The sequence below is a fragment of the Bacillus sp. PAMC28571 genome (assembly GCF_014250435.1).
GTDB classification, from domain to species: domain Bacteria; phylum Bacillota; class Bacilli; order Bacillales; family Bacillaceae; genus Bacillus; species Bacillus safensis.
Genome location: NZ_CP060191.1, coordinates 1,897,688 through 2,010,579 on the forward strand (window position 1 = coordinate 1,897,688; position 112,892 = coordinate 2,010,579).

Genomic DNA, 112,892 nt, shown 5'->3' on the forward strand with positions numbered 1-112,892 from the left:
AATTCAAAGATACCGATACCGATGCCGATGAATCCGTGCACATCTGCCTGATGCATGGCCCCATGAAGCAAGCTATGACCAAAGCTGACAATTGGTACGGTTGCGCCCGCCCCTGCAAATTCAATAAATTTATCATAAATACCGAATCCGTCTAAAATGGTACCTGCCACAACAAAAGTAGTCATGACATGTGCAGGCGTGAGTTTGAGTACATCTAGCAAAAGCTGGCCAATGACGCAAATAAGTCCGCCTGCCACAAAAGCGATAAGATAATCCATTAGCTCTCTCCTCCTGCACGCTCAAATACGACGCCGTGCGCAATGGTTGGAATGGTCTCTTTTTGCTGAACCATCATTGGGCTGAGTAACGCCCCGGTTGCCACAACGAGTACTCTTTGCATATTCCCTGCTTTCATTTCTTGAAAAATATGACTAAATGTCACAACCGCTGAACAAGCACAGCCGCTGCCTCCAGCGAATACGTTTTGGTCGGGTGTATAGATGATTAAACCGCAATCATCGTGCTTTCGCCCAAGCTGAATGCCTTCTTCTTTCAAGAGATCCTTTAAGATCGGTGAACCAATGCCTGATAAATCTCCAGTTAAAATCAAATCGTAATCATCTACTGTTCTGCCTAAGTCTTCTAAATGCTGCTTGATGGTGTCTGCCGCTGCTGGTGCCATGGCCGATCCCATATCAAATGGATCTGTAATGCCAAGATCCATGACCCTGCCTACCGTTGCGCTCGTAATTTGAATTTGAGAGGGCTCTTGGCTGATAATAACGGCTCCGCCACCAGTTACTGTACTTGTTGCTGTATCTGGCTTTTGTCCCCCGTATTCTGTCGGATTACGAAATTGGCGTTCTGCCGTCGCATTGTGACTGCTTGTTGCTGCGATGGCTCTATTTGCAAAGCCGCCATCAATGAGTGCTGACGCAATGGCGACCGATTCCATTGAAGTCGAGCATGCCCCAAACAAGCAGAGAAACGGGATCTTCAGCTCTCTTGCCACATAGTTTGCTGTGACGTTCTGGTTGAGTAAATCTCCAGCCAGCAAAAGATCAATATCGCTTTTTTGCAAATTTGCTTTTGATAAAGCGGTTGATATCGCATCATCCATGAGCTTCCTTTCAGCCATTTCCCAGTTCTTTTGATCACAGTGCATTTCATCGTACGTTTTATCAATTAAATGACCAATCGGGCCTTCTTTTTCTTTTGGTCCTGCAGCAGTTCCTTCTGCATTGACATAAAGCTTGTGTTCAAATACCCAAGATTGTTTACCTGTTAGTTTCACCTTTCATTCCTCCTACGAAAACATCTTTTCCAAGACGTATCGAATGATCCCTACGACATATGCCGAAACGACACCAAATACAATAACGTTCCCAGCGAGTTTAAACATATTTGTGGCAACACCTAAAACAAGCCCTTCACTTTTATGCTCAAGGGCAGCACTTGTCATACTGTTAGCAAAGCCTGTCACCGGGACAGCTGATCCGGCTCCAGCAAACTGGCCGATTCTATCGTAAATACCGATACCCGTTAATAGAGAAGAAATTAAAATGAGGGTCGCCACTGTCGGGTTCCCTGCTGTCTTTTCGTTAAAATCAAAAAAATGGATATAGAAATGTTGCAGCCCCTCACCTATCAGACAGATTAAACCGCCAACTAAAAACGCCTTAATGCAGTTGAGGACATAAGGAGGTTTGGGCTGATATGTTTTCACCTTAGATGGATAGTTCTCTTTTAAACTCGACACGTGTTGTTCCCTCCAATTGATTAAATATAAATAAGCCAATGAAATAGTGATCCAAATACCTTTCCTAAGACGATGGCCATGAGCAGCAAAACAATTTTCCCGTCCATTCCAATTCTTTTCGTTAATATAGGAAGTACATTTAATACTTCAGTGAGTGCAGCTGCAAGCATGCCGACGAAGATGCCTGATAAAAGACCGACCGGCATCGCCAGCCATTTGGTTAAATGAAGATGTATTTGACTTAAGGTGGCCCAGCCGCCAACTACCGCCCCGCTAATAACAGCCGCCTCGTATCCTTGTATGAAGCGCTGCGTTTTGGTTAATTGCATTAAGCGGGGAATGATGCCAAGCACTGTAAGAAAAGCCACAAATCCTGCTCCGACCGTTAAACCGCCGCCAAGTCCAACGAGTACGACAAAAAGCCACTTACCGATCATGGATATCCTTCAATGTTTCTTTATTTTCATTGAGTGCGACATAATGATCGAGATCGAGCTGATATTTAAACATTTCCACTTCGAGCGGACTTGGTTCTTCATTTAAACGCTTTTTAAATACATGATTGAAAAACAAAATCATGCCAAAACCGAGTCCAAAGCTATATGGAATTTGTAATAAATACGGATGCTCAACCGTTTTCCCTGTGATCATTTCATATAGGCGGATATGAACGAGCCGCATACTGACATCCTCGTGGAAATTCATAATGGCAAGCGCCGCTCCAACAAATAATAGGAGCCATACAAACACAAATAAAACGGGAGAAAGCTGGCGTTTGCCTGTATCAATTTCAACAATGGCCTCAGAGCCGCCAACGGTTTGAATGTCGATATCTGGCCACGTTTTTTTGATCGTTTTGACGACATGCATGATATCAAGAACGGCGATGTGACGATCCTTTTTGCTGACATGATACACCGGCATTTTACTAAGCTTTTGCACAGCAAACTCATCACCAGTGATTTGGGCGATATCCTCTAAATAAATGAGCTGATCAATACCGGTCTTGATTCGATGGCGCAGCCGAATAAAGATTTGTCCGTCCATCCAAGTCACTTCCTATACGATGGGTTAAAAATAGTATGTGGTGAAAAATGGTTCTCATACTGATAGAACTTGATTTACCGGTAATTACCACACAAAAAAAGCCAGCCTAATTGGCTAGCTGTCTTTTTGATCCATTTGCATTTGGATTTGTTTTAAAATTTTCTTTTCAAGCCGTGAGACTTGTACTTGTGAAATGCCAAGTCTCTCTGCAACCTCAGATTGTGTCTGGTCTTTATAATACCTTAAATACACAATGAGTTTTTCCCGTTCTTCTAATTCCTTGATCGCTTCTTTCAGTGCGATTTTGTCAAACCATCTTTCCTCAGAATGATCGGCAATTTGATCAAGCAATGTAATCGGATCCCCATCATTTTCATACACCGTTTCATGAATGGATGAAGGGGAGCGCACCGCTTCTTGTGCGAGGACGACATCCTCTGGTGTGATATCAAGATATTCGGCAATTTCCTGAACAGTCGGCATTCTTCCATGAGACTTAGACAATTCATCCCTTGCCCGCCGAATTTTATTTCCGAGTTCCTTTAATGACCGGCTGACTTTGACCGTTCCATCATCCCGAATGAATCGCTGAATTTCTCCAATGATCATGGGGACGGCGTACGTTGAAAATTTTACATCATATGACAAATCAAATTTATCAACAGATTTCAGCAGTCCAATACAGCCAATCTGAAATAGATCATCTGGTTCATATCCCCTATTTAAAAAGCGCTGAACAACGGACCAAACAAGACGCATGTTTTTTTCTACGAGGAGGTCTCTTGCTTGCTGATCACCGTCTTGGCTTTTTTTGATGAGCTCTTTGACTTCATCATTTGACAGCTGGGCTTTTTTAGCTTGCTTTTTTACCTCCACATCCATATGAGCAGCTCCTTTAATTACAAAGCGCTTTGCTTTTTGATAGATGCTTTGTTAAACGGATGGTCGTGCCCATTTCTGGAGATGAGTCCACCATGACATCATCCATAAAATTCTCCATGATGGTAAAGCCCATTCCAGAGCGCTCTAAGTCTGGTTTTGTGGTGAAAAGCGGCTGTCTTGCTTCCTCAAGATCTGTAATACCCATCCCTTCGTCACGGATGGTGAGGTAAACGACATGATCATCTAATGTGACATGGATGTGCACCTTGCCATCTGGATTCCCATCATAGCCATGGATGATGGAGTTTGTCACTGCCTCAGATACGACGGTCTTGATTTCTGTTAATTCATCTAAAGTCGGATCAAGCTGAGCGATAAACGCCGCGACTGTCACCCTCGCAAACGATTCATTTTGGCTTAATGCCGAAAAAGTCAGGTTCATTTCATTTCTCATGATGCCACCCCCAATGTTTGCAAAGCCGTTTGCTCAGAAGGCTCCATCCGAATAATTTTAAACAAGCCAGACATATCAAATAACCGGTTCACTGCTGGCGAGATGGCACAGACGACCATTTCCCCGCCAAGCTGCTTAATTTCTTTATATCTTCCTAAAATCACTCCGAGTCCAGAGCTGTCCATAAACGATAAATCAGCCAGATTCAGCACAATGTGGCGAATGTCCTCTGTTTCCAAATAATTCGTCACCTTTTGTCTCAATGTTTCTGCGGAGTGATGATCGAGCTCTCCTGTTAACCGAATGCAAAGTACGCTCTCTTTTACTTGAAAATCAATACCAAGGCTCATTTTTTATTCCTCCTTGCTCTAATTTCGGATAATGAATGTTTCTCTTTTGTATGAAGTAAATCCTTCACCATGACAAAACTAGTGACCATTCGTCACATTTAGATGTTCTTTTCTTTTTCCTCATAGCAAAAAGACTGCCAATTACAGCAGCCTTTCGCCTTTTATTTCCATTTTACAAAATCAGCCATCGCCCGTTTGAAGAAAGTCCAAACGCTTGCCTTTTCCATTCCTTCTTTTGCTTCTACAGGACTTTCATGCAGCACTTTTCCATCTTTTTTCAAGACGATCGTACCAAGTTCCGTTCCTTTTGAAAATGGAGCCTTGACATCATGAGACAATTTGATTTCTTTTTTGATCTGATCCACATTTTCGCCTTTTTTCGTTAAAAGGGAGATCGGTTCAGAAGTAACGAGCTGAATGTTTTTCTTTTTCCCTTTGCTCACTTTGACCTCCGCCACATCTTGCCCTCTTTTGTAAAGCGGATGAGTCGTATATTGACTAAATGCGTAATCTAACATTTTGACTACCTGAGCGTTTCTGTCTTTCGGAGTGCTTGCGCCGAAGACAACCGCAATGACGCGCATGTTGCCTTTTTTAGCAGATGCAGTTAAACAGTATTTCGCTTCACCTGTAAAACCTGTTTTCACCCCATCGACACCTGGATAAAATTTAATCAGACGGTTTGTGTTGACAAGCCAGAATTTTTTATCTGTGTTTTGCCGGAGATAGTCTTCGTAGACACCTGTGAATTTGGTGATTTGTTCGTATTTCAACAGCTCTTTTGCCATTATTGCCATATCGTGAGCTGTGCTGTAATGGTCTTTTTCAGGAAGTCCTGTTGGGTTTTGAAAGACTGTTGAGGTGAGGCCAAGCTCTTTCGCTCTTTTGTTCATCTGCTCTACGAACTGTTCTTCAGATCCTGCAATATGCTCTGCCATGGCAACTGAAGCATCATTTCCTGAAGCAATCGCAATGCCTTTCAGCATTTCTTTCACGGTCATTTCTTCTCCTGGTTCAAGGAAGATTTGTGACCCTCCCATGGACGCTGCATAGTCGCTCGTTCTGACCTTGTCTGTCATTTTCAGTTTACCCTGATCAATGGCTTCCATGATGAGAAGCATCGTCATGATTTTGGTCATACTTGCGGGTGCAAGCTTTTCATCGCTGTTTTTGTTGTAAAGCACCTTTCCCGTGTCACGTTCTATTAAGATCGCTGATTTGGCTTCGTGTGCCAATTCTGATGTTTGTTTTTCTCCTGGTTTTTCAATCTTTTCTTTTGCTGTCGCTGATGGTGAAACCATTGAGATAAGGATCATTAAAATAAACAATGCACATATATGACGTTTCAAGTGGCAGACCTCCATTATCGTAATCCTTTCTATTTTTTCCTCATACAGGCTGTTTTATTCAGAGATCGTATGATTACAAATAAAAAAGCCTTCTGCTTGGGTAGCAGAAGGCTTCTGGACACATGCTATGAAAGTTGTTTGACAATGTCTTTTACTAAATCAAGAAAACTTGCTTTCACTTTTTCTGTTACTTCGATCACTTCATCATGAGACAGCGGCTGATCCAAAATACCAGATGCCGCATTGGAAATGCATGAAATGCCAAGCACTTTCATTCCTGCATGACGCGCAACAATAACTTCTGGAACTGTCGACATGCCAACAGCATCTGCTCCAAGTGTTCTTAAGAAACGAACTTCAGCAGGTGTTTCATATGAAGGGCCTGTCATCCCTGCATAAACCCCTTGCTGTACAGATATGCCTAAACGCTGGGCTGTTTCTTCTGCAAGTGCCAGCAATTCTTTATCGTACGGTGCAGACATATCAGGGAAACGAACGCCTTGACTGTCATTTGGGCCAATTAATGGATTGGTTCCCATCATATTGATATGATCTGTGATCAGCATGAGATCTCCTGGACGGAATGACGTATTCACACCGCCGGCTGCATTTGTGACAATGCATGTGTCAATGCCAATTTCTTTCATCACACGGACAGGAAACGTCACTTGCTTCATATCATATCCTTCATAGAAATGAAAACGTCCTTGCATCGCGCAAACGACAGTGCCTTTCAGCGTTCCGATCACGAGATGCCCTGCATGTCCCTCTACTGTTGAAACAGGGAATCCAGGAATATCTTCATATTTTATTTTGATTGGATTTTCAATCTCATCTGCTAAAATGCCAAGCCCTGATCCTAAAATCAATCCAACTGTTGGTACATATGTCGATGCTTGTTTAATGTATGCCGCCGCTTCTGAAAACTGTGCTCCCACGAGATTTCCCCCTATTTAAGTTTAGATAAAAAGCTTGTTCCATATTTTGGCATCGTTATTTTGAAATTATCTGCAACGGTTGCCCCAAGATCAGCAAACGTTTTTGCTGTTGGCAGTTCATTTGCTTCCTGATGCTTTTTGCTGTAAGCAATGAGCGGAACATATTCTCTTGTATGATCTGTTCCGTGATGAACTGGGTCATTACCATGATCTGCTGTGATCACAAGAAGATCATCCTCTTTTAACAGGTCAAATACTTCAGGAAGACGTGCGTCAAATTCCTCTAATGCTTTTCCATAACCCTCTGGATCTCTTCTATGTCCGTAAAGAGCGTCAAAATCAACAAGGTTTAAAAAGCTGAGTCCTGTAAAGTCTGTTTTAAGTGTATCGATCAGCTTGTCCATTCCATCCATGTTTGATTTTGTTCTAAGAGATGATGTGATCCCCTCGCCGTCATAAATATCAGAGATTTTTCCGATCGCAATGACATCGAGTCCATCATCTTTCAGTTCATTCATGACTGTACGGTCAAATGGTTTTAACGCATAGTCATGACGGTTTGGCGTTCTAACAAATGCGCCAGGCTCTCCGACAAACGGACGAGCGATAATCCGTCCAACCATATATTTTTCATCTAATGTGAGTTCACGGGCAATTTCACAAATACGGTAAAGCTCATCTAATGGCACAACTTCTTCGTGCGCAGCAATTTGCAGCACAGAATCCGCAGATGTATAAACGATTAAATCGCCTGTTTTCATGTGCTCTTCGCCAAGCTCATCTAAAATTTCCGTACCAGACGCTGGTTTATTGCCAATAATACCTCGGCCTGTTTTTTCTTTTAGTTCATTTAATAGTTCATCTGGGAATCCTTCTGGAAAGACTTTGAACGGTGTGTCTATGTAAAGACCCATGATTTCCCAGTGTCCTGTCATTGTGTCTTTACCGTTTGATGCTTCTTGCATTTTTCCATAATACGCAAGCGGTTTTTTATCCGCTGGAATTCCTTTGATTTCTTTAATATGACTCAGCCCAAGCTTCGCCATATTCGGCATATGAAGCCCGTTCATTTTTTCAGCAATATGTCCAAGTGTATCTGCACCTACATCATTAAAATCAGCAGCATCTGGTGCTTCCCCAATTCCTACTGAATCCATGACGACGAGGAAAATACGTTTATACTGATAATCAGGCATTAAAAAGCGCCTCCTTCAATATTCTTGTCTTTTGACCTTACAAACAGTGAGAGGTCAGACATCTCAAGTATAAACCGTTTACAAGCCAGTTGACAACCATAAACGGTGTAAACATGAAAAAGCATGACACCCGTTCACTGTGTCATGCTTTACTTATGCCCTTGGATGGAATTTGTGATACACATCTTTCAGTCTTGTTTTCGTCACATGTGTATAAATTTGTGTTGTCGAGATATCGGCATGTCCGAGCATCTCCTGTACAGCTCTTAAGTCCGCACCGTTTTCAAGCAGGTGTGTAGCAAATGAATGCCTGAGCGTATGAGGCGTTAGTTCCTTTTGAATCCCTGCTTCGATGGCTCGTTTTTTTAAGTTCTTCCAGAAGCCCTGGCGCGACATTTTTTTCCCGTGATGATTGAGAAATAGGGCATCGGACGGCTGTTTTTTTAACAGCTTGCTTCTTCCCTTTTCGAGATATTCTTCAATCGCGCTTGTAGCAGCTTCACCGATTGGCACAATACGCTCTTTTCTTCCTTTTCCAAAACAGCGGACAAAGCCCATTGTGAGGTGTACATCGGCAAGGGTCAGATCCAGCATTTCACTGACGCGAATGCCTGTTGCATATAAGAGCTCAAGCATCGCTTTGTCTCGGTAGTCAAAGGGAGTGTGCTGATTTGGTGTATCAAGCAGCTTTTCGACCTCTCCTAATGATAGAACTTTCGGTAAAGTCCGCTCTGTTTTTTGCGTTTCAATGTTCCATGACGGGTCATCCGTTGTCACTTTTTCCCGAAGCAGAAATTGATGAAAGGAACGAATCGATGATAGATGCCGTACAGACGTTTTACTCGATTTCCCTTCCTCTTTTAGCTGCTTTAAATAATGAATGATATGCAGACGCGTGACATCGCTAATATCCGTCAGCTGTTCATGTGTCATTAAAAAAGACAAGTAGTTTTGTAAATCTCTTTTATAAGAAACAATGGTATTTTCAGAGAGTCCTCTCTCTACGGTCATAAAATGAATAAAGTCGGATAATTGATCGTTCAATGATTTCTACTCCCCGTTTTGATAAAAATAAATCAATCGATCTTGCCAATTGTCTTGATTCGGCTGATCCATTTCCATCACTTTAATTGCTGCACCCTCTGGTTTATCATAACGATGGTAGCTTTCATATTCTGAATTTATCCATATCATAGCATAATAGAACAGGACGGTAAAACCAGTGAACAAGATAAATACTTTGATCACTTCACCTGTTGTTTTGAGCCATTTTCGCATGATCTTCAAGTCCTTTCTCACCTTCTCATTACTTCAGCATATGCCAGGTGGGACAAGGAATATACAGCGAAAATGCAAAAAACCTCTTCATCTTAAATGAAAAGGTTCCAATTCGGATTATTTGCCGGATTCATCATCATGACACCGGTGGCAAATACCATGGAATGTCAATCTATGATCCTTAATTTTAAATTTCCAGTCACGTTCAATAATCTCTTCGACATCTTCTAATAAATCATCTTCTATCTCATCGACTGTTCCGCATTCCATGCAGACAAGATGATGATGGAAGTGAGCGGCTCCTTCTTTGCGAAGATCATATCGCGAAACGCCGTCTCCAAAGTTAATTTTATCAACAACTTTCAGTTCAGTGAGCAATTCTAACGTCCGATAAACAGTAGCAAGACCAATTTCAGGAGACTTCTCTTTTACGAGGAGGTATACATCTTCTGCACTTAAATGGTCTTCTTCATTCTCAAGCAGTACTCTTACTGTGGCTTCACGCTGTGGCGTGAGCTTGTAGCTGGAAGAATGAAGCTGTTTCTTAATTCGATCAATCCTATTTTCCATTGACTTTCCCTCCTACGCCACATTACTTGATCATTATATCAAATGATGTGCTGAGAGCCAACTATAATCATTTTAAATTGATAAATAAATTGATTATTAATTAATAACAATTATAAAAGAACACCTGCCAGCTTTTTCATCAGCATGAATGATATGTACGATTCAAAAAAAGACGAAAGTGCAGCAAGCGCTAAAATCATCAGCAGAACTGATGCATACCGGCCAAACCACTGGACGGGTGCTTGACTGATGGTTTTTTTCATGAAGAGCTGTCCAATGAGACGGATGGAAAACGCAATCGCACAAGTGCCAATTACTAAATAGGCTGGAATGAGCAAAATGTTTTGCGGAAGCACCGATACGAACGAGAGAAAAAATCCACTCAGCCCCATTTGATTCACGAGAAAACCAACAGTAAACCCAACAACAATTCCTTTTAAAAAGATCATAAGAAAGATAAGCGGCAGACCAACGATGGAGATTCCCAGAATCCACATAAGGCCTAAATATTTCATATGATGCAGGAAGCTTTGTAAAAACATTTCTTTTGATTCTGCTGCTTTCTCATTTGTCAGCTGACCAAAAAATTGATTTAAATAATAGAATAAATCCTCTTTCTGGCTGAATGTCATGCTATTGACAATGATGGCCCCGAAGATCACACCCATTAAAAAGAGTACAGAGACAAATAAATAAATCGAGAGATGATCTTTTACGTGCTGAAGAAGATGCTCCTTCCAAGACTTTTTCCGCATGTGTCTTCCTCCCAAATAGTAAGGTTACTAGATTCTATGAGAGAGATTACGAAACATGACAGTTTTATCGAAAGAAAAAAGAGAAAGCAGCCTGCTCACTGCTTTCTCTTTTTCATTTATCGAGCGGCTTTTTGTACATTCACAAGCCCGGCACCATAATAAAAAGGTTCTCCAAGCTTTGTCGCCGTTTTTGACAATCTCTCGCGTACTTCATCGTTTGTCAGATTCGGATGTTTTGATAGAATGACAGCCGCAGCGCCCGCTACATGCGGTGATGCCATTGACGTTCCGCTCATGTAGCCGTATTCGTTATGAGGAATGGTGCTCAGCGTTGAAACGCCTGGTGCTGAGACTTCGATTTCCTCGCCAACAGATGAATCAAAGGCTCTTTGCTTTTTTTGGTCAACAGAGGCAACCGCCATCACTGAGCTGTATTTAGCCGGATAGTCAATCGTATTGAGAGAGCCATAGCTTCCTTCATTCCCTGCAGAAGCCACAATGAGAATCCCTTTATCATACGCTCGATCTACCGCTTCTTTCAGCGCCTCAGATTCACTTGCTCCCCCCATACTAATATTGATGACATCCATGTCATTCTCAATGGCCCATTCAATCCCTTTTATGATCCAGCTATAGTAGCCATCACCATTTTCATCTGCCACCTTGACAGCATAGATAGAAGCTTTTGGCGCAACACCAACGACACCTACCTTATTATCTAATGCGGCAATTGTGCCTGCCACATGCGTTCCATGTTCATGGGGATCAACAAGCGGATCAGACTCTGCCGGTACAAAGCTCACCCCGCCGGTGACATGTAAATCCTCATGTTTACCGTCGATGCCGCTGTCAAGAACGGCTACTTTGACATTCTGTCCAGCGTATCCTTGTTTATGTACCTTTTGTGCTTTGATGCTTTTGATGCCGTATGGAACAGTTTGACCGCTAGTTTTTGCTTTTTGGTCTTCCTCGATGAAGGTCACTTCTTTTGCTTCATTCAGTTTCTTTTTCGAAGTCTCATTCAATGACACTTTCATCATATCTATTTGCTCTATGGATTCTTTCACATGCCCGCCAGCTTCTTCTACAAGCTGTTTTTGTGTTTTATCTTGAACGGAAGAAGAAAAGCCGATCATGTACTCTTTTTTTGCTTGCTCCTTTGCAGAAATATCTGACGTGCCAAACATGACCGATGCCACAAGCACACTTGCCATACAAAGCCCTGCTCCAAATGACTTGACGTTCACGATACTCACTCTCCCTTTCGTTTCTTTTTGTCATTTAACTACATTTTTAGACAAAAAGAAACGACCGTTTGTCCTATTTTTTAAAATTTTCCATTTATTTGATCTAGTTGTCACAAAAAAGCAAAATAAAAATGCTTATGATCCTCTTGATAGTGATCATAAGCATTTCGTCCTTTATGTTTTTTCATCATATGCTGCAAGGCTTCTCGTTTTGTTTTTGTCTTCCTTTCGTGTGTGCTAAAATGCGGCATGTTTCCTCTCGACAGTTCTGGATTTCGGCTGTGCTGCCTTTGGATATGCTCTCGTGTTTTCTTTGCTCTGCTTTTTCCCATTTGGCAAAACCCCTTTCGTTGACGTTATGATACACGATGTTCCATAAAAAAGATAGACGTATACACGTCTATCTTTCTGTTTTCACCATATCAAGATGCGGAATCCCATCTTCATCATAAACATCTGAGACGGCCTTGAAACCAAATGATTCGTAAAATGACTTCAGGTAGGCTTGCGCCTGTATTTTGATACTTGTTTCACCTAATTCACTAAGCTTTTCTAAAGCCTTGATGAGCAGCAGCTTTCCATAGCCTTTTTTCCGGCCGGCCTGCGTCACAAGAACGCGGCCGATGGACGCCTCTTTGTACATGATCCCGTTTTGGAAAATTCGGCAATACGCCACAATGACGCCGTTCTCTTTTGCGATGAGATGAAGCGCTTCTTGGTCCCTGTGATCAATTTCAGGGTAAGGGCATGTTTGTTCAACAACAAACACGTTGACTCTTTCCATGAGAATCAAGTAAAGATCCTCTTTTGACAATTGTTCAAATGTGTGACATGTCCATTTAATGTGACTCATGATTGATATCCACCTTACCGTACACTCCGCCTCCACCAGCGATGAGTCCGACTTCGCCCTTCCTTGCTTTGATGATGTAGCCCGCTGTCTTTTCTGGCAGAACGGCTTTTAGTTCTTGTTCTGTTGCTTGATGTAAAATATTCATCTCTGTGTGAAACACGGCTTTTAGCTTCTCCAGTGTTTTAGGTCCAACTCCCGGAATAAACTGAAGCGGAAGCTGATGAACATAAGGAGGTCTCGTTCTTTTTTCACTTTCTTGGTCAGCAAGCTCTTCTAAACGTTCACTTACTCCTTTTGTCATCCGTGTATGTCCGCATACATGGCACTCTTTTTGATCTGGTGCGTGAGGTCTAACCCCGCATTTCTCGCAGGTCGTATGATAATACTTCCCAAGCCGCGGAGCAAGTCCATAATTTCCTGTAACAGCTCTGCCATCTTTTTCTTCAAGGGCTAGCTTGAATTCGGCAAAAGAGGCATGATCCATTTTGATTTTTGTATATTCCCGCGCGATTTTCCCTAAAGAATGAGCATCTGAATTCGTTAAAAAGGGATACCGGTTCAGCTCACTCAACTGGGACGCCATTGACGTATCACAGCTAAGACCAAGCTCAACAGCATCAATAAGGTCAGGATCAAATACTTCCGTTAAAGAAGTGTTGACCCCTTTGCCGTATAGACTTTTATGCGGCGTGAAAATATGAGCAGGAATAAACAAACCTCCCAGCTCCTTAACCTTGCGCTGAAGTGTTTTCCCATCAACATAGAGGCGCTGTGAACTCAAATGTACATTTTTCATATGAAGCGAAAGCCAGGCGGAAAACTCAGACATTTTGTGTAGTGTGGGCATAAATGCCAGCACATGAATCGGTCCCTTTGAATGGTCATCATTGATTTCTAATTCACTGCCTAAAAGCAGCACTGTCTCTCCAAATGATAGACCGCCGTCATTTAGTTCAGTGTACCTGCCTTCCTCTACACCTTCTATTAATTCTTCTAGGACTTCTGGAGATTGTGCATCAATCACACCAATCATCCCCATCCCTTTACTTTCTGCTGCTTCAATAAGAATTTGATCAATTGTCAGTGACCTTGCACCTGTAATTTTGACAGCTCTGCCTGTTCTTGTTCTGCCAATATGGATATGGATGTCTGCAAAAAATTCCTTCATTTTGTTGACTCAAGTACCTCTTGCAGTTGTAAGTACTGAATGGCATAGGCTGTTTTTGCATCATAAATATGCTGCTGTTCAATGAGGTGCAAGGCTTCTTCTAATGAAACTTCCATTACTTCGACAAATTCATCTTCATCCAGCTCTCTTTTTTCTTCAAGCGGAACTAGCTGATCTGCTAGATAGATGTGAACAATTTCATCTGCAAAACCAGGTGATGTATAAAAGGCCGTCAGCTTTTGAAGCTGCTGAGTTGTATATCCTGTTTCTTCTTCTAATTCTCTTAATGCTGTATGTGCCGGCTCTTCCCCTTTTTCTAGTTTTCCGGCCGGAATTTCAACGATGGCTCTCTCTAGTGCTTTACGGTATTGTTTGACCAAGATGATTTTATTTTCGTCTGTACGTGCAATGACGGCTACTGCACCAGGATGTTTAATGATTTCGCGTTTGCCTTGTTTTCCATTAGGCAATTCTACATCTTCAAGAACCAAATCAATGATTTTTCCGTTGTATAATTCTTTAGACGATAATGTTTTTTCTTCAAAGTCCTTCAATTTTGTCAGCTCCTCGTTCTACTTTCACTTTTTACTTCATTTATTTTAACATAGATGATTTAAGAGAAGCGAAAAGCGAAACGCTTGCTTCAATGCGCCATTTGAAATCACCTAGCTTGAATTCCTGATTTTTTTCACTTAATGTGAAAGGATAGGAGTGTGATGGAATTGAAAAAAAGACGAATTGGCACCTCAGATCTCTTAGTGAGCGAGGCGGCACTAGGATGCATGTCTCTTGGGACGGAAAAAGAAAAAGCGCTCTCTTTATTAGATGAGGCCATTGATCTCGGAATTAACTATTTGGATACAGCCGATTTATATGATTTTGGGACAAATGAGGAAATTGTCGGGGAAGCCATTAAAAACAGACGGCAGGATTTGATTTTGGCGACAAAAGGCGGCAACCGCTTTGAAAAAGGCAAACCAGGCTGGGACTGGGATCCTTCAAAAGCGTACATAAAGGAAGCAGTAAAACAAAGCCTCAAGCGGCTTCAAACAGATTATATTGATTTATATCAATTACACGGAGGCACGATTGATGACCCCATTGATGAAACGATTGAGGCTTTTGAAGAGTTAGTAGAGGAAGGCGTAATTCGCTATTATGGCATTTCATCTATCCGTCCAAATGTCATTAAAGAATATGCCAAAAAGTCCAATATCGTAAGCGTGATGATGCAATATAGTTTACTCGACCGCCGCCCAGAAGAATGGTTCTCTCTACTTGAAGAACAAAGCATTAGTGTCGTCGCAAGAGGTCCTTTAGCGAAAGGATTATTAACTGAGAAGCCACTTTCTCAAGCAAGTGCAGCGATTCAAAAAAACGGCTATCTTCAATATTCATTTGAAGAGCTTCAGCAGATCATTCCTTCTTTAAAGAAAGTCGCTTATGACCTATCACTCACTGAACTGTCCATTCAGTATATACTAAAACATTCTGCGGTCAGTTCCGTTGTATTTGGTGCAAGCTCAGTGGATCAGTTAAAAGAAAATATAGCAGCAGCAAATGCACGTTCATTAAGTGACCAAGAAGTCAAAGCATTAACTTACTATACAAAACCATCTGTGTATGAAACGCACCGGTTCAAATAACAAAAAAGATCATATGATGTGATCTCTCAGATTGTAGAAAAACTCATGTTTTTCTACAATCTTTTTATTTTAGCGTATGTATGATACTAGTGTTTCTCTATTAAAAATGAGGAGGGGCTAAAAGCCCCGTTGTCCTTATCTTGCACTTTCATAATATGCATAATTTCCAGATTTGCCTTTAAGATAAAATGTAGTACCAAAGCGACTGAAACTATTTGCAAAAGAACCATTATCTGAATACATACATAGCCGATTACTTGCGCCTTTAAAAGGGGTTACAGAACAATCTACAATTGAAGTAGCCTTTGTACTCAAATCAGCATTCGTTAAATCATTTGTAGCAAGAGCTTGTCCAGAAACAGGTAAAAGCAATCCTAAAGATAAAGCGACTCCAGCCATTGTTTTTCTCAATTTCATGTGAATCATCTCCATTCCCAAATTTTGTAATACACCTTCATTATAAGGAGAATGATCCTCTATCAAAAGGGTCTTAATAACCGTATTTTCAATAAAAAGGAATTTAAATAATTCAATACTCACCTTTTTACTTCTATCTTAAACATAAGTTATGGGATTTCGTTTCGTTTGACTATAGATATCATACTGTCACAATTCTGAAATGAAGTGATGTGAAGGGGGAAGAAGTGCTTTTCTCTTTAAGCACTTCTATGTTTCTGCTGTGGATCTATCTTAAAATGATGGTATGAAAAAAGAGAGCATCATCGCCCTCTTTTTTAGCTTTTATACTTTCTCCAGTCTAAATGGCTTTCATCTAGCAGCTCTGAAAAGCTTTTGTTTTTTTCTTTTTCTTTCTGCTGCCGAAGGAGGTCTTGTCGTTTTTGTTCTTCTCTTTTTTCTGTTTCGACGGCAAGGTTCTGCTTCATTTGAAGAAGCTGCTGTTTGACATCATCGTTTATGCCGTCCTTTAATTTCACTTGATCTTGTTTGGTCTTTTTCATTGTGCCTCTCTCCTTTTGACTTAGTGTATCATCCGTTTTATTTTCTGAGCAAGAGGCACGCCAATCTCCCAAGATGTGGTATGATCGTCGTAGAAAAAACTCCGGAAAGGAAGAATCGGCTAGATGAAGAAATGGATCGCTATATTTGCCTTCATATTATGTCCACTCGCTGCAATCGGCATTTTTTTCACCAATAAAATGATGTATATTCGAAAATTAACGGATGAAGAGCTCATCAAACGAGAATCAGATGGAGGCCATTATCATCATGAGGAATTTCAACAGCTTAAAAAAGAGAAAGTGTGTATTCCTTCAGCATTTGGTTATGATCTCCATGGCTATTTTGTGCCGTATCCACATACAACACGCACAATCGTCCTTTGCCACGGTGTTACAGTCAGCTTGATTAACTCCGTTAAGTATATGAAATTATTCCAAAAGCTCGGATGGAATGTGATGCTTTATGATCATAGGAGACATGGAATGAGCGGCGGGAAAACCACAAGTTATGGATATTATGAAAAAGAAGATCTAGCAAAGATCGTAAAGTGGCTCAGACAAAAACTCGGAGAAAGTGCCATCATTGGGATACACGGAGAATCAATGGGTGCAGTCACGACCTTGTTATATGCTGCAAAGCCGGAAGCAAACGCCAATTTTTACATAGCAGACTGCCCTTTTGCTTCTTTTGAGGACCAGCTTCTTTATCGATTAAAAACAGATTTTCGCCTTTCAGGAGAGTGGATTCTTCCACTAAGTGATCAAGTGTTAAAATGGCGGGATGGATACCGCATCCGGCAAGTTTCCCCTCTTGATGTGATCGACCAGGTGAAAGAACCTGTACTTTTTATTCATAGCCGCCATGACGACTATATCCCCTGTGAGCAAAGTCAGCAGTTATATGCACGAAAAAAGGGTGACAAACAGTTATTTATTGCGCCACACGGTGCGCATGCAATGTCTTTTAGCGAAAATAAGGAAGCTTATGAGCAAGAAATTCAAGCATTTCTTCAAAAATTTGAATTGAATGAAAATAAAAGAGGAGAATGAACAGCAGTTCGTCCCCTCTTTTTGAGCTAACTTATACGATAGTCACCACTGTTGTATGGTGTCTGCCCGCAAGCTCCATATGGCTCTCTTCCGATTGCTGCTGACTCATGACCGATAATCCTGCAGTTGCTGCCAATAAAAGAACTATCAAACTCGTTTTCATATAAATGACCCCCATTTTGGATTTTTGATATGGCTTGAATTTTCCTTTCGTAAAACCGGGTAGATACTTCAAACAGTCCAAGCTCATTGTAATAATGAGCCGCATCAAGTGCCAATTCCTCAATATCTGGGTATAAGCGCTTGTCCTCGAGCAGGTCTAATGTATCGTCTATGATTGTTATGTCTGCATCAACGTATAATGCTTTTAAGAACTGAAATTTGCAGATGTAAATTTCATCTTCTAATTCACAGGCCTTCATAATACCTTGTTGATAGAGGGTTAACGACTCTTCTATTTGTTTTTGTTTAAACAGGATTTGTGTCAGCATAAATAGTGGGTCTAGAGAGCGATTAAGATGGGTTAAATTCTCCTTTTCAAACACTTCAATAGAGTCTTTCAGATAACGGCTTGCTTCCGCAAGATCGTTCATTTGATAATAACAGTTACCTAAGTTGAAAAGGGCCGAACCTATGACTCGAGGGTTTCCAATTGAGCGTGCTCGCTTTAGAGCATTTTTAAAGTAGGGCAATGCATGTTCATAGCATTTCAAATCATCATAGTTTGCACCAATGACAAATTCACAGTGGATGATTCTCAGCGTGTACGTTCTGTAGGCAGAATACGTATCTAACGCTTGCAAGGCATAGTGCATCGAAAAGTGGGTTTGTTTCATGTGGTAGTAAATTTCTGCTAATTTAAAGTAAAATTCTGCTCTTTCTATATCATCTGATATGAGATTGAGCTTTTTTTCTGCTGAGCGGTAATAAGCAATGGCACTTAAATAGTTTCTCTGTTCAAATTCAAACATTCCTGTGAAAAAATGAACATAGTATTCAAGCATATCCGTTAATTTCGTTTGTGAATGTTCAATCGTTTCTAGCAAATTCTTAATCTCTTCATCATTCGAGGCTTTCTTTGCCGGTTCAAAATATTCAAGCATCACCTTGTGGCGAAAATCCATCAGCTGGTAAAACAATAACAAGTTTTGATCCTGCTCCATCTCCAGGATTTCCTGCTCGATCTCCGCCTTCAGCTTCTCTGCTTTCATCACATGAAATCCGCAAATCTGCCTATACCATTCGTTTATTTTGATTCCAACCTGAGGCGATGACAGCTTGAGCTTCAATTCACTTTAGCACCTCCCTTCCCATATACGATACATGTTGTATTCTATCACATTTCCTCGAATGGAAGAAATATGAAATGTCATTTTTCGCAAAGTTTTCGGTATCCCGCAATTAACGCTACAAATGCCTATTTTTCGGCATTTACAGCCATTATTTTTTTATTTCCAGCTTGCTCATTTTGTCGAATTGTTTGTTGAAAAACGGCTTTTTCCGTTCCCAAAAGATCATTTTCCGGATTAGACAGCCGTGCGGTTTGATGAGATGATGAACGCACGAAAAAAACCCTTCCGAAAAAGGGCTTTTATAATACATCTGTTACTTGGTCCATATTCTCTTTGATCCAATTGACAGCTAATTCGAGCGTTGGAAATTCTTCTGTTTCAAATGTGACTTCATCTTGAAGAAGCCAAACGTCCTTTTTCACCGAATCCATTCCACCTATTGACCAGTGCAAAAGGCTATAGGGATGATTGTTATTTAAAAACGACACCCATGTTTTATTTTGTGCCGTATTTTGTATCACTTTTAGCTTTTGATCCACTACATTTCCACCTTACTTTACAAGTATACCCATTCTCGGGCTGAGTATTTGTTGAGGACTTTTCAACATGAGTGTGTTGGCTTTTTCGTTAAAATCAATCGTCATTTCCTCGTCAAAAAAGACCTTTTGTGCTGTGTGTATGTACAGCTTAAAGAGCTGATTATGCTTGAGTTCTTCCCATTCGCCTGTTCTTTCACCTGTGAGCCAAATCATTGGGACACCGCTTACCGCACAGCCGCACCCATCTGAATCATATCGAAGGAGCAGTTCTTTTGATTCATGCCCTGCTTGTTGTTTTGTAAGGAACACTGCTGCTGGTTCTGTTATATGAATATACATGCCGAACATCCTTTTTTCGTTGATTGTTACATTGTAACATATCAGTCATCAATTAAACATGTTCACGCCCTGTTAGCTCTTATGTCTGATCATTTGTCTTTAACTGGTCTGACCAATTGTACGCTTCTTGTTCAATTTCTTTAATGAGCTCATCTTTTCCTTTGATATAACTTGCCATATCTTCAGGATAGGCTTTTGCCAATTGACGCTTTTTATCTGCATAGGCTTTGGCACGATCAGGTGCAGCTTTTAAATAATCTCGGAATACCAAATGCCTTTTTACATCATCATGGCCGGCTTCATAGGCGTGAACGTGATGTGTTCGGTTCAAGCCGCCTTTTCTAAAAAAACGTCTTCCCTTGAGTCCATTTTCTCCGAGCGGTTCATATCCAAGCTGGCGAAACAGGTGGTTACACTCATCTAAGGTGCTGATATGCTTCACCTCTAGCAAGATATCAATAATTGGCTTAGCCGCCATTCCTATGACTGACGTACTGCCAATATGGTGGCCATATACCCAGTTGTCGCCAACTATCTTTTTCAGCTTGTCATGCTCATCTTGAAATTGTTTTGGCCAGCCCGATTGGTATTCAATCACTTCCACCTTTCGAAGCATCAAACGTTCCATCTTTGTTAACATCAGCTTGTTTTCCACCTGCAAACGGGCTTTCTGTTTAAACCCTAGTTTTTCATAAAGCTTGATTGCTGGTGTATTTGCCTCTGCTGTTGTGAGCTCGACTGTTTTTTGATACTGGATAATGGATTGCAGGAGCGCTGTCCCGATTCCTTGATTGACATGTTGTGGGTGCACAGCTAACCGGCTGAGGATGATCCGATCATCATGCAGTTCATATGAAGCGATTCCTAACAAATGCCCCTCTTTTTCAAAGCCTATGAAAATCTCATCTGTTTCTATTATGTCTTGAACTGTTTCTTTTAAGGGCGGTAAATCTTGATAGCCAATTTGTTCTGCCTCCCGCTGATATGCAGCCAATTGGATATGTAACAGCTCTTTCGCTTGTTCTTCATTTTTTTGATCCAGTCTGATGATCATGCTTTCGCCTCCAGCTTTTTCACAAATAGCACCCGGTCTTCATGAATGCCGTCGTAATCTGAAAAAACTGAAATACCATCCACTGTTTTATCTCCCTTTTCTATCTGAAAACCGAGCTTTGTATGGTAAGCAATCGAGACTTTATTGACAGGAGCTGTAATAGCCTTAATCGTTGTTCTTCCTTCCTTTTCAGCCGCTTCATAAAACGCTTGATAGAGAATTTTGCCAATCTTCAATTTCCGGTGGTCTGGATGTACCCCAACAAAGTGAATATACGCTTCATTTGAATGCGATTGCGATAAAAAACCGACTAGAAAGCCGATCAGTTCACCTTTTTCAACAACGACAAAACTTGTTTGCTGAAAATGTTCGAAAAATAGCTTTGGCAATTTCGCGCGTAAATCTCTGCCTCCCCACCAGCTTTGAATGACGGATGTGACCGCATAAAAATCTGACGGCTTCACTTGACGTATCATGATGGCCTCGCCCCTTTTCATTTTTAGCTGTACCGCTCTTTTTTCACAAAAATCAACTGTTTCAATAGTCTACCTGTCTGATCAATTGTTTGTAAAGGTGATGTATCAGCCTTTTTTCCTTTCAGCTTTGTTGGTTCTTCGTTCTTTTGCTGTCATCTCCTTTTAAATCTTCACACTTATTTCAAAAAGTTCACTTTTTATGCGAAAGATCCATTCTTTTGTTATGTTAAAATTGTTCATATAAGAAATGTAACAAATGTTTATTGGAGATGATGATATTGGTTTGGATTGTTACTTCACTTGTTGTGTTTAGTCTTTTAAAGCTGCTTGTCACTTCGCTGCCTTCGGGTGTTGTTGAACGCCTTTTTAGTCGTTATGCGGTGCATGCAAAAGTAACAAGTGATCAAACAACGATGACGTTTCAAGGACGTCCACTCGATGATCAGCAAACATCCGAAATTATTCAACATTTTAATGATGCGATCTTTATTGAACGCTATTATATTTATCCTGGTGACGAAGAGCGTTTTCTTCATCCGCAGGAAGGGCCGGCGCCGCTTACCATGCAAACAAAGCTTGGCAAGCATGATGTAACCCTTTATCTGTATCATTACGATGACCACGTGGATGTGGTGCGGCAGTTTACCCATAAGCCTAAGAAAAAACTAACGGCCTATCGTTTGCGTTCTGAGCCGCTCCAAACATCAAATAACTTGGCACATGCTTAAAATGACTCATTTTACCCAGATGAGACGAAGTGGAGACACTTCGTCTTTTTTGTATGGATTTACACTCTTCTCTTTGAATGATTTACCAGTATCAATTTCACCTTCTGGCGGTTAAAATGTATACAGAACATACGTTCTAAGAGGTGAAAATCATGAATGAACGAGCCATTCTGCTTGTGGATATGCAGTCGTTTTATGCGTCAGTCGAAAAAGTGGAGGCTCCCCATTTGAAGGATGTGCCGCTCATCGTCTCAGGAGATCCCGAGCGGCGGAGCGGGGTCGTACTTGCGGCCTGCCCGCTTGCTAAAAAACGGGGCGTACAAAATGCATCAAGATTATGGGAAGCAAAGGAGAAATGCCCTGAAGCCGTCGTCGTACGTCCACGTATGCAGCGCTACCTTGATGTCTCTGTCATGATGACAGAACTGCTTGAACAATACACAGATCTTGTCGAACCCTATTCAATTGATGAACAGTTTCTCGATATTACGGGAAGTGTGACACTACTCGGTTCGCCGCGCGAGATCGCTCAAAATATACAAACGACCATTATGAACCAGACAGGCATTTACGCACGTGTTGGGATTGGCCCTAATAAAGTGCTCGCTAAAATGGCCTGTGACCATTTTGCTAAAAAAAACAAATCTGGCATCTATGAACTTCGTGCAGACCGGGTTGCGGCTGATTTATGGCCGCTTCCGATTGGAAAATTATTTGGCGTCGGCAAACGGATGGAGCACCATTTAAAACGAATGGGCATCAGTACCATCGGGACGCTTGCTGCTTATCCGTTAGACCGGCTAAAAAAACGCTGGGGAATCAACGGGGAGCTTCTGCAGCGAACTGCTTTAGGACACGACCCTTCCCCGGTCACTCTTCACACACATGATCAGCAAAAAGCGGTTGGGCATCATATGACCCTTCCCCATGATTATGCGTCCTTTGAGGACATCAAAGTCGCCCTTCTTGAATTGAGTGAAGAAGTGGCAAGACGTGCGCGCTTTAAGCATTATGTTGGGCAAACGGTGTCTGTTGGCGTAAGAGGCGCTGATTTTTCTCATCCGACTGGATTTCATAGACAAATCAAGCTCCATTCACCCACACAATACGGAACAGATATTGCAGAAGCAGCTATTCAGCTATGCCAGCAGCACTGGGACGGCCAGCCCATTCGCAGTGTAGGTATTACTCTCTCGCAGCTGCAGCCTGACAGCCAATATCAGCTGAGTTTATTTGATCACCATTTCAAAAAAGACAGACTCAGCAAAGTATTTGATGCGATCCATATGAAGTATGGACCTGCTGCACTCTTGCACGCTTCGTCACTAACAAGCGCAGGGCAGGCGTATCACCGCGCCGAAAAAATTGGTGGACATTACAAATAACGGAGGCGAACAGCCATGAATCCCAATAAATTAACACCTGGATACAACATCATGTGGGAATCAAGCCGAATGATGCTCCCAGAGCACCGTGAACAGCTGCTTGCTCAAAAACGGAAAAAAAAAGAATACACACCTCCTTCGCTGAGTACTGATCAGCTAGAGGAAATGAATTTTTTGATCACACAGTCGATTACAGAGGACCAAGCGATTTGCGTGACATATGCTGCAGCAGGTATGAAACAGCAGTTTTGGGGCTGGGTGAAAACCATTCATTATGAAACGCAGCGCATAAAAATCGTCAATGATGAAGATGTTCTCCACCTGTCCTTGCAGCAAATTGTCGCGATTGATCTTGATTAAATTGTCTTTAAATGACCATACGAATCAGAAGATCTAAAAGACTAGAAGCATCGGCAGAAAAAAACATGCTCTCCAAATTTGCGAGCTATTCGGGCCTCCTCTGCCATATGACGGATGTCTCCTCCATCAAATTGTGTATTTAATTTGCACAATTTTTCATGTATGATTGGAACATCTTAACACTCAGGGGAGAAACATCATGAAAAATAACTTACGTACTTTACATCCACTTAGTTGGACGATCATCATCGGCACCATATTCGGCCGAATGGCGACGTCCATGAGCATTCCTTTTTTGGCCGTTTATTTGACACAAGTCAAAGGGGCTTCAGCTTCTTCAGCTGGGTTAATCATTGCCGTCAGCTCCCTTATTGGGATCGTGGCGAGTTTTTACGGCGGCTATGTTTCTGACCGAATCGGCAGGAAAAAGGTCATGCTTCTATCCATCTTCGGCTGGACACTTGTCTTTGTTGGCTTTGCGTTTGCAGATGCCATTTGGGTCTTCTTTCTCATGAACGCTTTAAATGGACTGTGCCGGGCACTGTTTGAACCGACGTCTAAGGCACTCTTATCTGATGTCACCCCATCAAGTATTCGGTTGTTTGTTTTTAATTTACGGTATACGGCCATTAATATCGGGGTGATCTTCGGCCCGCTGCTTGGCTTATATCTCGGGTCATCGAAAACAACGTTTCCATTTCTTGTCGCTGCCTTCATTTATTTGTTATATGGATTAACACTGGCCTGGCAATTTCAGAAGCATCCAGTTGCTGCTCCAGAAAGTACGAAACAAATCAGCGTCAAAAAAGCCCTTTCCATTATCCAAAAAGATACGGTCTTTAGCATCATCCTCATCGGCGTTACCTTATGTTCGTTCGGGTATTCGCATTTAAGCTCAACGCTGCCTCAATACTTATCAGCGTCACCTATGATTGAGGATGGTCCTAAACTGTTTGGATATCTTTTATCTTTAAATGCAGTGGTTGTCATTGTCGTACAATATCCGCTCATTATGATTGCGAAGCGCTACTCCACCATTTTGTCGCTGACCACCGGGAATATTCTTCTTGCCGGCAGTTTGTTTGCCATTGCTTTTTCACAAAGTCTCGGCATGCTTGCTTTCATCATTGTCGTGTTTACGATTGGAGAGGTTCTGCTGTTTGCGATGATGGATCTTTTTGTAGACAATATTGCAAAGCCTGAAGTGAAGGGATCGTACTTTGGGGCGATGGGATTTTCTCAGCTCGGCAGTGTCATCGGACCATTTGTCGGCGGACTGTGCATTGACTATTTTGGCGCAGCCCATCCCCTCTCCATTTTTACGGTCTTGTCAATGATCACCATCGCAGGCGTTCCATTCTTACTCATTGGATATTACCGTCTAAAAAAGCGATCGGCAGCAGCCATAGCTGTTAAAGTAAGTGGAGATCATTAAAAAAACCGCTCTCTCGTTTGAGCGGTTTTTTCTTTATACCCGGCGGATGGCGATCTCTTCCACCTTATGCTGATCCCCTTTTTTCAAAATGAGATCAGCCCGATATTTTGTCGGTAAAATATTTTGATATAAATTAGGGCGGTTCACGGTATTCCAAATGGTGCTTGCCATTTGATCTGCCTCTTCATCCGTCAAATCTTTATATTGATGAAAGAAGGATTCAGGGTCTTGGAAGGCTGTTTCCCTTAACAAACGAAATCGTTCTTTATACCATGATTGAATTTGCGTTTCAGCGGCGTCTACATAAATCGAAAAATCAAAGAAATCGGATACAAACACACGCGGTTCATCCTTCAGATCATCCAGCGCTGGTGATTGGAGCACATTGATTCCTTCAATAATGACAATATCCGCATCCTCTACTGTTTCATACACCCCTTCAAGCCGGTCATAGGTCAGATGCGAATATACCGGGGCATGCACAGTTTGTTTACCTGATTTTAATTCATTCAAAAAAGACAGCAGGGCTTTGACATCATAGCTTTCCGGGAAGCCTTTCTTTTCCATCAGCCCTCGATCCTTTAATTCTTTTTGAGGATATAAAAAGCCATCTGTTGTCACAAGACTCACCTTCAGCCCATCTCCAAGCCTAGATAAAAGCGTTTCAATGATACGAGCCGTTGTGCTTTTCCCGACAGCTACACTTCCAGCAATCCCAATTAAAAAGGGAATTTTGGCATGATGCGGGTAGTTTAAAAAGGCATTCACATGCTGGTTTTTTTGTTTTTCTGCAAAGACATGTAATGTCAGAAAACGAATAAGCGGTATGTAAATATCTCGAACTTCTTCAAGCGATAAATAGTCATTTAACCCTTGCAGCGCTCTTGCTTCCTCTTCTGAAACAGATACCGGCATATATTCTCCAAGAGCTGCCCAGGCCTCTCTCGTATGGCGCGTGTATAGCGTATTAAAATCTAGTCGCGTGTCACTCAAAGTCTTTCCCACCAATCTTCACTAAACTCGTAACCCAAAAAGACGATAATCCGATTGTAGCTTAAAATGAAGGCGCTGTCTTTATTTTTCAACGAAAGTTTGCTTGTTTTGCGAAAAAAAAGCATTAAAAAAAGGAATATGAGGGTAAATAAGAGTATTCAGTACGATAGATAGAAGGGAGCACACTAAATGAAATATGTGATGATTGGCGGAGATGCAGCTGGAATGAGCTGCGCTATGCAAATATATAGAGAGGATCCAAATGCATACATTGTCGTTTTTGAAAAAGGAGAGATTTTCTCATATGGCCAGTGCGGACTCCCCTACTTGATCGGCGGTCTCATTGATGATCACAGAAAGCTGATCGCACGCAGTGCTGAAACCTTTCGTGAGAAATATGGAATTGACGCCAGATGCTTACACGAAGTGACCTCCATTGACCCAGAGCAAAAAACAGTGTCGGGTCATCATACGAAAACAAAAGAACCCTTTACAGAAAGCTACGACCGCCTCTTAATTGCGACAGGAGCAAGCCCTGTCACACTGGATTTAGACAGCCAGCCATTAGAAGGCGTACACGTATTAAAAACCATCCCGCATGCGCTGTCCATTTTAGACCATTTAAAAAAGGACATCACACATGTCACGATCATTGGCGGTGGATATATCGGCCTTGAAATGGCTGAAAATTTAAAAGCGCTCGGAAAAAACGTACATATCATTCAGCGGGGAGCAGCACTCGGCCCGGGCTTTGACTCCGATATGGCAAAATACCTTAAAGAAGAGGCTGACGCCAAGGGCATTCACGTATCGCTTGGAGAAACGGTACAGCAATTAGAAGGCAAGTCACATGTCACAGCTGTTATCACAGACAAACAAACCATTCAAACAGATATGGTCATCATGGCCATCGGTGTCACTCCGCAAACCTCCTTTTTACATAATACCGGAATCAAGCGTCTTCAAAATGGCGCTATTGCAGTAAATGAATACATGCAAACCAATATAAAAGACATTTATGCTGCCGGTGATTGCGCTGCAACCTATCACCGCATCAAAAAATCACTGGATTATATTCCGCTCGGCACAACTGCGAATAAACAAGGGAGAATCGCAGGCTTTCATATGACAGGGACAAACCGGGCGTTTCAAGGCGTGACTGGAACAGCCGTCATGAAATTTATGGACGTGACAGCGGGACGAACAGGCTTATCAGAAAAAGAAGCAAAAGAGGCGGATATTCCTTTCTCCGTCATCACCATTGATAGTACAGATCACGCGAAGTATTACCCAGAAGCGCAGAAAATGAAAGTGAAACTGATTTACAGAAGCGATGACCATACCTTGCTTGGTGCCCAAATCATCGGCAGAAACGGTGTAGATAAACGGATCGATATCGTGGCGGCTGCCCTTTACCAAGAGCTGACCATAACAGATCTTGAAGATTTAGATATTAGCTATGCACCGCCGTTTAACAGTGTATGGGACCCGCTTCAGCAAGCGGCAAGACGGATATAGAAAGTGTCACAATGAAGCCATACCTCAAAAAAAGAAACCAGTTCAAAACCGGTTTCTTTTTTGTTATTTTTTCATCATCGCTTTTCGTGCTGCTTTTTCAAATAAAAATGGGAATAACTGATACAATTTGCTGCCAGCATTCATCCAGCCGGGCAGATTAATCTCTCTCTTTTTCGTCATCATGGCAGATACGACCTTCCCTGCCACCTTGTCCGCACTCAGCATCATAAAATCAACGTTCTTCACATATTCACCGCTGCGGTCAGCGATGGTAAAGAAGTCTGTGGCAATTGGTCCTGGGTTGACCGTCGTCACGTGAATGCCTGAGTCTGCCAGCTCCATTCGGAGGCTGTTTGAAAATCCAAGAACGGCATGCTTTGATGCGGAATAAATCGCTGATTTGGGTGTCGCAATCTTTCCTGCCTGGGATGCGATATTGATAATATGTCCCTGCCCTCTTTGTTTCATCTCAGGGATGACCTTTTTCGTGCAGGCGATTAAGCCAAACACATTCACCTCAAACATCGACACCATTTCCTCTATGGAGGCATCTTCGACGAGATCGAATACGCCAAAGCCGGCATTGTTGACCAAAATATCGACCGGCCCCACTTCTTCATACGCGCGATCAATGTCCTCAAGCTGGCTGACATCAAGCTGAGTGATGTGACACACCCCGCCAGCACTCATAATTTTTTCTTTCACACTAGTAAGCTTTTCCACTCGTCTTGCTGAAATAATGACCTCTGCGCCTTCTTCTGCTGCCAAGCACGCCATTTTTTCACCAATGCCCCCAGATGCGCCAGTAATCCAAATCCTTTTTCCTGTCAATCGCCCCATGTGTCTCACTCCTTAGTTTGCTCTGTAATAGACGATTCCGTCTTTTTGCATTTCTTCAATTCGCCCAGCCTCTAAGAGCACATCCAGCTGCCCGACTGTCTCAGACATCGTTAAAAACAAGGCCTCTTCATACATCACAGGAAATAGCTTGCGGCAAAGATGAAAGGCCGTCATTTCTTTTTGTTTAAGCAGCTGATACATCGTATTTGCTCGTTTCTCTTGTTTTTTAAATCTTTCTTCAATCAATTCATGGTGGGACGTGATAAGCTGACCGTGTCCTGGATAAATCGTCTTGATTGGCAGACGCAATAACCGATTGAGTGATGCTTTATATTGAAGCAGTGATTTTTGACGTTCCTCGCCCTCATACGGTGCTTCCATTAACGGATTTGAAGAAATGGTCGTCAAAAGCAGGTCGCCGCCAATAAAATTCCCCGTTCTTTCATCTAAAAAAGAGAGATGAGATTGTGCGTGTCCGGGTGTTTCCATCACAAAGAAGTGTTCATGCCCGCTTAAACGATCACCTTCTTTTATGATCTCATCTACATGTGAAGTACAAGAATATGTATAAGATTGCTTCACCATTTTTTCACACTCATTTTGCCGAAGCGGGACACCTAACTGCTGAAAAAAAGGAATCATAAAGTCCACTTGGCGCTGCTTAAACACTGGATCCTGACTAATATACGGCTCATTTAGCTGGTGTCCGATCACACGGACATGAGGTTTCATCAGATTTAACAGACCAACATGATCTGCATGATGATGGGTCAGCACCACCTGATCAATATCGTCTATCGATAAACGATGTTCTTTTAATTGCGTGACAAAAGCATGCTCTGCCTCTTCTGTCATCGGCCCGCAATCTACTAAGGTTACGGCCTCTCCTTTTAATACATATGCATACACATCCCCAACAGCAAACGGCGTCGGGATGGATAATTGAATGATGTCTTCTTTCACTTTTATACGTCATCTCCTGCTTTTTGACTCATGATGGTGGGTACTTAAGCCTTCTTACTTCATTGTATCTTGCAAAAGGCAGACTGTCATGCGGTTTAGACGGGCAATTTTTTTAACTGCCCCTATTGACATAAACTTGTCCATCGTTGCATAATGAACAACAAATATATGATGCGCGATGACAAGGATTAGTAAGCAAAATAATGATGCAAGAGAGTGAGGTCCGCCGGCTGAAAGACTTCACCATCCTCTTATTTGCTGAACCTGCCCTTTGAGCTGTTAGGCAAACCTAAACGTTTCCCGCGTTAAGGGACTAGAGCTGAGTATGCATGTTTGCATGCTAATTGAGGGTGGTACCGCGAAAAACCTTTCGTCCTTTTCAGGCGAGAGGTTTTTTTATTTTTCTACAAGGAGGAGCAGCTTATGAGTAAAATTGGATTTATCGGTGCAGGCTCAATGGCAGAGTCTATGATCAAAGGTTTATTAAAAAGCGGCATGATGTCGAATGAAGATATCATTGTCACAAACAAAACGAATGAAAAACGATTAGAGGAATTACAGGCGCGTTATGGGGTCAAAACGGATTTCGCTCGATCCTTTATTTATGAAGAAGCGGATATTCTCGTTTTTGCCTTAAAACCGAAGGATGCAGAAAGCGGAATTTCTGAAGTCCGTCCTCATTTACATGGACAGCTGATCATTTCTATTTTAGCGGGTATTTCTATTGAAACGATTCAACACTATGCTGGCGGAAAGAGTGCAGTCGTTCGTGCGATGCCAAATACATCAGCGGCGATTCAGCAGTCAGCAACTGGTATTGCCGTAAGTCATGAAGTGACAGAGGAGCAAAAGAAAAAGGCCGTCGAGCTGTTTGAAACGATCGGGCATGTCACAGTATTAGATGAATCGCAGCTAAATGCTGTGACAGCCATCGCAGGCAGCGGCCCTGCCTTCATTTATCATTTGATTGAAGGAATGGAGCGAGGTGCCTCAGAACTTGGAATGGACCAAGCAACTGCGAAATTACTCATTTGCCAAATGATTGCGGGCGCCGCTAATATGCTTCAAGACAGCGGAAAAGAGCCGGCCGAACTGCGCAAAGAAATCACAAGTGAAGGCGGAACAACAGAAGCCGGCCTGAACACACTGGCTGCCTATCAATTTGAAGAGGCCGTTGTCGATTGTGTCAAAACAGCCACTAAACGCGCAGCAGAATTAAACGAAATGTTTTCAGCAAGTACGTATAAATGAAATTGAAAAGCACCTGTTTTGATGACAGGTGCTTTTCACTGCCTCATTGACATGATGGCTTTGATTTGATCCAGATGATGTTGTTCATGTAAAGCGATGGTTTCAGCTAATACTTGGATGGTCATCACTCCTTCTTCCGGATGCAGACCTGATTGTTCCCATATATCTTTTTCTAATAGCCGAAGCGTGTTGTTTCTTCTCTCTTTCATCCGTTTGATCAATGCTTTGATCTCCTCTGCGTTATACCATTCATACGCTCTTTCTCTCACATATATTTCAGGATCATATGATTGAAAGGGCGTGTGATGATCTGATATCGCCTGCTCTATCCGCTCTGACCAGACTTCTTCTGTGTCATACAAATGCCCGGTGAGCTGCTTAATTGACCATTTCTCCTCCCCTAAAGATTGATCCAACATGTGCTCATCACAAGCCTCCACTAGCTTCTCTAGTTCACTTATACTTTCCTGAAGTGATGTGATGATGTCTGTTTTTGTTAATTTCCCAGTTTCCATTTAATTTTCTTACCCCCCTTCAAATAAATGTAAGTCTTCTTTAATATCATTTTCTATTTATTAAATAGAAGCCCTATCATCAAGATAGAGCTCTTCATTACACCTACTTATTTTTTCTCTAATAAAGCATGAATCGTTGATTCTAGCAATTCTGGCAAAATGCCAAAAGAGAACGGGACGTGCAGCCGCTCTGTCCATTTGTGCGGGTCCTTTCCTAGTGGACCTACGTTGATGACTGGAACGTAAAGGGCTTCCTTTTCTCCTTGTGGTAAAGAATAGCCTTTTTGGTAAAGCGGCATATTGGTTGTATAATAACCTACTTCCTGCTTCTCGAGCTGTAAGTAACTTAAATCAGACAATCCCGGGAAATATTTCACTTCCTCTACTTCAAGTCCATACACCTCTTTTGCCTCTTTTTGAATCTTCTTGAATGTCGTCTGAATATGCGGATCTTCTGTTGAGGACACAGAAGGGTAAAATGGCGGACTATAAAATAGCACAATCAGCGGCCCTTCTTCCTTACAGAGTGTCGTCAGCTCCGAGACAATTTTCGTTGAAAAATCACGATCTCCAAGTTCACCTCGGTTGGCGAATGCATAGTTGACAATGCGCTCAACTTCCTGTTCACCAGAGCGTTCTGCGGCTTTTTGATACAGCTCGTGATACGTAAGAACCGTCACCTGAGTGTCAATTGGAGTAAAGTGTTTAAAGCGTTGAAAGTCCGCTGTTTTCTGCTGAAGATTGGCCTCGATTTGGTCTGCTGCTTGTTTCGCAGTTTCATAGAGAAGGCCGTGCAGTTCTTCACTTGAACGTTTCATCATGAGCACATTAAATAAAGATACGGCTGTGTGAGGTGTTTGAACGGAATAGGCTTCTTTCAAGTCCTTTTGCATTAAGTTCGTTGGAGGCGGTGTTACTTCACCATCTACTTCCTCACAATAATCACTATTGAGCTCTAACAGCCTGTTTAGTTCAGATACCATATAATTCGCATTTAAGCCTGAGAAAGGCTCTCCTACATGTGTTTCAATCCCTTTACAGAAAAATCCGGCTAATACCTTTCCTATACTGCCTGTATAAATATAATGATGTTCATCCCCTGGATACTTTTCAAACATCGGCTCACTGTTTAAACACGCGCTATAGTCAAGATCATGTTTTTCTTTAAGCTCTTTTAATTTCGGCACAGCCTCAAGCATTCCTTGTGAATTCACTTCTTCATCAGGAACTGTGACGAGCAGGACATTTCCATCAAATGTTTCTGTCATCGCTCTTTCCAGTATAGAAAGCTGCACGGTGAGACCTGCTTTCATATCCATGGCCCCTCTTCCAAACAGCCAGTCGCCTGAAGCAAGGTCCTCTCTTGCCCTCTTTGGAAGAAGCTCACTTTTTTGCGAAAAGGAAGCCATTAACTCTTCAGGCTTGCATGCCATGTTTTGAAATTCGCCGTAATCTTCTGTATCGACTACATCAAAGTGACTAAGAAGCAGCACGGTACGCCGCAGCGTACTGCGCTTCACAAGTGCCGTTAAATAATACCGGCCATCTTTCATCGGATGCAAAGCCAAATGATGAGGGTTCTGCTCAAAATAAGGCCGCTCCCTTAGCAAATAATATAAATATTCCGCTAACGCGACTTCTCCTGTTGTACCTGATATGCTTTCATACTGCATAAGAGCTGTCAGGAGCTCCCTTAGTTCACTCTCTGTTTGCCATTTCATCCGTTCTCCCCCTTTGATGTCTCTATCTCTCCATTATACAAAAACGTGTATAAAAGCTATATTCTTTGAGCACCTTTTATGACGAAAGTTTGAATGGCTGTTATAATCGGCTATACAATTCCATGAGGAGGCGAAGGTATTTGGAAACAAAACTCTTTTCACCTTGGACATTAAAAGGTGTTACACTGAAAAACCGCATCGTGATGTCCCCGATGTGTATGTATTCATCCTATGACCGTGATGGGAAATTACAGCCTTTCCACTTCACACATTATATTTCCCGTGCACAAGGTCAGGCTGGTCTCATCATGGTGGAAGCAAGTGCTGTATCTCCTGAGGGAAGAATTAGTGATCAAGACCTCGGTATTTGGAACGATGAGCACATCGAAGGATTCGCTTCATTAAACGAACAAATCAAAGCATACGGAACGAAGACAGCCATCCAGCTAGCCCATGCAGGACGTAAGGCTGAACTTGATGGAGACATTCTTGCGCCATCAAGCATCCCATTTGATGAAACATCTAAAACCCCTGTCGAGATGTCTGTTGATCAAATCAAAGATACCGTTCAGGCGTTTCAGGATGCAGCTGTACGGGCAAAAAAAGCGGGTTTTGACATCATTGAAATTCATGGTGCACATGGCTATTTGATCAATGAATTTCTTTCACCGCTGGCGAACCACCGAACAGACGACTATGGCGGTTCACCAGAGAACCGTTATCGTTTCTTAAGAGAAGTCGTAGACGCAGTCAACGCCGTATGGGACGGACCTTTATTTGTCCGTGTGTCGGCTTCTGATTACACGACAAAAGGACTTGATATTGCAGATTATATTGGGATTGCCACTTGGCTCAAAGAGCAAGGTGTCGACTTAATTGATGTCAGCTCAGGTGCTGTCGTACAGGCGAAAATCAACACATTCCCCGGCTACCAAGTAACATTTGCAGAGAAAATAAAAGAAGGAGCCGGCATTCAAACAGCAGCTGTCGGTCTGATTACATCTGGTGTACAGGCAGAGGAGATTTTACAAAATCAGCGTGCGGATTTGATCTTTATTGGCAGAGAATTTTTACGGGATCCATACTTCCCGAAAACAGCTGCTCAAGAGCTCCGTACATCCATCGAAAGCCCGCGTCAATATGATCGCGCTTGGTAAAAGCTCTTAGGAAAAAAAGTGTCTATTTTTCGAAATAGGCATCTTTTTTGTTTTTAAGAGAAACATATCTGCCTTTTGTGCCGTCTTTTAGCTAAAGAACCACTTAGAGGAGATGGAAGAATGAATTCGGCAATGATTGAAAAAATGTATCATATAGATGGACACCACTTTTATACAAAACATCGTCAAGGCAAAAGGCAAGCCACGATTATCTTTGAAGCAGGCTATGGCATTTCTAGTGATACGTGGTCGAATATGGCACGTGATATTGACCCAGAGCTTGGGGTTTTCTTATACGACCGTTTAGGAAATGGAAAGAGCAGTGAGAGCGGTGAAGGAAGAACCTTGCATGACCTCGCTGATGATTTAGATGCACTGCTGAAAGAAGCCAATATTCAGCCGCCATTTCTTATTGTCGCTCACTCATTTGGCTCTCTTGTCAGCCGGTTATGGGCAAGCCGCAGAGGAGATGATGTCATTGGTATGGTGCTGTTAGACCCGGCAAGTGAGGAGCAAGAGCAGGTGATCCTGCCGCTTTTATCAAAGGAAGAACGCACTTCATATATGGCGCAGTTTACAGCAGAATGTACGCATGAGGACTTTCAGCAAATGCTAAGCACAATCAAAGAGGAGCAAACCCATTATGGAATGATGCCGCTTCTTGTCATTTCATCAGGTAAGAGCCGATTGTTTCACCCAGCTCATGAAGCTTGGCTCAGACTTCATAAACGTATGCTGTCTTTGTCATCCCAAAGCGGATGGATTCAGGCGCAAAACAGTTCGCACTATATTCATCATGATGAACCGCATATTGTACAGCTTGCTATCTATGATGTATGGTGCGCAGCCAAACAACCTGTCTCCTATTATCAAACGGCTAATTAAAATAAAAAACTCCTTGGCCCGTTATGAGTCAAGGAGTTTCTTTTATTTATGCCGTTGGAGCAGATTGACTTTTTTCTGAAAGCAGCTTTTCAATGCTGACAAGCTGAACACATAATGTAAAGATGTCAATCGCTTGCTCTAGTTCTTCAAGAGCCGGGAATGTTGGTGCAATGCGAATGTTACGATCAAGCGGATCTTTTCCATATGGGTATGTTGCACCTGCACCTGTCATTGTGACACCTGCTTCTTTTGCTTTTTGCACAACAGCTTTTGCACAATGATCAAGTGTATTTAAACTAATGAAATATCCGCCATTTGGTTTGTGCCATTCAGCAATGTCTTTCCCGCCAAGTTTTTCGTCAAGAATGGAAAGAACGAGATCAAATTTTGGCTTAATGATCGCTGCATGCTTTTTCATATGTTCCTTCAAACCTTCTGGATTTTGGAAGAAACGAAGATGTCTTAGTTGATTAATTTTGTCTGGTCCGATCGTTTGAATCGATAATTGCTTTTGAGTGAAGCTTACATTGTCAGGGCTAGACGCCATCAGTGCAACACCTGAGCCTGGGAATGTAATTTTAGACGTAGACGCAAACATAAACACACGGTTCGGGTATCCTGCCTCTTCAATTGCTTGAAAAATATCTTTTAACGTATCAGGTGTATCCGTTAGATGGTGGACTGCATATGCATCATCCCAAAAAATGCGGAAGTCGTCTGCTTTTGTTTTCATTGAAGCTAGGCGGTCAACGACTTCATCTGAATACGTAATACCGTCTGGATTGCTATATTTAGGTACACACCAAATGCCTTTAATCGCTTCATCTTCTGCGACCAATTTTTCTACCTGATCCATATCAGGTCCATCAGCCTTCATATCGACCGTGATCATCTCTATGTTAAATAGCTCACAAATGGCAAAATGACGATCATACCCTGGGCTTGGTGCAAGGAATTTTACCTTTGGCAGCTCTCCCCAAGGTGTTTTGCTGTCACATACGCCGTGAGTCATCGCACGTGCAATGGTATCATGCATCATATTCAGGCTTGAATTACCGCCGATGATGATTTGTTCTGGCTTTAAATTGAGTACATCTGCAAAAAATTTCTTCGTTTCAGGAAGGCCTGTCAAGCCGCCATAGTTTCGCACATCTGTGCCATCTTCAGCTGTCATTGCATCCTTTGATGTCACAACATCGAGCATGCCCATAGACAAATCGAGCTGTTTTGGTGAAGGCTTCCCTCTAGACATGTCTAAGTGCAAGTTTTTACTTTTGTAAGTTTCATACTCATTTTGTAGTGCCACATATAGGTCATTCAATTCTGCTTCACTTAATGCTGTAAAACCGCTCATCTTTGATTGTGCCTCCCGTATTCTTCATAGTTTAATTCGTCATTTGTTTTTTCTTCACCATTTTACCACTACCTGAAAAAGAGCGTCATCATAAATATCAAAAAAATCACACAACTTTTTTTGACGATTCATCCAATTTTTACAGGGTGCGTTCAATGGGGAAAGAAGAGAAATCATGTGCAGCTTCTGTCAGCGGGAATATATCGCGGGCTTCTTTCAACAGTTGTTTCAGTGCCTCTTCTCCTTGGTAACGTGCACTTATATGGGTCAAAATGAGCCTTTTTGCGCCTGCTTCCTCTGCTGTTTTCGCTGCTTGTTCTGTTGTACTGTGATAATAATTGTAGGCTAAATCTGCATCTTCTTTACCGAATGTTGCTTCATGGACTAACACATCCGCATTTTTGGCAAGCCTTGTTATATTCTCGCACAAACGGGTATCTCCTGAAAATGCAACGATTCTCCCTTTTTTAGGGGGTTCCAAATAATCGGTTCCATCAATGGTTCTTCCATCTTCGAGTGTCACGGTTTCCCCATTTTTCAACTTCTGATACAAAGGTCCAGGTTTTACACCGATTTCTTTTAGGTCTTCGGCTTTTAATGAACCAGGCATATCTTTTTCCACAACCCGATAGCCGTAAGCTGGAATTCCGTGAGAGACTCTTCTTGCTTCTACTTGAAAGGTATCGTCTTCAAACACGACCCCTTCATCTATTTCTATGATATGCAGCGGATATGTCAAATGCGTTTGAGTAGCTGAAAGTGCTGCGTTCACAAAGGCCTTAATGCCCTTTGGTCCATAGATCGTCAATTCATCCTCCCCGCCTTGAAAGGATCTGCTGCCAAGGAGTCCCGGAAGGCCATATACATGATCACCGTGCATATGTGTGATAAATATTTTCTCGATCTTTCTCGGTTTAATCGTTGTATGTAAGATTTGGTGCTGCGTTGCTTCTCCGCAATCAAAAAGCCACACTGCATTTCTTTCTTCTAAAAGCTTTAGCGCTGTGCAAGTGACGTTTCTTGTTTTTGCAGGAATGCCTGCACCTGTTCCTAAAAAGAGCAGTTCCATTACTTTTCCTCCTAAAGCCGGTATACAATATCTTCATTCATATAGAATACATGAAGACAAGGTAAATGTGAATTCAGCGGAATTTTTGAAAAAAGTGAAACGAGAGCAGAAAAAGTCGAATCAAATGTTTGCTTTACGAACAATGAAGCTTTAAAATAAAGAAAATGTACATACATTCTCGGTTTTTACAACAATGCTACGAATAAAGTGAGGTACTTCTCGTGAATACAGAAACTAACAACCCTAAAGCAGTCATTGTCATTTTTGGCGCAACAGGAGACCTTGCCAAACGCAAGCTCTACCCTTCTATACATAGACTTTATCATAGCGGAAAGCTAGGTGATCAATTCGCTGTTGTCGGAGTTGGACGCCGTCCATGGTCTCATGAGGACCTCAGAGCTGTGGTAAAGGAATCTGTTTCTTCTGATGATGCAGAAGCGAAAACAGAGGAATTCATTTCACATTTCTATTATCACGATTTTGACGTATCAAGCCCTGCTTCCTATCAATCGCTTAACACGCTTCTAACAGGTCTTGAAGATACGTACAGTATTCCAAATAACCGCATGTTCTATTTAGCTATGGCACCGGAATTCTTCGGAACGATTGCGAAGTTCCTAAAGAGTGAGGGCGTATCAGAAACAACCGGCTGGTCACGACTTGTCATTGAAAAGCCATTTGGGCATGATCTGCCAAGTGCCAAAACATTAAATGAAGAAATTCGTGATGCATTCACAGAAGATCAAATTTATCGTATTGACCACTACCTTGGTAAACAAATGGTTCAAAACATTGAGGTCATCCGCTTTGCGAATGCCATCTTTGAACCGCTTTGGACAAACCGCTATATTTCAAACATTCAAATTACATCCAGTGAATCCTTAGGGGTTGAAGACCGGGCTCGTTATTACGAAAATTCTGGTGCACTAAGAGATATGGTCCAAAACCATATGCTTCAAATGGTTGCCCTTTTAGCAATGGAGCCGCCAATTAAACTCAATACAGAGGAAATCCGCAGCGAAAAACGGAAAGTATTGCGCGCTCTTCGTCCTTTTTCTAAAGATGAGGTCGATCAATTCTTTGTCCGCGGACAGTATGATACTGGTACGATTGATGGCAGCGAGGTTCCTTCTTATCTGAAAGAGCAAAATGTTGACCCGAACTCAAACACAGAAACATTTGTAGCAGGGAAACTGCTGATTGATAACTTTAGATGGGCCGGGGTGCCATTTTACATTCGGACAGGAAAACGGTTAGAAAAGAAATCTACTCAAATCGTAGTTCAATTTAAAGACATTCCAATGAACCTATACTATGGAAACGGAAATGCCATGCATCCAAACTTACTCGTCATTCATATTCAGCCAGATGAAGGCATCACCCTTCACCTGAATGCTCGCAAGCTCGATGGTGGCACGTATGCGAAACCGATTAAGCTTGACTACCAAACAAACTATAACGACATCATGAATACACCAGAAGCATATGAAAAGCTGATTCATGACTGCTTGCTAGGCGATGCAACAAACTTTGCTCACTGGGACGAGGTGGCACTTTCTTGGAACTTCGTTGATCCGATTTCTGAGAAATGGGCAGAAAGCAAAACATTAAAACCAAACTATCCTGCTGGTTCTATGGGACCGAAAGAAGCTGATGAGCTTCTAGAAAAAGATGGATACCATTGGTGGAATATATAAAATCATATGAAAAAAGAGCAGTCTCCCTTTGGGGTTCTGCTCTTTTTTTAACGTCCTGTTTTCGTGATTTCAACCGTTGAAAAGTCAAATTTATCATAGCGATGATGGCTAAATGAGTATTCAAACGGCTGCCCTGCGTTTAAATAAGCAACCTGCTCGACTTCAAGCACAGGATCTGTTGGGTCACACCCTAAATACTGCTGATCCAGCTGATCTGATTTAGCCGCCCTAATTTTCTTGTGCGCACCTGCTATTTTTAAATGAAGCTCATTTGAAATGTAGCCATAGATAGAACCCAGTAGAACTTCTTCATCTATGCCCTTAATGAGATTGACAGGCATAAACGTTTTTTCTAATACGTAAGGCTCTTCATCCACAAGACGGAGCCGGATGATATCATAAACAGGTGTGGTTGAGTCAATAGATAGATGGGCTGCCACCTCTTCGCTTGGAAAATGGACATCAAAATGAATGATTTGAGTCGTGACGTTTTTATCCGCCATGACCTTTGTGAACCCTTTATTTTCATGGCCTGATACATTGATTGCTCCTTGATTGAGCGCTGCCTTTACAATAAATGTACCGTGGCCTCTTTTTCTAAAGAGCAGACCTTCTGCAACGAGAAGATCAAGCGCACGTTTCATTGTCATTCTGCTGCATTGAAATTCGGCGGCAAGCGAGTTTTCATCTGGAATGGGTTGATCTTCTGGATAATAGGCTGTTCCTATTCGTTTTCTGATTTCTTCTGAAATGAGTTCGTACTTCTTCATCTCACATCACCAACTGACTTGTTTTTTCATAGCGCTTTATTCTAGAAGGAAATATGGCGTTTTTTAGCCTTCCTCTCATTTTACACTAAGGGATGTGAGCTTAAAAGGTGCCAGCCATTTTTGTTTCATCCACTTACCGTCACATAAGAAAAATACTTGCTCTTTTCAAGGAAAGAGCAAGTATTTTGATTAAAAACCGTTATTCTTTGAAACGGATTGAAACCAGTATCCGCTTTTCTTAATCGTTCGTTTCCCGTCTTTTTGAAGATCAACTGAGACAAATCCATAACGATTTTTATATGCATTCGACCAGGACCAGTTGTCCATAAAGGTCCATAGATGATAGCCTTTCACATTGCTTCCTTCTTGAATGGCTTGATGCACCCATTTGAGATGCTCAGAAATAAAGTCAATGCGGTAATCGTCATGAATCATTCCTTCTTCATCCTTAAACCGCTCTTCTCCTTCGACGCCCATTCCATTTTCAGAAATAAAGCATTCAATATTATCATAGTCTGTTTGGACTTTTTTCAATATGTCGTAAATGCCCTTTTCATAGATTTCCCAGCCTCGATACACATTCATTTTTCTTCCCGGCATCTCAAAAGAATCAAAATAATGGTTCGGCATAAATGGTGCTTGAGGATGCGGCATATGCTCTTTCGCTTTCACTCTTCTTGGCTGATAATAGTTGATGCCAAGAAGATCAATCGTATTCTCTCGAATGAGCTCAAGGTCCCCTTCTTCCATACTTGGCATAAAGCCTTCTTTCTTTAAGACTTCTACTAGCTTTTCCGGGAAATGACCCTTCACCGCAGGATCTAAGAAGGAACGGTTAAAGAAAGCATCGGCCATCTCTGCTGCTTCTACATCGCGCGGATGCTGGCTTCGCGGGTACGAAGGAGTCAGGTTTAGGATGATGCCAATCTTACCGCCTTGCTGCAGCTTTTTATAAGCCGCAATCGCCTTCGCATTTGATAAAAGTTCATGAAAACCGACCTGTACAGCCTTTTGGAAATCGACTTCGTTTGGATAATGAAAGCTATACATATATCCGCCTTCTACAGGAACAATCGGTTCGTTATGGGTAAACCATTTTTTCACCCGGTCGCCAAATAGTTGGAAGCATAATGTTGCATAGCTCACATAGTCTTCAACCACCTGTCTGTTCACCCAGCCGCCTTTCTCCTGCAGCGCCATTGGCATATCGAAATGGTACAGGTTCACAAATGGCTCGATATCATGTGCAATCAGTTCATTGATCACATCATTATAAAAAGACACCGCTTCTTCATTCACAGCACCTGTTCCTTCTGGTAAAAGGCGTGACCATGAAATCGACAGCCGAAATGAATTGTGGCCAATTTCTTTCATGAGACGGATATCCTCTTTATATTTTCGATAAAATTGAGATGTCACGTCCGGCCCTACGCCATCAAAAAAACGAGTCGGCTCTTGTTCAAACCAATGATCCCAAATGTTCGGTCCCTTTCCATCGCCGGGGACGCTCCCTTCTGTTTGCGTCGCAGAAGCAGAAGATCCCCACCAGAAACCTTCTGGAAATGTATATGATTGCTTATTAGTTTCCATCGACATGTATTGAGTCTCCTTCACCTTTGATGTTTGCTGCCTTCGTTTTTTCTGTTGTCGTTATTTTTTCATTTTTCACATTCATACGGTCAATAAATTTCAGGAACGGGAACCAAATGACAAACACAATCATCAGGTTAAACAACTGAAGCAGACCGCCCGCTAGTGAATTTGTTGCCATCATTCCGCTAATAAAGATCGGCACTGTCCATGGGATATTCACGCCTGTCGGCGGCGGTACAATGCCTGATGCCATCGCAAAATAAGTAATACATGTAATGACCATTGGCGCCAAAATCCACGGAATGAGAATAAGCGGATTCATGACAATCGGTAAACCGAAGATAATCGGTTCATTGACGTTAAATAATCCTGGTCCTAAGCCAAGCTTGGCTACTTGTTTTAATTGCTTACTTTTCAGGAAAATTAAAATCGTAAACACAACAGCAAGCGTCATACCGGTTCCACCCATTCCAACCGTATAGATTTCAATAAACTGCTTGCTGATGATATTAGGAACCTCACCTGTTTTTGTGTAGCTCTCTAGGTTTTGAATGGACAATGTATTCCAAATCGGATCCATGACAGAGTTGATAATAATTTGGCCATGAAGCCCAAAGAACCAAAGAATTTGTATAAAGAAAACAGCGATCAACGTCGGAATAATACCGCTTCCAAGACCGACAAGCGGCGCCTGAATGGCATGATAAATCAAATCATGCATATTTGTTTTGAAGCCTTGTGTAATGATGATATTAATGAGCAAAAAGGTTGTAAGTGTCAAAGTAGCCGGGATCAGTGCAGCAAAAGACTTGGAAACAGCTGGCGGAACCCCTTGCGGCATATTGATCACAAATTTCTTTTGGACAAAATAACGATAAATTTCAGCAGACAAAAAGCCTGTGATCATTCCTAGGAACATCCCCTTTGCACCTAAACGATCAACTGGGATAACGCCTGCAATCGTTGCACCGCCTTCTTGTTCTAGTAAAAACGGAGTTAGAAGCAAGAAAGAGGCTAAAGCAATCACGCCGCCAAAGACAGCTTCTACATCATAGCTTTTTGATAAATAGTAGCCAATCCCAAATACAACAAACACACTCATAATGCTGATGGTCGCACTTGGTGCGATATTCAGTGCAGACTGGACGCCTTCCAGTACGTTTTTACTCATGATTTTATCTAAAAATGGCAAATTCATCAGCACAACCATAATGGAACCAAAGATGGTGAGCGGGAACGCAAGCATAAAGGCATCACGTAATACGCCTAAATAGCGGTTGTTGTTCAATCTCCCAGCAATCGGAACCAAAATGGCACTTATTTTATCAAACATTGGTTTCCCCCCTTGTTTACACCCTTTATTGTTTAAGCGATTGGAATATCGGCAGAAGCTCTCCCACAAGCTCCTTGATGGTAATGGTCGACATTAAATGATCTTCAGCGTGCATGAGCAATAAGGAAAAGGATGTTGTTTCTCCTCCTGCCTCTTTCTGCACGAGTTGAAAATGGATGTCATGTGCAAGCCGTAAATCTTCTTCCGCTTCTTTCATATGACTAAAAGCTTCTTCTTCTAGACCTTCTCGATATTGTTTCAGAGCCTGAAGCAATTTGCTGCGTGCATTCCCGCTGTGTAAGATCAATTGAAAGCTCACTTGTTCCTCCGTGAGCCCTTCGAGTGTTTTCTTTTCCATCCTTTAAGATTCCCCCATCAATGTAAGTGCCTGTTCATATGCTTTTTGTCCATCGGCAAGCCCGTATGCCTGCATATCAATGACCTCTACCTCAATCCCGTATTTTGTTGCTTCTTTTTGAAGGTCTCCTTTTAAAAAGCTCATTTGCGGTCCGATTAACACAACATCTGCATTCGCCATTTCTTTTTTTGCTTGATCTTGACCAACTGCCCAAATTTCTGCTTCGTCCCCAATTGAATCGGCATGTGCTTTCATCTTTGTCACTAGTAAACTCGTAGACATTCCCGAACTGCATGCTAATAAAATACGTTTCATTTCTCTCACCCCATTGTTGTAATAAAAGCGCTTCCAATTAATATTATATATTTTTATTTTTAAATGTCTAGACATTTAATTTTATCTGTCTGTATTTAATATAAAAAAGAGCGTACAATACGCTCTTTTTCTTAATTATCTTATCCTTTTCCTGCCTGGAACCCAGGATACTTTGTCATGCCGCCGTCTACATATAACGTCAGGCCTGTGACATAGCTCGCCTCTTTTGATGCCAGCCAGACAGCACATGCTGCCACTTCTTCTGGCTTTCCAATATAGCCGATTGGAATCAGCTCAATCACGCCTTTTTTCAATGCTGGATCATCGAATTTCTCCGCATTAATCGGGGTATCAATAGCGCCTGGTGCAATACTGTTTACACGGATTTTTTTAGGGGCATATTCAAGCGCCAATGTTTCTGTCAAAAGCTTTGCGCCTCCTTTACTAGCTGCATAATGCACGAAATGAGGCCAAGGAATTTGCTGATGAACCGACGACATATTAATGATCGAGCCTTCTATCCCATGATCTGTCATATACTTCAGTGCATCACGGCACCCTAGAAACATGCCTGTTAAATTGGTAGACATTACTTTGTTCCAATTATCCAGCGTCATTTCTGTAGAGGGTACTTCATTTTCAATGCCTGCGTTATTGATCATCACATCAAGACTGCCGAATGTATCAACGGCTTTATCAATCATCGCCTGCATATCCTCTTCCTTTGATACGTCTCCCTTGATTTTCACAGCCTGTCCGCCATGTTTTTGAATTTCTGCAATGGTATCATCCGGATTTTCTTTATCAGAGAAGTAATTAATCACCACATTGGCTTTTTCTTGTCCAAATCGGCGGGCCATCGCTTGACCAATCCCTGTACCTGCACCTGTAATCAGAACTGTTTTTTCTTCTAAATCTGGATACATTCGTGTAACCTCCTATTTTGTAAAGCCTAGCAGCACACCGCCTGCAATAATCATCAAGCAGCCTGCAATGACAAAGCTTGTTCTAGATGCTTTCTCTTTTAATAAGTAAATACCGCCTAGTGTTGAGATGACAATCCCTGTTTGTGACATCGAAAAGCTTACGGCTACGCCGATTAATGGAATGGCCAAAAGCAGCCCAAGATTTCCCGTTGACCAAACAAGACCGGCAATGATATTTCTAAACGTATATTTACTAAATGGGTCCTGTTTTAAACTAATCGCTAATGATGAAAGCAGCATGCCGACGGATTGCGGGACAAGTGCAGACCAGCCATCAATATCAAACCATCTTAAAATGACGACATATCCGACGTAGCCAACGGTTGAGATGAGCAGAATAATGATCCCTTTTTTAAAATTGCCTCTGCCATTCCCGCCGCCATTCTTTTTTTGGCCGAGCGATGTCATCACAACACCTGCAATGATCAGTAAAATGGCGCAAGAACCAATGAGTATGACCGTCATCGTCTGCCATTCTTTGAAGACCATGACGCCAAATAGCGTTGTGCTCACAAGCTGCATGCCCGTTGATAAAGGAACCGCTTTAGACACACCGAGAAAAGCAACACTTGAAAGCTGATTCATTTGTCCAATACTCCAGAAGATGCCTGAAATGATGGAAACCGCAAAAATAAGCGGTGTCAGCTCTGGCATTTTGATGAAAAACGCTGCAATCGAAAATAAAAACGCGCCGAGCGTAATGCCGAGGGTTTGCTGATACGCATTCCCGCCTAGTTTGACACTGATGAGAACAATACTTCCCCAAAATATCGCTGGGAGAAGTGCATATAAGATGCCCACTTCTATCCCTACTTTCTTGTCTTTTTTACATAGCATCCCTCTTTTTCGCATTTTTAGCCGAAAAGATGCAAACAAAAAAACCTTACCAAAGGTAAGGTTTTTCAGTCGTTCTCTATTTATTTCATCCATTCAGTATGGAAGACGCCTTCTTTATCTGTGCGCTCATACGTATGTGCACCGAAATAGTCACGCTGTGCTTGAATTAAATTCGCTGGAAGGACAGCTGTGCGATAGCTATCAAAGTACGCAAGTGCACTTGAGAATGAAGGAACAGGAACTCCTTGTTCCACTGCAAGTGAAATGACTTTACGAAGTGATGATTGATAGTTTTGAGCAATATCCTTAAAGTATGGATCAAGCAATAGGTTTTTCAGTTCAGGATTACGGTCATATGCTTCTTTAATTTGTTGTAAGAAGGCTGCACGAATGATACATCCGCCGCGGAAGATCATCGCAATTTCACCGTATTTCAAATCCCAGTTATATTCATCAGACGCTGCTTTCATTTGCGCAAAGCCTTGTGCGTAAGAGCAGATTTTACTCATGAATAGGGCTTTTCTAACAGCTTCGATCAGCTCTTGTTTATTCTCAGCTGATTGTGCTGGCTCTGGACCTTCGATCAATTGACTTGCTTCCACACGCTCATCTTTCATTGCTGAAATGTAGCGCGCAAAAACAGACTCAGTAATGATTGGAAGCGGGACACCTAGATCAAGTGAGCTTTTGCTTGTCCATTTTCCAGTTCCTTTTTGACCAGCTTTATCTAAGATCACATCCACAAGCGGCTGGTTTGTTTCCTCATCCACTTTTGTGAAAATGTCAGCTGTAATTTCGATTAAATAGCTGTCAAGCTCGCCTTTATTCCACTCTGAGAATACTTCATGAAGCTCCCCTGCTGACAATCCAGCAACATGCTTCAAGATAAAGTATGATTCAGAGATCAATTGCATATCTCCGTACTCGATACCGTTATGAACCATTTTGACATAATGTCCTGCTCCATCTGGGCCGATATACGTTGTACAAGGCTCACCGTCTACTTTCGCAGAGATTGCTTCTAAAATTGGTTTCACTAGCTCATGCGCTTCTTTTTGACCGCCTGGCATGATGGAAGGACCTTTTAGCGCGCCTTCTTCACCGCCAGAAACACCTGTACCAATGAAGTGAATACCACTTTCTGCAAGCTCTTGGTTACGTCTTTGTGTATCCTTGTAATATGTATTTCCACCATCAATTAAAATGTCACCTTTCTCTAGGTGAGGAAGTAATGATTGAATGGTTGCATCTGTTGCTGCACCAGCTTTTACCATTAAAAGAATTTTACGCGGTGTTTCAAGCGACTGAACAAATTCTTCGATGCTGTATGTGCCAACAACGTTTTTTCCTTCTGCTTCTTGAAGAAACTCTTCTGTTTTGCTGCTAGATCTGTTATAAACGGATACGGAGAAACCGCGGCTTTCAATATTGAGGGCAAGGTTTTTCCCCATAACGGCTAGTCCAACCACACCGATTTGTTGTTTTGACATAATTCTGACGTCCCTTCTAACACACTATATTGATTACTGCTGAAATGATGTACCCTTTGAAATTACCACAACATCACCTCTTTTATCAAGTTTTCAGGCTAGTCATTTCCTCTTTCGTCCTGAAAAAAATCTTTATTAAAACTTGTCCCGCTTGTTTTGCTCTCTTTTTCCTTAATAGTGATCCCTCTTTGCACCAATGACTTTCCATATTTTTCTTTCAGTCCATCTAAAATGGTTTGGAGAGGCTCTTCTTTTGCATCTTCTGTATATGAAAATAAATCAAGCTGTTTAACAGCTGCTTTTCGTTCGACAAGGTCTGTCCCCGTCACACCTAAGAGCCTCACTGGCTGGTCATTCCAATGTTTAAGGAATAACTGCTTTGCCGCTTCAAATATGTCTTCCTTTCGATCCGTTGGATTCGTAAGCATGACACTTCGCGTGATATTTTTCCAGCTTGCATACCGAATCATGATGAGCAGCCGATTCGCCATCACTTCTTTTCTCCTTAACCTTGCACTCACAGATTGTGACAGCTTATCAATTAACGTAACAAGTTCATCCGCATCATCAGAATCATGAGGCAGAGTGGATGAATTGCCGACGGATTTAAATTCGTATATTCTTTCTGGGTCTACGATGCCGTCATGTTCACCATTCGCCTTTTGCTTTAATCTCGGTCCATTAATGCCAAGCAATTCTTTTAGCGTATACTCATTCGCTTTCGCTAAGTCTTCAATGGTATGAATTCCGATTTTTTTTAATTTCTCTGCCGTTTTTTGTCCAACCCCGTGCATGTCACCAGCAGGGAGCGGCCAGAGCATGTTCGGAACATCTCGTTTACGCAATATGGTGATGCCCATCGGCTTTTTCCAATTTGACGCCATTTTCGCTAAAAATTTATTCGGTGCAATGCCGATACTTGAAGGAAGCATCAGTTCCTCTACAAGCCTTGTTTGAATATCATGAGCCGTTTTTACCGCATGCTCGGCATATGGCGTATGCGTTAAATCAATATAGCCCTCATCAATCGATACAGGTTCGACTAAATCACTGTATTCTCTTAGTATTGTAAACATCTCTTGTGAGGAGCTGCGGTACCGGTCAAAGTTTGGTGTGCGGACAATGAGTCCCGGACATAGCCGCTTCGCCTCCCACAAGGGCATCGGGGGCTTCACACCTAGTGCTCTTGCCTCGTAGCTGCACGTCACAACAATCCCTTTACGCTCTTTTGCATTTCCGCTGATGGCTAAAGGTTTCCCTCGCAAAGAAGGATCATACGCCATTTCTACATTGGCATAAAAAGCATTCATGTCTATATGAAAAATAATATTTGACATTGGCATAACCCCATTTTCTTGTCTACCTGTATTTTGATCAGCTGTTTCCTAATATATCAAACATGATTGCTCTCTTTTATGTTCAATTATACATTGATTTATTTCATCTTTCCTTAAAAAAACCTTCTCTAAAAAAGAGAAGGCCAGACTGTTAACAAAGGGCTAAAATGATCTTGATTTTAGCCTTAGTCTTCTTTTCAGCGTGATCAAAAACCTATGCAGTCTAGCCGAATGCGAGGGTTTGTCTGCGCGCTGGGTTTCACGTTCATTTACACTTTTTCTTCAAGTATACCATGTTGATATTGAATGTCCTCATATGTGAATACTTCATTTTTTTGATGATGTAAATGTTTTACCACCGGATTGGGCTGTTGATGAAAATTCATACTCAAACTTTGATTGGAGTAGTGTCCAGCCGGATCAATATAATACTTGTAATCAATGACTCTTTCTACATCAATTTCAGCGTAAGCAATTCCTTCCGTTTCAGCAGGAACCATATCACTGATCGGTTCCCCGTCCGGCCCGTAAATACACGTATGCCCGCTCTTAAATGTTTCAAAGTAATCTCTTTGCTCCTGCGTTAAACAAATCATTTCTTTCATTTCTTCCGTATATATAGATGATGTCATCAGCACAAATGTCTGTGTCGCGATGGCATAATATCTGCTTGAAATTTCATCGTCAAAATAACCTGGCCAAGAGGCTACATGTACCTGCTCATTTTGAGCATTCATCGCCATAAGATCAAGCGGGACTTGATGCTCCCAGCACATCAATCCGCCAAGGTTTCCAATGTCAGTTTGAAAGACCGGCATCATACTTCCACTTCCATCCCCCCAAATGAGTCTTTCTGCTACAGAAGCTCTCATTTTCCGGTGTTTTCCTATTAAATCCCCATTTGGATTAAACCAAAGCTGAGCTAAATAGAGAGAGCCGCCATCTTTTTCACTGCATGATATACAAACGTACGTTTCATTTCTTTTTGCTGCCTCACTGATTTTTTGAATGGCTAAGCTAGGGATTTCAACGGCATTTTTATATAATTCATGATAGAACTTTCTCGTATATTCTGGATGACCAATAAAAGCAAACCAAGGATAACCAGGTAAAAATGCTTCTGGGAATGCCACAAGCTTTGCACCATTTGAAGCTGCCTCGTCTATCAGTTCACATGATTTCTCAACGGTTGCTTCCAAATTTAAGTAGACAGGTGCTGCTTGTACCGCCGCTGCTCGAAACTTTGGATAAATACTTGTCATATTCAAAACCTCCATTTCTTTTATCCCCCTCATTATAGGATAGGAAATATGAAGTTTGGATGACATTTACTATTTTATACAAAATAAGGGATTTTATTTAATAGAGAAAACACGTGGTTGTGTTAGACATTTAACCATGTGTATAGTACACTGTGATTAATGAAATGGATGTGATAATCATGATTATTGATACATTCAATGAAGTCTTTTTCCTTGTTGAATTCTTTACGATTATTCTTCCAGCGCTGACGGCCATCGGCATTGCGTTTTTACTAAAAGACTGCCGTATGAACGAACACCTTGGTGGACATCGTTTGGAAGAGTTGGACGCATCTTGCTTGAATCGAACAGACTTTCTGTTTATCATATACGATCGCATTACAACTTGGATTAGTAAAGTCATTCGAATGAAACGATCATCAAATGATGATGAAGACCATTCGCTTCCTCTCACTAATTAAATTTTTTTAATCATGAGGAGGAAACGAATTGAAACGTTTATTGACTGTTTTTACGACTTTATGTTTGATGATGATTGCGTCACCTGCATTTGCAGCGAGTGCGCAAACGAATACGAGCTCTGATGGGTTTTTCCATCATTATTTTGTTCAGCCTTTTTCTGAGCTGATCATTTGGCTTGCGAACTTTTTCCATGATGATTATGGTTTATCCATTATGTTCGTCACCTTGATTGTCCGCCTGCTGATTTTCCCGCTTTTTGCGAACCAATTTAAGAAGCAACGAGTCATGCAGGAAAAAATGGCACTGGTGAAACCACAGATTGACCAAATACAAAGCAAATTGAAGAAAACGAAAGAACCTGAAAAACAAAAAGAACTGCAAATGGAAATGATGAAAGTATATAAAGAGAACAATGTGAACCCGCTGGCAATGGGCTGTCTGCCGATGCTGATTCAAATTCCAATTGTTCTTGGCTTTTACTCAGCGATCCGCTCAACACCTGAGATCGCAACTCATACGTTCTTATGGTTTAACTTAGGACAAACCGATTTATTGGTGGCGGTCTTTGCAGGAGCTATGTATTTCTTGCAATTTTATGTCACTCAAAAATATGCGAAGCAATCAGGCACCCAAACAGAGGCTGCGCTGAAACAGGCGAAAGTGATGGGCATGATTTTCCCAATCATGATGCTGTTTCTTTCAATCAATGCACCCGCTGCTCTTCCTTTATACTGGATGACAAGCGGACTATTACTCACGATTCAAACGATTATTTTAAATGTCATGTACCAAAAATCAAAAACGAAAGCTGCGGCTAACGAACAAGCCAAACCAGCTGCTGAATAAAAATAAACCCCTTATCATTAGATAAGGGGCTTTTCATTATGCCAATTCTTCTTTCAACCGGTCTGGCAATTGATCGAGGTCCTCAATTTTCCCAAGGAACTTATTTGGGTCCACTTGTAAAATCATTTTGTTTTCTCTCTCCACAACGCCGAAGAAATATTCAGAGGCCTTCGTGTTCATATGAAATGGCTTGATCTCGCTTTGCTCGATATCGATGATATCTTTTGCATCTGAGACAAGACAGCCAATCATTTGATCGTTTACTTCAAATAGCAGCACCTTGGACTGCTCGTTCACATCAAGAGGTTTTCCATGAAGCATCACACCTGTGTCACTCACAGGAATGACCTCTCCTCTTAATGACATCAGCCCTTTAATTTCTTTTGGAAGGTTCGATACTTCTTGTAAGTAAGGGACCTTTTCAATCGAACGAATATGCTCTACACTGATGCCAAAATCCTCTTGTCCCACCTGAAAAATAATAATCTTTTGCGTGCTCACAGAGTCTCCTGCCTTTACGATGGATTTGTCGTTTCTTCGATAATGGCGAGAACCATTTCAGCTGTTTTGACTAATTCTTCAATCGGCATTTTCTCATTTTTCGTATGAATATCTTCATATCCAACAGCTAGGTTGACAGTTGGGACGCCGTTGCCTGCAATGACGTTTGCATCACTGCCTCCGCCGCTCGTCTGCAGTTCTGAAGGACGGCCAATTTTTGCTGCCGCTTTTTTCGCCACTTCTACGACTTGATCGCCGTGTGAGAATTTGAAGCCTGGATACATGATGTCAATTTGTACATCGGCACTTCCGCCCATTTCTTTAGCGGTTTTTTCAAAGGCTTCTTTCATCTTCGCTACTTGAGCTTCCATTTTTGCTGGCTCTAAAGAGCGTGCTTCCGCCAAAATATCGACTTGATCGCACACAATATTCGTTTGTGTTCCGCCTTCAAAACGGCCGATATTCGCCGTTGTTTCTTCATCAATTCGGCCAAGTGGCATGCTGGCAATTGCTTTAGATGCAATAGTAATCGCAGACACACCTTTTTCAGGCGCGACACCTGCGTGAGCTGTTTTTCCATAAATCGTTGCACGTACTTTTGCCTGTGTTGGTGCAGCGACGATAATCGTACCAACCTTGCCATCTGAATCAAGGGCATAGCCGTATTTCGCTGTCATCAAATTCGGATCTAACGCTTTTGCTCCAACAAGACCTGATTCCTCGCCTGCTGTGATCACAAATTCAATCGTCCCATGCGGTAAGTTTTTCTCTTTCAACACACGGACCGCTTCAAACATAGCCGCAAGTCCTGTTTTATCGTCAGCACCAAGAATCGTTGTTCCATCTGTTTTCACATAGCCATCCTCAATGACTGGTTTTACGCCATTCCCTGGTACAACTGTATCCATATGAGAAGTGAAATAAATTGTATCTGCCTCTTGATTCCCTTCTAATGTGCAGACAAGATTGCCTGCACCGTGGCCTGTTGCCGCTTTTGAATCGTCTTCAACCACTTTTAGACCAAGCTGCGAGAATTTTTCTTTTAATACTTCAACAATTTTCTCTTCGTGTTTTGTTTCTGAATCAACCTGAACTAATTCTAAAAATTCGTCTAGTAAGCGTTTTTCATTGATCATGATGATACTCCTCCTCTTATAGCGGCATGTTGCCATGCTTTTTTAACGGTCTATCTTCTTCCTTACTGCGAAGCACATCAAATGAGCGGATCAATCGCTCTCTCGTTTCAGCTGGCATGAAAATATCATCTATCAGACCTGCCTGAGCCGCTTTCCATACACTTGGTTTGTTCATAGGCTCGCGCGAAGCAGGATGAACGATTTCGTCTGCGAACGTTTTCCCCATGACATCTATTTCGGCCTCTGGCCATGCATAAACAAAGTCAGCGCCTAAGCCCTTACTATTCATCGCGACATATGCACCGCCAAACGCCTTTCTTAAAATCACAGTGATTTTTGGAACAGTTGCTTCAGCGTACGCATATAAAAGCTTTGCGCCGTGGCGGATAATTCCCGCATGCTCTGCTTTCTCCCCTGGTAAAAAACCAGGAACGTCCACAAGGGTTAAGATCGGAATATGAAACGCATCGCAAAATCGAATAAACCTGGCCGCTTTATCGGCAGCGTCGAGATCAAGGCTTCCTGCCAATACCTTTGGCTGATTGGCAACAATACCAATGGAGGCTCCTTGTAATCTGGCAAAACCTGTGACAATATTTTTTGAGAAACAAGGCTGCGTTTCAAAGAATGAGTCTGGATCGGTTATCGCTGTCACCACTTGTTTGACATCATAGGTGCGTGATGGATCCTTTGGCAGGATGCTGCCTGGATCGGCGGTATCATGCTTTCGCGTCCCAGCGCGTGTGACAGCCTGCTGTTTCGTTTGTATGTACGTTAAAAGAGTTCGAACTGCTTTTAACACGTCCTTCTCATCTTTCCCAGTATAGTGCACATTCCCGCTTGTCTGATGCTGAACACTTGCACCGCCAAGACGGTCAGGACAGACCGTTTCTCCTGTTGCCTTTTCTATTACTTTCGGACCAGTTAAAAACATATGAGCTGTTTGCTCTGTCATGAAGACAAAATCAGTCAATGCAGGAGAATAGACTGCACCTCCAGCACATGAGCCTAAAATAACAGATATTTGCGGGATTCGACCAGAGTACAGCACATTCCGTTTAAAAATCTGTCCGTATCCTTCTAATGATACCACACCCTCTTGAATTCTCGCACCACCTGAGTCTTTTAGACCGATGACCGGCATCTGATTTTTAGCTGCCAGATCCATTAAAGAGGCAATTTTTTTCGCATGCATTTCGCCTAATGAGCCCCCATATACGGTTGCATCTTGTGCATAAACACAGACAGGCTTACCGTGAATGAGTCCCGTTCCAATGACGACTCCGTCACCAACATGCTCTGACAGACCGCCTGTTGCAAATGACTGAATTTCCATCAAGCTGCCCTCGTCAAGAAGTTCATGCAGCCGCTCTCGAACCGTCAGCTTTCCTTTGCTTCTGTGAGCCGCTGCTCGTTTTTCGCCGCCGCCCATTAACGCTTTATTCCGCCATTCAGACAAGTCATTGAACGATTCATTCATCGCAATATTTCTCTCCTTTCAAGGACCCGCACAATTCAAATAACACACCTGACGTTTCTTTAGGTGAAATAAAGGCAATCTGCTTTCCGCTGGCGCCCATCTGTGCTTTTTTTTGGAGAAGCTGCACGCCAAGGTGATCGAGACGGCTAAGATCAGCCTGAATGTCATCTGACTTTAACGCTATATGATGAAGGCCCTCTCCTCTTTTTGTTAAAAAGGTATGTAGTTTACTGCGGGCTGAGATGGGCTCAATTAATTCAATGTGCAGATCATCAAGTGAAGCGAAGGACGCTTTAATCTCCTGCTCAGGAATCTCTTGTATGTCTGAAAAATGCCAGTTAAATAGCTGATGAAGCGTTTGAGATGTTTCTTTAATAGAATAGACGGCAATGGCAATATGATCGATTTGATTCATCCGTTCACTTCCTTTGCTGATCACTTGTCGCATATGAAAAAACCAGATAAAATAAAGACAAGTGCGCTTGTCGCAAAAATCTTCGGTTATAGGGGTGCGATATGTCTCAAAAATTCATGAAATTTATGGTATTGCTTATGATTAGCCTGCTGTTAGTTTCTTCACTTTTAGCAGGAGCAGCAGCCTTTTTATAAGGTTTGAATAAAGGCAGACAAGCAGGTGATTCGCGATATCAACGAATGGCCTGTTTGTCTTTGGCAAGCTTTTCAAAGGAAGCACTTGTTTTTGTAATCCATACCTTGGTGCCAATTGGAAGCTGATCAAACAAAAGCTCTACATCTTGATTATGAAGCCTTACACAGCCTGCTGTGATAAATTTCCCAATCGATGTTTCGTCACTCGTTCCGTGAATTCCGTAGGTTCTGCCATCTGTTCCTCGTGCATCAAATCCAATCCATCTTCGCCCAAGAGGGTTATTCTTTGCACCCCCTTCAATATTCTTTCTTCTATAATAGGGATCTTTCGCTTTGATCATAATCGTAAATTCACCTTCTGGCGTTAAATCCGCTGTTTTTCCTGTTGAAGCAGGATATACTTTTTGGATTTTTCCTTGATCAATGAAGGCAAGTTCATTCGTTTGTTTATTAATGATGACAAACGGGTCACCTGGAAGCGGGTTTTGTCCAAGCGGCCAGATAGGTGAAAGGGACATGGTCAGTACGGTATAAAATAAAAGACGCATAGGCTCCTCCTTTTTCATTAGATTGACCAATGAAGGAGGAACTCATGCGTCTCTATTCTTTCATCCCTTTAAAATAGCTTTTCAGTACTAAATATTGTTCCATTTCACCGAGGAAATGAAAGAGTGCCGCTCTTGCCTCAAATTCTTCTCTTGTTTGCGGGAGCGGAAGTGCATCGAACTCTTCTTTCATATCAATGAGACGTCTTAAAAACTTATGCGCTGTGTTCCCCGGGTGAATATGTTCGCGTAAGTCTCTAATGTATTCTGCAATGATTTGTCCATGCTCCGTTGTGACGGAGATCGAAGTAATTTTGGGCAGCACACGCTCAATGATTTCAAATTGCTTTTGTCTCATGTTGAAATAATGGTAATACAGGTTTTCATGTCTTAATACATGGTTTTCAACATCACGATATGCAAGAGCTTTCGCTTCTTTGATCAATTGATGTGTCTCTGGTATTTCTTTTCCTGTCCAGTCTTGTTTCCCTGTCATTAAGTATTGCTCGATTTCCTCAAAGATTTTAGCAAAGTTGGCTTCAATCTGTTCGCTGTAGCGTTTAAGTTTTTTATCAACACTTGGCATATAGAGGTTCATAATCAGCGCTACCCCAACACCAATGGTAATCAGCAGCAGTTCATTCCAGATGAGATGCAGGGTAATCCCGCCAGACATGTATAAATGGAGAATGATGACTGAACTTGTGACAATCCCTTCTTTAATTCGAAGCAAAACCGTTGTCGGAATAAAGACAAGTAGCATCAAACCGATCACAAAAGGATGATACCCAATCAGATCGAAAAATAAATAAGAAAATAAAATAGCAAGACTGCATGCTGCAAAGCGAGCTCCCGATGCTAAGAGGGATCTTTTCTTTGTCACCTGAATACACAGGATCGTAATAATCCCGGCAGCTGAATAATTTTGCAAGCCAAGCAATTGTGCAATATAAATAGCGATCGCTGTTCCTAATGCTGTTTTCAGCGTTCGGTAGCCGATTTTAAACATGATGTGATTCACTCTTTTCTGTCTTGTTTCCATTCACTTTTGTGAAATGATGAACTTTTTTTACTTTCCCCATTATAATCAAAAAAAGAAGGAGATGTTAAGTCTCCTTCTCTTATTTCTTTATAATATTTTTTGTAAAAAGTCTTTTGCGCGCTGTGAAGACGGTGATTCAAAAAATTGCACAGGGTTTGCATCCTCTACAATTTTCCCATCATCCATAAAGATCACGCGGTCAGCCACTTCTTTTGCAAAGCCCATTTCATGTGTGACGATAACGAGTGTCATTCCAGATTGAGCCAGCTCTTTCATGACCTCTAATACTTCCTTGACCATTTCTGGATCTAGAGCAGACGTTGGTTCGTCAAACAGCATAATGTCTGGTGTCATCGCAAGCGCACGCGCAATCGCTACACGCTGCTTTTGACCGCCTGACAGACGGTTCGGGAAATCATCTTTTTTCTCTAAAAGCCCTACCTTTTTGAGCAGGTCTTCAGCTTGCTTGATGCTGTCTTCCTTCGATTGATTCTTCACATTCATTGGCGCATACGTGATATTTTCCAGCACCGTTTTATGCGGGAACAGATGGAAATGCTGAAACACCATTCCGATGTTCTCACGCACTTTTAGTGCATTCGTTTTTGGATTGGTGATTTCGGTGTCCTTAATCGTAATGACACCAGAAGTCGGCTTTTCAAGTAAATTCATGCAGCGGAGGAACGTCGATTTTCCTGAACCAGATGGTCCAATAACCGCAACAACTTCCCCTTCTTTAATGGTGGTGTCGATCCCCTTTAAAACTTCGTTTTTACCAAAAGATTTTGTGAGTTTCTCTATTTTAATCATTTGATTTTAACTTCCTTTCCACCGATTTGCCGACAAAGGTGAGAACAAGCACGATGACATAATAGATAAGACCCGCAAAAATAAGCGGTTCAAGATAATTATACGTGACGGCCCCTGCTTGATAGGCTCGTCTCATGACATCACCCAGTCCGATGACTGTTACAATCGCTGATTCTTTTGTCAGTGTAATCGTCTCATTCACAAGTGCAGGTGAAATATTTTTAAACGCCTGCGGAAGCAATAGGTCCTTCATCATTTTAGCATAAGGGATGCCTAAAGCAACGGCTGCTTCTTTTTGACCTTTATCAATGGCATTAATACCCGCACGAATAATTTCAGATACGTATGCCGCCGAGTTGAGTGAAAATGCCGCTACAGCAGCCCAGTATTGGTCGATTTGAAACCCAAGAAGCTGAGGCAGACCAAAATAAATAATGAGCAATTGAAGCACAAGCGGTGTGCCTCGGAAAATTGACGTATAAAAATCTGCAAGCCAAATGAGCGGTTTAAACACACTAATTTTACAAAGCGTTAATAAAATTCCTAAGATAAATCCAAGTAAAAGGGATACCACTACTATAGAAAGCGTGACCTTAAGTCCTTCTAGAATAAAGGGCATCTGAGGTATTACATCTTTAAAATCAAACATGACATTCTCCTTTTTTCTGCCTTTATACAAAACAGGAAAAAAGTTCAACATGAGTTGAACTTTTCAGCGCTTTTCTACTTGATTTTCTGGAATGACGCTGATCCTTTTCCTGACTTACTTTTCATCAGCAAACCATTTTTTAATTAATTTATCAAGTTCGCCATTATCTTTCATTTCTTTTAATGATTTATTAAATTTCGCTGTTAAGTCGCTGTTTTTCTTGAATGCAATGGCTGAACCTTCGTTTGAGCTGTTCAATCCAAATGCTTGGAAGTCTTTTTCCTTTTTTAAGTAACCAGCAGCTACTTTATCTTCAATAATTGCTGCATCAAAACGGCCTGCTTTAATCTCTTGAATGATATCAGAAATTTTATTACGGTCTTCAACTGTTAGGTTATATTTCTTTTGCAGTCCATTTGCTTCATCCTGTTGAATAGAACCTAATTGAACGCCGACTGTTTTGTCTTTTAAATCTTTCTCTGCCTTAATACCGCTAGATTTCTTTGATACAACCAAGTTTTTAGCATTGTAATAAACATCAGAGAAATCAACTTGCTTTTTACGTTTTTCTGTAGGTGTCATTCCTGCAAGGACAATATCAGCTTTGTTTGTTTTGAGGGCTGATACAAGGCTAGCAAAGTCCATATCTTGAATTTCTAGCTTGTAGCCGTTCTTTTTCGCTAATGCTGTTGCAAGATCTACATCAAAACCGACAATTTTATCTCCGTCTTTTGATTCAAATGGCGGATAATCTGCTGATGTCGCCATAACGAGTGTCTTGTCATCTCCTGATGCGTTTGAATTATTAGAAGAAGTTCCGCATGCTGCGAGTGCAGCTGCAAGACCAGCTGTCATAAGTAATAATAACCACTTTTTCATATGATGATGCCTCCCAGTATTTAAAATCATGTATTGATTGAATATTTATTCACTATAATGTATTTTAAACACTTTCTTTTTAAGATGCAATAGTATTTTGCTAAAATTATTTTGATTCTTTTGTCTTATAAAACAAAAAGCAGACCGATCTAAAGACCGGACTGCTTTATATTTATTCAACCAAAAGTCATATGTTAGATTTCTTCGCAATGCTCATCGAAAGCGGCTTGTAGTTTTGACACGACTTCCATTGGCTCATGCCCTTCAATTTCATGACGCTCGACCATTTTAATGATTTTTCCATCTTTTAATAATGCAAAGGATGGTGAAGATGGCGGGAAGCCTTCAAAGTATTCACGGGCTCTTGCTGTTGCCTCTTTGTCCTGCCCAGCAAACACTGTCAGCAATTGATCTGGACGCTTATCGTAATGAACAGAATAGCCGGCAGCTGGTCTTGCAATACCGCCTGCACAGCCGCATACTGAATTCACCATGACAAGTGCCGTTCCTTTTTTAGTCAGTGCTTCGTCTACTTCTTCAGCTGACGTGAGCTCAGTGTAGCCTGCCTGCTTAATTTCTTCTCTCGCTTGTTTCACAATATCATTCATAAATAAATTAAAATCAATATTCATGTCCGTCCACTCCTTTTGCGTACCAAAACCATTTTAACTCCATCATATCAAGGAAAACGCCAGCGGGCAAATGTGTTGTCTTTTCCTCCGCCTCTTTTTCCAAACATCGTTTATGAGCTGTCAAATTGGGGAAAAGTGATGATAAAGAGATGAAAGGGAGAACTGCGTGATGGCACAATTCAAAAAAGCGATGCTCATTTATAATGGAAATGCTGGACAAAAAAACATGGAAAAAACACTCGGTCAAACAGTGCCTCTTCTTTCTATACATATTGATGAACTCATTTTGAAACCAACAAAGCAGCCAAATGATGCTTATAATTTCTGCTGTCAAATTGATGAGACGGTGGAATTGCTCATTATATTAGGCGGAGATGGTACCGTGCATGAATGCATGAACGGCATTGGCGGTTTAGAAAAAAGGCCCACTGTAGCGATATTACCAGGCGGGACATGCAATGATTTTTCTAGAACACTAGGTATTCCTCAACAAATGCAGAAAGCCGCTCAAATGATTGTAGACGGCAAAGAGAAAAAGGTCGATTTAATCAAAGCAGAAGATCGATACGTGTTAAACTTTTGGGGAATTGGGCTGATCGCAGACACGTCCAACAATATTAACGACAAGGAAAAAGCCGTACTCGGCAAAATCAGCTACTTCACAAGTGCGCTGCGCACCTTGCAGCAAACAGATCCTTTTCACGTACGTATTGAGACAGAAGAGGAAAGCTGGGATGAGGAAGCTGTCATCGTTCTTGTCATGAATGGACATTTTATCGGTACAAATAGAATTGATTTGCCTCATGCAGCCATTGATGATGGAAAAGCAGAAATCTTAATTTGCAGAAATACGAGTTTCTCTGCTTTAAAAGAAATCTTCTCAATGAACCGGGAAGAGCTGGAGGATTTCACCGGCGATCTGTCTCTCATTCAAGCGTCCAGTATTCATATCCACACAAAAGAGGAAATGGATGCTGATACAGATGGTGAGGTTTATATGACAGCCCCTTCTTCTTTAGAAGTGTTAAAACAGCATTTGACCTTTATTGTTCCAGCAGAATAAAAAAATGCCCGACATCATTTTGATTCGGGCGTTTTTTTGATATATCGTCTGTATAAATATTCAAGTGCATATCCGAGAAGCGTCCCGGCGAGAAGTGATATTCCTAAAAAGCTATTGGCTGCTCCTTTAAATCCGCCGACAATCAGCAGACAGTACACGATTTGAATGATTGAAACGATCGATATGATAAGCAGTAATCGTTCAGGATGATTGCGTGATTTAGAAATGTACCGCAGAAAAGCGAATGCAATCGCTGTGATAAACATGAGACCAATCGTGAGAAAAGCAAAAAAATCTAGTCCAGACATATCATCGCTCCTTTCTCCTAGATGTGGAAATCCCCCTCTCATGCCGGGAGGGGGAAAATTGTTGTTTTAATAAACAGATGTCTGCTCGTCAATGCCTTCAAGGATTTGTTTAATTCGCTGAAGGAATCTGCCGCATACAAGACCATCTAGTACTCTGTGATCTAATGAAAGACAAAGATTGACCATGTCTCTTGCCGCAATCATACCGTTTACTATCATTGGACGCTTCACGATCGATTCTACTTGTAAAATCGCCGCTTGCGGATAATTAATGATTCCCATAGATTGTACCGAACCAAATGATCCCGTGTTGTTGACAGTGAAGGTACCGCCTTCCATATCACTTTGCTTAAGCGTTCCTTGTCTCACCTTAGACGCCAGCTCATGAATTTCTTTGGCAATGCCCTTAATGGTCTTTTCATCCGCATCCTTAATGACTGGAACAAAAAGCGCGTCATCTGTAGCGACAGCAATCGAAACATTGATTGCTTTCTTTTGCACAATTTTATCTCCGGCCCACATGCTGTTCATTTCAGGGAATTCCTTTAAGGCCTGAGCCACTGCTTTGACAAAGAACGCAAAGAACGTTAAGTTAAAGCCTTCTTTTGCTTTAAACTGATCCTTCAGCTGATTTCTTCTTGTCACTAGATTTGTCACATCGACTTCCATCATCGTCCAAGCATGCGGAATTTCATGTTTGCTTCTCAGCATATTGGCCGCAATTGCCTGACGGATCGGCGTGACTGGCAGCTCAACATCACCAGGCATAGAAGGGACGGCAGGTGCTGCTTTTGCTTGAGAAGACTGCGCAGGCTCCGGTTGAACGGCACGTTCATTGACAGGTGCTGTCTTCTCTTTGACGCCGCCGTTTTCAATGAGCTGCAGCAAATCTTTTCTAGTGATTCGGCCGCCTGCTCCCGTACCTTGAACAGCCGCTAAATCAATGCCATGCTCATCTGCTAAACGAAGAACGGCTGGAGAATAACGTTTCTTTTGACTTTGATTCTCATTTGTTTGATCTGCTTCAGGCGCTTCGCTTTGCTCAGGTGCTGCTTCTTCTTTCTCGCTCTGCTGCTCGCTTCCTTCAACTTCAATTTCACAGAACACTTCTCCTACTTGCAGCGTTTCGCCTTCCTCAGCCGATAGCTTTGTAATCGTTCCTGTAAAAGATGACGGAACTTCTGCGTTCACTTTATCTGTCATGACTTCCGCAATCGGATCGTATTTATTCACATGATCGCCAGGTGAAACGAGCCATTTGCTAATGGTTCCTTCTGTTACACTTTCACCTAGCTGAGGCATTTTCATTTGTTCAATTGCCACTTTGAAACCCTCCTCTTTCTTAAAACGCCGCCAGCTCTCTCATTTCAGCTTCTACCTTATCCGGGTTGACCATGAAGAATTTCTCCATTGTCGGCGCATAAGGCATTGCCGGAATATCTGGTCCAGCAAGACGTTTGATTGGTGCGTCTAAATCAAATAAGCAATGCTCCGAAATGATCGCCGCAACCTCACTCATAATGCTGCCTTCTTTTGTATCTTCTGTTAACAGAAGCACTTTACCTGTTTTAGAAGCCGCTTCTATAATCGCTTCCTGATCAAGCGGGTACACTGTTCTCAAATCGAGAATATGAGCGGAAATGCCGTCTTTTGCAAGGCGGTCTGCTGCTTGCAGCGCAAAATGGACACAAAGGCCATATGTAATGACCGTGATATCATCGCCTTCACGCTTCACATCTGCTTTTCCAATCGGAAGAGTGTAATCCTCTTCAGGCACTTCTCCTTTAATCAGACGGTATGCACGTTTATGTTCAAAGAACAATACAGGATCTGGATCACGCACTGCAGCCTTTAAAAGACCTTTGACATCATAAGGTGTAGAAGGCATCACAATCTTCAAACCAGGCTGGTTAGCAAAAATAGCTTCGACCGATTGTGAATGATAAAGTGCCCCGTGTACTCCACCCCCGTAAGGTGCGCGGATGACCATTGGACAGCTCCAATCATTATTTGAACGGTATCTAATTTTTGCAGCCTCTGAAATGATTTGGTTGATTGCAGGCATAATGAAATCCGCAAATTGCATTTCTGCAATTGGGCGCATTCCATACATCGCTGCCCCAATACCTACACCTGCAATGGCTGATTCTGCAAGAGGTGTATCCATGACGCGCGCTTCTCCAAATTGCTCGTAAAGACCCGCTGTCGCTTTAAATACGCCGCCTTTTTTCCCGACATCCTCTCCGAGCACAAACACTTTCGGATCTCGCTCCATTTCTTCTTTCATCGCCAGTGTAATAGCGTCTATATATGATATAACAGGCATTTTTCTTCCCCCTTACTCCGCATACACGTAACGAAGTGCGCTTTCTACCTCAGCATAAGCCGCGTTTTCCGCTTCATCAGTAGCTTCGTTTACGATTTGCATGATTTCTTTTGTCATCTCTTCTTTCATTTCAGAAGTCATGACGTTTCCTTCGATTAAATACGTTTCATATTGGATGAGCGGATCTTTCTTTCTTGCTTCGAGCACTTCTTCTTTTTCTCGATAGCTTGAATCATCGTCATCACTTGAATGCGCAGTTAAACGGTAAGAGATTGTTTCAATCAATGTCGGGCCTTCGCCTCTAGCCGCACGGTCTCTCGCCTCTTTGACAGCAGCATATACTTCAAGCGGATCATTTCCATCTACAGTGACACCAGGCATCCCATATCCAATCGCACGATCTGAAATGCGTTCACAGGCTACTTGTTTGTCATATGGCACGGAAATCGCATACTTATTGTTTTCGCACATGAAAATAACAGGCAGTTTATGCACAGCAGCAAAGTTTGCGCCTTCATGGAAATCACCTTGGTTTGATGAGCCTTCACCGAACGTGACAAAGCTGACAAAGTTTTTCTGCTCTAATCGTCCAGCAAGGGCAATTCCCACCGCGTGAGGAACCTGCGTTGTTACAGGTGACGACCCAGTCACAATTCGATTTGCTCTTTGCCCAAAATGCCCTGGCATTTGTCTTCCGCCTGAGTTTGGATCGTCTTGTTTTGCGAAACCAGACATCATTAAATCTTTTGCTGTCATCCCAAAAGCAAGGACAACCCCCATATCACGATAGTAAGGTAAGACGTAATCTTCTTCTCTATTAAGAGCAAATGCAGCGCCGACTTGCTGCGCTTCCTGCCCTTGACAAGAAATGACGAATGGAATTTTCCCGGAACGGTTTAAAAGCCACATCCGTTCATCGATTTTTCTCGCTAGAAGCATTGTTCTGTATATATCAATTGCTTGTTCATCTGATAATCCTAATTCCTGATGACGCATGTTACTCATCATGTTTCCCTCCTTGATTAAAAATGGATCGCCTTCCCGTCAACAGCAAGGGCTGCCTCACCAATCGCCTCTGATAAGGTCGGATGCGGGTGTATCGTCTGCCCCACTTCCCACGGGGTTGCATCAAGTACTTTGGCTAATCCAGCTTCAGATATCATATCTGTTACATGAGGACCAATCATATGAATTCCTAAAATATCATCTGTCTTTTGATCGGCAATGATTTTGACGAATCCATCAGACTCCCCGTACACAAGCGCTTTTCCAATCGCCATAAATGGAAATTTCCCTATTTTGACTTCAAAGCCCTGCTCTTTTGCGGCCTGTTCAGTGAGTCCAACACTTGCAGTTTCTGGGTGAGAGTAAACACATTTAGATACGAGCGTTTCATCGAGCGGCTTTGGATCTTTTCCAGCCATATGTTCTACAGCAATCATACCTTCGTGTGAAGCGACGTGTGCCAGCTGAAGCCCGCCAATGACATCTCCTATTGCGTAAATATGCGATTCTTTCGTTTGATAATGTTCATTCACGACAATGCCTTGTTTTTCGGTTTGGATGTCCGTGTTTTCAAGACCTATGCCTTCGATATTAGGTACTCTGCCGACTGAAAGAAGGAGTTTTTCCGCTTCAAACGTCTGAATGTCTCCATCCTTTTCCGCTTGAATTGTCACGAGATTTTCCTGCTTTTCTACGCTATCTGGCAGTACCTTCGCATTAGTCACAAAAGTGATGCCTTTTTTAGATAATAGCTTTTCCATTTCTTTAGAAATGTCATGATCCTCTGTTGGCAAAATGCGGTCTGCAAACTCAAGCACAGTGACGTTCACACCAAAATCATTGAGCATGGAAGCCCACTCGATTCCGATCACTCCGCCCCCCACAATCAGCATTGACTGCGGAAGCTCTGGCAGTTCAAGTGCATCATCTGAAGTGAGGATGTGTGTTCCATCTGCTTCAAGCCCTGGCAGCACACGCGGTCTTGATCCTGTCGCGATGATGACCTGCTTTGGAATGAGCATTTCATTTTCCTCTCCATTTGCCATTTCTACGGAGATCGTTCCTGGCATTGGCGAAAAGATAGATGGGCCAAGAATACGGCCGATCCCTTCATATACATCAATTTTTCCTTGTTTCATTAAATGTTTGACGCCGCCTGCTAGTTTTTCGACGATCTCTGTTTTTCTTTTCTGCACATTGGCAAATTGCAAGGCAACGCCTCCTGCCTCAACACCAAAATCAGCTGCGCGTTTGACGGTTTGATAAACTTCTGCACTTCTGAGCAGCGCTTTAGACGGGATGCAGCCTTTATGAAGACATGTTCCGCCGAGCTTTTCTTTTTCTACAACTGCTGTTTTCAATCCAAGCTGTGAGGCACGGATGGCCGCTACATAGCCGCCTGTGCCTCCACCAAGAATGACGAGGTCATATTCAGTTGCCATGACTTGTCACTCCTTTCTTTTCCTGTTGATCATTTGGGTATTCTTTCGGTGATTCTTCTTCTTTTAAAATACGAAGCGCACCTTCTGCTAACGATTGCAGCTCATTTTCACCTGGAAACACAACAACATCTGAAATCCAGTCAATATAGCCGCGAATACTTGACGTAATTTGTTTGCTATACGCAAGTCCGCCTGTTAATACAATGACGTCAACTGCTCCTTTTAAGACAGCGCTAGCCGCACCAATTTCCTTGGCAATCTGATAGCACATCGCTTCATAAATGAGCGCCGCCCGCTCATCACCCGCTTCAATCATGCGTTCCACTTTCACAGCGTCTGTCGTGCCAAGATAGCCAGCAAGCCCGCCTTCACCAATAATGCGTTTGAGCATTTCTTCTTGGGTATACTCCCCCGAAAAACAAAGATTCACAAGATCACCTGTCGGCAGGGTTCCCGCACGCTCTGGGCTGAAAGGACCTTCGCCATGCAGACCGTTATTCACATCGATGACTTTTCCTTTTTCATGAACACCAATGGTAATACCGCCGCCCATATGAGTAATAATCATGTTCAAATCTTCATAACTTTTTCCAAAAGAAGCCGCTGTTTTTCTTGCGACCGCTTTTTGATTTAATGCATGAAAAATGCTTTTTCTTTCGATCGTTGGCAGCCCTGAAATACGAGCAATTGGTTTTAGTTCATCCACTACAACTGGATCGACAATAAAAGCTGGGATATTCAGGCCAAGTGCAATTTCTCTCGCGATGATTCCACCGAGATTGGATGCGTGCTGGCCGGCATATCCTTCTTTTAGGTCTTCCACCATTTGCTCATTGACTTCATATGTGCCTCCTTCAATCGGACGAAGGAGACCGCCGCGCGCACAGACTGCATCAAACTTTGAGATATTCATCCCCTGTTCATGCAGTGTTTTCAAAATGGTTTCTTTGCGGAAAGAAAATTGATCAATGATATGAGGAAACTGCTTTAATTCCTCATCTGTATGTCTAAGTGTCGTTTCAAAAATAGACCGTTCATTATGAAACACACCGATTTTTGTTGAAGTAGAGCCAGGATTAATCGTGAGAATACGCCATTCTTTTGTCAGCAAAAACAAAACCTCCGTTTCAACTCATTCTTCAAATTAGCGACGGCTTAAAATATGTTGACCATTTTGCAAGAATTGACTTCTTGATTTGCGCATTCTTTCAATTCGCTCTTCAGCCAATCGGTCTGCCGCTTTATAAGTTGGAATGGCATCACGGTTTGAAATTTCAATCACACGTTCAATATTTTGATAAATGCCTTCGACTTTTTTCATCGCACGATCTGCATTATAGCCATAAAGCTCATCAGCCACGTTAATCACACCGCCTGCATTGATCACATAGTCAGGAGCATATACAATACCCATCTCATGGATAAGGTCTCCGTGATGCGTTTCTCTTAGCTGGTTATTTGCAGCACCTGCAATCACCTTTGCTTTTAACTTAGGAATGGTCACATCGTTAATGGTTGCACCAAGTGCGCACGGTGCATAAATATCACATGCTTGATCGTAAATATCGTCAGGGTCGACTGCTTTTGCGCCAAAGTCTTCAACAGCACGTTTGACAGAGTCTTTGTTGATATCTGTGACAATGAGTTGCGCGCCTTCTTCATGCAGATGTTTACACAAGTTGTAAGCGACATTTCCTACGCCTTGGACGGCAATTGTTTTTCCTTCTAATGAATCGGTCCCAAATGCAGCTTTGGCAGCGGCTTTCATCCCTTTGTATACACCGTAAGCAGTGACGGGAGACGGATTTCCAGAAGAACCAAATGCAGGAGAGATCCCTGTGACAAAATCGGTTTCTTCATGAATGAGATCCATGTCTTCTACCGTTGTACCGACATCTTCTGCTGTAATATAGCGGCCATTCAGCCCTTGAATATAACGTCCAAATGCACGGAACATTTCTTCATTTTTGTCTTTTCTCGGATCACCGATGATGACCGTTTTTCCGCCGCCAAGATTAAGTCCTGCTGCTGCGTTTTTATAAGTCATTCCTCTTGCTAGACGCAGTGCATCCTCAATGGCTGCTTCTTCGTTTTCATACGTCCACATTCTCGTTCCGCCTAGTGCCGGCCCAAGTGTTGTATCATGAATCGCAATAATGGCTTTTAAACCAGACTGCTCATCCTGACAAAATACAAGCTGTTCATAATCGTATCGTTCCATATATTTAAAAAGTTCCATTGTGTTATTCCTCCTATTGCTTCCGCTTAATTTGATGTACAGATGGCAAGCGCAATTGAATAAAGCTTACTTTCAGCTGAATCAGACCGGCTTGTTAAAGCAATCGGCGCCTTCGCTCCTGCCACCACAGCTCCCACCTTCGCATGTGCAAAGTAGATGAGAGATTTATAAAGAATGTTTCCTGCCTCAATTGTTGGCACAAGCAAAATATCTGCATGGCCGGCTACATCACTTGTAATATTTTTATGAGAAGCTGCCGTTTGAGAAATGGCATTATCTAAAGCAAGAGGCCCATCAATCAGGCATCCAGAAATTTGCCCCCGCCGGTTCATTTGCGCAAGACTTGCCGCAGTCAAAGTTGAATCCATTGCCGGATTCACGACCTCCACCGCAGAGAGCACTGCAACCTTTGGCATGTCGTTTCCGACAGCTTGTGCTACTTGAACAGAGTTGATCGTAATCTCTTTCAGCATATTTAAATCGGGCGCGATGTTCATCGCAGAATCCGTGACATAAATAAAGCGGTCAAAGCCCGGTACTTCAAATGCCGCAACATGCGATAGGACACTTGTCGTCCTGAGCCCATATTCTTTATTCAGTACCGCTTTTAAAAGAACGGCTGTCGGGACATGCCCCTTCATCAAAATATCTGCATGCTTCTCGCTCACTGCCTGAACGGCAATTTTGGCAGATTCTTCGGGAGAATCTGAATGAATAATATCTATCCAGTCCTCATTGATTTCATGCTGCTTCACTAGCTCCTTCAGGTTGCGTTTGTTCCCAACCAGGAGAAAGCGAGCGACCTTTCGCTTAATTGCCATCTTGATGGCATGAAGCACTTCTTCGTCTTCTGCATGAGCCACAGCCGCCGTTTTATTCTGCAGCTGGGCGGCTTTCATAATCAGATCGTCAAGCTTCATATATGCCCACCTTTCCTTGTGCTCGGTTCATATTTTATATGCAAGTTCCGTGCCAGTTTGAAATGCAGTGAATATGAGGCAATTCGCATGACATTCGTGCAATCTTTTGCAGGTAACATGCATTTTATTGCATGCTATCTTTTGCAAGTTGATATTTGTCCATTTTATAGTAAAGGTTCCGAATGCTGATCCCTAACGTTTTCGCTGTTTTCGTGCGATTGAATTGATGCTTTTCAAGGGTTTGTTTAATCAGCTGCGCTTCAAATGCCTCAACAGCATCCGAAAGCGTCTCTCCCTCAAATTGACTGACAGTCAGTTCCTGCTGCTCTTTTTCTTCCTGATCTTCTGACTCCATGAAAGAAATATGCCCTTCATCAATCCATTCTTCTTGCGGGTTCAAAAAGATCATGGCTCGTCCAAGTACATTTTCAAGCTCTCTTACGTTTCCTGGCCACTTATATGATCGCAGTCTATTAAGTGCCTGTTCCGTTAACCCGCTCACGTTCCGTCCATAGTCTAAATTGATCTTTTGGATGAGACGTTTACTTAACGAGTCAATATCCTCAAGGCGCTGCCTTAGCGGCGGGATGGAGATCGGGTATCTGTTCATTCGATAATATAAATCTTCTCTGAACTTTCCTTCCGCCATCGCTTTTTCAATATTGACATTTGTCGCCGTGATCACACGAACATCGACCGGTATAGCCTTTGTTCCGCCTACTCTTACTATTTCTTTCTCCTGCATCACACGAAGCAGCTTCGCCTGTGTACTTGGCGTCATTTCGCCAATTTCATCTAAAAAAATGCTGCCTTGATTCGCCTCTTCAAACAGCCCTTTTTTCCCGCCTCGCCTTGCACCAGAAAACGCTCCTTCTTCATAGCCAAAAAGCTCTGACTCTAAAAGGGTCTCAGATAAGGCTGCACAGTTGACCCGTACAAAGCGATTATATTTCCGGTCACTTTCATTATGAATAGCGTGCGCAAACAGCTCTTTTCCAGTACCTGATTCTCCCCGGAGTAAAATGGTGGCTGGCGTTTTCGCGCCTAGCTTCGCCTGCTCAAGCGCCACAAGCATTTGCTCACTCTCTCCAATGATGTCTTCAAATGTGTACTTTGCTTCAAGTGTACGGATGAGCTGCCTTGCTTTATTTAATTCATTTGTGAGTGATTGAATTTCTGATACGTCATGAATGACCCCGACACTGCCTTTTAAAATGCCATCAACAATGACAGGCGCTACGTTGACAATCACATCTTTTTTATTCGGTCCGACTTTCATTCTGACGCCTCGAACGGGTCTCCTTGTTTCAAGTACCTTCAAATGCATGCTTTCTCCTTCAGAAATATCTGCACCTGCTGGTTTCCCCACAACTTCTTTATCTGTTAATCCAGTCATTTTCGTATAAGCCCGGTTGATTAAGATCCCTTTTCCCTGCTCATCAACAACTGATATGGCTTCATCCGACGATTGAATGATCGCCTCCAGCATCGTTCGCACTTCTTTAAGATTGGTTACTTCCTCCGCAAGCTCAACGGCATCTGTAATATCTTTAAAGATGGATAAAGCACCTAGCATTCTCCCCGCGTCATCAATAATTGGCAAACGCGTTGTAACAATTTGTATTTGCTGATTCAAAAATTGTTTTTGATTAAATTCTGGCTCTCTCGATCTTAAAATGTCGGGAAGCTTTGTATTTGGGATCACTTCTCGTATATGACGGCCAATCGCATCTTTTTGCGAACATCCAACCATTTTGGCCGCTGATCGATTAAACAGGACGACTTCTTCATTCATGTTTATAAAAATCATCCCGTCGTTCGTTGCATTAAAAATGCGGTCATGCTTATAGGTTTGTTCCTTTAATATTTGGATCAGCTGCTGTTTTTCTGACATTAATTCTGATATCACGTAAGCCATTGAACTTGGAACAATGACTGCGTGCTCTGGCTTTTTTTCAATCAGTTCTTTCAGCACTGCTGAACTGCCTGTTGTTTCAATGATGATATCAATGTCATCTTTTATGTATTCTTTCCAATCCGTTGTCGTATCAATTCCATTCTTTTTCGCTTCTACCATCCCCGGTGCCTCAAGATCAAGGTCGGCGATCGCAATGATTTGAATCATATTTGTTTTCAGCAATGTTTCAAGCAATGCTGATCCACCCTGTCCTGCACCGACAATCAAGACTCTCTGCATCCCGTTACCCCTTTATATGAAAAAATTTGCACACCATATTTTTCCGTTGCAAAAAATTGCACAACTCTTATATTACCACGTTTTCCTTTCTTGACAAAATATTTTTTGAATTAGACAATGGAAGTAAATGACGTTTAAGGGGACATTTGATGGGGAGAATACTTGCACTAGTGATTATTTTAATACCTGGCGCGCTTGCAGCACTTGGGATTAAGCTGCTGCGTGACACTGTTTTCGGCATCATCATTGCACCATTTCCATATTTATGGCTGCAAGGAATTGCAGGGTTGTTATTTTTAGGGGGAGGTCTTTATGTAGTGGCTGGCTTTATTTTATATAGAGACCGTAAACGAAATAAAGTGACTGCTCGCTTTAAACAGAGATAAAACGTGAAAAAAGACCCGCTGATTTAGAGCAGGTCTTTATTTCATTTCTTCTCTTATTTTCACGGCTCGGTCAGGAAAATCAGTAAAAATGCCATCGACACCTAAGGAAAACATGTTTTTCATTTGCTTTTCACTATTTACTGTAAACGGCCTGATCACTTGCTGAGATGCATGGAGAGCTGCCACAACCTCTTTGGTCACTCCGGCACCCTTGATATTTGGATGGTAGCCCCTTGCTGGTACTGTTTTTATATACATCTCCGGCTGATGAATCACATCCATTGTGAGAACCGCAAGTTCAACATGCGGCATCAGTTTGTGAAAAAGAGCTAAACTGCCGTGATGAAACGATGAAACAAGTACACGGTCTTCTATTTGAAAATGCTCGATTTGTTTTTTTACTTTCTCTTCGATACCCGGATATCGATAAATGGAGTTTTTTAGTTCAATATTGATGATCAATGATGATTGCTGCGTCACTAGCTCTAATACTTCCTCCAAAAGAGGAATGGATACAGCACCGGTTTCTTCGTAGAAAGAATGACTCGCATCTCCCGCTTTTAATTCTTCATATGTATGGTCTTTCACTAAACCTTTCATGTTCGTTGTTCTGTTCAATTTCTCATCGTGAATGACAGCAAGTCTACCGTCTTTCGTCAGCTGAACATCCAGCTCAATTCCGTCAGCTCCCGAATGGAGTGCATGCTCGAAGGCTATCATGGTGTTTTCAGGATAAATGCCTTTAAAGCCTCTGTGTGCAAAAATTTTCGTCATAGGTCACCTCTAAATATGATGCTTCCTTACATTATGACGTGTCTTTTTTCGTTTTTCCAGTTTTGAGCGCATAAAAAAAACCTCTTCTGATTCATACGAAGAGGTTGACAGATAAATTCGATCACGTAATCGCTCTGATGGCTTGCTCTGTCGTCTCTGCGTCAAGAGCAAAAAGGGAAGAAACAACTGCGACTGCTGTAACAACGGTTACACCTAACAACAACTTTTTCATAAGATAACCTCCACTTTCTTTTGAAGTATTTGTGCATCGAATTTCTTTTCAAGAAAACGAATGGCATTTTGATAATCATTTCGTTCCTTGAAGTATTTCGATATTTGTTCAGACAAATCCTCAAGCTCCACATATAATCTATTTTTTTCTATGTAGTCTAATTTTTCTGAGAATACGTCTGCTGCCCCACTATTCTCGCACATCAAATCCAAAATTTCAAATTTTACTATATATTCATTATTTTGGATATCGCAACTATACAAAATACCCTCTTTAATATATTCCCTCGCCTCTTGATCTCCTAAATGAACCAAGGCATTGGCCAGAACATATAAAGATTGGATGTAATAATGGCTATTGTCACGATGAATTTGAATGCCCATTCCTTTTTTGGCATAATGTGCGCTTTTTTCATAATCATGCTTTGCATAATAAAGAACCGCTAAATTGTGATAGCATTTCCCAATCAGCACTTCATTGTTAATGCGCTTACTTTTCTCAAGAGCTTCTTTATACTTTTTCTCTGCTTCATCGAATTGGAACAAATCAATGCAATTACTTGCATGTAAAATTAAGCTGTCAATCGCCTGCGCTGTGTACTCTTCATGCGCTTTGAATGTATCGATGGCTTTTTTAATATGATTAATGGATATGAAATTTTGTTTCAGTTCGTAATAGATCGAAGCAACCTTATGGTGAAAAGTTCCTACTTCCAGGTCTTCATTCACACGTTTTAGCCGCTGTTCTGCAATTTTATAAAAGCTAATGGCTTCATCATACTTTTTCACATATGCAGCATATTGGCCTTTGTAAAAGTAAAAATAAAAATTAATAATGTCATCTGCCTTCTCATCGAGCGTTCCGACACTTTTCATAATTTGATTGGCTTTTTCGATATTTCCAAGTAACATTTCATGTCTGCCGTCAACAAGCTGATAATAAAGGAGAACTTCACGGTCTTCATCTGTATTTTTTAGCAAATTCTGAATTTTCTCTTTATAGACAGCAGATTTTTCTAAGTCATTCTGAGAAATGACCCTCGTCCACTTGCTAATTTCGTTCGCAACCTCAGCAGAGTGGATTTTCAGCTTTCCCATAACCTCACCCTCTTCTTTTCATTATTATAGCATAGTAAAAGAATGTGAAAATTATTAAATTCGACAATGGGAATATTCAGTTCAAATGGCACAATCTCTAAGAAGCCAGTGACTTTAAAACGCCAACCAATCAGGTCAATAGAAATAGAACTTTCGATCTCGTTTGCTTTAATTACCAAATCCATGAGACCTTTTCCTCTCATCCTTTTTCTTACGAATGAGCGTTTTCTTCTTCTATTTTGAAGACTTCATGATCGATTGGCGCAGCTGATTACCACTACTTTATGTCTTTTTTATTTTTTTCATGCTTTATTTTTCATTTTATTCTGAAAATAAAGCAGCCCGTTTGTCCAATTTAAACATTAAGATGATTTTATCAACCTAACCAATTTTTGACAACATGTTTCAAAATAAAAAAACGTCTCAATGAAGAAACGTTTTTTCATGAAAAAGATACTAGCTTGCTCTATGCTCTAATCGCAAACGATCAGCTACCATGGCAATAAATTCTGAATTGGTTGGCTTCGCTTTTGACATGCTGACAGTATAACCAAAGAGTGAGGAAATGGAATCAATGTTTCCTCTGCTCCAAGCGACTTCAATGGCATGACGAATCGCTCGTTCTACCCTGCTGGCAGTCGTGTTAAATTTCTTTGCAATGTCTGGGTACAACACTTTAGTGATGCTTCCGAGAAGCTCAATGTCATTGTACACCATAGAAATTGCTTCTCTTAAGTATAAATAGCCTTTAATATGAGCGGGCACGCCAATCTCATGAATAATGGTCGTAATGCTCGCATCTAAGTTTTTACGTTTCGGTTCAGGTTTGTTACGAAGAACACTGTTTTGGATTGATGAAGAGCGATGGGTAACTTGTGTGCCGTTTCCACTGACTTGACGAATATGACCTACTAGGTTTTCCATATCAAATGGCTTTAAAATGAAATAGGATGCGCCCAAATCAACTGCTTTTTTCGTGACATCTTCTTGTCCAAATGCCGTTAGCATAATCACACTTGGCTGTTTTGTCATTTCATTGTTTTCACGGAGGCGTTCTAGTACAGCAAGACCGTCTAAATGAGGCATAATAATGTCTAAGAGGAGAACGTCGGGCTCTTTATCTTTAAATAATGTCAGGCACTCCTGACCATTATACGCCACGCCAAGTACTTCCATATCTTCCTGTCCCTCAATATACTCTGTCAAAAGGCCAACAAGCTCTCGATTGTCATCAGCTACACACACTTTAATTTTCTCCACGTTCTTTCCTCCCCAATGTCGATTCCTTTAGTCTTTTGCATTTCTCTTCTGAGTGTTCAATTCGACAAAACCATGCTATCCCCTTTAAAAAACTTTAATTTTCCGAATAATAGAGCATTATCTAGCTTTTTCTACGTTTTTCTTAACGAATCGACGATTATTGCAATTTGACAACATGCTTTTTTCCATTTTGTCGAAAAATCTCTTTTTCCTTATTTTATAACATGATGGAAGAGAAAGAAAGGGTAGAAAAAAACTGCCGGAAGATTCACGGCAGTTTGATGATCAGCTTGCTTTTTTGTTTTTTTGATAAAGGTCGATTCCTGCTTCTGACAGCATCCATTCAATGTGTACGCCGTACCCGCTAGTCGGATCATTGACGAATACGTGTGTGACAGCTCCAATGACTTTGCCATTTTGGATGATGGGGCTTCCGCTCATTCCTTGGACGATTCCGCCCGTTTTGCTTAAGAGCCGCTCATCTGTTACCTTCAATACCATTCCTTTAGTTGCTGGGAATTTCTGCGGTGTTGTGCTGACGATTTTAATATCAAACTTCTCCACTTTATCATGATCCACAACGGTTAAAATTTCTGCTGGGCCTTCTTTTACTTCATTTGATAAAGCGACTGGAAGTGGTTTATCTGCTACATGATTTTCAAGCTTTTCGGTTAACGTACCAAAGATACCAAAAGGGCTGTTGCGGGAGATATCTCCTATTGTTTTTCTTTCGGAAGAGAATCTCGCCAATTTTTCTCCAGGATTGCCTCCTGTGCCTTTTTCAATCGATGTCACGGTTGATCTAACAATTTCACCATTGTCGACAACAATTGGTTTTTTTGTATCCATGTCAGAAATCACATGCCCAAGGGCACCATATTTTTTAGATGAAGGTTCGAAAAAGGTCATCGTGCCGATTCCTGCTGCAGAATCACGAATGTAAAGACCAATTCGATAGATGCCTTCACTTGCATCTTTTGCGGGTGTTAATGTTGTTTGAAAGGTTTTATGATCTCTCTTTATGAGCAAACGAAGCGTTTCACCCGTTTTCCCTGCTTTCTGAATAAATGGGGTGAGGTCATTCATTTTCTCCATTTTTTGACCATTGATTTCAATGATCATATCCCCTGATTGAATGCCTGCGGCTTCACCTGGTGATTTTTTGCCGTCTGCTGTTGTGATTTGATGAAAACCTACAACGAGAACTCCTACAGAGTGGAGCTTGACGCCAATGGATTGACCTCCAGGAATGACTTTTAATTCAGGGAGAACGTCAACTTTTGTTTTCTTAATAGGAAATCCTTTAAAATCATAAACAATTTCGGCTTTTCCCGCCTTTTGTCCTGTAATATCCAGCTGATTCTTTTTCTCTGAAAGGCTAAAGGCTGGTGAAGAAGCATTGGCTGACGCTTCAATCGATGTGTCAATTGAGTGCTTCTGTTTTTCAAATACTGCAACATTTGTTGGAATGCTGATGTATTCCTTCACTATGCTCATAAACCCTGTACTTATTAAAGAAACAAGGAGAATCACACCAATGGCTTTTCTCATCTTTTCGGGCATTCATTTTTCACTCTCCTCGCTCCTTACCCACACCAGAACACTCATGTTTTGGCTACATCTTTACTTTTGCCTTCTTCGAGAGGATTTATAACCGGCAGCTTTAGAAAATGATTGGATAAATTGATAAAAGAAAAAGACGATTTTATGGGTATATACGCCGGCTTTTACACAACATATAAAAAAGGCAGCTGATGATTCAGCTACCCTGTTGTTTTGACATCATTTGCTTGGTGCAATAGTTCTTTTGCATGCTGTTTTGTCAGCTCAGTCACTTCCACACCGGCAATCATCCGGCCAATTTCACTTACTTTTTCTTCATGACTTAATGGTTTGACACTCGTCAGTGTTCTGCCCGCTTTCGAGCGTTTCGAAATGAAGAGATGTGTGTCAGCCATTGCGGCTACTTGAGGCAGATGTGTAATACAGAGCACTTGTGATCCAGACGCAACTTTGTAAATTTTCTCAGCAATGGCTTGTGCCACTCTGCCGCTGACGCCTGTATCAACTTCATCGAAAATAATGGATGTGACGTCTTGTTTAGCTGAGAAAATACTCTTCACAGCGAGCATGACACGTGAAATTTCTCCACCTGAGGCTACTTTCGATAAAGATTTCATCGGTTCGCCTGTATTTGTAGAAATGACAAATTGTGCTTGGTCGATTCCATTTTTCCCGAGCTGGACAGGTTTTCCGTCTAATAGCGGACAATCGGTGCTGCCAAATGGCGCATATCGAACAGAAAAAGCTGTGTCAAATGATGACTTCTCCATATACAAATCCTTGAGCTCTGTTTGAATTTGCTTCGCTAGCTTTTTGGCCCATTTTTTACGCAGCTCCGAAACGTTAAGTGCTTCGAGCAGGGCATCACGGCTCATCGCATCTAATTTATTTTTGAGCGTCTGCAGATGGCTGTCTCGATTTTGGATTTGATCTATTTCTTCTTCAATCTTCGCCGCATACTCCAAAATTTCCTCAACGGTTGTGCCGTATTTTCGTTTTAGCTGCTTCATTTCATTCAGCCTGGATTCAATAAAATCAAGACGAGCCGGATCGAATTCTAATTGATCCAGCATGCTCCGCATTTGGAAGGTTGAATCCTCTAATAAGTAGTAGGAGTTCGACACTTGTTCAGATAGCTTTTTCAAATCATCGTTGATCTCAGACACCTGATCAAGCTCGCTTGAGGACATACCAACCCAATCTAGCCCTCCTTGCTCATTACGCAAGGCGTTATACGCGTTTTGGAGTGAGGAATAGATTTTTTCGTAGTTGCTGATTTGATGACGTTCTTCCTGAAGCTTCTCATCTTCTCCCGGCTCTAATTGTGCCGCCTCAATCTCCTCTAGCTGAAATTGCAGTAAATCTAAGCGGTGCACCATTTCCTGCTCATTCTCAGACAGCTGCCTTAGCTTTTGGGCCGTCTTCATATATTGATCATATGCTTCTTGATACTGCAAGAGAGCCGGTGCAATGTCTTCTGCTCCAAATTGATCGAGCAAATGCAGATGATTTTCATCTTCCATGAGCAGCTGGTTATCGTGCTGTCCATGTATATCAAGCAAAAGCCGTCCTACTTCCCGTAAAAGTGAGATGGTGACAAGCTTTCCATTAATCCGGCAAATGCTTTTCCCGCTGTTATTAATATCACGGCGGAGGATCATCATTTCATCTGATGCGTCAATTCCCTGCTCTTCGCATAGAGCAAATACAGGGTGATCGGCTGGTACAAGAAAAAGCCCTTCCAGCTCTGCCTTTTTTTCACCGTAGCGGACAAATTCAGAGGATCCTCTTCCTCCCACGAGAAGTGAGACAGCGTCAATCATGATGGATTTTCCGGCACCTGTTTCCCCCGTTAGAACCGTGAGTCCTTTTTCAAATGAAACCGTTAACTCTTCAATGATTGCAAAGTTTTTAATGGTTAGTTCTGCTAACACTCATTTGACACCTCTTTTAGTAAACCTGATTCTTTATAGAAGCTCTAAAATTTTGCTCGAAACTGTCTCTGTATCATCTGGGGTGCGGCAAATGATTAAAATCGTATCATCCCCGCAAATCGTTCCCATAATTTCTTCCCAATCTAAATTATCCATTAAAGCACCAATCGCCTGAGCATTACCCGGCATTGTTTTCAGAACAATTAAATGACTGGCAGCATCCATTTTAATAAATGCATCCATTAGGGACCGCTTCAGCTTTGACAGCGGGTTAAACCGCTGATCTGCAGGAAGACTGTATTTATATGTTCCATTGTTCGTCGGAACTTTCACTAAATGCAACTCTTTAATATCCCTAGAAACGGTCGCTTGTGTGATGTTATATCCATCGGCTTTCAAAATATCGACCAATTCATCTTGTGTTTCAATTTCTTGGCTTGCAATGATTTCTCTTATTTTAATATGCCTTTGACCTTTATTCATATTTGACCCCCCTAGGCGTTTCATTCTCAGTTTGTCTTTACGTTCTATGTTATATGATGCACACTTCAAAAAACAAGCATTACGTGAGATACGGCCAATTCTTGTCTTTTGACCATGTAAAAAGGAATAATAGCGAGCTATTATTCCTTTCAGCGTGTAGACAAACCCTCGCATTCGGTGTCAGTCCTGCGCGCTGGTGCTCACGAATGTCAAATTCGCTCCGCTCCAGTGCTCGAACTTCCTAGACTTCAAAGGTTTTCTATCACGCTGAAAAGAAGACAAAGGGCTAAAATAAAAATCATTTTAACCCTTTGTCAACAATCTGAAAAGGAATAATAGCGAGCTATTATTCCTTTTGTATCAATCATCTCATGTGTCAGCCGGCTCAGGGCTGTTTTTCTTTTCTTTCAATACGGAATGGGCTTCCTTCACGACCTTCTCAAGTTCTGAAGCAGGAAGTGCCGCATTTCCTTCTTGATCAGGATGAAGCACTAAATGAAGCAGAAATTCAATATTTCCATCTCCACCAGTGATAGGCGAAAATGATACATCCTTTACATCATAGCCTTCTTTTGCAGCAAATTGATTCATCTCTTCAAGTACACCAAGGTGGACAGACGGCTCACGCACGATGCCTTTTTTCCCAACAAGCTCTCTGCCTGCCTCAAATTGAGGCTTGACGAGCGCAATACAGTCACCACCCGGTACAAGAATATGCTTTAAAGCCGGCAGAATGAGTTTGAGTGAGATAAAAGATACATCAATCGATGCCACTTCTGGCAATCCTTCAGTAAAATCAGCTGGAACGGAATGGCGGAAATTGGTGCGCTCCATGACGATAACCCTGTCATCCTGCCTTAATTTCCACGCAAGCTGATTGTAGCCAACGTCTACAGCATATGATTTGACTGCTCCATTTTGAAGAGCACAATCTGTAAATCCGCCTGTTGATGAGCCAATATCAATCAGCAATTTCCCTTCAACTGTCAGATCAAATTCTTTAAGCGCTTTTTCAAGCTTTAACCCGCCGCGGCTTACGTATTTGAGAGGGTTCCCCTTCACTGTAAGCGGCGTATCACGAGCAATTTTCTCGCCTGGTTTATCCAAACGGGTTTCATTTGAGTAAACGATCCCTGCCATGATGGCACGCTTTGCTTTCTCTCTTGTTTCCATTAGTCCTTGTTCGACTAATAAAACGTCAAGTCGTTCTTTCTTTGATGTCATGATCCAATTCCTTTTCTTGGTGCTGCTGGAAGCAGGTCACGTAAAGTCTCAGCAACCTGTGCTTTCGTCAGTCCAATTTCTTCAAGCAGGGCATCAACACTTCCATGCTCAATAAATTGATCTGGGATACCCATACGTTCTACTTTGATATGTGATGCTTTCTTGTCGTGTAAATATTCTAATACGCTACTGCCAAACCCGCCTTGAAGCACAGCTTCTTCAATCGTTAAAATCGGAATCCCTTCAGAAAGAATGTCATGTAGCATCGCTTCATCAAGCGGCTTAATAAACCGAGCGTTGACGACACGAATTGATTTCCCTTCTTTTTGAAGCTCCTCAGCTGCTTGCAGCGCCATTTTAATCGTCGTACCGAATGTTAAAATGACGGCATCCTTCCCTGGACGAAGAACCTCCCAGGACCCAATCGGAATGGTTTTCAGCTGTTCATCCATTTTCACGCCAAGACCATTTCCGCGTGGGAAACGCATGGCAATAGGACCGTCATCATACTGAATGGCTGTATTGACCATGTGCTGGCCTTCATTTTCATCCTTCGGCATCATGAGCACCATATTCGGCATATGACGCATGAAGGCAATATCAAACACACCTTGATGCGTTTCTCCATCTGCACCGACAAGACCCGCACGGTCAATTCCGATAAATACATTGAGGTTTTGGCGGCAAATATCATGCAGCACTTGATCATAAGCTCTTTGCAGGAATGTTGAATAGATCGCTAAAAATGGCTTCATATCCTGCGTCGCAAGCCCAGCTGCCATTGTGGCTGCATGCTGCTCAGCAATTCCTACATCAAACATTCGCTCTGGAAATTCCTTTGCAAAGCCTTCGAGTTTTGAGCCAACAGGCATCGCAGGCGTGATGGCCACAATTCGCTCATCTTTCCGCGCAAGCTTTCTGACTGTTTCACTGACAAGACCACTCCATGACGGTGCAGCAGCTGCTGGTTTTACAAAATCACCTGTATCAATTTTGTATGGACCTGTGCCGTGCCAAGTCCCGATTTTATCGGATTCTGCCGGCTGATAGCCTTTTCCTTTTTTCGTGATGACATGCAGCAGGACAGGACCTTTTGTTTTCTTTGCATATTCAAGGTTTTCAAAAAGATCTTCATAAGAATGTCCATCAACAGGACCTAAGTAAGTGAATCCCATTTCCTCAAAGAACATGCCAGACACTAGTAAATACTTGAGGCTGTCTTTAATACGCTCTGCTGTGGCAGCAAGCTTTCCGCCTACAGCTGGGATCCGCTTGAATAAATATTCGAGCTCGTCCTTTACCCATTGGTACTTGCCTGCTGTGCGCAGTCTGCCAAGCATGGTGTGAATTGCACCGACGTTTGGTGCAATACTCATTTCATTATCGTTTAAGATGACGATCATGTCTTTCTTTTCATCACCGATATGATTCAGAGCTTCAAGCGCCATACCTCCGGTTAATGCACCGTCTCCAATAATCGGCAGGATATATTCATCTGTCCCTTTAATATCCCGCGCGGCCGCCATACCCATCGCGCCAGATAATGACGTTGAGCTGTGGCCTGTTTCCCAAACATCATGCTCACTTTCATTTCGTTTAGGAAAACCGCAAAGTCCTTTATATTGACGAAGTGTATCAAACTCCGCCCCTCTTCCAGTTAACAGCTTGTGAACATAAGACTGATGTCCAACATCCCAAAGGAATTTGTCTTTCGGGCTGTCAAATACTTTATGAAGGGCAACCGTGAGTTCAACGACACCCAGGTTCGGACCGATATGCCCGCCAGAGTTAGCCAAGGACTCAATTAAAAACATGCGAATGTCAGCACTAAACTCCTCTAATTCTGCATTTGACATTCCTTTTAGAAACGTTGGATTTTTTATTGATAAAAGATCCAATCAGGATCAACTCGCTTTCAACAAAATTTCTATCTACATATATAATGCCTTATTCCTATGAAAACCAAGCGGGAATAAGAGTTGTCTCATCATGATAAACTGTTTACAGTTTACCACAATTGCTCGAAGACCCTCAAATCTAGGCTGTTTTTAATGATCTCTTGAGGCGATCAGATCACATAACTCATGCAGCAATTGCTGCTCTAATTCAAGATTTGAGACAATTTCTTTTGCACGTGTGATGTGCTCGTGCAGCTTTTCTTTTGCTCCTGAAAGCGTTAATAAAGAAGGATATGTCGACTTTTCATTCGCTGTATCAGAGCCGACCCGTTTTCCTATTTTTTCTTCGCTTCCTTCGAGGTCTAAAATGTCATCACGAATTTGAAAAGCAATGCCAATATGATAGCTGAATTCTCTTAGTTTTTCGATATCGTCATCTGATGCTCCTGCCAGCATTGCACCTGCTGTGACGCTGAATGTGAGAAGCTTTCCTGTTTTCCGGGCATGAATGGATTCTAGTTCAGCAAGCGGGACTTGTTTTTGCTCTGCTTCCATGTCATCAAATTGACCGCCAACCATTCCTAGTGCACCTGCTGACCGCACAAGCTCATCTACGATTCTAAGCTTTTGGTCAGGAGAGACGCTGCTAGATAGCTGCGATGTAATCAGGCGAAAGCTTTCCGTTAAAAGTGCATCACCAGCGAGAACCGCTGTTGCTTCCCCGTATACTTTATGGTTGGTCGGCTTTCCTCTGCGAAGGTCATCATCGTCCATACAAGGAAGGTCGTCATGTATCAATGAATACGTATGAATCATTTCTACAGCACAGCCAACCGGTATGCCATCTTCTTCGTTTTTTCCGTAAGCATGTAATAAAGCAAGAACGAGAACAGGGCGAAGTCTTTTCCCTCCAGCTTCAAGAGAGTAAAGCATCGAAGATTTTAGTTCTTCTGGAATCTTCAATTCCTGAACATATGTAAATAAATACTCTTCAATGGCCTGTTTTCGTGTTGTTAAAAAATCCTGCAAATTACTTGTCACCAGCATCTGCCTCCTTCACTGAGAAAGGAGCCAGCTCACCGTCCTCTTTTAAAATGAAATCCATCTGCTTTTCAACGTGCTGTAATTTTTCATGGCAAAGCTTTGAAAGTGTCATGCCTTCTTGGAAATAATGAATGGCTTGCTCAAGTGGTACATCTCCTTCTTCGAGCTTCCCAACGATCTCCTCAAGACCTTTCATCGCTTCTTCAAATGTCATTTGTTCTTCTTTTTGTTTATTTGATTCTGTCATGATGATTGCCCCTCCTTCTCAATAACCTCACAAATCAGACGTCCATCCTTCATGGTGATAGCCAATTGATCCTTCGTATCGACTTGGTTCACACTTTTAATCAGTTCATCGTCTTTATAGGCTAAACTGTAGCCTCTTTCCATCACTTGAAGTGGATTTAATGCATTTAGTTTACCAAGAACAGATTGGAACTGCGAATGAATTGTTTTCATTTGCACATTCATGCTGCGGATGAGCTGTTCTGTTTCATTGGCATGGCGTTTTTTCGCCTGAAGCAGCTGCTCTTTTGGATGAAGCGGCTTCAGCCTGTATGTCTGGCGGTCTAGTTGACTGCGTTTTTGTTCTATTTGTCTCGTCAGCTGTTTTTGAAAACGGTCAAATACCAAATCGAATTGCTGCTCTTTTTGCTCCTGCAATCGTTTTGGAAAACGGAAGGCATAAGAGGATTGCAGCGCCACAAGACGGTCTTTCGCTTGTGATGTTCGATTCTTCACGGCCCTTGTAAGCCGAATGTCGATGGATTTGATTCGTTCTATTAAATCGGCTGTGCTTGGAACAGCGAGCTCGGCTGCTCCTGTTGGTGTGGGTGCTCTCATGTCTGCAGTGAAATCACTGATCGTAAAGTCCGTTTCGTGCCCCACTGCAGAAATGATTGGAATGTCTGATGCGAAGATCGCTCTTGCGACAGCTTCTTCATTAAAGGCCCAAAGTTCTTCGATCGAACCGCCTCCTCTTCCGACAATCAAGACATCACAGAGCTGTTTTTCATTTGCTTCTTTGATCCGCTCTACGATTGAACGGATGGCATTTTCACCTTGGACAAGCGCCGGAAGCACAATGATTTTCGCCTGATGATAACGCCGGTTAATCGTTGTGATGACATCTCGAACAGCCGCTCCTGTTGGAGATGTAATGACACCAACAACCTCTGGATATTTAGGAATTGGTTTTTTATAGCGCGCATCAAATAAGCCTTCACTTGCCAGCTTTTTCTTCAGCTCTTCATAAGCGAGATGAAGAGCACCAACACCATCAGGCTGCATTTCTTTTGCATATAATTGATAGTTACCGCTTGGTTCATATACTTGAATCCCGCCGCGTACAAACACTTTCATTCCGCTTTTTGGTGAAAAAGGCAGCTTTGCTGCGGAACGCTGGAACATGACGGCTTGCATGCGTGCGTTTTCGTCTTTTAAGGTGAAGTACACATGACCTCTTGAATGAATTTTCACATTGGATAACTCACCTTTGATCCAAATATCTTCTAAATGCGGATCAACATCAAATTTTCTTTTTATGTATTTTGTAAGGGCTGTGACCGTCACAAAGGCTTTTTCACTCATGACGTATTCCTCCTCTTCAAAAACGCACATTCATCCACCGGCAGCATGCAGGTGGATGAATGGATAAAGCTTATGCTAATGTACGTTTTGCTGATTTAACCGTATTATGTGCAAGCATCGTAATCGTCATTGGACCGACTCCGCCAGGGACTGGTGTAATGTAAGAAGCTTTTTCTTTCGCTTCTTCAAAATCAACATCCCCAACAAGCTTCCCAGTATCTAAACGATTGACTCCTACATCGATGACAATTGCACCTTCTTTGATTTGGTCAGCTTTTATAAAGTTTGCTCGACCGACGGCAACAACTAAAATGTCCGCTTTTAATGTATGTTCTGAAATATTCGCCGTTCTTGAATGGCAGTAAGTAACCGTTGCGTTTTCGTTTAACAGCAATTGTCCCACTGGTTTGCCGACAATATTGCTGCGCCCTACAACAACCACTTCTTTTCCAGAAAGACTGACACCCGTTTTATTCAGTAATTCAACAATGCCTGCTGGTGTACAAGGTAGGAATGTATCTTCTCCAAGCAGCATTTTTCCGATATTTAATGGATGGAAACCATCTACATCTTTCTCAGGTGAAATACGTTCAATGACGGCTTTTTCAGAAATATGTTTTGGCAGTGGAAGTTGAACAAGAATCCCGTGGAATTGATCGTTCGCATTGTACTGATCAATCAGCTGAAGCAATTCTTCTTCTGTTAAAGAAGCATCTAAATGATCAAGCTGAAAGTGCATGCCCATTGCTTCTGCTGCTTTTTTCTTCCCGCGTACGTAAGAAAGTGAAGCCGGATCATCACCGATTAGAATAACGGCAAGACCAGGTGTGACTCCTTTTTGTTTGAGCTCTTCTACTTCTTTTGCTAATTGTTCACGTTTTTCTTTTGCTGTTTCTTTCCCATCGATGATTGTTGCTGTCATGTCGAATCCTCCTATTGCTGCTTTAGGTCGTTTTTAATGTTCGAAAGTACACCATTTACAAATTTCGGTGCTTTATCATCGCCGAATAATTTGGCGAGCTCAATCGCTTCATTCATTGAGACACTAACTGGGATGTCTTCTTGATACACCATCTCGTACACAGACACCCTTAAAATGGCTCTGTCTACGTTTGCAATACGATCGAGTTTCCAATTCACTAGATGCTGCGAGATCATATCATCAAGCTTGTCCTTTTGTTCAAGCACACCGAAAACCAGTTCCTCAAAAAAAGGATCTGATTCTTGTTCATCCAGCGCATGTGTAATGGCCTCTTTCGGATCAATATTGCTCACATCAATTTGAAATAATGTTTGTAGCGCCTTTTCTCTTGCAGTTCTTCTTTTCATTATTTACTCCTTTAACCACTTTATCCGCTTGTCGTTAAGCCATACAGAGATCATAACATATTTTGACCGTGGTCGCACCAAGATCCATGCGAGCTGTGACGAAAAACGAATCAATCCACGCGTCACGTTATCAATATTCGGAAATTACTCAAAAATGGGCTTTAAAAAACCAAAGAGGCAATGCCTCCTTGGTTTCACTTGAACCCTATTTTACATTTCTTGATCTACTTCAGCCTCAGGTGCTTTTGTTTCAAATTGAATGCCAACGACATGAATGTTAATTTCATTAATCGTTAAGGCAGTCATGTTCAAAAGGGTTTGACGGATATTTTCTTGTACAGCAGTGGATACCTTTGGAATGGATAGGCCAAATTCAACCACACAATACACATCGATTGTGATGCCTTCATCAGAGACATCTACTTTTACACCTTTACGGTGATTTTTCTTACCAAAGCGTTCTGCTACATCAGCAGCGAAATTGCCGCGCATTTCGGCAATGCCTTCGACTTCTGAAGCGGCGATCCCAGCAATGACTTCAATCACTTCTGGTGCAATTTGCACTTTTCCCAATTGATCTTCATCAAGGTTCATTTCAAGCAAATTGTTTTCTGACACGATCATTCACCTCCGAAAGCTGTGATTATTTCATGATTTGGTATGTTTCTAAAAACTTCGTATTAAAGTTACCGCTCACAAATGTTTCATGCTCGAGCAATCTAAGGTGGAATGGAATCGTTGTGTAGACTCCTTCAATGACGAATTCTTGAAGCGCACGTTTCATTTTCGCAATCGCTTCTTCTCTCGTCTTACCATATGTGATCACTTTTGCAATCATGCTGTCATAATATGGCGGAATCACATAGCCCGGATAAGCGGCAGAATCAACACGTACACCTAAACCGCCTGGCGGAAGATACATTTTAATTTCACCAGCTGAAGGCATGAAGTTTTTCTCTGGGTTCTCTGCATTGATGCGGCATTCGATCGCCCAGCCTTCATATACGACATCCTCTTGTGTAAGAGAAAGCTTCTCACCTGATGCAACCTTGATCTGTTCTTTGATCAAGTCTACACCTGTGACCATTTCTGTTACAGGATGCTCTACTTGAATACGAGTATTCATTTCCATGAAGTAGAACTTCTCTTCATTATAATCATAAATGAATTCGACTGTTCCAGCACCTGTGTATTCAACAGCTTCTGCTGCTTTTACAGCTGCTTCACCCATTTGCTCACGAATGTCTGCATTTAGTGCTGGTGATGGCGTTTCTTCAAGAAGCTTTTGCATTCTTCTTTGGATCGAGCAATCACGCTCTCCTAAATGAATCGTATTGCCATGCTGATCTGCAAGCACTTGGATTTCCACATGTCTAAAGTCTTCAATGAACTTTTCTAAATAGACACCAGGGTTCCCAAAGTTTTGCGCCGCTTCCTGCTGCGTGATGGTGACTCCGTTAATAAGCTCTTCTTCTGTACGAGCCACACGGATCCCTTTACCGCCTCCGCCTGCAGTTGCTTTAATAATCACAGGATACCCAATACTAGCTGCTGTTGAAACAGCATCATCAAGATCTTTTACAATTCCTTGAGAACCAGGGACGATCGGAACGCCTGCATTCTTCATTGTTTCTCGCGCGACATCTTTCGTTCCCATTTTGGAAATCGCTGACGCAGTTGGTCCAACAAAGATTACATTACATTCCTCGCAAAGCTCTGCAAAGTCTGCATTTTCTGCTAAAAAGCCGTATCCTGGATGGATGGCATCTGTCCCTGTTAATTTTGCTACGCTGACAATATTCGTGACATTTAAATAACTATCTTTAGAAGCAGTCGGTCCGATGCAATATGCTTCATCAGCCATTTGTACATGCAGCGCATCGCGATCCGCTTCAGAAAATACCGCAACAGTTTCAATTCCAAGCTCTTTACAAGCGCGGATAATTCTAACTGCGATTTCTCCTCTGTTTGCAATTAATAGCTTTTTAATCATGATCGTACTCCTTACTCTGCTTTCACTAGAAAGAGGGGTTGTCCGAATTCTACAAGCTGACCGTTTTCAGCTAATACTTCGACGATTTCACCTTTTACTTCTGCTTCGATTTCATTAAACAGTTTCATCGCTTCCACGATACATACAACAGTGTTTTCCTTCACCTTGGAACCTGTTGTCACGTATGGATCTGCTTCTGGTGAAGAGGAAGCATAAAATGTGCCAACCATTGGGGATGTGATTTTATGCAGATTTTCAGACGCAGCTGCCTCTTGTGCAGGGGCTTCGGTCTGAGCTGGAGCTTGTGCTTTAGGAGCTTGTTGAGCTGGAGCTGCTTGGACAGGAGCCACTGGTGCTTGTGCCGCAACTTGCTGAACGACTTCTTTGTTTTTCTTCAGTTTGATTTTTGCACCTTCGTTTTCGTACGTAAACTCATCGATAGTAGAGTCGTCAATTAATTTAATCAGTTCATGAATTTCTTCGATTTTTAACATGGATTTGCACCCCTATGTATGGATTTATCTTTTTATTATAGGCTAGTACTAAAAGTACATACTATAACCATCTTACAGGAGGATTTCGATGAATTCAACTACTATTGTGGTGAAGCGCCTCGCGTAAGCACCTTGGAGAGGGCGTCAAGCCGCATCAAAAAACGCCCTTTTCCGCAAAGGGCGCCAGTTCATTTTTTATTGATTAGTGGGCTCAAAAGTGACAGCTACGTTATCAAGACCTCTCATTTCTTTTGTGACCATATCAATAATATCGGCCGCTTGAGATTTTGATTTTTTATCAGAACGAACCGTGATGCTCACTTTATCCCCTTCAGCACTTACGAGCGCATCTTTATAGCCTTTTGTTTTGATCAATGTCTCAAGCTGACGCTCAGTTCCTTCTGCTTCACTGAGCGCTGTCATTTGATCGTATGCTTCACTTTTTTCTTGTGCTGTTGCATCGTCACTGGAGACAATTTCGTTGTATTCTTCGCGCTGCTTGCTTCGTTTATCTTCAAGCTCTAGTCTGTATGTTGTAAAAAGCTCATCGTCTGTTTGCTCTGACACAGCCTTTCCTTCTTCACCGCTTGTTTCGATATCCTCTTGTTTGCCGTTTGTTTCTTTGTCAGTGGATTTCTTATCAGCTCCTTTTTCCATGCCTTTGTCCGTCCCTTTTTCTGTTTCAACTTTTTTCTCTTCAGTGCCTTTTGATTTCGTATCTTCTACTGTCACTGCATTTTCACCCTGTGGAGACATGATATAGTACACACTTAATACGACAACTAAACTTAGCATCGTTAATAGCCAAACCGTTTGTTTTTTTAACATCATTCCGAATCCTCCTTGATTTTTTTAGGGGCAACAGCCACTCTATGGCTCGGTACATCAAGCACTCGTGTAACCGCTTCAATGATGGTTTTCTTTATTTGAACGTTGTCTACTCCTTGAGCAACAACGAGGACACCTCGGATTTCTGGTTTTTTCGTTTGAACAACGACTGGTGTTTCTTCATTGCCATTTTTGATGATGACGACTTCTTCTTCTTTTGTTTGATCGGTGACACTTCGCATGCCGCCTTCTTTATCTGTTTCCTCGGTCGTTGTACTTTTATTGGATTTGTTTTTTTCAAACACTTTTAAAGACGTTGCATCTACATTGACTACAATGGATACATCCTCAACGCCGATGATGGTCTCTAAAATTTCTTTCAGCTGATTTTCGTATTCTTGCTCCACATCCTCAATTGAATTTTTTGGTTTACCTGAGGATGCCGGTTTGAATACCTCCTGCTCTTCTGAGGATGTTTTTTTAGAAGCAGGAACAGCAGCTTGTTGTTTGCTTGATGGCGGTGACAAGATCTGACTGACTAACATGAAAGATACGCCGATAATGAATACAAGCAGCAAGTAATGGTGCTTCGTTAATTTGGGTTTCCCTTCACCTTTTTCAGGCGGCTGGAAGAATGATTTCAGCTTTTGTTTCCAGTCCTTGTTATTCATGATCTGCTGCGTCACCTCCCTCAATGTTCAGCGCGATGTGCTCAGGACTCGTATTCCAAACATCAGCAAGTGTCTCTTTCACCCTCGTGATCTCTTTGCTAGAAGATCCAGCGCTTTCCTCCTTTTGCTTGGAGAGATCAATGTCCACCTTTGCCACCGTTTCTACAGCATCACCTGTGAGCGGGGAAAGAACTGCTTTGATGCGAAATTGATCCGCCTCCATATTCTGATCCAGATGCTCCTCATCAGCCAGCACTTCTACGTGTTTCATTACATAGCTCTCCTTCTCCAGTGGCTCCTTTGCGCTTTTTTCTAGTTGGACAGCCATTTGCTTTAAAATATATGCACGCTGAGAGGCTTGTATTTCTTTTTTTTCTAAATTCATCTGATTTTTTATTTCTTCTGACTGCGCTTCTTCCTTCCCTTTCATCAATTCTGAAAAAATTTGATCAGGATCTGCTCGAAATAAAGCAAAAATCGGATTGAGCATCACCACGATGAGCAGCAGGCTGACGACCATTTTTGCATACTTTTGCATGCTCGAATTGGGAAGCAGAAGATCAATAACAATCGCAAATAAGATAAAAAGAATAATACTTGTGATCCATTCCGTGAGAAAACTCAAAAGGTGTCCCCTCCTTACTTCATCATCATGGTCAGGTTACCCGCAGTGATGATGACGGTAATGCTTAAAAAGAACATGAGCGACACTACAGCAAGTGCGGCAAATATATACAGCACACTTTTTGAAATGACATCAAGACAGCTGATGATGGGTCCGCCCCCTAACGGCTGAAGGATGGCAGCAGCAAGCTTATAGATAAGGGCTAACGAAAGCACTTTAATCGCCGGGAAAGCGGCAATTGAAATCAAAATGGCGACCCCAACTAGTCCGACTGTATTTTTGAGTAAAACAGAGGCGCTGATCACGGTATCGGTCGCATCTGTAAACATTCTGCCTAGGACAGGGATGAAGTTTCCGGTAATGAATTTGGCTGTACGAAGAGCGATTCCATCCGTAACGGCCGCAGATGCACCCTGAACGGAAATGACACCGAGAAAAACGGTTAAAAAAACGGCAAGCCCGCCAATTGCCACATTTCTTAACAGCTGGGCAAGCTGGGTGACCTTGTATTGTTCGGTCAGCGTACTGATAATGCTCAATATTGCAGATAAAAAGATGAGCGGGAGAACGACATACTGAATGAAAACACCGCTCGTGTTCATTAAAAATATAATAACGGGATGAAAGAATCCGGCTGAGACAAGCCCGCCTGATGAAGCAATAAGCGCTAGTAAAAGAGGAATAAGAGCAAGAATAAAACTGGTCATCGTTTGAATGGCTTCTGTGGCATAGGAAATCGCCACATGAAAGCTGTTAAGTGCAATAATAATCAGCACCATATAAACAAGAGCATATGCGACTTTGCTGACGGTGCTTTGTTCAAAGGCATTTTGTAAAAGCTGCAAAAGCGAACAAAAGATGGTGAGTAAAATCAGAGTACCTAGAAGCTTTCCGTTTGCAATGACCTCGTGAAACAGATAATGTACAAAGGCTTTCAGCCATGTTTGGGGAGACAGCTCTTTATCGCCGTCAATCATTTCCTTCACTGTGCCCTTTTGGCTTTCTGGCAAAAAGCCGCCATACTCGTCCAAAATGGTTTCCCAAAAGTCACTGATGGAATGAAGCTCAAGTGCATCAGCCTGTCCATTCGCCACTTCCTGTGCTGCTGGCTGTTCATTAGATAAAGGTTCTTTTTCTTCTGCCCCTGCATGCGGAGCAATCAGCCAAAAGAAAAGCATCAATCCCATTACAGCGGTCACCCGTTTCATTGTCATCACCTCTTTTCATTTACGTCATGGACGGGATCATTCCTAAGATCGTCTCAATGATGACTGTTAAAATCGGGACTGCCATCACCAAGATGAGAATCTTGCCGCCTAGCTCTATTTTGGATGCAATGGCGCCTTGTCCAGCATCCTTCGTCAGCTGAGCGCCAAATTCCGCAATATAGGCAATGCCAATAATCTTCAATATGGTTTCAACATACTTCATATTGACGCCGGCACTTGCTGCAATTTTTTCAATCATCGAGATAATGGCATAGATTTGATCAATTAAATAAAGAAAAATGACACATCCGGTAAAAACAACAAGCATAAAGGCGAAGGTTGGCTTTTGTTCTTTGACGATTAATGCTAAAAAAGTAGCGATTAAACCAAGTCCAACAATTTGTATGATTTCGATTTGTAAGCCCTCCCCTATCCTTGAAATAGAAATACGGCTTTAATCTTTTTAAACAAATCGTCTACAATGGTTGCCACCATAAACAAAATGTAGATAAACCCAAGCAGCGTCACCCACTGAGCGTACTCTTTCTTTCCCATTTGGTCTAAAATCGTATGGAGAAAGGCCACGACGATGCCTACTCCGGCAATTTGAAAAATGACGTTTACATCAACGCCCATGCTCTCGACTCCCTTCCTCTCACATCAATAAAAGAATCAGTAGTAATCCGCTTAAAAATCCGAGGCTTCTGACCATTTTTTCATTTTTCGCTTGGGCGATTTCAGCTTCTTTCTCCTCTGATTCCAAATGACCTAAAGCAAGCTTGATATACTTTTGCTGAGAAGTGACATCATGCTGGCCAAGTGTTTCTCCAAAGTGCTTCAACGCCTCATATTCGCCTTTTTTCAATACGGTTTTTTTCCAAACATCTTCAAGACTTTCGTTCCATGCATGGCGTGCAGAAAAGGTCCCCACTTTCAGCTTTTCTGCAAATTGTTCAAACAGCTGATTCACAGGTGGACCTACCTGCGCTGCAATTTGCTCTGCCGCCCGTGCTAAAGGGGTTTGACCATACATAATTTCAGCTTCAAGAGACTGGAGAGCAAACCGCAGCTGCCGAATTTGTTTAGGTCTGTCGCTATATCGTTTGGCAAACTCGAATCCTCCCCAAGTCGTGGCCGCGACAATGAAAATAGCGCCAATGAGCTTTAACATACGTCCACTCCCCGCCTCCATTTCATCTCTTGGCCGTCCCCGCCGTACATTCGCCCGATCGTGCCAGGCCCATTGTTTCGATTTAATTCAACATATCGTTCAAACACACGAAGCTCCCATAACGGTTTAAAAGAAGGCCGTTTATATACATCTTCAAGTGAATAGCCATGAGCTGAGACGATGATGTTGACTCCGGCATGAATCGCTTCTAAAAGTGCCTCGACATCCTCACTTTTTCCGATTTCATCGACAATCATGACCTCTGGGCTCATAGACCGAATCATCATCATCAATCCTTCAGCCTTTGGACACGCATCGAGTACATCAATCCGGTGGCCAAAATGATGCTGCGGCACTCCTCTGATACATCCGGCGATTTCAGAACGCTCATCAATAATGCCTGTTTTTCTAGGAGGAATGGTTTTTGTGCCTGTACTAGCAAGACGTGCTATATCCCGGAGCAATGTGGTTTTCCCCGTTTGCGGGGGGCCGATGATGAGTGTATTGTGCCAGTGCTCTTCATATAAATAAGGAAGAAAAGGAAGCGCAATCCCGATTTTTTCTTTGGCAATGCGGATATTAAATGAAGAGATATCTCTTAACCCTTTGACAAATCCGTTTTCAACGATCACCTTCCCAGCAAGTCCTACCCGGTGTCCGCCAGATATCGTGATATAGCCCTGTTTTAGCTCTTCCTCAAGTGTGTACATGCTGTAATTGCTCAGCCTGCCTAATAGCTGAGACGCATCTTCCCAGGTGGTGTGATAAGAAAGGAAACGTGGTTTTCCTCCCTGCATTAATTCAATAGGACGATCCGTGCGAATGCGGATTTCTTCTATTTGCGCCCATTCTGCCTCTTTCAGCAGCCTGAGTTCTTGTCCAATCGAGTGCGGGAGAATATCCAACAAACTCCGCAACGAATTCCCCTCCTTTTTTTCTTCTCTAAAATGTATGATGTGAGCCGTTAATTATGCCAAGCCGTTTCACTTATAGATCCCAACAAGAATAAACACGACACCAATGAAAATGAACACGAGCTTTGCATAGGATAGCTGCCCGGCAATTTGATAGATTCCAATCGTCATCGTGATAATAAAAATGAGCGGCCCGATGATTGCCAATATACTATTGATGACTACCGCTTTCCGTACATCATTGGTGATTAAAATAAGGATGGCTGCCGTCAGTTCAATGGCGGCGGATAAGAATCTCATGGCTGCCATTGCAGCGACTGACGGGTGTAGACCTGGGAGAAATTGTTTCATATAGAACCTCCAGCTTTTTTTACACTATATGCTTGACCAGCTGGAAGTAGTCTTGTTTTTCAAGAAGAAAGAGATGAATGAGAGAATAGAGAAGGCCTGCCTTGAGGAGTCATTTTTCCAATAAAAAAAGACTGTAAACACGAGGTTTACAGTCTTTTTTCGTTCATTACGCTCTTGAAACGTATGAGCCGTCAGATGTATTAATCACTAGTTTATCTCCTTGGTTCACAAAGAAAGGAACGTTGACGATTAAACCAGTTTCAGTTTTTGCAGGTTTTGAGCCGCCTGATGTTGTGTCACCTTTAATACCAGGCTCTGTTTCTACTACTTCTAGTTCTACTGTGTTTGGAAGTTCTACTCCAAGAGTTTCAGCACCGTACATCACGATTTGAACAGACATATTTTCAAGCAAATATTTCAGCTCATCTTTAATTTGTGCTTCACTTAGTTCAAGCTGCTCATAAGAACTTGTATCCATGAAAACATGCTGATCGCCATTTGCATACAAGTATTGCATTGTTTTTGTTTCGATTTGTGCTTTCGCTACTTTTTCGCCTGCGCGGAATGTTTTTTCTTGAATGGCACCTGTACGCAGGTTACGCAGTTTCGAACGAACAAACGCTGCGCCTTTCCCTGGTTTTACGTGCTGAAAATCCACTACTCGCCAAATACCGCCGTCCACTTCAATTGTCAGGCCAGTACGAAAATCGTTTACTGAAATCATTTTGTCATCCTCCTACATTTCACCATCATAATATGATAAGTTCTTTCGGTGAGTGGGTCAATCGTTTATTGCCGTCAGCTGTCAGGACAATATCATCCTCAATTCTCACGCCGCCGACATCTGGCAAGTAGATCCCCGGCTCAACTGTGACGACCATTCCCTCTTCTAAGACGACCTCTGATCGTGAGGAAAGGCCTGGCGCTTCATGTACTTCCATACCTAGTCCGTGCCCGGTTGAATGCCCGAAGTATTGACCATAGCCATACTTTTCAATGATGTCTCGTGTGATGCGATCAGCTTCTTTTCCTGTTAAGCCTGGCTTGATTCTATCCACACCAGCGTTTTCTGCTTCTAATACGATATGATAAATTTCCTTTAGCTTGTCGCTTGGTGTTCCGACAGCAATCGTTCTTGTCATATCAGAACAATAGCCTTTATAGTAAGCACCAAAATCGAGTGTCACTAAATCACCAGATTCAATCACCTTTTCACTCGCTCTTCCGTGAGGCAGGCTTGAACGAACACCTGAGGCAACTATCATATCGAATGAAGATCCTTCAGCACCTTCTTTTCTCATGAAAAATTCAAGCTCGTTCATGACAGCAATTTCCGTCAGGCCCGGCTTGATGTAAGTGAGAATATGATCAAAGGCGTGATCTGCAATCTTCGCAGCTTCCTCTAATATCTTAATCTCTTCACTAGACTTAATCAAGCGCAACTTTTCAACTGATTCAGAGACTGGAACAAGCTCTATACCGCCTGCTTTGGCTGCGTACTGCTGATACGTGGCAAATGTCATATGGTTTTGTTCGAACCCAAGGCGTTTCACTCCAAATTCCTTTGCCGTTTGAGCAGCCGTTTCCACAATGTTTCCTTTATGTTCAATGATGTCATAGCCTTTGACTTGATCCTTCGCTTGCTCTGTATAGCGGAAGTCCGTGATAAAAGCTGCTCGGTCCTTTGAAACGACAGCAAGACCGGCTGATCCGGTAAAGCTGGTCATATACTGTAAATTAAAACTGCTCGTAATGACAAGGCCATCGATCTCTAATTCACTTAATAGTGCTCTTAGTTTTTCAAGTTTCATGATACTGCTCCCCCTTCACTGACTAAATAACGAATCGCCAATTTATACCCTTCTAAGCCAAGCCCAACGATTTGTCCTTGGCATACTGGAGCAAGTACAGAATGATGGCGGAATTCCTCTCTCTTATGAACATTTGTGATATGTACTTCAATGACTGATAAAGAAATACTTGCAATGGCATCTCTCAGCGCATAGCTGTAGTGGGTAAATGCACCCGGGTTAAACACGACACCATCGTATTGATCTTCTGCTTCATGGAGCGCATCAATCAAATCCCCTTCGTGATTTGATTGAAAGAACGTTAATTGGATGTTTGCTCGTTCTGCGAACTGGAACAAATCCGTCTCTAAATCTGTCAGCGTCTTACTTCCATAAACAGCAGGCTCTCTTTTGCCAAGCCTATTTAAATTGGGTCCATTCAGTACAAGAAAATGAGGCATATGACCACTCCTTCACCCTAATTCAATCTATATCGAGATCTGTTTCTTTTTCCTTAGAAACCTTTCGTTTCCAAAAATATTTTATCATATGAATAGGCGATTTACACTTTATTCTGTCTTTTTCCCGAGTGCCCTCGCAAGCTTTTGACTCGTCAATTCATTATATTCAAACGAAATGCTGTACCCGACAAACATGCCATATAAAATATATAGGCAAAATGTCGTAACAATGGTGCTTTGCTGCAACTCTTGTACTTGCTTTACATCTGGGAAAATGGGATTAAATACGTAAAAAACGAGCAGCCATAAAAGCCCGCCATATACTAAACCCATCCAAAAGCCTTTGATCCTTTTTAAAAGCCCAAAATAAATAAAGGCGGCTCCAATCGATAAAACTCCTAACAGCACAATACTGATAAAAGTACCAAGTCCTCCCTTTTTCCATTCTCCAAGCACAAATGGCTGAAGCAGCATATTGGGACTCACCTCTGAAAAATGAAACACATGGGTCAGAAACCCGATAAAGCCCCAAAAAACACCGCCGACAAAGCCTGTAGCAGCCGCTCTTGCCACAAGTGATGTCGTTTGCACGGACTGATTTTTTTCTTCTTGGTTTTTCTTTTCATCACGTTTCATTTGTGAACACCTCCAGCAAGTAGTATGTCCAAAATGTCATGAAAAAAAAGGATTTCCATGCGTGAGTGTAAAATTTTTAAAACAGGGTATACTGGCTAAAAAGAGGTAGATAGAATTCTAGTAGATAATCGACCTGTGAGCTAGTGATTTCCCCTCATTTCCTGTACAATAAAGGTATAAGGAAATGCATGTAAATTACAGGAAACAGGCAGGTTGATGAAATATGTCCAATCAAACAAAACCTCCAGCTTATGGAGGGCAGGCAGTTGTCGAAGGTGTCATGTTCGGAGGTAAGAAGAACTATGTGACAGCGATTCGGCGAAAGGACCAGTCCATTGAGTTTTTGAAGCTTCCCCGGACCTCCAATAAACGAACCGCCTTTCTCAAGAAAATCCCCTTTGTCAGGGGTGTTGCTGCACTTGTTGAAGCAAGCGCAAACGGCAGTAAGCACTTAAACTTCTCCAGTGAGCGATATGACTTAGATCCTTCTGAAGATCATACTCTTGAAAAGGAACAAAAAGGCTCGAAATTATCCATGATCTTCGGCATTGCTGTAATCGGAGTTCTCTCTCTACTCTTTAGTAAATTTGTCTTTACCCTGGTACCTGTCTTTTTGGCAGAGCTTGTGCGTCCCATCTTTTCAGGGAATTTCGCACAAATCGCAGTGGAAACATTCTTTAAATTGGTCCTTTTATTAGGCTATATTTACTTTATTTCCATGACCCCTTTAATTAAAAGAGTATTTCAATATCATGGGGCAGAACATAAAGTCATAAACTGCTATGAACAGAACCTTGACATCACAGTGGAAAATGTCCAAAAGCAATCCCGTCTGCATTATCGATGCGGCAGCAGCTTTATTTTATTCACTGTCATTGTCGGGATGTTCGTCTATTTACTCGTACCGACAGATCCTTTATGGGTGAGAGTTCTGAACCGCTTGGCACTTATTCCGGTTGTTCTGGGCATTTCATTTGAAGTGCTTCAATTCACGAACAAACTCCGAGAAGTGCCTGTGCTTAAAGCACTTGGCTATCCTGGCCTTTGGCTGCAATTGCTCACAACAAAAGAACCTTCTGACGATCAAGTCGAGGTAGCCATTGCAAGTTTTAATGAACTTCTTCGTTTAGAGGAAGTATCTCTGAAACAAGCGTCAGATTCTGCTCATCAAGTGATCTAACTTATAAATCCGGTAAATTCCTTCGGAGGTGGACAGTTATGAATCGCCGAGTACATCCTGCTTTTACCATTATTTTCGCTTTAGGTGTTTTGGGATTTGTGTACTTACTCACAACGAACCCAGGCAGACTTTTTACCATGCTGCTGTCTGTTGTGATCATTGGAGCGGTTTTGTTTTTCCTATTTAGATGGCTGATGAATCGAAGAACTGGAACAGAGGGCAATCTTTATCGTAAAGCAGTCAAACAATCAAAACGTCGCTACCAGCAGCCTAAACCAAAAACGAAAAGCCAGATGAAAAATCGGGTCACTCATTTGCGAAGCGTGCCGACTGACCACAAGTCTAAGCCCGTCCTTCTCAAAAAGAAAAGCCAAACACATTTGACTGTGATTGAAGGCAAGAAAAACAAAAAGAAGAATCGCGCCTTATTTTAAAATGTCCAGCTTTTTAAAAATTGCTCGGCCTTCTGTCTGCCTAGATCGACGAGCGCCTTTTTCTTTTCTGTCATGAGTTGAAAATCAGTGGCAATGACGTGTTCTACAGGAATAAAAATAATATGACGTTCGTGTTTTGTGGCGATATGTCTTTCGTCATGAGCACCACGCATCGTTTCAAAAAGAGCGCCAAACAGTTCAAACGCATTGCGGATGGAGTGTTGTGGGCGTTCTTTTTCGTTTGGCGTTAATGTGACACCGACGAACGGTCTTTTTTTCTCTTCAGCAAACAGCCAAATTGGAAAATTGCTCAGCACTCCTCCATCTACAATGGTACAAATGCCTTTTGATGACTTCAGTTTGACAGGTTCGAAAAAATACGGCAGGCTGCAACTCATTCGAATGGCCCTCGCCACGGAAAACCGCTCTGGATTTAAGCCATATGAAGGAAGGTCGTCTGGCAGCACAAGGATTTTTCCATTCGTTAAATCGGACGCAACGATTTTCAGCGAATCTTTTTTGAGGTCTCCAAACACGGTGACCCCTTTTCGTTTTAGCACATCGGTCAGCCATTTTTCCAGCCGGTCTCCTTTATAAAGACCGAGACGCCAGTAAATAGATACCCACCTAAGCATTTTAAACGGGATGAATTGACATCTCCTATCAAGCAATTGATGCTCATCCATTTCATCTAAAAGCGTGCGAATTTCCTGGCTTGTAAAACCTGCTGCGATGAGTGAAGCAATGATTGCTCCAGCACTTGTACCAGCAAGACGGACAAATTGAAATCCTCTCGCTTCAAGCGCTTCATAGGCACCAGCAAGCGCTGCCCCCTTAATGCCTCCACCTGAGAACACACCATCTATCTTCATCAAGGAGCCCCCTTTGATTTCACGCTAATAATAGTGTAGGAGCATTTGCTTTCAATTAGAACTTTAATCAAAAAGGACACCCATGCTAAGGGTGTCCTTTTTGATTAAGATTCTTGATTTGTTTGTTCGTTTTTCTTTTGAATCGCTTTCAGCTGAACAGATCGCTCATCGTTTTCTTCAAAAAATTGAACGAGATCGCCGATGCGGTCAATGCTGTTCCAGCTGAGATGATGTTCAATGCCTTCTACATCATCATAAATTTTCTCTTCATCTACACCAATGATTCTTAAAAATTGCTCCAGCAGTTCATGTCTGTATACGAGACGTTTTCCAATTTTTTTGCCTTTCGGGGTTAAAATTAGACCACGATACTTCTCATAAATGAGGTATTCATCTTTATCTAGCTTCTGAACCATTTTTGTTACAGAGGAGGGATGGACAGCGAGTGCTTCTGCAATATCAGAGACTCTGGCATATCCTTTTTCTTCTATCAGCATATAAATTTGTTCAATGTAATCTTCCATACTAGGTGTAGTCATAAAACCCCTCCATAATGCACCTTTACTTAATAATCAACCCAATTCTACACCATCGTTCATTAAAAAACAAGGAGTGTCCATCGTCTTAACGCTTGTAATTCCAATCATCTGAGGCATATTTCGTTTTGGCGAGATGATGGACAAACGCTAATTCTTCATCTGTCAGCTCATAAGGTTCAAGCTCAATATTTAATCCTTTTTCAAATCCTCTTTTAAACGCAACACGCGCATCGTCTATCGTACAAGTTCGGTCTGAGATTTCATTGATAGCAACCGCTTTGTTTTTAAAGCTTCGCTGCATCCGCTCTCTTACCCGGTCGTTAGGATAAAGGAACAAATCGAATAATTTATCCTCATCAAGGTCAATTAAAATAGATCCATGCTGGAGGATGACACCTTTTTGTCTCGTCTGAGCACTGCCCGCTACCTTTCTGCCTTCTACAACAAGCTCGTACCAAGAAGGGGCATCAAAGCATACAGAAGATCTTGGGTTCTTTAAGCTTTCCTTTTCTTTATCTGTACGAGGAATGGCAAAATACGCATCGAGTCCCAGCTCTTTAAATCCTTCTAAAATGCCTTCTGAAATGACGCGGTACGCCTCTGTCACCGTTGCTGGCATTTCTGGATGTTCCTCTGACACAATCACGCTGTAGGTCAGCTCCTGGTCATGTAGTACTCCTCGTCCTCCGGTTGGTCTGCGGACAAATCCAAGACCATAGCGCTTGACAGCTTCTAGGTTGATTTCTTTTTCAACGTTCTGAAAATACCCAACAGATAATGTCGCCGGATCCCATCCATAAAAGCGGATAACAGGCGGAATGAGCTTCTCACTATGCCAATAAAGCAAGGCTTCATCCATTGCCATGTTAAAGGCAGGGTCTTGGTTTCCTGAATCAATGAAACACCATTTCTCTTTTTGCATATAAAATCCCTTCTCTTTTACGTAGTCAATGTTAGATGATGGTGGTGACCACCGGTTTTCTCTCTTCATCAGTCTATCAAATAGGAACGGAATTGAAAATAATTCTTACCATTTATGATGACAAGTTTCTTATGCTTTACTATAATAGTATTTGTCTAAAACGTACCATCAGACAGGCTACTGTGCTGATGCTCAAGAAGGAGTCGAGTTGTATTGTCAATGTTCAACTATATCGTCCTCTCACTTTGTGGACTTTTTGTTCTTTATTCCATCGGCAGCTACATTTATCAGCAGCGCATTATGAAAACGCTGACGGAAGCAGAATTTATTAAAGGTTACCGCAAAGCCCAGCTCATTGATGTGAGAGAGCCAAATGAGTTTGATGGCGGACATATTTTAGGGGCAAGAAATATCCCTCTTTCCCAACTAAAGCAGCGCAAAAATGAAATACGTCCTGACAAGCCTGTTTATCTCTATTGTCAAAATAATTTCAGAAGCGGAAAAGCAGCCCAAACTTTACGTAAAAACGGCTGCCGTGAGATTTATAATTTAAAAGGCGGCTTTAAAAAATGGGGCGGCCGCATTAAAACGAAGAACTAACAAAAAAGACTCTGGGAGCATGATTCCCCCTGAGTCTTTTTTCTTTATTTTCTTTCAAAAACGAGAACGGGATTCCGCGCGGCCTTTGTTTCGTCCATACGTTTGACGACCGTTGTATGCGGCGCTTCCTGCACCACTTCAGGATTCTCTTCTGCTTCTTTCGCAATTTGAATCATTGCTTCGATGAATGCATCAAGTGTTTCTTTTGATTCTGTTTCGGTCGGTTCAATCATGATACATTCCTCTACATTGAGCGGGAAGTAGATCGTTGGCGGATGGTAGCCGAAATCAAGTAATCGTTTGGCAATATCCAGTGTCCGCACACCTAATTTTTTCTGACGTTTACCTGAAAGGACAAATTCATGCTTACAGTGACGATCAAACGGCAAATCATAATGAGCACTTAAGCGGCGCATCATATAGTTCGCATTTAACACGGCATTATCGGTTACAGCCTTTAAGCCGTCTGGCCCCATAGAGCGGATGTACGCATAAGCTCTGACGTTAATGCCAAAGTTGCCATAGAATGGCTTCACGCGCCCAATTGATTCTGGACGGTCATGATCAAAGTAAAAACGGCCTTCCTTCTTCACAAGCACCGGCTTTGGCAAATAAGGAATTAATTCCTTTTTAACGCCAACAGGACCTGAGCCAGGACCTCCGCCTCCGTGCGGGCCTGTAAAGGTTTTATGAAGATTTAAGTGGACAACGTCAAATCCCATATCTCCTGGTCTTGCTCTGCTTAAAACAGCGTTCAAGTTGGCTCCGTCATAATAAAGCTTACCGCCCGCTCCGTGAACGATTTCAGCCATTTCTAAAATATTTTCTTCAAAGAGGCCTAGTGTATTCGGGTTTGTAAGCATTAAAGCAGCTGTTTCTTCATTAACAACGCGGCGTAAATCTTCTAAATCAACAAGCCCATTTTCGTCAGATGCGACGGTAATGGTTTCAAATCCAGCGACTGTCGCAGATGCCGGGTTCGTTCCATGAGCAGAATCAGGCACAATGACTTTTGTACGATGATGATCTCCCCTTGCTTCATGATACGCACGGATCATCATGAGTCCCGTCCACTCGCCATGTGCTCCTGCCGCAGGCTGTAATGTCACAGCGTCCATTCCCGTAATTTCTTCAAGATGTTCACCTAAATCGTATAGTAATTCTAATGCACCTTGCACAGTGTCTGCCTCTTGTAGCGGATGAACCTGCGAGAACCCCGCAAGGCGTGCAACCTTTTCATTAATCTTTGGATTATATTTCATCGTGCATGAGCCAAGAGGATAAAATCCGGAATCAACCCCATGATTGCGTCTTGATAATGCTGTATAATGACGCATAATATCAAGCTCAGATACTTCAGGAAGCTCAGCATCCTCATCACGGATGTACGTCTCATCAAATAAAGACGGGATCTCCTGTTCAGGTACATCTAAATCAGGCAGGCTGTACCCTATTCTTCCTTCTTTAGATAATTCAAAAATAAGCGGCTGATCTTGTTTATTCATGGCGATCCCCCAATTCCTTGATAAACGTATCAATTTCTTCTTTTGTTCTTAGCTCTGTCACGGCTACAAGCATGTGCTGCTGAAGCTCTGGGTAGTCTAGCCCCAAGTCGTAGCCGCCGATGATTCCTTTTTCAAGCAATCGTTTATTGGCTTCTTTCACAGGCTCCTGTAACTTGATCACAAATTCATTAAAATGAGCCCCTTCTACATCCGCCTGCAGTCCATATTTTTCTGCCTGCGTCTTGGCATAATGGGCTTTTTGCACGTTTTGATAGGCGATATCTTTTATGCCTGTTTTCCCTAGTGCCGTCATGGCAACAGAAGCAGCTAATGCATTTAATGCTTGGTTTGAGCAAATATTTGACGTCGCTTTATCTCTTCGAATGTGCTGCTCACGCGCTTGAAGGGTCAGGACAAATCCACGAACACCATTTTCATCTTCTGTCTGCCCGACTAAACGACCCGGCACTTTTCTCATCAACTTTTTCGTCACAGCAAAATATCCGCAGTGAGGTCCGCCAAATGCAGCCGGGATGCCGAACGGCTGCGCATCACCAACGACAATATCTGCCCCGAGTTTTCCAGGCGGCGTCAATAGTCCGAGTGCGAGGGGATTACTAGAGACAATGAATAGGCTTTTTCCTTTATGTGCAATGGGTTCAATGTCTTTTAACGGCTCGACGACACCAAAAAAGTTTGGATATTGCACGAGAACTGCTGCTGTATCATCGCAGACCGCTTTTTCCAATGCAGCTAGATCTGTCTGCCCTTTTTTCGCAGGCACTTCAACAACTTCAATGTTTTGTCCTTTGGCATATGTTTTCAGCACCGCTCTTGATTCAGGATGAACCGTTTCAGAAACAACCACTTTTTTCTTCTTTGTGTGTCCCGCAGCGAGCATTGCCGCTTCAGCCAGTGCCGTCCCGCCATCATACATCGAGGAGTTGGCAAGATCCATACCAGTCAGCTCAGCAATCATTGTTTGAAATTCAAAGATCGCTTGCAATTCACCTTGCGAAATTTCCGGCTGATAAGGTGTATACGCTGTATAAAATTCAGAGCGTGAGATCACATGATCGACAATGACAGGCTGGTAATGATCATATACACCTGCACCAAGAAACGATGCATATGAAACTGTATCCTTATTCTTTGCAGCTAGTCGGGATAATTCCCTGACAAGCGCTGTTTCAGATGCGGCTTCTTTGATGTTGTATGCTCCTTTGAATCTAACTTTCTCTGGGATATCTGAAAAAAGCTCATCAATCGACCGAACGCCGATGACATCCAGCATTTCTTTTTGATCTTGCTCTGTTTGCGGCAAATACCTGTGCTTCATCCTCTATTCCCCCTCGTTATTTGGCTCTTTTATAAAATGGTGTTGCGACGATTTTGGCTTTTAAACGTTTTTTGCGAACTTGTACTTCCACCTCTGATCCAAGCTCCGCCTCTGAGGTTTCGATCAAAGCAAGCCCGACATTTTTCTTTAATGTTGGGGATTGAGTGCCCGTTGTGACAATCCCAACCTGCTTTTCTCCTGAAAAGACTGGATAGTCTGTACGCGGAATCCCTTTATCAATCATTTCAATGCCGACAAGCTTTCGCTTCAGTCCCTCTTCTTTTTGTTTTTTAAGTGCAGCTTTTCCGATAAAATCAGCTTCTTTATCCGTTTTGACAGCAAAACCAATCCCACCTTCTAATGGAGAGATATCCTTTGTCAGCTCCTGGCCATAAAGCGGAAGTCTTGCTTCAAATCTCAAGGTGTCACGTGCACCGAGTCCGCATGGAATGAGTCCTTTTGGCTGCCCCGCTTCTAATAAAGCGGACCAAAGGTGGACCGCATCTTCTGACTGGCAGTAGATTTCAAAGCCATCTTCCCCTGTGTAGCCTGTTCTGGAAACGAGCACTTCTTTATTTGCGACCTCAGCTTTTGATAAAAATGTAAATGGCTTAAGCGATGTCACCTCTTCACCCGCCACCTTTTTGATGATGTCAGCTGCAAGAGGTCCTTGAAGCGCTAGCAAGGCGGTTTGATCAGAAATATTTTTGATCAATACATCATCCTTCTCTTGGTGCTTCAAAAGCCAATCCACGTCTTTATCGATATTTGATGCATTGATGACAAGCAAATAGTGATTCTTTTCTTTTTGGTAGACGAGCAGGTCATCTACCGTTCCGCCATCTTCATAACACATGGCTGTATATAGTGCCTTACCGTCTGTCAGCTTAGACACATCATTGGTTAATAACCTTTGTAAAAATGGAAGGGCATCTTGACCTTTGACGTCCACCTCACCCATGTGAGACACATCAAAAAGCCCTGCTTTTGTTCGAACAGCTTCATGTTCTTCTTTAATGGAAGAAAATTGGACAGGTAATTCCCAGCCCCCGAAGTCAATGGTTTTTGCGCCAAACGTTTCATACGCATGAAAAAGCGGTGTTCGTTTCAACATCAATCGTTTCCCCCTTTTTTCTCACAGTGCAAATGCAAGCTGAATTTTCAGAAAAAAATCACAGCAAAAAAGGACAGAGCGCTCCCTTTTATCAAAAAGAAGTCTCTGTCCTTGCACCTGAAAGTTTACAGCACAATATCATTGTGCGTTTTCCCCTTTGGTGGTTTGCTAAAACCCTTAAGCAAACACTCTCCAGAGTTGCGTCCGGTAAGAGTACTTTTGCCTGAGAGATTCACTGAATCATTCAGCTTGCTCCTTCGGCGCCTGCCAGTGCAAAATAACCGCCAAGTCTCTCCCCATACCATCATCCGCTCATATTTTTCACATTTATTGGACATACTATCAAAATGGGTGACTTATTTTCTAGATCACTTATCAACATCCTACCATTAGAAATGGATGAAGAGCAACAGAAAAATCATTAACATTTTTAAAATAATCCTTCGATATCGTTCGCTTTTATTCATATATCTAGTCTTTTAGAGGCCTCCAAAAAAATGAAGCGTTTAAAAACAGAACAATTTTATCAGATCCTACTAGAAAGAAAGGCAGGCGACCACATTGAATATTCAAACGATTTTTGATCAGGAATGGGCAAATGAATTTCAGCAGCGGCTTTCAGCAGACGGCCCCTGGGCGAACTGGGATATGTATCGTTTAGCGACGCAGGTTCAAAAAGTCACAGCCATTGATTCATTCGAGGGACTGCAAGCTCCCGCGCACCTGCCTGCATTCACACCTTTAAAGCACCAGCTTGAAGTAGCCAGAAGAGTCGTAGAAGAAATGAATGGGAAAGCCATTCTAGCAGATGAAGTGGGACTTGGAAAAACCGTAGAAGCAGGACTCATTATCAAAGAATACATGATTCGTGGACTTGCCAAAAAGATTCTCATTCTCGTCCCCGCCTCTCTTGTATCTCAGTGGGTACAGGAGCTGCGGACGAAATTTTATATTGATGCTGTTGAACAAAAAAAGAGCTATGTGTGGGAACAGTGTGACGTAGTCGTTTCCTCTATTGACACAGCCAAAAGACAGCCGCATCGAGACACGATTTTATCGATTGCCTACGATATGGTCATTATCGATGAAGCACACAAACTGAAAAACAATAAAACGAAAAACTATGAATTTGTGAGAAACCTGAATAAGAAGTTCTGCCTGCTGCTGACAGCCACACCTATTCAAAACCGGATCGGAGAAATATTTAATCTTGTTTCTCTTCTGAAGCCAGGCCACCTAGGAAATGAACATCAATTTAAAGATATCTTTGCCAAAAAGGACTTGCAGCTTGAAGACCATGACCGATTAAAACAGCTCGTCAATAAAGTGATGATTCGAAACCGAAGACAAGACACAGGCATCGAGTGGACAAAGCGGCATGTCAAAACGATTTCCATTGATTTCTCTCCGACAGAACAAGCATTGTATGATGAAATCTGCAAGCTGAAAGAGAATCCTTCTTATACAAAGCATATGTTTTCCATTATGACCTTGGAACGAGAATGCTGTTCAAGCCGTGAAGCAGTTTATATGACGATTAAGAAAATGCAGGAAGAAGAAAAGCATATTCTCGGATCTTCTGCAATAACGCAAATCATGGAGAAAATCAATCAAGTGGAGCAAAACTCAAAGGCGCTTGAAGTGGTCAAACTCATTCAGCAGTTAAATGAGAAGGTCATTATTTTCACCGAATACCGCGCCACACAAATTTATTTACAATGGTTTCTACAGCAAAATGGCATCAGCTCTGTGCCATTTCGGGGCGGCTTTAAGCGGGGCAAAAAAGATTGGATGAAAGATTTATTCAGAGAACGGGCGCAAGTGTTAATTGCGACAGAAGCTGGCGGCGAAGGGATCAACCTTCAGTTTTGTAACCAAATCATTAACTACGACCTCCCATGGAACCCGATGCGTTTAGAACAGAGAATTGGACGTATCCACCGCCTTGGCCAAGAGCGAGATGTCCACATTTACAATATGGCAACGAGCGGAACAGTTGAAGAGCATATTTTAAAGCTTTTATATGAAAAAATTCAGCTGTTTGAAAACGTCATAGGCGATTTAGATGATATTTTAACAAGAATTGATATTAAAGATGTCGAAACAGAATTGCATCAAATCCTCTTCCAGCATGAACCAGGCGGAGACATGAAAAAGAAATTAACCCAGTTTGCTTCTTATTTAACTGAAGCACAAACACCACTTTTAGAAAAAAGACAGCAAGGCTCATAAAGGAGAGTTGATCAATGGAGCAGCATGACATTCACACCTTTCTTCTCCGTTTTTTCAAGGCGAATCAATGCAGCATATTAGAAGAAAGTGCAGGACATATGACCGTACAGCTGACAATTGAAATGGATAAATTGATTATGAACCGTCCTTTTTATTGGCACTGGCTTGAAAAAACTGGCGGTGTACCTGAACCGCGGCAATTGACTTTGATCACAGATCAAAAAAAAGCGGGTGATACGATCAGTGGTGAATTCATCCATTTCGGCTCCCCCCGGTTATTTCAAATATTTGAGGCGGTCAAAGAGCAGGGCCGTTTTATCCGGCTTTATGAACGAGTCAGCCCGCTCACGAACAACCAGATCGCCCTTGAGCCATGGCTTGGTCTCAATGTAAAAATTTCTTACCTTGCAGACCGGAAGAAGGATAAGCTTTTATCATTAGGCCTTCATCTCATTCGCGGAGAAGTCATTGAACAATTTCAAGAGAAGCTGGAAGCTCGTGAGCTGTCGTCTCAAATTCCCGATTATTGCTTTACGATGAGCACAATGATTAAGCCAGAGAGCGGAATCAAACGGCTCTACAGCCTTATGGAGCATTATGCCCATGAGGAGCCGGACGACTGGGCAGTGCGAGCCGTTCAAAAATGGAAGGAAGACTTCGAACTTTTAAACCAATTTTATGAAGGGACTTCAGACACATCTGTAGAATATGAAATAGAAAGACAAGCACTCAAAACTTTATACGAACCAAAAATCAGTCTTACGATTGAAAATGGCGGACTTTTTTACTTACAGCAAAAAAGAGGAGGTTGACTCATGGTCCCCTCCCCTTTTATGTGACATACGATTTTCGATCAGTCTAAAGCTAAGTTTGTCTGTTTGTATTGGGCGGAAACATGACGCAAGCAAACTATGAGGTCTTACCACCTATGTCTTTCCATTTCATGCGTTAAGTGCCTGAAATACATGATTCAGTATTTTAGGAGGGTATTTGTATGGAAAAGAAAACGAACAAATTAGACAGTGAATGGGTTCAATTATTACGCGAAGCTCGCAAGGCAGGATTAACAGTTGAAGAAGTCCGTCATTTCCTCAAATCAAATGAAAAGTCCTCTGAGTCTCCCCCTCTGGTAAGAAGTCATTCTATCAAACCTTTCTGAATGTGCTATAATATCGAAAGGAAGGTGATGACATTGATTGGCCAGCGTATTAAACAATACCGCAATGAAAAAGGCTACTCACTATCAGAACTGGCCGAAAAGGCTGGGGTAGCGAAGTCTTATTTAAGCTCAATAGAAAGAAACTTGCAAACAAACCCCTCCATTCAATTTCTTGAAAAAGTCTCCGCTGTTCTGGACGTCTCGGTTCATACACTTTTAAACGAAAAAGATGAAACCGAATACGATGGTCAATTAGATAGTGAATGGGAAAAACTAGTTCGAGATGCAATGACATCAGGGGTTTCGAAAAAGCAATTTCGTGAATTTTTAGATTATCAAATCTGGAGAAAAAAGCAAGAAGAGGAGTAAAGCGCACGTTTTAGCGCATACTCCTCCAATTGCTATGCAGATCTTGATATCAGCCTAAAGACTGGCTTTATTTTTTATCTTCGCTGTGTGCTTTTTCGTTTTCTTTCACGTAGCCTTTTTCATCCGTATGCTTTTTTGGATTGATCGTTAAACCATTCCACTGAGTCGCTTCGAAGGAAAGATCAATTTGAATCGCATCGCCTTGGTATTTATTTTGGATATAGTGACCAGCTTTATCCTTCGTCTGGTCATTGATAAATTCAATGGTCATTTCCACTTTATCGTAATCAAACGGATTCTTTGGAATGCCGTCATACTCTGGAGCCACTGTTCCATCAACAGTTGCTACATTAATTTTCCCACTTTCATGTAAAAACTTCTCATCGACGGCATGACGAAGCTTTTCAAATGCGGTCTGATCCTGTTTTGACGTTAATTGATGCAAGTCAAGCAGGTTTGCATGGTCTAAAATAATGTTTTTCGGATAACCATTTCCACCTTCGGCTCCAACCGTCAGAACACTCACCTGAAACTGACTGAGAAATTCTTCAGCTGTATTCTTACCGCCATTCTTCGCGGAAGATCCATCTGTAAACTGGCTATAATCAAGACTCATCAGCACTTGGTTTATCGCTAGTGATCCCTTATTATCAAAATGAAATTCTTTCTTGATCCGATCACCAGGTTTTAAGTTCGAAAGGTTGATGGCGCCGGAGTTCTCTTTAGCAGATAAATCCAGCTCTCCTGTCGAGTAGACCGCATTTGCCTTTTCAAAATCATTAAACGCCGCCCATGTTCCCCCGCCGATTAATGCAAGACCTAAAGCCCCTGATAATACACCTAAACGAATTGATTTCTTCATTGCCATGAATAATAAACCCCCTAATATTTTGTTTTATTGAAACCTGATTAGGTTACAAACGATTTAAGCTTGTTCCTCTGACATATGTACATCAGCCGTGTGTCTACGGTGTTTCGCTGCGCCCACAAAATGAATGGTTGAATAAACGAGCAGCATGACACCTGGTATAATAAGGAGCAAAGCAGTTCCAGCTGATGTCCCTGCATACGAAAGAAGCTTTCCTGCATAAGGAATGTTCACTCCCATATACTGCGCAGTTACCTGATCCGCTTTTACCAGCGTACCGTCTTGATACATATTATTGTCACCCTTCGTCTCAAACGCTTTATTTGCACCCTTTCCCTTCACCCCAACAATTCGGTGGGTCACAAAGGACTGATCCTGCTTTGTTTGAAACGTAATAATATCTCCTTTTTTGAGCGTCTCAGGTGAGGCAACCTGTTTTACGACAATCAGTGACCCAGCTGAAAATTCTGGTTCCATCGAACCTGATAATACTTGCTTCAATTGATAACCGAAGATCTGAGGTTCTCCTCCTGTTGTTCTTGATGACAACACGACAATAATAGAGGCTATCATCACCGTGAACACCATCACATAAAGAATACTCCCAGACATCTTCATCCATTTTTTCATAACCCCTTCTCCCCTTCGCCTATCATTTTTTCACTTTAAATGACAGCTCCATTTAGGACGCCTTTTCTTGACACTTTGAGAGCACCATCGGTTTAGACCAAAAGTACGCCTGATCAGATGCGCTAAACCCTTTAGGATAATAGATTTTAAATGCATAGCTTCCATTTGTTTTTGCTTTATCTGTCGTGACAGTCGCTGTTTCTTGCGATAACAGGGACTTTATGGAGCCCTTTTCAAGAATATGACCATCTTGTAATGGCTTCTGACCATTTCCTATTTTATGTAATTCCCACTTCCATTCAGAGTACGCAATAGGCTGTCCACTATTTTTTAGTGTCATGCTCAGCTTTTGAGGTGCGCAGACTGTTCCTTCGATCATCGTTTGATCGATAAGCTCCAATTGACTTTGATCCCATTTTTTAGGCTGACAATGCTGATCTGTCTGTTCAAAATTTTCACATGTTTTCATGACAAATTTTTTGTGCTCAACATCGTTAAAAGAAGCATTCGTTGGTGTCATGATGGAAGACGTCAAAATCAAACAAATGGCACAAAAGAGTACAAAGAGCGACTGTTTCATTCATTCCTTCAACTCCTTGAACAACTGTTCTTTAAAAAGAACGATTATATACAGTATAAGGAAATACCTATAAAACCCAAAACGTCAAATTAGTCCATTTTGTTCTTAAACAAGAACCATTACGAGAAAATTCTCCCATTTTCTCATTTTTTCACCATATTCAATATTTTTTTGTGTGACATTTGTACTTCTTAAAACTTACATAAAAATGTAGGATTTGGTCAGGATATGAAGAGGTGAGGTGATGTTAAGTGAAATATGGAAAAATCATAATCATGCTCAGTTTACTGCTGAGTTCTATGATTCTAGAGGTCAAACCCGTTGATGCGAGAGGTTTGACTGCCGCCGCAGATCAATGGGAAACGCGGGCAGTCAAAGAAGCAAAAAAAAGATACCCGCTAACGCAAGTATTATTTAAACAAAAAGTATGGGACCGCCACCGCGATAAGGAATCTGTGAAACAGTATCATATTACGTTAAAAGACCATACAAAGGAATTTGGGGTATTCGTCACCATTTCCTATAACCCTTACTCAAACAAGGTGAATAAAGTGATTGTTGTGGAGGAATACAGCTAAAGTGGCATAAAAAAACCGCCTGCTGGGCGGCTTTTTACTTTCGTCGATGGCGCTGGCGTTTTTTAAGCATCATGGATAAGCCAAACGGCAGAACCCCAAATAAACGCTGTGAAAACGGCGGTTTCGTTTCTATTTTTTCTTGTTTGTGTTCCTTCCGTTCGTCACGTGGTGTATTCATATATTTAATGATTTCCTGCGTCATATATTTTACATAGTCATTTGTTTTCAAGCACTTTCACCTCTTCTTCCTTCAAGTCTTACCAGGAAGAGGATGATTTTATACACTGGCTAATCAGGATTTGCCCATCTCATGATTTCACCAGTCTTCCAATCCAGCATCAGTTCACGCTCATCGGATAAACCATCTTTTGTTTTCACCTTCACCAAAACAAGGACAAGTTTTTTCTTAAGATCGCATTTCATCCGCTTCAGTGTCACACGGCCTTCTTCAGTATCAATATGGGTTTTCTGTTTCGCACAAATACGTTCTACTGTGCTGGCAGCTTCACTCACACCCACCCTAAAAAGCTGCTGTTTTTTATAAAAAGAAATCGTCAGCTCTGCACTTTTCAGTTCTTTTTGAAACCCCATCGTTATCGCCCCTAGGATCAAGAGAAAAAATAAAATCGCCGCAAGCACATGCGGATAGATAAACCCTTCCTCTCTTTTCACGATTTACGAACCACCCCTTTATATGTGAAAAAAACGGCTTCATACACTTTACCAGATCCATCTGTGACTTTTAGAATCGCTCTATGCTGACTCGTTCTCACGTGAAATTGTTTCACCTTATGCAATAAAGGAAGATGTCCAGCTTGATCCGTTCGTTTTCGAAGCATCTCTTGATATGGCTCAATTGTTACCACTCGCCCTTGATCAGAAATATACTCTAACGCTTTTCCATCTTTCACTGATTTCACAGCATCGGCACGACTTAATTCCTCATCTAATTGCAGGACAGTCTGTTTCCACTCCATTTGGGAAAATCCGTTGATGTTTTCAAATGGACGAGCTTTCTCAGCTGCTGAAAAGATCAGTCCACAGCCAAAAGAAAGAAATAGAAAGAGCTTCAATTGCCACAAAGCTTGTAAAAGGGTAAAAGCTTTGTCATCGCTCCACATGCTGAAAGCATATGGTCTCTTTTTTTTGTACTTTGTATGAAACACATCCCTTCTGTTTACGCCAATTGAAAACATACGTGATCTCGCCTCTCTTCTTTTTGATGGAAGGTGTTGACCCATTTATGAATGCTTCATTCATCTGTTCATGTAAAACCTGATAAGCTTCAAGCTTGGCTCTCACTTCCTTTTTCCCCATCATGAGTTTTTCATAGGCTGGCATGAGCATTAGGGCAGCAAATAGAAAGAGATGACAGGCAAACAGTGTCTCAAACGTACTAAATCCTCTATTGTTTTTGAACATGGATTCGCCCGCTTCCTAAATAAATCGTGAGTTTATACGTTTGACTGCCAAATTCGACAATGAAAGATCCACCGCTGCTTGGATGTCCGTTTGCATTAAAATAGATACCTTGCGAGAATGTAGAAGTTTTGATGCTGCCCTTTTTATGT

General features: G+C 42.0%; 132 protein-coding genes, 1 riboswitch and 1 other annotated feature (2 of these 134 running past the window's edge). Of the genes, 24 read left to right on the forward strand and 108 right to left on the reverse strand.

All coding sequences use genetic code 11. From position 1 onward, the window contains the following. From spoVAE to H7F25_RS09510, 20 genes are all read right to left on the reverse strand, one after another. Nucleotides 1–278, reverse strand: partial view of a stage V sporulation protein AE gene (gene spoVAE / locus H7F25_RS09415; RefSeq protein ID WP_007501045.1) — the 5' portion only. 73 nt of this gene lie to the left of the window's left edge; only the first 278 of its 351 coding nucleotides appear in the window; the start codon lies at nt 276–278; its stop codon lies beyond the left edge, outside the window. Next, entirely contained in the window at nt 278–1,294 is a 1,017-nt protein-coding gene (gene spoVAD / locus H7F25_RS09420; RefSeq protein WP_185853667.1) for a stage V sporulation protein AD, read from the reverse strand. Before spoVAD ends, spoVAE begins: the two co-directional genes overlap by 1 nt. A gap of 12 nt (nt 1,295–1,306) precedes the next feature. After that, nucleotides 1,307–1,759, reverse strand: coding sequence for a stage V sporulation protein AC (gene spoVAC / locus H7F25_RS09425; protein WP_024422861.1), 453 nt, complete (start codon nt 1,757–1,759; stop codon nt 1,307–1,309). 20 nt (nt 1,760–1,779) lie between these two features. Then, nucleotides 1,780–2,196 (reverse strand): stage V sporulation protein AB, encoded by a 417-nt coding sequence (locus H7F25_RS09430; protein WP_024422862.1) that lies wholly within the window; start codon nt 2,194–2,196, stop codon nt 1,780–1,782. Then, entirely contained in the window at nt 2,186–2,806 is a 621-nt protein-coding gene (locus H7F25_RS09435) for a stage V sporulation protein AA (RefSeq protein WP_024422863.1), read from the reverse strand. The genes H7F25_RS09430 and H7F25_RS09435 overlap by 11 nt, the downstream gene beginning before the upstream one ends. A 114-nt stretch (nt 2,807–2,920) precedes the next feature. Next, nucleotides 2,921–3,688, reverse strand: coding sequence for an RNA polymerase sporulation sigma factor SigF (gene sigF / locus H7F25_RS09440; RefSeq protein WP_024422864.1), 768 nt, complete (start codon nt 3,686–3,688; stop codon nt 2,921–2,923). Between the two features lie 13 nt (nt 3,689–3,701). Further along, nucleotides 3,702–4,142 carry an anti-sigma F factor gene (spoIIAB, locus tag H7F25_RS09445; protein ID WP_024422865.1) on the reverse strand — a complete coding sequence of 147 codons (441 nt, stop codon included), beginning with the start codon at nt 4,140–4,142 and terminating at the stop codon, nt 3,702–3,704. Next, entirely contained in the window at nt 4,139–4,492 is a 354-nt protein-coding gene (gene spoIIAA, locus H7F25_RS09450) for an anti-sigma F factor antagonist (protein ID WP_024422866.1), read from the reverse strand. The genes spoIIAB and spoIIAA overlap by 4 nt, the downstream gene beginning before the upstream one ends. Nucleotides 4,493–4,653: 161 nt before the next feature. Next, nucleotides 4,654–5,808: a D-alanyl-D-alanine carboxypeptidase family protein gene (locus H7F25_RS09455; protein ID WP_375851066.1), complete on the reverse strand. Its 1,155-nt coding sequence runs from the start codon at nt 5,806–5,808 to the stop codon at nt 4,654–4,656. Between the two features lie 158 nt (nt 5,809–5,966). Continuing rightward, nucleotides 5,967–6,779: a purine-nucleoside phosphorylase gene (locus H7F25_RS09460; protein ID WP_073206177.1), complete on the reverse strand. Its 813-nt coding sequence runs from the start codon at nt 6,777–6,779 to the stop codon at nt 5,967–5,969. Nucleotides 6,780–6,790: 11 nt separating this feature from the next. Then, nucleotides 6,791–7,975: a phosphopentomutase gene (deoB, locus tag H7F25_RS09465; RefSeq protein WP_185853668.1), complete on the reverse strand. Its 1,185-nt coding sequence runs from the start codon at nt 7,973–7,975 to the stop codon at nt 6,791–6,793. A gap of 153 nt (nt 7,976–8,128) precedes the next feature. Beyond that, a complete protein-coding gene (gene xerD, locus H7F25_RS09470) occupies nt 8,129–9,019 on the reverse strand; it encodes a site-specific tyrosine recombinase XerD (protein ID WP_185853669.1) in 891 nt (296 codons plus the stop codon). A 6-nt stretch (nt 9,020–9,025) separates the two neighbouring features. Further along, nucleotides 9,026–9,253: a YqzK family protein gene (locus tag H7F25_RS09475; RefSeq protein ID WP_024428058.1), complete on the reverse strand. Its 228-nt coding sequence runs from the start codon at nt 9,251–9,253 to the stop codon at nt 9,026–9,028. A 117-nt stretch (nt 9,254–9,370) separates the two neighbouring features. Continuing rightward, nucleotides 9,371–9,823, reverse strand: coding sequence for a ferric iron uptake transcriptional regulator (fur, locus tag H7F25_RS09480; RefSeq protein ID WP_003215577.1), 453 nt, complete (start codon nt 9,821–9,823; stop codon nt 9,371–9,373). 110 nt (nt 9,824–9,933) lie between these two features. Beyond that, the gene (gene spoIIM / locus H7F25_RS09485) at nt 9,934–10,578 is read right to left on the reverse strand and encodes a stage II sporulation protein M (protein WP_024422873.1); all 645 of its coding nucleotides are present in this window, start codon (nt 10,576–10,578) and stop codon (nt 9,934–9,936) included. 116 nt (nt 10,579–10,694) lie between these two features. Next, entirely contained in the window at nt 10,695–11,825 is a 1,131-nt protein-coding gene (locus H7F25_RS09490; RefSeq protein WP_172880488.1) for a S8 family peptidase, read from the reverse strand. A gap of 110 nt (nt 11,826–11,935) precedes the next feature. Then, nucleotides 11,936–12,157 (reverse strand): hypothetical protein, encoded by a 222-nt coding sequence (locus H7F25_RS09495; RefSeq protein WP_151040033.1) that lies wholly within the window; start codon nt 12,155–12,157, stop codon nt 11,936–11,938. A gap of 68 nt (nt 12,158–12,225) precedes the next feature. After that, nucleotides 12,226–12,678 (reverse strand): GNAT family N-acetyltransferase, encoded by a 453-nt coding sequence (locus tag H7F25_RS09500; protein ID WP_073206188.1) that lies wholly within the window; start codon nt 12,676–12,678, stop codon nt 12,226–12,228. Then, the gene (locus tag H7F25_RS09505; protein WP_024428054.1) at nt 12,665–13,846 is read right to left on the reverse strand and encodes a TIGR00375 family protein; all 1,182 of its coding nucleotides are present in this window, start codon (nt 13,844–13,846) and stop codon (nt 12,665–12,667) included. Before H7F25_RS09505 ends, H7F25_RS09500 begins: the two co-directional genes overlap by 14 nt. Further along, nucleotides 13,843–14,400, reverse strand: coding sequence for an NUDIX hydrolase (locus H7F25_RS09510; protein ID WP_034622377.1), 558 nt, complete (start codon nt 14,398–14,400; stop codon nt 13,843–13,845). Before H7F25_RS09510 ends, H7F25_RS09505 begins: the two co-directional genes overlap by 4 nt. Before the next feature lie 168 nt (nt 14,401–14,568). On the opposite strand from H7F25_RS09510, the gene H7F25_RS09515 reads away from it, so the two are divergent. Continuing rightward, nucleotides 14,569–15,492, forward strand: a complete 924-nt coding sequence (locus tag H7F25_RS09515; RefSeq protein WP_024422879.1) for an aldo/keto reductase — start codon at nt 14,569–14,571, stop codon at nt 15,490–15,492. Between the two features lie 135 nt (nt 15,493–15,627). On the opposite strand, the gene H7F25_RS09520 is transcribed toward H7F25_RS09515, so the two are convergent. Next, entirely contained in the window at nt 15,628–16,032 is a 405-nt protein-coding gene (locus tag H7F25_RS09520) for an antimicrobial peptide LCI (protein ID WP_235183618.1), read from the reverse strand. Nucleotides 16,033–16,226: 194 nt separating this feature from the next. Further along, nucleotides 16,227–16,451, reverse strand: a complete 225-nt coding sequence (locus H7F25_RS09525; protein ID WP_025093024.1) for a YqkE family protein — start codon at nt 16,449–16,451, stop codon at nt 16,227–16,229. A gap of 123 nt (nt 16,452–16,574) precedes the next feature. On the opposite strand from H7F25_RS09525, the gene H7F25_RS09530 reads away from it, so the two are divergent. Beyond that, nucleotides 16,575–17,501 (forward strand): alpha/beta hydrolase, encoded by a 927-nt coding sequence (locus tag H7F25_RS09530; protein ID WP_056767231.1) that lies wholly within the window; start codon nt 16,575–16,577, stop codon nt 17,499–17,501. A 26-nt stretch (nt 17,502–17,527) separates the two neighbouring features. On the opposite strand, the gene H7F25_RS09535 is transcribed toward H7F25_RS09530, so the two are convergent. The 6 genes from H7F25_RS09535 to H7F25_RS09560 form a co-directional block, all read right to left on the reverse strand. Further along, nucleotides 17,528–18,790: a response regulator aspartate phosphatase gene (locus tag H7F25_RS09535; protein ID WP_024428051.1), complete on the reverse strand. Its 1,263-nt coding sequence runs from the start codon at nt 18,788–18,790 to the stop codon at nt 17,528–17,530. Between the two features lie 128 nt (nt 18,791–18,918). Then, complete coding sequence (locus H7F25_RS09540; RefSeq protein WP_157840128.1) at nt 18,919–19,065, reverse strand: hypothetical protein; 147 nt, start codon at nt 19,063–19,065, stop codon at nt 18,919–18,921. Between the two features lie 27 nt (nt 19,066–19,092). Continuing rightward, complete coding sequence (locus H7F25_RS09545; RefSeq protein ID WP_024422884.1) at nt 19,093–19,332, reverse strand: YqkC family protein; 240 nt, start codon at nt 19,330–19,332, stop codon at nt 19,093–19,095. Between the two features lie 12 nt (nt 19,333–19,344). After that, complete coding sequence (locus tag H7F25_RS09550; protein ID WP_185853670.1) at nt 19,345–19,671, reverse strand: iron-sulfur cluster biosynthesis family protein; 327 nt, start codon at nt 19,669–19,671, stop codon at nt 19,345–19,347. 79 nt (nt 19,672–19,750) lie between these two features. After that, nucleotides 19,751–20,725, reverse strand: coding sequence for a GNAT family N-acetyltransferase (locus tag H7F25_RS09555; protein WP_185853671.1), 975 nt, complete (start codon nt 20,723–20,725; stop codon nt 19,751–19,753). Further along, nucleotides 20,722–21,201: a GNAT family N-acetyltransferase gene (locus H7F25_RS09560; protein ID WP_125587268.1), complete on the reverse strand. Its 480-nt coding sequence runs from the start codon at nt 21,199–21,201 to the stop codon at nt 20,722–20,724. The genes H7F25_RS09555 and H7F25_RS09560 overlap by 4 nt, the downstream gene beginning before the upstream one ends. Before the next feature lie 278 nt (nt 21,202–21,479). Between H7F25_RS09560 and H7F25_RS09565 the strand changes: the two genes are divergently transcribed. The 4 genes from H7F25_RS09565 to H7F25_RS09580 all read left to right on the forward strand — a co-directional run bounded on the left by H7F25_RS09565 (nt 21,480) and on the right by H7F25_RS09580 (nt 25,109). Next, nucleotides 21,480–21,929: a YfmQ family protein gene (locus H7F25_RS09565; RefSeq protein WP_024422888.1), complete on the forward strand. Its 450-nt coding sequence runs from the start codon at nt 21,480–21,482 to the stop codon at nt 21,927–21,929. A 152-nt stretch (nt 21,930–22,081) separates the two neighbouring features. Beyond that, entirely contained in the window at nt 22,082–23,314 is a 1,233-nt protein-coding gene (locus H7F25_RS09570; RefSeq protein WP_171464494.1) for a DNA polymerase IV, read from the forward strand. 15 nt (nt 23,315–23,329) lie between these two features. Continuing rightward, entirely contained in the window at nt 23,330–23,674 is a 345-nt protein-coding gene (locus H7F25_RS09575; RefSeq protein WP_041117889.1) for a YolD-like family protein, read from the forward strand. 199 nt (nt 23,675–23,873) lie between these two features. After that, a complete protein-coding gene (locus H7F25_RS09580) occupies nt 23,874–25,109 on the forward strand; it encodes an MDR family MFS transporter (protein WP_024428045.1) in 1,236 nt (411 codons plus the stop codon). Nucleotides 25,110–25,142: 33 nt separating this feature from the next. Here H7F25_RS09580 and coaA read toward each other — a convergent pair whose 3' ends face one another. Beyond that, nucleotides 25,143–26,102 carry a type I pantothenate kinase gene (coaA, locus tag H7F25_RS09585; protein WP_024428044.1) on the reverse strand — a complete coding sequence of 320 codons (960 nt, stop codon included), beginning with the start codon at nt 26,100–26,102 and terminating at the stop codon, nt 25,143–25,145. A gap of 189 nt (nt 26,103–26,291) precedes the next feature. On the opposite strand from coaA, the gene H7F25_RS09590 reads away from it, so the two are divergent. Continuing rightward, nucleotides 26,292–27,620, forward strand: a complete 1,329-nt coding sequence (locus H7F25_RS09590) for a CoA-disulfide reductase (RefSeq protein ID WP_185853672.1) — start codon at nt 26,292–26,294, stop codon at nt 27,618–27,620. Nucleotides 27,621–27,683: 63 nt separating this feature from the next. Here H7F25_RS09590 and H7F25_RS09595 read toward each other — a convergent pair whose 3' ends face one another. Continuing rightward, nucleotides 27,684–28,460, reverse strand: coding sequence for an SDR family NAD(P)-dependent oxidoreductase (locus H7F25_RS09595; protein WP_103131977.1), 777 nt, complete (start codon nt 28,458–28,460; stop codon nt 27,684–27,686). A 12-nt stretch (nt 28,461–28,472) separates the two neighbouring features. After that, nucleotides 28,473–29,423, reverse strand: coding sequence for an MBL fold metallo-hydrolase (locus tag H7F25_RS09600; RefSeq protein WP_025093016.1), 951 nt, complete (start codon nt 29,421–29,423; stop codon nt 28,473–28,475). A 169-nt stretch (nt 29,424–29,592) separates the two neighbouring features. Further along, nucleotides 29,593–29,804, forward strand: a binding site (T-box leader). Between the two features lie 42 nt (nt 29,805–29,846). Between H7F25_RS09600 and proC the strand changes: the two genes are divergently transcribed. Further along, nucleotides 29,847–30,674, forward strand: coding sequence for a pyrroline-5-carboxylate reductase (proC, locus tag H7F25_RS09605; protein WP_024428040.1), 828 nt, complete (start codon nt 29,847–29,849; stop codon nt 30,672–30,674). 35 nt (nt 30,675–30,709) lie between these two features. Here proC and H7F25_RS09610 read toward each other — a convergent pair whose 3' ends face one another. Together H7F25_RS09610 and H7F25_RS09615 are read right to left on the reverse strand one after the other, a co-directional pair. Next, nucleotides 30,710–31,189 carry a DinB family protein gene (locus H7F25_RS09610; RefSeq protein WP_024422896.1) on the reverse strand — a complete coding sequence of 160 codons (480 nt, stop codon included), beginning with the start codon at nt 31,187–31,189 and terminating at the stop codon, nt 30,710–30,712. A gap of 107 nt (nt 31,190–31,296) precedes the next feature. Beyond that, entirely contained in the window at nt 31,297–32,910 is a 1,614-nt protein-coding gene (locus tag H7F25_RS09615; RefSeq protein ID WP_185853673.1) for a M20/M25/M40 family metallo-hydrolase, read from the reverse strand. Nucleotides 32,911–33,050: 140 nt separating this feature from the next. On the opposite strand from H7F25_RS09615, the gene namA reads away from it, so the two are divergent. Further along, nucleotides 33,051–34,067 carry an NADPH dehydrogenase NamA gene (gene namA / locus H7F25_RS09620; protein ID WP_024428035.1) on the forward strand — a complete coding sequence of 339 codons (1,017 nt, stop codon included), beginning with the start codon at nt 33,051–33,053 and terminating at the stop codon, nt 34,065–34,067. 120 nt (nt 34,068–34,187) lie between these two features. Then, the gene (locus tag H7F25_RS09625) at nt 34,188–34,952 is read left to right on the forward strand and encodes an alpha/beta fold hydrolase (RefSeq protein ID WP_024422899.1); all 765 of its coding nucleotides are present in this window, start codon (nt 34,188–34,190) and stop codon (nt 34,950–34,952) included. A 46-nt stretch (nt 34,953–34,998) separates the two neighbouring features. On the opposite strand, the gene H7F25_RS09630 is transcribed toward H7F25_RS09625, so the two are convergent. Beyond that, complete coding sequence (locus tag H7F25_RS09630) at nt 34,999–36,306, reverse strand: aspartate aminotransferase type Ic (RefSeq protein ID WP_024428034.1); 1,308 nt, start codon at nt 36,304–36,306, stop codon at nt 34,999–35,001. Between the two features lie 139 nt (nt 36,307–36,445). After that, a complete protein-coding gene (gene rnz, locus H7F25_RS09635) occupies nt 36,446–37,375 on the reverse strand; it encodes a ribonuclease Z (protein ID WP_024422900.1) in 930 nt (309 codons plus the stop codon). Nucleotides 37,376–37,596: 221 nt separating this feature from the next. Between rnz and zwf the strand changes: the two genes are divergently transcribed. After that, nucleotides 37,597–39,072 (forward strand): glucose-6-phosphate dehydrogenase, encoded by a 1,476-nt coding sequence (gene zwf, locus H7F25_RS09640; RefSeq protein WP_024428033.1) that lies wholly within the window; start codon nt 37,597–37,599, stop codon nt 39,070–39,072. Between the two features lie 47 nt (nt 39,073–39,119). Here the strand turns inward: zwf and H7F25_RS09645 are convergent, their stop codons facing one another. The 10 genes from H7F25_RS09645 to H7F25_RS09690 all read right to left on the reverse strand — a co-directional run bounded on the left by H7F25_RS09645 (nt 39,120) and on the right by H7F25_RS09690 (nt 49,368). Next, nucleotides 39,120–39,842: a GntR family transcriptional regulator gene (locus tag H7F25_RS09645; RefSeq protein WP_024428032.1), complete on the reverse strand. Its 723-nt coding sequence runs from the start codon at nt 39,840–39,842 to the stop codon at nt 39,120–39,122. Between the two features lie 189 nt (nt 39,843–40,031). After that, nucleotides 40,032–41,438: a glycoside hydrolase family 1 protein gene (locus tag H7F25_RS09650; protein ID WP_133744180.1), complete on the reverse strand. Its 1,407-nt coding sequence runs from the start codon at nt 41,436–41,438 to the stop codon at nt 40,032–40,034. Further along, a complete protein-coding gene (gene celB, locus H7F25_RS09655) occupies nt 41,422–42,768 on the reverse strand; it encodes a PTS cellobiose transporter subunit IIC (protein ID WP_087977120.1) in 1,347 nt (448 codons plus the stop codon). Before celB ends, H7F25_RS09650 begins: the two co-directional genes overlap by 17 nt. Before the next feature lie 25 nt (nt 42,769–42,793). Beyond that, nucleotides 42,794–43,126: a PTS sugar transporter subunit IIA gene (locus H7F25_RS09660; RefSeq protein ID WP_024422904.1), complete on the reverse strand. Its 333-nt coding sequence runs from the start codon at nt 43,124–43,126 to the stop codon at nt 42,794–42,796. Between the two features lie 3 nt (nt 43,127–43,129). Continuing rightward, a complete protein-coding gene (locus tag H7F25_RS09665) occupies nt 43,130–43,441 on the reverse strand; it encodes a PTS sugar transporter subunit IIB (RefSeq protein ID WP_024422905.1) in 312 nt (103 codons plus the stop codon). Between the two features lie 140 nt (nt 43,442–43,581). Further along, nucleotides 43,582–44,367 (reverse strand): glucose 1-dehydrogenase, encoded by a 786-nt coding sequence (locus tag H7F25_RS09670; RefSeq protein ID WP_185853674.1) that lies wholly within the window; start codon nt 44,365–44,367, stop codon nt 43,582–43,584. 12 nt (nt 44,368–44,379) lie between these two features. Then, nucleotides 44,380–45,228: a GRP family sugar transporter gene (locus tag H7F25_RS09675; protein WP_185854537.1), complete on the reverse strand. Its 849-nt coding sequence runs from the start codon at nt 45,226–45,228 to the stop codon at nt 44,380–44,382. Between the two features lie 116 nt (nt 45,229–45,344). Then, on the reverse strand, nt 45,345–46,754 hold the full coding sequence (gene gndA / locus H7F25_RS09680) for an NADP-dependent phosphogluconate dehydrogenase (RefSeq protein ID WP_024428028.1): 1,410 nt from the start codon (nt 46,752–46,754) through the stop codon (nt 45,345–45,347). Between the two features lie 98 nt (nt 46,755–46,852). Next, nucleotides 46,853–48,097, reverse strand: a complete 1,245-nt coding sequence (locus H7F25_RS09685) for a DNA polymerase IV (RefSeq protein WP_044332857.1) — start codon at nt 48,095–48,097, stop codon at nt 46,853–46,855. 263 nt (nt 48,098–48,360) lie between these two features. Next, nucleotides 48,361–49,368, reverse strand: coding sequence for a carbon-nitrogen hydrolase family protein (locus H7F25_RS09690; protein WP_029706059.1), 1,008 nt, complete (start codon nt 49,366–49,368; stop codon nt 48,361–48,363). Nucleotides 49,369–49,532: 164 nt separating this feature from the next. Between H7F25_RS09690 and H7F25_RS09695 the strand changes: the two genes are divergently transcribed. Together H7F25_RS09695 and H7F25_RS09700 are read left to right on the forward strand one after the other, a co-directional pair. Continuing rightward, nucleotides 49,533–49,814, forward strand: coding sequence for a hypothetical protein (locus H7F25_RS09695; protein ID WP_024422910.1), 282 nt, complete (start codon nt 49,533–49,535; stop codon nt 49,812–49,814). Between the two features lie 28 nt (nt 49,815–49,842). Further along, nucleotides 49,843–50,661 (forward strand): membrane protein insertase YidC, encoded by an 819-nt coding sequence (locus H7F25_RS09700; RefSeq protein ID WP_053070188.1) that lies wholly within the window; start codon nt 49,843–49,845, stop codon nt 50,659–50,661. Nucleotides 50,662–50,697: 36 nt separating this feature from the next. Here H7F25_RS09700 and H7F25_RS09705 read toward each other — a convergent pair whose 3' ends face one another. Genes H7F25_RS09705 through mce form a run of 4 tightly spaced genes read right to left on the reverse strand, consistent with a single transcriptional unit; the run spans nt 50,698 to nt 54,193 of the window. After that, nucleotides 50,698–51,162 (reverse strand): chemotaxis protein CheW, encoded by a 465-nt coding sequence (locus H7F25_RS09705; RefSeq protein ID WP_034280289.1) that lies wholly within the window; start codon nt 51,160–51,162, stop codon nt 50,698–50,700. A 14-nt stretch (nt 51,163–51,176) separates the two neighbouring features. Further along, complete coding sequence (locus H7F25_RS09710; protein ID WP_185853675.1) at nt 51,177–52,298, reverse strand: M20/M25/M40 family metallo-hydrolase; 1,122 nt, start codon at nt 52,296–52,298, stop codon at nt 51,177–51,179. A 16-nt stretch (nt 52,299–52,314) separates the two neighbouring features. Then, on the reverse strand, nt 52,315–53,784 hold the full coding sequence (locus tag H7F25_RS09715; protein ID WP_372713835.1) for an acyl-CoA carboxylase subunit beta: 1,470 nt from the start codon (nt 53,782–53,784) through the stop codon (nt 52,315–52,317). Next, nucleotides 53,771–54,193 (reverse strand): methylmalonyl-CoA epimerase, encoded by a 423-nt coding sequence (gene mce, locus H7F25_RS09720; protein ID WP_044332745.1) that lies wholly within the window; start codon nt 54,191–54,193, stop codon nt 53,771–53,773. The genes H7F25_RS09715 and mce overlap by 14 nt, the downstream gene beginning before the upstream one ends. 137 nt (nt 54,194–54,330) lie before the next feature. On the opposite strand from mce, the gene H7F25_RS19325 reads away from it, so the two are divergent. Then, entirely contained in the window at nt 54,331–54,387 is a 57-nt protein-coding gene (locus H7F25_RS19325; RefSeq protein ID WP_229137118.1) for a hypothetical protein, read from the forward strand. A 38-nt stretch (nt 54,388–54,425) separates the two neighbouring features. On the opposite strand, the gene H7F25_RS09730 is transcribed toward H7F25_RS19325, so the two are convergent. The 6 genes from H7F25_RS09730 to H7F25_RS09755 all read right to left on the reverse strand — a co-directional run bounded on the left by H7F25_RS09730 (nt 54,426) and on the right by H7F25_RS09755 (nt 58,944). Beyond that, entirely contained in the window at nt 54,426–54,935 is a 510-nt protein-coding gene (locus tag H7F25_RS09730; protein ID WP_044332743.1) for a L,D-transpeptidase, read from the reverse strand. 52 nt (nt 54,936–54,987) lie between these two features. Then, nucleotides 54,988–55,941, reverse strand: a complete 954-nt coding sequence (locus H7F25_RS09735) for an aromatic acid exporter family protein (protein ID WP_024422917.1) — start codon at nt 55,939–55,941, stop codon at nt 54,988–54,990. A gap of 120 nt (nt 55,942–56,061) precedes the next feature. After that, a complete protein-coding gene (locus H7F25_RS09740; protein WP_024422918.1) occupies nt 56,062–56,784 on the reverse strand; it encodes an arginine ABC transporter ATP-binding protein ArtM in 723 nt (240 codons plus the stop codon). Beyond that, complete coding sequence (locus H7F25_RS09745) at nt 56,777–57,433, reverse strand: arginine ABC transporter permease ArtQ (RefSeq protein ID WP_024422919.1); 657 nt, start codon at nt 57,431–57,433, stop codon at nt 56,777–56,779. The genes H7F25_RS09740 and H7F25_RS09745 overlap by 8 nt, the downstream gene beginning before the upstream one ends. A gap of 114 nt (nt 57,434–57,547) precedes the next feature. Further along, nucleotides 57,548–58,312, reverse strand: a complete 765-nt coding sequence (locus H7F25_RS09750) for a transporter substrate-binding domain-containing protein (RefSeq protein ID WP_024422920.1) — start codon at nt 58,310–58,312, stop codon at nt 57,548–57,550. Nucleotides 58,313–58,506: 194 nt separating this feature from the next. Further along, complete coding sequence (locus H7F25_RS09755) at nt 58,507–58,944, reverse strand: BrxA/BrxB family bacilliredoxin (RefSeq protein WP_024428021.1); 438 nt, start codon at nt 58,942–58,944, stop codon at nt 58,507–58,509. Nucleotides 58,945–59,113: 169 nt separating this feature from the next. Between H7F25_RS09755 and H7F25_RS09760 the strand changes: the two genes are divergently transcribed. Further along, nucleotides 59,114–60,007, forward strand: a complete 894-nt coding sequence (locus tag H7F25_RS09760) for a YegS/Rv2252/BmrU family lipid kinase (protein WP_149126489.1) — start codon at nt 59,114–59,116, stop codon at nt 60,005–60,007. A 14-nt stretch (nt 60,008–60,021) separates the two neighbouring features. On the opposite strand, the gene H7F25_RS09765 is transcribed toward H7F25_RS09760, so the two are convergent. From H7F25_RS09765 to H7F25_RS09805, 9 genes are all read right to left on the reverse strand, one after another. Continuing rightward, a complete protein-coding gene (locus tag H7F25_RS09765) occupies nt 60,022–60,315 on the reverse strand; it encodes a YesK family protein (RefSeq protein WP_024428019.1) in 294 nt (97 codons plus the stop codon). 66 nt (nt 60,316–60,381) lie between these two features. Next, nucleotides 60,382–61,638: a dihydrolipoamide acetyltransferase family protein gene (locus H7F25_RS09770; RefSeq protein WP_122631083.1), complete on the reverse strand. Its 1,257-nt coding sequence runs from the start codon at nt 61,636–61,638 to the stop codon at nt 60,382–60,384. A 19-nt stretch (nt 61,639–61,657) separates the two neighbouring features. Then, a complete protein-coding gene (locus H7F25_RS09775; protein WP_122631084.1) occupies nt 61,658–62,641 on the reverse strand; it encodes an alpha-ketoacid dehydrogenase subunit beta in 984 nt (327 codons plus the stop codon). A 12-nt stretch (nt 62,642–62,653) separates the two neighbouring features. Next, nucleotides 62,654–63,646, reverse strand: a complete 993-nt coding sequence (locus H7F25_RS09780; RefSeq protein WP_185853677.1) for a thiamine pyrophosphate-dependent dehydrogenase E1 component subunit alpha — start codon at nt 63,644–63,646, stop codon at nt 62,654–62,656. Between the two features lie 17 nt (nt 63,647–63,663). Then, nucleotides 63,664–65,088: a dihydrolipoyl dehydrogenase gene (lpdA, locus tag H7F25_RS09785; RefSeq protein WP_025092998.1), complete on the reverse strand. Its 1,425-nt coding sequence runs from the start codon at nt 65,086–65,088 to the stop codon at nt 63,664–63,666. After that, on the reverse strand, nt 65,078–66,199 hold the full coding sequence (gene buk, locus H7F25_RS09790; RefSeq protein ID WP_024428016.1) for a butyrate kinase: 1,122 nt from the start codon (nt 66,197–66,199) through the stop codon (nt 65,078–65,080). The genes lpdA and buk overlap by 11 nt, the downstream gene beginning before the upstream one ends. 33 nt (nt 66,200–66,232) lie before the next feature. Beyond that, entirely contained in the window at nt 66,233–67,327 is a 1,095-nt protein-coding gene (gene bcd / locus H7F25_RS09795) for a branched-chain amino acid dehydrogenase (protein ID WP_003215658.1), read from the reverse strand. A gap of 26 nt (nt 67,328–67,353) precedes the next feature. Further along, nucleotides 67,354–68,247, reverse strand: coding sequence for a phosphate butyryltransferase (yqiS, locus tag H7F25_RS09800; RefSeq protein WP_024422929.1), 894 nt, complete (start codon nt 68,245–68,247; stop codon nt 67,354–67,356). 124 nt (nt 68,248–68,371) lie between these two features. Beyond that, the gene (locus tag H7F25_RS09805) at nt 68,372–70,444 is read right to left on the reverse strand and encodes a sigma-54 interaction domain-containing protein (protein ID WP_024428014.1); all 2,073 of its coding nucleotides are present in this window, start codon (nt 70,442–70,444) and stop codon (nt 68,372–68,374) included. Between the two features lie 149 nt (nt 70,445–70,593). On the opposite strand from H7F25_RS09805, the gene H7F25_RS09810 reads away from it, so the two are divergent. Continuing rightward, a complete protein-coding gene (locus H7F25_RS09810) occupies nt 70,594–70,830 on the forward strand; it encodes a DUF2627 domain-containing protein (RefSeq protein WP_024422931.1) in 237 nt (78 codons plus the stop codon). A 36-nt stretch (nt 70,831–70,866) separates the two neighbouring features. Here the strand turns inward: H7F25_RS09810 and H7F25_RS09815 are convergent, their stop codons facing one another. The 30 genes from H7F25_RS09815 to H7F25_RS09960 all read right to left on the reverse strand — a co-directional run bounded on the left by H7F25_RS09815 (nt 70,867) and on the right by H7F25_RS09960 (nt 96,400). Beyond that, complete coding sequence (locus H7F25_RS09815) at nt 70,867–71,604, reverse strand: glycerophosphodiester phosphodiesterase (protein WP_024422932.1); 738 nt, start codon at nt 71,602–71,604, stop codon at nt 70,867–70,869. Nucleotides 71,605–71,832: 228 nt separating this feature from the next. After that, entirely contained in the window at nt 71,833–72,933 is a 1,101-nt protein-coding gene (locus H7F25_RS09820; RefSeq protein ID WP_024422933.1) for a Rap family tetratricopeptide repeat protein, read from the reverse strand. Beyond that, the gene (locus tag H7F25_RS09825; protein ID WP_024422934.1) at nt 72,921–73,118 is read right to left on the reverse strand and encodes a hypothetical protein; all 198 of its coding nucleotides are present in this window, start codon (nt 73,116–73,118) and stop codon (nt 72,921–72,923) included. Before H7F25_RS09825 ends, H7F25_RS09820 begins: the two co-directional genes overlap by 13 nt. A 271-nt stretch (nt 73,119–73,389) precedes the next feature. Next, nucleotides 73,390–74,193: a sporulation transcription factor Spo0A gene (gene spo0A, locus H7F25_RS09830; protein WP_024422935.1), complete on the reverse strand. Its 804-nt coding sequence runs from the start codon at nt 74,191–74,193 to the stop codon at nt 73,390–73,392. Between the two features lie 285 nt (nt 74,194–74,478). Next, nucleotides 74,479–75,756: a SpoIVB peptidase gene (gene spoIVB, locus H7F25_RS09835; protein WP_025092993.1), complete on the reverse strand. Its 1,278-nt coding sequence runs from the start codon at nt 75,754–75,756 to the stop codon at nt 74,479–74,481. Nucleotides 75,757–75,956: 200 nt separating this feature from the next. Next, the gene (recN, locus tag H7F25_RS09840; protein WP_024428012.1) at nt 75,957–77,690 is read right to left on the reverse strand and encodes a DNA repair protein RecN; all 1,734 of its coding nucleotides are present in this window, start codon (nt 77,688–77,690) and stop codon (nt 75,957–75,959) included. A gap of 33 nt (nt 77,691–77,723) precedes the next feature. Then, entirely contained in the window at nt 77,724–78,173 is a 450-nt protein-coding gene (gene ahrC / locus H7F25_RS09845; protein ID WP_024422938.1) for a transcriptional regulator AhrC/ArgR, read from the reverse strand. A gap of 369 nt (nt 78,174–78,542) precedes the next feature. Next, complete coding sequence (locus H7F25_RS09850; RefSeq protein WP_044334062.1) at nt 78,543–79,397, reverse strand: TlyA family RNA methyltransferase; 855 nt, start codon at nt 79,395–79,397, stop codon at nt 78,543–78,545. Then, nucleotides 79,394–81,295: a 1-deoxy-D-xylulose-5-phosphate synthase gene (gene dxs, locus H7F25_RS09855; protein WP_185853678.1), complete on the reverse strand. Its 1,902-nt coding sequence runs from the start codon at nt 81,293–81,295 to the stop codon at nt 79,394–79,396. The genes H7F25_RS09850 and dxs overlap by 4 nt, the downstream gene beginning before the upstream one ends. A gap of 150 nt (nt 81,296–81,445) precedes the next feature. After that, a complete protein-coding gene (locus tag H7F25_RS09860; protein WP_198422863.1) occupies nt 81,446–82,342 on the reverse strand; it encodes a polyprenyl synthetase family protein in 897 nt (298 codons plus the stop codon). After that, on the reverse strand, nt 82,326–82,586 hold the full coding sequence (locus tag H7F25_RS09865) for an exodeoxyribonuclease VII small subunit (RefSeq protein ID WP_003215880.1): 261 nt from the start codon (nt 82,584–82,586) through the stop codon (nt 82,326–82,328). The genes H7F25_RS09860 and H7F25_RS09865 overlap by 17 nt, the downstream gene beginning before the upstream one ends. Then, nucleotides 82,583–83,929 (reverse strand): exodeoxyribonuclease VII large subunit, encoded by a 1,347-nt coding sequence (gene xseA, locus H7F25_RS09870; RefSeq protein ID WP_185853679.1) that lies wholly within the window; start codon nt 83,927–83,929, stop codon nt 82,583–82,585. Before xseA ends, H7F25_RS09865 begins: the two co-directional genes overlap by 4 nt. Nucleotides 83,930–83,999: 70 nt before the next feature. Then, nucleotides 84,000–84,851, reverse strand: a complete 852-nt coding sequence (gene folD / locus H7F25_RS09875) for a bifunctional methylenetetrahydrofolate dehydrogenase/methenyltetrahydrofolate cyclohydrolase FolD (RefSeq protein WP_024422943.1) — start codon at nt 84,849–84,851, stop codon at nt 84,000–84,002. Nucleotides 84,852–84,862: 11 nt separating this feature from the next. After that, entirely contained in the window at nt 84,863–85,258 is a 396-nt protein-coding gene (gene nusB, locus H7F25_RS09880; protein ID WP_185853680.1) for a transcription antitermination factor NusB, read from the reverse strand. Between the two features lie 210 nt (nt 85,259–85,468). Then, on the reverse strand, nt 85,469–85,876 hold the full coding sequence (locus H7F25_RS09885) for an Asp23/Gls24 family envelope stress response protein (protein WP_024422944.1): 408 nt from the start codon (nt 85,874–85,876) through the stop codon (nt 85,469–85,471). Between the two features lie 25 nt (nt 85,877–85,901). Beyond that, on the reverse strand, nt 85,902–87,251 hold the full coding sequence (accC, locus tag H7F25_RS09890; protein WP_024422945.1) for an acetyl-CoA carboxylase biotin carboxylase subunit: 1,350 nt from the start codon (nt 87,249–87,251) through the stop codon (nt 85,902–85,904). 11 nt (nt 87,252–87,262) lie between these two features. Beyond that, nucleotides 87,263–87,745 (reverse strand): acetyl-CoA carboxylase biotin carboxyl carrier protein, encoded by a 483-nt coding sequence (gene accB / locus H7F25_RS09895; protein ID WP_024428007.1) that lies wholly within the window; start codon nt 87,743–87,745, stop codon nt 87,263–87,265. A gap of 195 nt (nt 87,746–87,940) precedes the next feature. Then, nucleotides 87,941–88,573, reverse strand: coding sequence for a SpoIIIAH-like family protein (locus H7F25_RS09900; RefSeq protein ID WP_024428006.1), 633 nt, complete (start codon nt 88,571–88,573; stop codon nt 87,941–87,943). Then, on the reverse strand, nt 88,573–89,244 hold the full coding sequence (gene spoIIIAG, locus H7F25_RS09905) for a stage III sporulation protein AG (protein WP_185853681.1): 672 nt from the start codon (nt 89,242–89,244) through the stop codon (nt 88,573–88,575). Before spoIIIAG ends, H7F25_RS09900 begins: the two co-directional genes overlap by 1 nt. Beyond that, nucleotides 89,237–89,869 carry a stage III sporulation protein AF gene (gene spoIIIAF, locus H7F25_RS09910; RefSeq protein ID WP_024422949.1) on the reverse strand — a complete coding sequence of 211 codons (633 nt, stop codon included), beginning with the start codon at nt 89,867–89,869 and terminating at the stop codon, nt 89,237–89,239. The genes spoIIIAG and spoIIIAF overlap by 8 nt, the downstream gene beginning before the upstream one ends. A 14-nt stretch (nt 89,870–89,883) precedes the next feature. Then, a complete protein-coding gene (spoIIIAE, locus tag H7F25_RS09915; protein WP_024422950.1) occupies nt 89,884–91,077 on the reverse strand; it encodes a stage III sporulation protein AE in 1,194 nt (397 codons plus the stop codon). A gap of 19 nt (nt 91,078–91,096) precedes the next feature. Then, a complete protein-coding gene (gene spoIIIAD, locus H7F25_RS09920; RefSeq protein ID WP_087978339.1) occupies nt 91,097–91,510 on the reverse strand; it encodes a stage III sporulation protein AD in 414 nt (137 codons plus the stop codon). Beyond that, nucleotides 91,507–91,713, reverse strand: a complete 207-nt coding sequence (gene spoIIIAC / locus H7F25_RS09925; protein WP_003153142.1) for a stage III sporulation protein AC — start codon at nt 91,711–91,713, stop codon at nt 91,507–91,509. The genes spoIIIAD and spoIIIAC overlap by 4 nt, the downstream gene beginning before the upstream one ends. Nucleotides 91,714–91,732: 19 nt before the next feature. Further along, nucleotides 91,733–92,248 (reverse strand): stage III sporulation protein SpoIIIAB, encoded by a 516-nt coding sequence (gene spoIIIAB / locus H7F25_RS09930; protein WP_024428003.1) that lies wholly within the window; start codon nt 92,246–92,248, stop codon nt 91,733–91,735. Next, complete coding sequence (gene spoIIIAA / locus H7F25_RS09935; protein ID WP_024428002.1) at nt 92,242–93,165, reverse strand: stage III sporulation protein AA; 924 nt, start codon at nt 93,163–93,165, stop codon at nt 92,242–92,244. Before spoIIIAA ends, spoIIIAB begins: the two co-directional genes overlap by 7 nt. Before the next feature lie 66 nt (nt 93,166–93,231). Further along, a complete protein-coding gene (locus tag H7F25_RS09940; protein ID WP_185853682.1) occupies nt 93,232–93,513 on the reverse strand; it encodes a YqhV family protein in 282 nt (93 codons plus the stop codon). A 166-nt stretch (nt 93,514–93,679) separates the two neighbouring features. Further along, nucleotides 93,680–94,237 (reverse strand): elongation factor P, encoded by a 558-nt coding sequence (efp, locus tag H7F25_RS09945; RefSeq protein ID WP_024422954.1) that lies wholly within the window; start codon nt 94,235–94,237, stop codon nt 93,680–93,682. Nucleotides 94,238–94,262: 25 nt separating this feature from the next. After that, nucleotides 94,263–95,324 (reverse strand): M24 family metallopeptidase, encoded by a 1,062-nt coding sequence (locus H7F25_RS09950; protein WP_024428001.1) that lies wholly within the window; start codon nt 95,322–95,324, stop codon nt 94,263–94,265. Then, nucleotides 95,321–95,764: a type II 3-dehydroquinate dehydratase gene (gene aroQ / locus H7F25_RS09955; RefSeq protein WP_024422956.1), complete on the reverse strand. Its 444-nt coding sequence runs from the start codon at nt 95,762–95,764 to the stop codon at nt 95,321–95,323. Before aroQ ends, H7F25_RS09950 begins: the two co-directional genes overlap by 4 nt. 108 nt (nt 95,765–95,872) lie before the next feature. Further along, complete coding sequence (locus tag H7F25_RS09960; RefSeq protein ID WP_024428000.1) at nt 95,873–96,400, reverse strand: YqhR family membrane protein; 528 nt, start codon at nt 96,398–96,400, stop codon at nt 95,873–95,875. A gap of 223 nt (nt 96,401–96,623) precedes the next feature. Between H7F25_RS09960 and H7F25_RS09965 the strand changes: the two genes are divergently transcribed. Both H7F25_RS09965 and H7F25_RS09970 read left to right on the forward strand, forming a co-directional pair. After that, nucleotides 96,624–97,580 carry a DUF1385 domain-containing protein gene (locus H7F25_RS09965; RefSeq protein WP_024422958.1) on the forward strand — a complete coding sequence of 319 codons (957 nt, stop codon included), beginning with the start codon at nt 96,624–96,626 and terminating at the stop codon, nt 97,578–97,580. A 38-nt stretch (nt 97,581–97,618) separates the two neighbouring features. Next, on the forward strand, nt 97,619–98,014 hold the full coding sequence (locus tag H7F25_RS09970; protein WP_024422959.1) for an SA1362 family protein: 396 nt from the start codon (nt 97,619–97,621) through the stop codon (nt 98,012–98,014). Here the strand turns inward: H7F25_RS09970 and H7F25_RS09975 are convergent. The 3 genes from H7F25_RS09975 to H7F25_RS09985 form a co-directional block, all read right to left on the reverse strand. Continuing rightward, a complete protein-coding gene (locus tag H7F25_RS09975) occupies nt 98,011–98,886 on the reverse strand; it encodes a patatin-like phospholipase family protein (protein ID WP_024422960.1) in 876 nt (291 codons plus the stop codon). The genes H7F25_RS09970 and H7F25_RS09975 overlap by 4 nt on opposite strands. Before the next feature lie 104 nt (nt 98,887–98,990). After that, entirely contained in the window at nt 98,991–99,425 is a 435-nt protein-coding gene (gene mntR, locus H7F25_RS09980; protein WP_003215946.1) for a transcriptional regulator MntR, read from the reverse strand. An 85-nt stretch (nt 99,426–99,510) separates the two neighbouring features. Continuing rightward, nucleotides 99,511–100,347, reverse strand: coding sequence for a lipoate--protein ligase family protein (locus H7F25_RS09985; RefSeq protein WP_039179911.1), 837 nt, complete (start codon nt 100,345–100,347; stop codon nt 99,511–99,513). 219 nt (nt 100,348–100,566) lie between these two features. Between H7F25_RS09985 and H7F25_RS09990 the strand changes: the two genes are divergently transcribed. Continuing rightward, entirely contained in the window at nt 100,567–100,947 is a 381-nt protein-coding gene (locus tag H7F25_RS09990) for a rhodanese-like domain-containing protein (protein WP_185854538.1), read from the forward strand. Between the two features lie 44 nt (nt 100,948–100,991). Here H7F25_RS09990 and gcvPB read toward each other — a convergent pair whose 3' ends face one another. From gcvPB to gcvT, 3 genes are read right to left on the reverse strand one after another with little or no spacing between them, the layout of a single operon-like run. After that, nucleotides 100,992–102,452, reverse strand: coding sequence for an aminomethyl-transferring glycine dehydrogenase subunit GcvPB (gene gcvPB / locus H7F25_RS09995; RefSeq protein WP_185853683.1), 1,461 nt, complete (start codon nt 102,450–102,452; stop codon nt 100,992–100,994). Next, a complete protein-coding gene (gene gcvPA, locus H7F25_RS10000) occupies nt 102,445–103,791 on the reverse strand; it encodes an aminomethyl-transferring glycine dehydrogenase subunit GcvPA (RefSeq protein WP_185853684.1) in 1,347 nt (448 codons plus the stop codon). The genes gcvPB and gcvPA overlap by 8 nt, the downstream gene beginning before the upstream one ends. Nucleotides 103,792–103,807: 16 nt before the next feature. Next, entirely contained in the window at nt 103,808–104,905 is a 1,098-nt protein-coding gene (gene gcvT / locus H7F25_RS10005; protein ID WP_185853685.1) for a glycine cleavage system aminomethyltransferase GcvT, read from the reverse strand. Nucleotides 104,906–105,106: 201 nt separating this feature from the next. After that, a riboswitch (glycine riboswitch) is annotated at nt 105,107–105,213 on the reverse strand. Nucleotides 105,214–105,466: 253 nt separating this feature from the next. Here gcvT and H7F25_RS10010 point away from each other — a divergent pair. The 4 genes from H7F25_RS10010 to sinR all read left to right on the forward strand — a co-directional run bounded on the left by H7F25_RS10010 (nt 105,467) and on the right by sinR (nt 108,665). After that, nucleotides 105,467–107,137, forward strand: a complete 1,671-nt coding sequence (locus H7F25_RS10010; RefSeq protein ID WP_024427994.1) for a DEAD/DEAH box helicase — start codon at nt 105,467–105,469, stop codon at nt 107,135–107,137. Nucleotides 107,138–107,151: 14 nt separating this feature from the next. Then, nucleotides 107,152–107,949 (forward strand): YqhG family protein, encoded by a 798-nt coding sequence (locus H7F25_RS10015; protein ID WP_024427993.1) that lies wholly within the window; start codon nt 107,152–107,154, stop codon nt 107,947–107,949. 182 nt (nt 107,950–108,131) lie between these two features. After that, a complete protein-coding gene (locus H7F25_RS10020; protein WP_073206269.1) occupies nt 108,132–108,296 on the forward strand; it encodes an anti-repressor SinI family protein in 165 nt (54 codons plus the stop codon). Between the two features lie 33 nt (nt 108,297–108,329). Continuing rightward, on the forward strand, nt 108,330–108,665 hold the full coding sequence (sinR, locus tag H7F25_RS10025; protein ID WP_024422969.1) for a transcriptional regulator SinR: 336 nt from the start codon (nt 108,330–108,332) through the stop codon (nt 108,663–108,665). Between the two features lie 67 nt (nt 108,666–108,732). Here sinR and tasA read toward each other — a convergent pair whose 3' ends face one another. The 3 genes from tasA to tapA are packed head-to-tail and all read right to left on the reverse strand — an operon-like array spanning nt 108,733 to nt 110,743. After that, nucleotides 108,733–109,533 (reverse strand): biofilm matrix protein TasA, encoded by an 801-nt coding sequence (gene tasA, locus H7F25_RS10030; RefSeq protein WP_039179929.1) that lies wholly within the window; start codon nt 109,531–109,533, stop codon nt 108,733–108,735. 57 nt (nt 109,534–109,590) lie between these two features. Next, the gene (sipW, locus tag H7F25_RS10035; protein WP_185853686.1) at nt 109,591–110,163 is read right to left on the reverse strand and encodes a signal peptidase I SipW; all 573 of its coding nucleotides are present in this window, start codon (nt 110,161–110,163) and stop codon (nt 109,591–109,593) included. Between the two features lie 52 nt (nt 110,164–110,215). After that, nucleotides 110,216–110,743, reverse strand: coding sequence for an amyloid fiber anchoring/assembly protein TapA (tapA, locus tag H7F25_RS10040; protein ID WP_103131952.1), 528 nt, complete (start codon nt 110,741–110,743; stop codon nt 110,216–110,218). Nucleotides 110,744–111,042: 299 nt separating this feature from the next. Between tapA and H7F25_RS10045 the strand changes: the two genes are divergently transcribed. Then, nucleotides 111,043–111,321: a DUF3889 domain-containing protein gene (locus H7F25_RS10045; protein ID WP_171464609.1), complete on the forward strand. Its 279-nt coding sequence runs from the start codon at nt 111,043–111,045 to the stop codon at nt 111,319–111,321. Between the two features lie 34 nt (nt 111,322–111,355). On the opposite strand, the gene H7F25_RS10050 is transcribed toward H7F25_RS10045, so the two are convergent. The 5 genes in view from H7F25_RS10050 to comGD are tightly spaced (at most 59 nt apart) and all read right to left on the reverse strand, a layout consistent with a single transcriptional unit that may run on beyond the window. Further along, a complete protein-coding gene (locus H7F25_RS10050) occupies nt 111,356–111,550 on the reverse strand; it encodes a YqzE family protein (RefSeq protein WP_024422974.1) in 195 nt (64 codons plus the stop codon). A gap of 59 nt (nt 111,551–111,609) precedes the next feature. Further along, nucleotides 111,610–111,993 (reverse strand): competence type IV pilus minor pilin ComGG, encoded by a 384-nt coding sequence (locus tag H7F25_RS10055; RefSeq protein WP_103131951.1) that lies wholly within the window; start codon nt 111,991–111,993, stop codon nt 111,610–111,612. Further along, the gene (gene comGF / locus H7F25_RS10060) at nt 111,990–112,517 is read right to left on the reverse strand and encodes a competence type IV pilus minor pilin ComGF (RefSeq protein ID WP_258011119.1); all 528 of its coding nucleotides are present in this window, start codon (nt 112,515–112,517) and stop codon (nt 111,990–111,992) included. The genes H7F25_RS10055 and comGF overlap by 4 nt, the downstream gene beginning before the upstream one ends. After that, nucleotides 112,429–112,743 carry a competence type IV pilus minor pilin ComGE gene (comGE, locus tag H7F25_RS10065; RefSeq protein WP_073206282.1) on the reverse strand — a complete coding sequence of 105 codons (315 nt, stop codon included), beginning with the start codon at nt 112,741–112,743 and terminating at the stop codon, nt 112,429–112,431. The genes comGF and comGE overlap by 89 nt, the downstream gene beginning before the upstream one ends. Continuing rightward, nucleotides 112,727–112,892: the 3' end of a competence type IV pilus minor pilin ComGD gene (gene comGD, locus H7F25_RS10070; protein ID WP_185853687.1), read on the reverse strand. The gene runs 281 nt beyond the window's last position; the window shows 166 of its 447 coding nt (coding positions 282–447); the start codon falls outside the window, past its right edge; its stop codon occupies nt 112,727–112,729. Before comGD ends, comGE begins: the two co-directional genes overlap by 17 nt.

Bases quoted from the DNA above. Each gene is read 5' to 3' on its own strand.
- H7F25_RS09430 (WP_024422862.1), bottom strand. From the start codon at position 2,196: ATGATCGGTAAGTGGCTTTTTGTCGTACTCGTTGGACTTGGCGGCGGT.
- H7F25_RS09435 (WP_024422863.1), bottom strand. From the start codon at position 2,806: ATGGACGGACAAATCTTTATTCGGCTGCGCCATCGAATCAAGACCGGT.
- sigF (WP_024422864.1), bottom strand. From the start codon at position 3,688: ATGGATGTGGAGGTAAAAAAGCAAGCTAAAAAAGCCCAGCTGTCAAAT.
- spoIIAB (WP_024422865.1), bottom strand. From the start codon at position 4,142: ATGAGAAATGAAATGAACCTGACTTTTTCGGCATTAAGCCAAAATGAA.
- spoIIAA (WP_024422866.1), bottom strand. From the start codon at position 4,492: ATGAGCCTTGGTATTGATTTTCAAGTAAAAGAGAGCGTACTTTGCATT.
- H7F25_RS09455 (WP_375851066.1), bottom strand. From the start codon at position 5,808: ATGATCCTTATCTCAATGGTTTCACCATCAGCGACAGCAAAAGAAAAG.
- deoB (WP_185853668.1), bottom strand. From the start codon at position 7,975: ATGCCTGATTATCAGTATAAACGTATTTTCCTCGTCGTCATGGATTCA.
- H7F25_RS09475 (WP_024428058.1), bottom strand. From the start codon at position 9,253: ATGCGAAAATGGCTCAAAACAACAGGTGAAGTGATCAAAGTATTTATC.
- fur (WP_003215577.1), bottom strand. From the start codon at position 9,823: ATGGAAAATAGGATTGATCGAATTAAGAAACAGCTTCATTCTTCCAGC.
- spoIIM (WP_024422873.1), bottom strand. From the start codon at position 10,578: ATGCGGAAAAAGTCTTGGAAGGAGCATCTTCTTCAGCACGTAAAAGAT.
- H7F25_RS09495 (WP_151040033.1), bottom strand. From the start codon at position 12,157: ATGGGAAAAAGCAGAGCAAAGAAAACACGAGAGCATATCCAAAGGCAG.
- H7F25_RS09500 (WP_073206188.1), bottom strand. From the start codon at position 12,678: ATGAGTCACATTAAATGGACATGTCACACATTTGAACAATTGTCAAAA.
- H7F25_RS09505 (WP_024428054.1), bottom strand. From the start codon at position 13,846: ATGAAGGAATTTTTTGCAGACATCCATATCCATATTGGCAGAACAAGA.
- H7F25_RS09525 (WP_025093024.1), bottom strand. From the start codon at position 16,451: ATGAAAAAGACCAAACAAGATCAAGTGAAATTAAAGGACGGCATAAAC.
- H7F25_RS09530 (WP_056767231.1), top strand. From the start codon at position 16,575: ATGAAGAAATGGATCGCTATATTTGCCTTCATATTATGTCCACTCGCT.
- H7F25_RS09550 (WP_185853670.1), bottom strand. From the start codon at position 19,671: ATGTATATTCATATAACAGAACCAGCAGCAGTGTTCCTTACAAAACAA.
- H7F25_RS09555 (WP_185853671.1), bottom strand. From the start codon at position 20,725: ATGATCATCAGACTGGATCAAAAAAATGAAGAACAAGCGAAAGAGCTG.
- H7F25_RS09560 (WP_125587268.1), bottom strand. From the start codon at position 21,201: ATGATACGTCAAGTGAAGCCGTCAGATTTTTATGCGGTCACATCCGTC.
- H7F25_RS09570 (WP_171464494.1), top strand. From the start codon at position 22,082: ATGAATGAACGAGCCATTCTGCTTGTGGATATGCAGTCGTTTTATGCG.
- H7F25_RS09575 (WP_041117889.1), top strand. From the start codon at position 23,330: ATGAATCCCAATAAATTAACACCTGGATACAACATCATGTGGGAATCA.
- H7F25_RS09580 (WP_024428045.1), top strand. From the start codon at position 23,874: ATGAAAAATAACTTACGTACTTTACATCCACTTAGTTGGACGATCATC.
- H7F25_RS09590 (WP_185853672.1), top strand. From the start codon at position 26,292: ATGAAATATGTGATGATTGGCGGAGATGCAGCTGGAATGAGCTGCGCT.
- H7F25_RS09595 (WP_103131977.1), bottom strand. From the start codon at position 28,460: ATGGGGCGATTGACAGGAAAAAGGATTTGGATTACTGGCGCATCTGGG.
- proC (WP_024428040.1), top strand. From the start codon at position 29,847: ATGAGTAAAATTGGATTTATCGGTGCAGGCTCAATGGCAGAGTCTATG.
- H7F25_RS09610 (WP_024422896.1), bottom strand. From the start codon at position 31,189: ATGGAAACTGGGAAATTAACAAAAACAGACATCATCACATCACTTCAG.
- H7F25_RS09615 (WP_185853673.1), bottom strand. From the start codon at position 32,910: ATGAAATGGCAAACAGAGAGTGAACTAAGGGAGCTCCTGACAGCTCTT.
- H7F25_RS09625 (WP_024422899.1), top strand. From the start codon at position 34,188: ATGAATTCGGCAATGATTGAAAAAATGTATCATATAGATGGACACCAC.
- H7F25_RS09630 (WP_024428034.1), bottom strand. From the start codon at position 36,306: ATGAGCGGTTTTACAGCATTAAGTGAAGCAGAATTGAATGACCTATAT.
- rnz (WP_024422900.1), bottom strand. From the start codon at position 37,375: ATGGAACTGCTCTTTTTAGGAACAGGTGCAGGCATTCCTGCAAAAACA.
- H7F25_RS09645 (WP_024428032.1), bottom strand. From the start codon at position 39,842: ATGAAGAAGTACGAACTCATTTCAGAAGAAATCAGAAAACGAATAGGA.
- H7F25_RS09650 (WP_133744180.1), bottom strand. From the start codon at position 41,438: ATGTCGATGGAAACTAATAAGCAATCATATACATTTCCAGAAGGTTTC.
- celB (WP_087977120.1), bottom strand. From the start codon at position 42,768: ATGTTTGATAAAATAAGTGCCATTTTGGTTCCGATTGCTGGGAGATTG.
- H7F25_RS09660 (WP_024422904.1), bottom strand. From the start codon at position 43,126: ATGGAAAAGAAAACACTCGAAGGGCTCACGGAGGAACAAGTGAGCTTT.
- H7F25_RS09665 (WP_024422905.1), bottom strand. From the start codon at position 43,441: ATGAAACGTATTTTATTAGCATGCAGTTCGGGAATGTCTACGAGTTTA.
- H7F25_RS09670 (WP_185853674.1), bottom strand. From the start codon at position 44,367: ATGTATCCAGATTTAGAAGAAAAAACAGTTCTGATTACAGGTGCAGGT.
- gndA (WP_024428028.1), bottom strand. From the start codon at position 46,754: ATGTCAAAACAACAAATCGGTGTGGTTGGACTAGCCGTTATGGGGAAA.
- H7F25_RS09685 (WP_044332857.1), bottom strand. From the start codon at position 48,097: ATGCCAATGTCAAATATTATTTTTCATATAGACATGAATGCTTTTTAT.
- H7F25_RS09690 (WP_029706059.1), bottom strand. From the start codon at position 49,368: ATGGAGGTTTTGAATATGACAAGTATTTATCCAAAGTTTCGAGCAGCG.
- H7F25_RS09695 (WP_024422910.1), top strand. From the start codon at position 49,533: ATGATTATTGATACATTCAATGAAGTCTTTTTCCTTGTTGAATTCTTT.
- H7F25_RS09710 (WP_185853675.1), bottom strand. From the start codon at position 52,298: ATGATCAATGAAAAACGCTTACTAGACGAATTTTTAGAATTAGTTCAG.
- mce (WP_044332745.1), bottom strand. From the start codon at position 54,193: ATGAATCAAATCGATCATATTGCCATTGCCGTCTATTCTATTAAAGAA.
- H7F25_RS09730 (WP_044332743.1), bottom strand. From the start codon at position 54,935: ATGCGTCTTTTATTTTATACCGTACTGACCATGTCCCTTTCACCTATC.
- H7F25_RS09735 (WP_024422917.1), bottom strand. From the start codon at position 55,941: ATGTTTAAAATCGGCTACCGAACGCTGAAAACAGCATTAGGAACAGCG.
- H7F25_RS09740 (WP_024422918.1), bottom strand. From the start codon at position 56,784: ATGATTAAAATAGAGAAACTCACAAAATCTTTTGGTAAAAACGAAGTT.
- H7F25_RS09745 (WP_024422919.1), bottom strand. From the start codon at position 57,433: ATGTTTGATTTTAAAGATGTAATACCTCAGATGCCCTTTATTCTAGAA.
- H7F25_RS09750 (WP_024422920.1), bottom strand. From the start codon at position 58,312: ATGAAAAAGTGGTTATTATTACTTATGACAGCTGGTCTTGCAGCTGCA.
- H7F25_RS09755 (WP_024428021.1), bottom strand. From the start codon at position 58,944: ATGAATATTGATTTTAATTTATTTATGAATGATATTGTGAAACAAGCG.
- H7F25_RS09760 (WP_149126489.1), top strand. From the start codon at position 59,114: ATGGCACAATTCAAAAAAGCGATGCTCATTTATAATGGAAATGCTGGA.
- H7F25_RS09765 (WP_024428019.1), bottom strand. From the start codon at position 60,315: ATGTCTGGACTAGATTTTTTTGCTTTTCTCACGATTGGTCTCATGTTT.
- H7F25_RS09775 (WP_122631084.1), bottom strand. From the start codon at position 62,641: ATGCCTGTTATATCATATATAGACGCTATTACACTGGCGATGAAAGAA.
- H7F25_RS09780 (WP_185853677.1), bottom strand. From the start codon at position 63,646: ATGAGTAACATGCGTCATCAGGAATTAGGATTATCAGATGAACAAGCA.
- lpdA (WP_025092998.1), bottom strand. From the start codon at position 65,088: ATGGCAACTGAATATGACCTCGTCATTCTTGGTGGAGGCACAGGCGGC.
- bcd (WP_003215658.1), bottom strand. From the start codon at position 67,327: ATGGAACTTTTTAAATATATGGAACGATACGATTATGAACAGCTTGTA.
- yqiS (WP_024422929.1), bottom strand. From the start codon at position 68,247: ATGAAGCTTGACGATCTGATTATGAAAGCCGCCCAGCTGCAGAATAAA.
- H7F25_RS09805 (WP_024428014.1), bottom strand. From the start codon at position 70,444: ATGCAGAGAGTCTTGATTGTCGGTGCAGGACAGGGTGGATCAGCATTG.
- H7F25_RS09810 (WP_024422931.1), top strand. From the start codon at position 70,594: ATGGGGAGAATACTTGCACTAGTGATTATTTTAATACCTGGCGCGCTT.
- H7F25_RS09815 (WP_024422932.1), bottom strand. From the start codon at position 71,604: ATGACGAAAATTTTTGCACACAGAGGCTTTAAAGGCATTTATCCTGAA.
- H7F25_RS09820 (WP_024422933.1), bottom strand. From the start codon at position 72,933: ATGGGAAAGCTGAAAATCCACTCTGCTGAGGTTGCGAACGAAATTAGC.
- H7F25_RS09825 (WP_024422934.1), bottom strand. From the start codon at position 73,118: ATGGATTTGGTAATTAAAGCAAACGAGATCGAAAGTTCTATTTCTATT.
- spoIVB (WP_025092993.1), bottom strand. From the start codon at position 75,756: ATGCCCGAAAAGATGAGAAAAGCCATTGGTGTGATTCTCCTTGTTTCT.
- ahrC (WP_024422938.1), bottom strand. From the start codon at position 78,173: ATGAATAAAGGTCAAAGGCATATTAAAATAAGAGAAATCATTGCAAGC.
- H7F25_RS09850 (WP_044334062.1), bottom strand. From the start codon at position 79,397: ATGACATCAAAGAAAGAACGACTTGACGTTTTATTAGTCGAACAAGGA.
- H7F25_RS09860 (WP_198422863.1), bottom strand. From the start codon at position 82,342: ATGCTGGTGACAAGTAATTTGCAGGATTTTTTAACAACACGAAAACAG.
- H7F25_RS09865 (WP_003215880.1), bottom strand. From the start codon at position 82,586: ATGACAGAATCAAATAAACAAAAAGAAGAACAAATGACATTTGAAGAA.
- xseA (WP_185853679.1), bottom strand. From the start codon at position 83,929: ATGAGTGAAAAAGCCTTTGTGACGGTCACAGCCCTTACAAAATACATA.
- folD (WP_024422943.1), bottom strand. From the start codon at position 84,851: ATGACAGCAACAATCATCGATGGGAAAGAAACAGCAAAAGAAAAACGT.
- nusB (WP_185853680.1), bottom strand. From the start codon at position 85,258: ATGAAAAGAAGAACTGCAAGAGAAAAGGCGCTACAAACATTATTTCAA.
- accC (WP_024422945.1), bottom strand. From the start codon at position 87,251: ATGATTAAAAAGCTATTAATTGCAAACAGAGGAGAAATCGCAGTTAGA.
- accB (WP_024428007.1), bottom strand. From the start codon at position 87,745: ATGTTAAAAATCGAAGAAATTCATGAACTGATTAAATTAATTGACGAC.
- H7F25_RS09900 (WP_024428006.1), bottom strand. From the start codon at position 88,573: ATGTTAAAAAAACAAACGGTTTGGCTATTAACGATGCTAAGTTTAGTT.
- spoIIIAG (WP_185853681.1), bottom strand. From the start codon at position 89,244: ATGAATAACAAGGACTGGAAACAAAAGCTGAAATCATTCTTCCAGCCG.
- spoIIIAE (WP_024422950.1), bottom strand. From the start codon at position 91,077: ATGAAACGGGTGACCGCTGTAATGGGATTGATGCTTTTCTTTTGGCTG.
- spoIIIAC (WP_003153142.1), bottom strand. From the start codon at position 91,713: ATGGGCGTTGATGTAAACGTCATTTTTCAAATTGCCGGAGTAGGCATC.
- spoIIIAB (WP_024428003.1), bottom strand. From the start codon at position 92,248: ATGTTAAAGCTCATTGGCGCTATTTTCATTGTCGCGGCCACGACTTGG.
- H7F25_RS09940 (WP_185853682.1), bottom strand. From the start codon at position 93,513: ATGAAACAATTTCTCCCAGGTCTACACCCGTCAGTCGCTGCAATGGCA.
- efp (WP_024422954.1), bottom strand. From the start codon at position 94,237: ATGATTTCAGTAAACGATTTTCGTACTGGCCTGACAATTGAAGTGGAC.
- H7F25_RS09950 (WP_024428001.1), bottom strand. From the start codon at position 95,324: ATGAAACTTGAAAAACTAAGAGCACTATTAAGTGAATTAGAGATCGAT.
- aroQ (WP_024422956.1), bottom strand. From the start codon at position 95,764: ATGCCTCATTTTCTTGTACTGAATGGACCCAATTTAAATAGGCTTGGC.
- H7F25_RS09960 (WP_024428000.1), bottom strand. From the start codon at position 96,400: ATGAAACGTGATGAAAAGAAAAACCAAGAAGAAAAAAATCAGTCCGTG.
- H7F25_RS09965 (WP_024422958.1), top strand. From the start codon at position 96,624: ATGTCCAATCAAACAAAACCTCCAGCTTATGGAGGGCAGGCAGTTGTC.
- H7F25_RS09970 (WP_024422959.1), top strand. From the start codon at position 97,619: ATGAATCGCCGAGTACATCCTGCTTTTACCATTATTTTCGCTTTAGGT.
- H7F25_RS09975 (WP_024422960.1), bottom strand. From the start codon at position 98,886: ATGAAGATAGATGGTGTGTTCTCAGGTGGAGGCATTAAGGGGGCAGCG.
- mntR (WP_003215946.1), bottom strand. From the start codon at position 99,425: ATGACTACACCTAGTATGGAAGATTACATTGAACAAATTTATATGCTG.
- H7F25_RS09985 (WP_039179911.1), bottom strand. From the start codon at position 100,347: ATGCAAAAAGAGAAATGGTGTTTCATTGATTCAGGAAACCAAGACCCT.
- H7F25_RS09990 (WP_185854538.1), top strand. From the start codon at position 100,567: ATGTTCAACTATATCGTCCTCTCACTTTGTGGACTTTTTGTTCTTTAT.
- gcvPB (WP_185853683.1), bottom strand. From the start codon at position 102,452: ATGAATAAACAAGATCAGCCGCTTATTTTTGAATTATCTAAAGAAGGA.
- gcvPA (WP_185853684.1), bottom strand. From the start codon at position 103,791: ATGAAGCACAGGTATTTGCCGCAAACAGAGCAAGATCAAAAAGAAATG.
- gcvT (WP_185853685.1), bottom strand. From the start codon at position 104,905: ATGTTGAAACGAACACCGCTTTTTCATGCGTATGAAACGTTTGGCGCA.
- H7F25_RS10015 (WP_024427993.1), top strand. From the start codon at position 107,152: ATGGAGCAGCATGACATTCACACCTTTCTTCTCCGTTTTTTCAAGGCG.
- H7F25_RS10020 (WP_073206269.1), top strand. From the start codon at position 108,132: ATGGAAAAGAAAACGAACAAATTAGACAGTGAATGGGTTCAATTATTA.
- tasA (WP_039179929.1), bottom strand. From the start codon at position 109,533: ATGGCAATGAAGAAATCAATTCGTTTAGGTGTATTATCAGGGGCTTTA.
- sipW (WP_185853686.1), bottom strand. From the start codon at position 110,163: ATGAAAAAATGGATGAAGATGTCTGGGAGTATTCTTTATGTGATGGTG.
- tapA (WP_103131952.1), bottom strand. From the start codon at position 110,743: ATGAAACAGTCGCTCTTTGTACTCTTTTGTGCCATTTGTTTGATTTTG.
- H7F25_RS10045 (WP_171464609.1), top strand. From the start codon at position 111,043: ATGATTCTAGAGGTCAAACCCGTTGATGCGAGAGGTTTGACTGCCGCC.
- comGF (WP_258011119.1), bottom strand. From the start codon at position 112,517: ATGTTTTCAATTGGCGTAAACAGAAGGGATGTGTTTCATACAAAGTAC.
- comGE (WP_073206282.1), bottom strand. From the start codon at position 112,743: ATGTTCAAAAACAATAGAGGATTTAGTACGTTTGAGACACTGTTTGCC.